General features: G+C 49.7%; 112 protein-coding genes and 5 pseudogenes (1 of these 117 running past the window's edge). 79 read left to right on the forward strand and 38 right to left on the reverse strand.

The genetic code is table 11. The features are described from left to right. A partial coding sequence (locus tag LBW88_RS23075; RefSeq protein ID WP_131023897.1) for an IS3 family transposase occupies positions 1–109 on the forward strand: 109 nt, incomplete at its 5' end. 56 nt (positions 110–165) lie between these two features. Further along, positions 166–885 carry an NAD(P)-dependent alcohol dehydrogenase gene (locus LBW88_RS23080; RefSeq protein WP_224934925.1) on the forward strand — a complete coding sequence of 240 codons (720 nt, stop codon included), beginning with the start codon at positions 166–168 and terminating at the stop codon, positions 883–885. 91 nt (positions 886–976) lie between these two features. Here the strand turns inward: LBW88_RS23080 and LBW88_RS23085 are convergent, their stop codons facing one another. Further along, positions 977–1,720 carry an SDR family oxidoreductase gene (locus LBW88_RS23085; RefSeq protein WP_224934923.1) on the reverse strand — a complete coding sequence of 248 codons (744 nt, stop codon included), beginning with the start codon at positions 1,718–1,720 and terminating at the stop codon, positions 977–979. Between the two features lie 319 nt (positions 1,721–2,039). On the opposite strand from LBW88_RS23085, the gene LBW88_RS23090 reads away from it, so the two are divergent. From LBW88_RS23090 to LBW88_RS23100, 3 genes are all read left to right on the forward strand, one after another. After that, positions 2,040–2,834, forward strand: coding sequence for an SDR family NAD(P)-dependent oxidoreductase (locus LBW88_RS23090; protein ID WP_224934921.1), 795 nt, complete (start codon positions 2,040–2,042; stop codon positions 2,832–2,834). A 230-nt stretch (positions 2,835–3,064) separates the two neighbouring features. After that, positions 3,065–3,985 (forward strand): LysR family transcriptional regulator, encoded by a 921-nt coding sequence (locus tag LBW88_RS23095; protein WP_224934919.1) that lies wholly within the window; start codon positions 3,065–3,067, stop codon positions 3,983–3,985. 562 nt (positions 3,986–4,547) lie between these two features. Continuing rightward, a complete protein-coding gene (locus LBW88_RS23100) occupies positions 4,548–5,432 on the forward strand; it encodes a RepB family plasmid replication initiator protein (protein ID WP_224934917.1) in 885 nt (294 codons plus the stop codon). Between the two features lie 726 nt (positions 5,433–6,158). Here LBW88_RS23100 and LBW88_RS23105 read toward each other — a convergent pair. Together LBW88_RS23105 and LBW88_RS23110 are read right to left on the reverse strand one after the other, a co-directional pair. Then, positions 6,159–6,845, reverse strand: a complete 687-nt coding sequence (locus LBW88_RS23105) for a hypothetical protein (protein ID WP_224934915.1) — start codon at positions 6,843–6,845, stop codon at positions 6,159–6,161. A gap of 19 nt (positions 6,846–6,864) precedes the next feature. Then, positions 6,865–7,602 (reverse strand): tyrosine-type recombinase/integrase, encoded by a 738-nt coding sequence (locus LBW88_RS23110; RefSeq protein ID WP_224934913.1) that lies wholly within the window; start codon positions 7,600–7,602, stop codon positions 6,865–6,867. A gap of 325 nt (positions 7,603–7,927) precedes the next feature. Here LBW88_RS23110 and LBW88_RS23115 point away from each other — a divergent pair, with 325 nt between their 5' ends. From LBW88_RS23115 to LBW88_RS23130, 4 genes are all read left to right on the forward strand, one after another. After that, positions 7,928–8,971 (forward strand): SIR2 family protein, encoded by a 1,044-nt coding sequence (locus LBW88_RS23115; protein WP_224934912.1) that lies wholly within the window; start codon positions 7,928–7,930, stop codon positions 8,969–8,971. After that, the gene (locus LBW88_RS23120; protein ID WP_224934910.1) at positions 8,968–10,818 is read left to right on the forward strand and encodes an ATP-binding protein; all 1,851 of its coding nucleotides are present in this window, start codon (positions 8,968–8,970) and stop codon (positions 10,816–10,818) included. Before LBW88_RS23115 ends, LBW88_RS23120 begins: the two co-directional genes overlap by 4 nt. A gap of 668 nt (positions 10,819–11,486) precedes the next feature. After that, a complete protein-coding gene (sopA, locus tag LBW88_RS23125; protein ID WP_224934909.1) occupies positions 11,487–12,653 on the forward strand; it encodes a plasmid-partitioning protein SopA in 1,167 nt (388 codons plus the stop codon). Next, entirely contained in the window at positions 12,653–13,609 is a 957-nt protein-coding gene (locus LBW88_RS23130; protein WP_224934907.1) for a ParB/RepB/Spo0J family plasmid partition protein, read from the forward strand. Before sopA ends, LBW88_RS23130 begins: the two co-directional genes overlap by 1 nt. A gap of 1,010 nt (positions 13,610–14,619) precedes the next feature. Here the strand turns inward: LBW88_RS23130 and umuC are convergent. Further along, positions 14,620–15,663 (reverse strand): annotated as a pseudogene (gene umuC, locus LBW88_RS23135) (translesion error-prone DNA polymerase V subunit UmuC); the annotation flags it as partial. A gap of 324 nt (positions 15,664–15,987) precedes the next feature. Here umuC and LBW88_RS23140 point away from each other — a divergent pair. After that, on the forward strand, positions 15,988–16,545 hold the full coding sequence (locus tag LBW88_RS23140) for a cytochrome b/b6 domain-containing protein (RefSeq protein ID WP_224934905.1): 558 nt from the start codon (positions 15,988–15,990) through the stop codon (positions 16,543–16,545). A 121-nt stretch (positions 16,546–16,666) separates the two neighbouring features. Further along, complete coding sequence (locus LBW88_RS23145; protein ID WP_224934903.1) at positions 16,667–17,356, forward strand: VIT family protein; 690 nt, start codon at positions 16,667–16,669, stop codon at positions 17,354–17,356. Between the two features lie 53 nt (positions 17,357–17,409). Here LBW88_RS23145 and arsC read toward each other — a convergent pair whose 3' ends face one another. The 5 genes from arsC to LBW88_RS23170 all read right to left on the reverse strand — a co-directional run bounded on the left by arsC (position 17,410) and on the right by LBW88_RS23170 (position 22,817). Next, on the reverse strand, positions 17,410–17,838 hold the full coding sequence (gene arsC, locus LBW88_RS23150; RefSeq protein WP_224934901.1) for a glutaredoxin-dependent arsenate reductase: 429 nt from the start codon (positions 17,836–17,838) through the stop codon (positions 17,410–17,412). A 47-nt stretch (positions 17,839–17,885) separates the two neighbouring features. Next, positions 17,886–19,169 (reverse strand): arsenic transporter, encoded by a 1,284-nt coding sequence (locus tag LBW88_RS23155; RefSeq protein WP_224934899.1) that lies wholly within the window; start codon positions 19,167–19,169, stop codon positions 17,886–17,888. 68 nt (positions 19,170–19,237) lie between these two features. Continuing rightward, positions 19,238–19,591 carry a metalloregulator ArsR/SmtB family transcription factor gene (locus LBW88_RS23160; RefSeq protein ID WP_224934897.1) on the reverse strand — a complete coding sequence of 118 codons (354 nt, stop codon included), beginning with the start codon at positions 19,589–19,591 and terminating at the stop codon, positions 19,238–19,240. A gap of 183 nt (positions 19,592–19,774) precedes the next feature. After that, positions 19,775–21,898, reverse strand: coding sequence for a tyrosine-type recombinase/integrase (locus tag LBW88_RS23165; RefSeq protein ID WP_224934895.1), 2,124 nt, complete (start codon positions 21,896–21,898; stop codon positions 19,775–19,777). A 1-nt stretch (position 21,899) separates the two neighbouring features. Further along, on the reverse strand, positions 21,900–22,817 hold the full coding sequence (locus tag LBW88_RS23170) for a tyrosine-type recombinase/integrase (RefSeq protein ID WP_224934893.1): 918 nt from the start codon (positions 22,815–22,817) through the stop codon (positions 21,900–21,902). A gap of 276 nt (positions 22,818–23,093) precedes the next feature. On the opposite strand from LBW88_RS23170, the gene LBW88_RS23175 reads away from it, so the two are divergent. Next, positions 23,094–23,276: a conjugation system SOS inhibitor PsiB family protein gene (locus tag LBW88_RS23175; protein WP_265112706.1), complete on the forward strand. Its 183-nt coding sequence runs from the start codon at positions 23,094–23,096 to the stop codon at positions 23,274–23,276. Between the two features lie 669 nt (positions 23,277–23,945). Here the strand turns inward: LBW88_RS23175 and LBW88_RS23180 are convergent. Continuing rightward, complete coding sequence (locus tag LBW88_RS23180) at positions 23,946–24,581, reverse strand: hypothetical protein (RefSeq protein ID WP_224934889.1); 636 nt, start codon at positions 24,579–24,581, stop codon at positions 23,946–23,948. A gap of 937 nt (positions 24,582–25,518) precedes the next feature. Between LBW88_RS23180 and LBW88_RS23185 the strand changes: the two genes are divergently transcribed. From LBW88_RS23185 to LBW88_RS23245, 13 genes and pseudogenes are all read left to right on the forward strand, one after another. Then, entirely contained in the window at positions 25,519–26,412 is an 894-nt protein-coding gene (locus LBW88_RS23185) for an integrase domain-containing protein (protein ID WP_224934887.1), read from the forward strand. Positions 26,413–26,566: 154 nt separating this feature from the next. After that, complete coding sequence (locus LBW88_RS23190) at positions 26,567–27,067, forward strand: hypothetical protein (protein WP_224934885.1); 501 nt, start codon at positions 26,567–26,569, stop codon at positions 27,065–27,067. 98 nt (positions 27,068–27,165) lie between these two features. Next, a complete protein-coding gene (locus tag LBW88_RS23195; protein ID WP_224934883.1) occupies positions 27,166–27,507 on the forward strand; it encodes a hypothetical protein in 342 nt (113 codons plus the stop codon). Positions 27,508–27,519: 12 nt separating this feature from the next. Further along, entirely contained in the window at positions 27,520–27,864 is a 345-nt protein-coding gene (locus LBW88_RS23200; RefSeq protein WP_224934881.1) for a hypothetical protein, read from the forward strand. Positions 27,865–27,932: 68 nt separating this feature from the next. Continuing rightward, complete coding sequence (locus LBW88_RS23205) at positions 27,933–28,541, forward strand: hypothetical protein (protein ID WP_224934880.1); 609 nt, start codon at positions 27,933–27,935, stop codon at positions 28,539–28,541. A gap of 72 nt (positions 28,542–28,613) precedes the next feature. Then, a complete protein-coding gene (locus LBW88_RS23210) occupies positions 28,614–29,225 on the forward strand; it encodes a hypothetical protein (protein ID WP_224934878.1) in 612 nt (203 codons plus the stop codon). A 71-nt stretch (positions 29,226–29,296) separates the two neighbouring features. After that, the gene (locus LBW88_RS23215; protein WP_224934876.1) at positions 29,297–29,893 is read left to right on the forward strand and encodes a hypothetical protein; all 597 of its coding nucleotides are present in this window, start codon (positions 29,297–29,299) and stop codon (positions 29,891–29,893) included. A gap of 74 nt (positions 29,894–29,967) precedes the next feature. Then, positions 29,968–30,954 carry an ArdC family protein gene (locus LBW88_RS23220; RefSeq protein WP_224934874.1) on the forward strand — a complete coding sequence of 329 codons (987 nt, stop codon included), beginning with the start codon at positions 29,968–29,970 and terminating at the stop codon, positions 30,952–30,954. Positions 30,955–31,055: 101 nt separating this feature from the next. Further along, on the forward strand, positions 31,056–31,994 hold the full coding sequence (locus tag LBW88_RS23225; protein WP_224934872.1) for a DUF1281 domain-containing protein: 939 nt from the start codon (positions 31,056–31,058) through the stop codon (positions 31,992–31,994). Further along, positions 31,991–32,291: pseudogene (locus LBW88_RS23230) on the forward strand (DUF5983 family protein). Before LBW88_RS23225 ends, LBW88_RS23230 begins: the two are co-directional and overlap by 4 nt. Before the next feature lie 88 nt (positions 32,292–32,379). Then, positions 32,380–33,060, forward strand: coding sequence for an N-6 DNA methylase (locus LBW88_RS23235; RefSeq protein ID WP_224934870.1), 681 nt, complete (start codon positions 32,380–32,382; stop codon positions 33,058–33,060). Between the two features lie 115 nt (positions 33,061–33,175). Continuing rightward, positions 33,176–33,529 (forward strand): annotated as a pseudogene (locus LBW88_RS23240) (DNA helicase); the annotation flags it as partial. Positions 33,530–33,651: 122 nt separating this feature from the next. Beyond that, complete coding sequence (locus LBW88_RS23245; protein ID WP_224934868.1) at positions 33,652–35,316, forward strand: TraI domain-containing protein; 1,665 nt, start codon at positions 33,652–33,654, stop codon at positions 35,314–35,316. A gap of 31 nt (positions 35,317–35,347) precedes the next feature. Here LBW88_RS23245 and LBW88_RS23250 read toward each other — a convergent pair whose 3' ends face one another. The 3 genes from LBW88_RS23250 to LBW88_RS23260 are packed head-to-tail and all read right to left on the reverse strand — an operon-like array spanning position 35,348 to position 36,761. Beyond that, positions 35,348–35,734, reverse strand: a complete 387-nt coding sequence (locus tag LBW88_RS23250) for an acyl-CoA thioesterase (RefSeq protein ID WP_224934866.1) — start codon at positions 35,732–35,734, stop codon at positions 35,348–35,350. Next, positions 35,734–36,204 carry a hypothetical protein gene (locus LBW88_RS23255; RefSeq protein WP_224934864.1) on the reverse strand — a complete coding sequence of 157 codons (471 nt, stop codon included), beginning with the start codon at positions 36,202–36,204 and terminating at the stop codon, positions 35,734–35,736. The genes LBW88_RS23250 and LBW88_RS23255 overlap by 1 nt, the downstream gene beginning before the upstream one ends. Continuing rightward, on the reverse strand, positions 36,186–36,761 hold the full coding sequence (locus LBW88_RS23260) for a hypothetical protein (RefSeq protein WP_224934862.1): 576 nt from the start codon (positions 36,759–36,761) through the stop codon (positions 36,186–36,188). Before LBW88_RS23260 ends, LBW88_RS23255 begins: the two co-directional genes overlap by 19 nt. 591 nt (positions 36,762–37,352) lie before the next feature. On the opposite strand from LBW88_RS23260, the gene dnaB-PI reads away from it, so the two are divergent. The 23 genes from dnaB-PI (at position 37,353) to LBW88_RS23375 (ending at position 57,904) form a co-directional block, all read left to right on the forward strand. Beyond that, positions 37,353–38,741, forward strand: coding sequence for an SPI-7-type island replicative DNA helicase (gene dnaB-PI / locus LBW88_RS23265; protein ID WP_224934860.1), 1,389 nt, complete (start codon positions 37,353–37,355; stop codon positions 38,739–38,741). Then, complete coding sequence (locus tag LBW88_RS23270; protein ID WP_224934857.1) at positions 38,738–40,258, forward strand: ParB family protein; 1,521 nt, start codon at positions 38,738–38,740, stop codon at positions 40,256–40,258. Before dnaB-PI ends, LBW88_RS23270 begins: the two co-directional genes overlap by 4 nt. 3 nt (positions 40,259–40,261) lie before the next feature. Beyond that, positions 40,262–40,846 (forward strand): DUF2857 domain-containing protein, encoded by a 585-nt coding sequence (locus tag LBW88_RS23275; protein ID WP_224934855.1) that lies wholly within the window; start codon positions 40,262–40,264, stop codon positions 40,844–40,846. Between the two features lie 45 nt (positions 40,847–40,891). Beyond that, complete coding sequence (locus LBW88_RS23280) at positions 40,892–41,140, forward strand: hypothetical protein (RefSeq protein ID WP_224934853.1); 249 nt, start codon at positions 40,892–40,894, stop codon at positions 41,138–41,140. Between the two features lie 74 nt (positions 41,141–41,214). After that, positions 41,215–42,399: an STY4528 family pathogenicity island replication protein gene (locus tag LBW88_RS23285; protein WP_224934851.1), complete on the forward strand. Its 1,185-nt coding sequence runs from the start codon at positions 41,215–41,217 to the stop codon at positions 42,397–42,399. A 223-nt stretch (positions 42,400–42,622) separates the two neighbouring features. Then, entirely contained in the window at positions 42,623–43,336 is a 714-nt protein-coding gene (locus tag LBW88_RS23290) for a PFL_4669 family integrating conjugative element protein (protein WP_224934849.1), read from the forward strand. A gap of 10 nt (positions 43,337–43,346) precedes the next feature. Beyond that, a complete protein-coding gene (locus LBW88_RS23295; RefSeq protein WP_224934936.1) occupies positions 43,347–43,901 on the forward strand; it encodes a hypothetical protein in 555 nt (184 codons plus the stop codon). A gap of 14 nt (positions 43,902–43,915) precedes the next feature. Further along, positions 43,916–45,982 (forward strand): DNA topoisomerase III, encoded by a 2,067-nt coding sequence (locus tag LBW88_RS23300; protein ID WP_224934847.1) that lies wholly within the window; start codon positions 43,916–43,918, stop codon positions 45,980–45,982. A gap of 328 nt (positions 45,983–46,310) precedes the next feature. Next, positions 46,311–46,793 (forward strand): STY4534 family ICE replication protein, encoded by a 483-nt coding sequence (locus LBW88_RS23305; protein WP_224934846.1) that lies wholly within the window; start codon positions 46,311–46,313, stop codon positions 46,791–46,793. Positions 46,794–46,849: 56 nt separating this feature from the next. Continuing rightward, positions 46,850–47,458, forward strand: a complete 609-nt coding sequence (locus LBW88_RS23310; protein WP_224934844.1) for a single-stranded DNA-binding protein — start codon at positions 46,850–46,852, stop codon at positions 47,456–47,458. A gap of 60 nt (positions 47,459–47,518) precedes the next feature. After that, positions 47,519–47,761 carry a DUF4160 domain-containing protein gene (locus LBW88_RS23315; protein ID WP_224934842.1) on the forward strand — a complete coding sequence of 81 codons (243 nt, stop codon included), beginning with the start codon at positions 47,519–47,521 and terminating at the stop codon, positions 47,759–47,761. Further along, positions 47,745–47,993 (forward strand): DUF2442 domain-containing protein, encoded by a 249-nt coding sequence (locus LBW88_RS23320; protein ID WP_224934840.1) that lies wholly within the window; start codon positions 47,745–47,747, stop codon positions 47,991–47,993. The genes LBW88_RS23315 and LBW88_RS23320 overlap by 17 nt, the downstream gene beginning before the upstream one ends. Positions 47,994–48,121: 128 nt before the next feature. Further along, entirely contained in the window at positions 48,122–48,769 is a 648-nt protein-coding gene (locus LBW88_RS23325; RefSeq protein ID WP_224934838.1) for a PilL N-terminal domain-containing protein, read from the forward strand. Next, on the forward strand, positions 48,766–49,533 hold the full coding sequence (locus tag LBW88_RS23330) for a DUF2275 domain-containing protein (RefSeq protein ID WP_224934836.1): 768 nt from the start codon (positions 48,766–48,768) through the stop codon (positions 49,531–49,533). The genes LBW88_RS23325 and LBW88_RS23330 overlap by 4 nt, the downstream gene beginning before the upstream one ends. 10 nt (positions 49,534–49,543) lie before the next feature. Beyond that, on the forward strand, positions 49,544–50,269 hold the full coding sequence (locus LBW88_RS23335) for a TIGR03759 family integrating conjugative element protein (RefSeq protein WP_224934834.1): 726 nt from the start codon (positions 49,544–49,546) through the stop codon (positions 50,267–50,269). Beyond that, complete coding sequence (locus tag LBW88_RS23340) at positions 50,248–50,877, forward strand: lytic transglycosylase domain-containing protein (RefSeq protein WP_224934832.1); 630 nt, start codon at positions 50,248–50,250, stop codon at positions 50,875–50,877. The genes LBW88_RS23335 and LBW88_RS23340 overlap by 22 nt, the downstream gene beginning before the upstream one ends. Positions 50,878–50,879: 2 nt before the next feature. Next, a complete protein-coding gene (locus tag LBW88_RS23345; protein ID WP_224934830.1) occupies positions 50,880–51,386 on the forward strand; it encodes an integrating conjugative element protein in 507 nt (168 codons plus the stop codon). After that, positions 51,383–51,952 (forward strand): restriction endonuclease, encoded by a 570-nt coding sequence (locus LBW88_RS23350; RefSeq protein WP_224934828.1) that lies wholly within the window; start codon positions 51,383–51,385, stop codon positions 51,950–51,952. The genes LBW88_RS23345 and LBW88_RS23350 overlap by 4 nt, the downstream gene beginning before the upstream one ends. Beyond that, on the forward strand, positions 51,949–54,048 hold the full coding sequence (gene traD, locus LBW88_RS23355; protein WP_224934826.1) for a type IV conjugative transfer system coupling protein TraD: 2,100 nt from the start codon (positions 51,949–51,951) through the stop codon (positions 54,046–54,048). The genes LBW88_RS23350 and traD overlap by 4 nt, the downstream gene beginning before the upstream one ends. Beyond that, the gene (locus LBW88_RS23360; protein WP_224934824.1) at positions 54,041–54,799 is read left to right on the forward strand and encodes a TIGR03747 family integrating conjugative element membrane protein; all 759 of its coding nucleotides are present in this window, start codon (positions 54,041–54,043) and stop codon (positions 54,797–54,799) included. Before traD ends, LBW88_RS23360 begins: the two co-directional genes overlap by 8 nt. A gap of 248 nt (positions 54,800–55,047) precedes the next feature. Then, positions 55,048–56,103, forward strand: a complete 1,056-nt coding sequence (locus LBW88_RS23365; protein WP_224934822.1) for a hypothetical protein — start codon at positions 55,048–55,050, stop codon at positions 56,101–56,103. 1 nt (position 56,104) lies between these two features. Beyond that, positions 56,105–57,226, forward strand: a complete 1,122-nt coding sequence (locus LBW88_RS23370; protein ID WP_224934820.1) for a hypothetical protein — start codon at positions 56,105–56,107, stop codon at positions 57,224–57,226. Between the two features lie 12 nt (positions 57,227–57,238). Then, entirely contained in the window at positions 57,239–57,904 is a 666-nt protein-coding gene (locus LBW88_RS23375) for a hypothetical protein (protein ID WP_224934819.1), read from the forward strand. A gap of 222 nt (positions 57,905–58,126) precedes the next feature. On the opposite strand, the gene LBW88_RS23380 is transcribed toward LBW88_RS23375, so the two are convergent. The 4 genes from LBW88_RS23380 to LBW88_RS23395 all read right to left on the reverse strand — a co-directional run bounded on the left by LBW88_RS23380 (position 58,127) and on the right by LBW88_RS23395 (position 63,300). Further along, positions 58,127–58,357 carry a hypothetical protein gene (locus LBW88_RS23380; RefSeq protein WP_224934817.1) on the reverse strand — a complete coding sequence of 77 codons (231 nt, stop codon included), beginning with the start codon at positions 58,355–58,357 and terminating at the stop codon, positions 58,127–58,129. Positions 58,358–58,585: 228 nt separating this feature from the next. Beyond that, the gene (locus tag LBW88_RS23385; RefSeq protein WP_224934815.1) at positions 58,586–61,726 is read right to left on the reverse strand and encodes a DEAD/DEAH box helicase; all 3,141 of its coding nucleotides are present in this window, start codon (positions 61,724–61,726) and stop codon (positions 58,586–58,588) included. Beyond that, complete coding sequence (locus LBW88_RS23390; RefSeq protein ID WP_224934813.1) at positions 61,723–62,532, reverse strand: virulence associated protein; 810 nt, start codon at positions 62,530–62,532, stop codon at positions 61,723–61,725. The genes LBW88_RS23385 and LBW88_RS23390 overlap by 4 nt, the downstream gene beginning before the upstream one ends. 231 nt (positions 62,533–62,763) lie before the next feature. Next, positions 62,764–63,300 carry an SOS response-associated peptidase family protein gene (locus tag LBW88_RS23395; RefSeq protein WP_265112698.1) on the reverse strand — a complete coding sequence of 179 codons (537 nt, stop codon included), beginning with the start codon at positions 63,298–63,300 and terminating at the stop codon, positions 62,764–62,766. Positions 63,301–63,809: 509 nt separating this feature from the next. Here LBW88_RS23395 and LBW88_RS23400 point away from each other — a divergent pair. The 11 genes from LBW88_RS23400 to LBW88_RS23450 all read left to right on the forward strand — a co-directional run bounded on the left by LBW88_RS23400 (position 63,810) and on the right by LBW88_RS23450 (position 72,354). Beyond that, positions 63,810–64,145 (forward strand): RAQPRD family integrative conjugative element protein, encoded by a 336-nt coding sequence (locus tag LBW88_RS23400; protein WP_224934811.1) that lies wholly within the window; start codon positions 63,810–63,812, stop codon positions 64,143–64,145. Then, positions 64,145–64,387 (forward strand): TIGR03758 family integrating conjugative element protein, encoded by a 243-nt coding sequence (locus LBW88_RS23405; RefSeq protein ID WP_224934809.1) that lies wholly within the window; start codon positions 64,145–64,147, stop codon positions 64,385–64,387. The genes LBW88_RS23400 and LBW88_RS23405 overlap by 1 nt, the downstream gene beginning before the upstream one ends. Before the next feature lie 31 nt (positions 64,388–64,418). Next, on the forward strand, positions 64,419–64,808 hold the full coding sequence (locus LBW88_RS23410) for a TIGR03745 family integrating conjugative element membrane protein (RefSeq protein ID WP_224934807.1): 390 nt from the start codon (positions 64,419–64,421) through the stop codon (positions 64,806–64,808). Between the two features lie 13 nt (positions 64,809–64,821). Next, positions 64,822–65,187: a TIGR03750 family conjugal transfer protein gene (locus LBW88_RS23415; protein WP_224934805.1), complete on the forward strand. Its 366-nt coding sequence runs from the start codon at positions 64,822–64,824 to the stop codon at positions 65,185–65,187. Further along, positions 65,184–65,840, forward strand: coding sequence for a PFL_4703 family integrating conjugative element protein (locus LBW88_RS23420; protein WP_224934803.1), 657 nt, complete (start codon positions 65,184–65,186; stop codon positions 65,838–65,840). The genes LBW88_RS23415 and LBW88_RS23420 overlap by 4 nt, the downstream gene beginning before the upstream one ends. Then, positions 65,840–66,757 carry a TIGR03749 family integrating conjugative element protein gene (locus LBW88_RS23425; protein ID WP_224934801.1) on the forward strand — a complete coding sequence of 306 codons (918 nt, stop codon included), beginning with the start codon at positions 65,840–65,842 and terminating at the stop codon, positions 66,755–66,757. The genes LBW88_RS23420 and LBW88_RS23425 overlap by 1 nt, the downstream gene beginning before the upstream one ends. Beyond that, entirely contained in the window at positions 66,747–68,282 is a 1,536-nt protein-coding gene (locus tag LBW88_RS23430) for a TIGR03752 family integrating conjugative element protein (protein ID WP_224934799.1), read from the forward strand. The genes LBW88_RS23425 and LBW88_RS23430 overlap by 11 nt, the downstream gene beginning before the upstream one ends. 11 nt (positions 68,283–68,293) lie before the next feature. Then, positions 68,294–68,710, forward strand: a complete 417-nt coding sequence (locus tag LBW88_RS23435) for a TIGR03751 family conjugal transfer lipoprotein (RefSeq protein ID WP_224934797.1) — start codon at positions 68,294–68,296, stop codon at positions 68,708–68,710. Beyond that, entirely contained in the window at positions 68,710–71,571 is a 2,862-nt protein-coding gene (locus LBW88_RS23440; protein WP_224934795.1) for a conjugative transfer ATPase, read from the forward strand. Before LBW88_RS23435 ends, LBW88_RS23440 begins: the two co-directional genes overlap by 1 nt. After that, positions 71,568–71,963: a hypothetical protein gene (locus tag LBW88_RS23445; RefSeq protein WP_224934793.1), complete on the forward strand. Its 396-nt coding sequence runs from the start codon at positions 71,568–71,570 to the stop codon at positions 71,961–71,963. Before LBW88_RS23440 ends, LBW88_RS23445 begins: the two co-directional genes overlap by 4 nt. Positions 71,964–72,087: 124 nt before the next feature. Then, positions 72,088–72,354 (forward strand): hypothetical protein, encoded by a 267-nt coding sequence (locus LBW88_RS23450; RefSeq protein WP_224934791.1) that lies wholly within the window; start codon positions 72,088–72,090, stop codon positions 72,352–72,354. An 80-nt stretch (positions 72,355–72,434) separates the two neighbouring features. Here LBW88_RS23450 and LBW88_RS23455 read toward each other — a convergent pair whose 3' ends face one another. After that, positions 72,435–72,875: a hypothetical protein gene (locus tag LBW88_RS23455; protein WP_224934789.1), complete on the reverse strand. Its 441-nt coding sequence runs from the start codon at positions 72,873–72,875 to the stop codon at positions 72,435–72,437. 294 nt (positions 72,876–73,169) lie between these two features. On the opposite strand from LBW88_RS23455, the gene LBW88_RS23460 reads away from it, so the two are divergent. From LBW88_RS23460 to LBW88_RS23480, 5 genes are read left to right on the forward strand one after another with little or no spacing between them, the layout of a single operon-like run. Further along, a complete protein-coding gene (locus LBW88_RS23460; protein ID WP_224934788.1) occupies positions 73,170–73,565 on the forward strand; it encodes a TIGR03757 family integrating conjugative element protein in 396 nt (131 codons plus the stop codon). Further along, positions 73,565–74,539 (forward strand): TIGR03756 family integrating conjugative element protein, encoded by a 975-nt coding sequence (locus tag LBW88_RS23465; RefSeq protein WP_224934786.1) that lies wholly within the window; start codon positions 73,565–73,567, stop codon positions 74,537–74,539. Before LBW88_RS23460 ends, LBW88_RS23465 begins: the two co-directional genes overlap by 1 nt. A gap of 8 nt (positions 74,540–74,547) precedes the next feature. Beyond that, positions 74,548–76,002 (forward strand): integrating conjugative element protein, encoded by a 1,455-nt coding sequence (locus tag LBW88_RS23470; RefSeq protein ID WP_224934784.1) that lies wholly within the window; start codon positions 74,548–74,550, stop codon positions 76,000–76,002. Between the two features lie 14 nt (positions 76,003–76,016). Next, positions 76,017–76,382, forward strand: coding sequence for a hypothetical protein (locus LBW88_RS23475; protein ID WP_224934782.1), 366 nt, complete (start codon positions 76,017–76,019; stop codon positions 76,380–76,382). Beyond that, entirely contained in the window at positions 76,382–77,890 is a 1,509-nt protein-coding gene (locus LBW88_RS23480; protein ID WP_224934933.1) for a conjugal transfer protein TraG N-terminal domain-containing protein, read from the forward strand. The genes LBW88_RS23475 and LBW88_RS23480 overlap by 1 nt, the downstream gene beginning before the upstream one ends. A gap of 31 nt (positions 77,891–77,921) precedes the next feature. On the opposite strand, the gene LBW88_RS23485 is transcribed toward LBW88_RS23480, so the two are convergent. The 3 genes from LBW88_RS23485 to LBW88_RS23495 form a co-directional block, all read right to left on the reverse strand. Beyond that, positions 77,922–78,332: a DUF3742 family protein gene (locus LBW88_RS23485; RefSeq protein WP_224934780.1), complete on the reverse strand. Its 411-nt coding sequence runs from the start codon at positions 78,330–78,332 to the stop codon at positions 77,922–77,924. Between the two features lie 547 nt (positions 78,333–78,879). After that, the gene (locus tag LBW88_RS23490; RefSeq protein WP_224934778.1) at positions 78,880–79,254 is read right to left on the reverse strand and encodes a hypothetical protein; all 375 of its coding nucleotides are present in this window, start codon (positions 79,252–79,254) and stop codon (positions 78,880–78,882) included. Positions 79,255–79,593: 339 nt separating this feature from the next. Further along, positions 79,594–80,154, reverse strand: a complete 561-nt coding sequence (locus LBW88_RS23495; RefSeq protein ID WP_224934776.1) for a stationary phase growth adaptation protein — start codon at positions 80,152–80,154, stop codon at positions 79,594–79,596. A 231-nt stretch (positions 80,155–80,385) separates the two neighbouring features. Between LBW88_RS23495 and LBW88_RS23500 the strand changes: the two genes are divergently transcribed. The 4 genes and pseudogenes from LBW88_RS23500 (at position 80,386) to LBW88_RS23515 (ending at position 84,386) form a co-directional block, all read left to right on the forward strand. Then, positions 80,386–80,973 carry a DUF2913 family protein gene (locus LBW88_RS23500; protein ID WP_224934774.1) on the forward strand — a complete coding sequence of 196 codons (588 nt, stop codon included), beginning with the start codon at positions 80,386–80,388 and terminating at the stop codon, positions 80,971–80,973. Positions 80,974–81,026: 53 nt separating this feature from the next. Further along, positions 81,027–82,676, forward strand: coding sequence for an AAA family ATPase (locus LBW88_RS23505; RefSeq protein WP_224934772.1), 1,650 nt, complete (start codon positions 81,027–81,029; stop codon positions 82,674–82,676). Further along, complete coding sequence (locus tag LBW88_RS23510) at positions 82,677–83,735, forward strand: hypothetical protein (protein ID WP_224934770.1); 1,059 nt, start codon at positions 82,677–82,679, stop codon at positions 83,733–83,735. Positions 83,736–84,026: 291 nt separating this feature from the next. Further along, a pseudogene (locus LBW88_RS23515) lies at positions 84,027–84,386 on the forward strand (RES family NAD+ phosphorylase). A 355-nt stretch (positions 84,387–84,741) separates the two neighbouring features. Here LBW88_RS23515 and LBW88_RS23520 read toward each other — a convergent pair. Then, on the reverse strand, positions 84,742–85,500 hold the full coding sequence (locus LBW88_RS23520) for a GntR family transcriptional regulator (RefSeq protein ID WP_224934931.1): 759 nt from the start codon (positions 85,498–85,500) through the stop codon (positions 84,742–84,744). 102 nt (positions 85,501–85,602) lie between these two features. On the opposite strand from LBW88_RS23520, the gene LBW88_RS23525 reads away from it, so the two are divergent. Continuing rightward, on the forward strand, positions 85,603–86,958 hold the full coding sequence (locus LBW88_RS23525; RefSeq protein ID WP_224934768.1) for an adenylosuccinate lyase family protein: 1,356 nt from the start codon (positions 85,603–85,605) through the stop codon (positions 86,956–86,958). A gap of 57 nt (positions 86,959–87,015) precedes the next feature. Continuing rightward, positions 87,016–88,308, forward strand: coding sequence for a cation:dicarboxylate symporter family transporter (locus LBW88_RS23530; RefSeq protein WP_224934766.1), 1,293 nt, complete (start codon positions 87,016–87,018; stop codon positions 88,306–88,308). A gap of 617 nt (positions 88,309–88,925) precedes the next feature. Here LBW88_RS23530 and LBW88_RS23535 read toward each other — a convergent pair. Genes LBW88_RS23535 through gatZ form a run of 6 tightly spaced genes read right to left on the reverse strand, consistent with a single transcriptional unit; the run spans position 88,926 to position 94,342 of the window. Beyond that, the gene (locus tag LBW88_RS23535) at positions 88,926–89,783 is read right to left on the reverse strand and encodes a tagatose bisphosphate family class II aldolase (protein ID WP_224934764.1); all 858 of its coding nucleotides are present in this window, start codon (positions 89,781–89,783) and stop codon (positions 88,926–88,928) included. Then, positions 89,783–90,847, reverse strand: a complete 1,065-nt coding sequence (gene gatD, locus LBW88_RS23540; RefSeq protein WP_224934762.1) for a galactitol-1-phosphate 5-dehydrogenase — start codon at positions 90,845–90,847, stop codon at positions 89,783–89,785. The genes LBW88_RS23535 and gatD overlap by 1 nt, the downstream gene beginning before the upstream one ends. Positions 90,848–90,889: 42 nt before the next feature. After that, positions 90,890–92,272: a PTS galactitol transporter subunit IIC gene (locus LBW88_RS23545; RefSeq protein WP_224934760.1), complete on the reverse strand. Its 1,383-nt coding sequence runs from the start codon at positions 92,270–92,272 to the stop codon at positions 90,890–90,892. A 4-nt stretch (positions 92,273–92,276) separates the two neighbouring features. After that, on the reverse strand, positions 92,277–92,561 hold the full coding sequence (gene gatB / locus LBW88_RS23550; RefSeq protein ID WP_224934759.1) for a PTS galactitol transporter subunit IIB: 285 nt from the start codon (positions 92,559–92,561) through the stop codon (positions 92,277–92,279). Positions 92,562–92,595: 34 nt separating this feature from the next. Next, positions 92,596–93,054 (reverse strand): PTS galactitol transporter subunit IIA, encoded by a 459-nt coding sequence (gene gatA / locus LBW88_RS23555; RefSeq protein ID WP_224934757.1) that lies wholly within the window; start codon positions 93,052–93,054, stop codon positions 92,596–92,598. Continuing rightward, positions 93,047–94,342, reverse strand: a complete 1,296-nt coding sequence (gene gatZ / locus LBW88_RS23560; RefSeq protein ID WP_224934756.1) for a tagatose-bisphosphate aldolase subunit GatZ — start codon at positions 94,340–94,342, stop codon at positions 93,047–93,049. The genes gatA and gatZ overlap by 8 nt, the downstream gene beginning before the upstream one ends. Positions 94,343–94,637: 295 nt before the next feature. On the opposite strand from gatZ, the gene LBW88_RS23565 reads away from it, so the two are divergent. Then, positions 94,638–95,417, forward strand: a complete 780-nt coding sequence (locus LBW88_RS23565; RefSeq protein WP_224934754.1) for a DeoR/GlpR family DNA-binding transcription regulator — start codon at positions 94,638–94,640, stop codon at positions 95,415–95,417. 24 nt (positions 95,418–95,441) lie between these two features. On the opposite strand, the gene xylB is transcribed toward LBW88_RS23565, so the two are convergent. Next, positions 95,442–96,962 carry a xylulokinase gene (xylB, locus tag LBW88_RS23570; RefSeq protein WP_224934752.1) on the reverse strand — a complete coding sequence of 507 codons (1,521 nt, stop codon included), beginning with the start codon at positions 96,960–96,962 and terminating at the stop codon, positions 95,442–95,444. A gap of 126 nt (positions 96,963–97,088) precedes the next feature. On the opposite strand from xylB, the pseudogene LBW88_RS26525 reads away from it, so the two are divergent. Both LBW88_RS26525 and LBW88_RS26670 read left to right on the forward strand, forming a co-directional pair. Continuing rightward, positions 97,089–97,145 (forward strand): annotated as a pseudogene (locus tag LBW88_RS26525) (hypothetical protein); the annotation flags it as partial. Positions 97,146–97,157: 12 nt separating this feature from the next. Continuing rightward, positions 97,158–97,484 carry a 3-methyl-2-oxobutanoate hydroxymethyltransferase gene (locus LBW88_RS26670; protein WP_320442548.1) on the forward strand — a complete coding sequence of 109 codons (327 nt, stop codon included), beginning with the start codon at positions 97,158–97,160 and terminating at the stop codon, positions 97,482–97,484. 237 nt (positions 97,485–97,721) lie between these two features. Here LBW88_RS26670 and LBW88_RS23580 read toward each other — a convergent pair whose 3' ends face one another. The 4 genes from LBW88_RS23580 to LBW88_RS23595 all read right to left on the reverse strand — a co-directional run bounded on the left by LBW88_RS23580 (position 97,722) and on the right by LBW88_RS23595 (position 101,900). Next, positions 97,722–98,447 (reverse strand): dienelactone hydrolase family protein, encoded by a 726-nt coding sequence (locus LBW88_RS23580; protein WP_224934750.1) that lies wholly within the window; start codon positions 98,445–98,447, stop codon positions 97,722–97,724. 69 nt (positions 98,448–98,516) lie between these two features. Next, entirely contained in the window at positions 98,517–99,356 is an 840-nt protein-coding gene (locus LBW88_RS23585; RefSeq protein ID WP_224934748.1) for an SDR family NAD(P)-dependent oxidoreductase, read from the reverse strand. Beyond that, positions 99,353–100,555, reverse strand: coding sequence for an MFS transporter (locus LBW88_RS23590; RefSeq protein WP_224934746.1), 1,203 nt, complete (start codon positions 100,553–100,555; stop codon positions 99,353–99,355). The genes LBW88_RS23585 and LBW88_RS23590 overlap by 4 nt, the downstream gene beginning before the upstream one ends. 211 nt (positions 100,556–100,766) lie before the next feature. Beyond that, positions 100,767–101,900, reverse strand: coding sequence for a metallophosphoesterase (locus LBW88_RS23595; protein ID WP_224934744.1), 1,134 nt, complete (start codon positions 101,898–101,900; stop codon positions 100,767–100,769). A gap of 283 nt (positions 101,901–102,183) precedes the next feature. Between LBW88_RS23595 and LBW88_RS23600 the strand changes: the two genes are divergently transcribed. Both LBW88_RS23600 and attM read left to right on the forward strand, forming a co-directional pair. Further along, the gene (locus LBW88_RS23600; RefSeq protein WP_224934742.1) at positions 102,184–103,413 is read left to right on the forward strand and encodes an MFS transporter; all 1,230 of its coding nucleotides are present in this window, start codon (positions 102,184–102,186) and stop codon (positions 103,411–103,413) included. 316 nt (positions 103,414–103,729) lie between these two features. After that, entirely contained in the window at positions 103,730–104,521 is a 792-nt protein-coding gene (gene attM / locus LBW88_RS23605) for an AttM family quorum-quenching N-acyl homoserine lactonase (protein WP_224934927.1), read from the forward strand. A gap of 40 nt (positions 104,522–104,561) precedes the next feature. Here the strand turns inward: attM and LBW88_RS23610 are convergent, their stop codons facing one another. Further along, positions 104,562–105,419 (reverse strand): phosphogluconate dehydrogenase C-terminal domain-containing protein, encoded by an 858-nt coding sequence (locus LBW88_RS23610; RefSeq protein WP_224934740.1) that lies wholly within the window; start codon positions 105,417–105,419, stop codon positions 104,562–104,564. 39 nt (positions 105,420–105,458) lie between these two features. Further along, a complete protein-coding gene (locus LBW88_RS23615; RefSeq protein WP_224934738.1) occupies positions 105,459–107,204 on the reverse strand; it encodes a dihydroxyacetone kinase family protein in 1,746 nt (581 codons plus the stop codon). Positions 107,205–107,594: 390 nt separating this feature from the next. Between LBW88_RS23615 and LBW88_RS23620 the strand changes: the two genes are divergently transcribed. Next, the gene (locus tag LBW88_RS23620; protein ID WP_224934736.1) at positions 107,595–108,323 is read left to right on the forward strand and encodes a haloacid dehalogenase type II; all 729 of its coding nucleotides are present in this window, start codon (positions 107,595–107,597) and stop codon (positions 108,321–108,323) included. A gap of 218 nt (positions 108,324–108,541) precedes the next feature. Here LBW88_RS23620 and LBW88_RS23625 read toward each other — a convergent pair whose 3' ends face one another. Both LBW88_RS23625 and LBW88_RS23630 read right to left on the reverse strand, forming a co-directional pair. Then, the gene (locus LBW88_RS23625) at positions 108,542–109,915 is read right to left on the reverse strand and encodes an MFS transporter (RefSeq protein ID WP_224934734.1); all 1,374 of its coding nucleotides are present in this window, start codon (positions 109,913–109,915) and stop codon (positions 108,542–108,544) included. A gap of 487 nt (positions 109,916–110,402) precedes the next feature. Then, complete coding sequence (locus tag LBW88_RS23630; protein ID WP_224934732.1) at positions 110,403–111,404, reverse strand: aldo/keto reductase; 1,002 nt, start codon at positions 111,402–111,404, stop codon at positions 110,403–110,405. A 448-nt stretch (positions 111,405–111,852) separates the two neighbouring features. On the opposite strand from LBW88_RS23630, the gene rpiB reads away from it, so the two are divergent. The 3 genes from rpiB to tkt are packed head-to-tail and all read left to right on the forward strand — an operon-like array spanning position 111,853 to position 115,305. Further along, a complete protein-coding gene (gene rpiB, locus LBW88_RS23635; RefSeq protein WP_224934730.1) occupies positions 111,853–112,299 on the forward strand; it encodes a ribose 5-phosphate isomerase B in 447 nt (148 codons plus the stop codon). A gap of 41 nt (positions 112,300–112,340) precedes the next feature. After that, entirely contained in the window at positions 112,341–113,315 is a 975-nt protein-coding gene (gene tal / locus LBW88_RS23640; protein ID WP_224934729.1) for a transaldolase, read from the forward strand. Then, complete coding sequence (gene tkt, locus LBW88_RS23645) at positions 113,308–115,305, forward strand: transketolase (RefSeq protein WP_224934727.1); 1,998 nt, start codon at positions 113,308–113,310, stop codon at positions 115,303–115,305. Before tal ends, tkt begins: the two co-directional genes overlap by 8 nt. Here the strand turns inward: tkt and LBW88_RS23650 are convergent. Beyond that, positions 115,302–115,343, reverse strand: the 3' end of a protein-coding gene (locus tag LBW88_RS23650) for a hypothetical protein (protein ID WP_224934726.1). It continues 189 nt past the right edge of the window; 42 of the gene's 231 nt are visible here — the last part of the coding sequence; its start codon lies beyond the right edge, outside the window — the gene reads right to left on this strand; its stop codon occupies positions 115,302–115,304. The two genes, tkt and LBW88_RS23650, sit on opposite strands and share 4 nt — an antisense overlap.

Below are 115,343 nucleotides of genomic sequence, written 5' to 3' on the forward strand. Positions count from 1 at the left end.
TGATTACATCGAAATGTTTTATAACAGTAAGCGTCGGCATGGTTCTAGCGATCAGATGTCACCGACAGAATATGAAAACCAGTATTATCAACGGCTCGGAAGTGTCTAGATTATCCGTGGCGATTCAGAGCGGGAATGGAACAATACTGTCAGGTAGGACCAACAATGACCTACGGAAGCCCTGTACCTGAAAGTGTAGAACCCACCGGTGTTACTCAAGGGGGGTATTCCACAGCAGCTGTAGTAAATAAAGATTTTGTTATAAAAATTCCAAAAGAATATGACCTTGCTGCTGCTGGACCAGTTATGTGTGCTGCAGTTACCGTTTACTCTCCGCTTCGCCACTGGCAGGTAAGAAAAGATTCAAAAGTGGCAATTGTAGGTATGGGAGGGCTAGGACACCTTGCAGTGAAGCTCGCCAAATCAATGGGGGCTGAAGTGGTGGTATTTACTACGTCTCCGGATAAAGCAGACGATGCCCGCCGTTTTGGTGCCCATGACGTGGTTGTAAACTACGATGCAGAAAAATTAAAAAAGTTAAACCGGCACTTTGACTTTGTGCTGGACACTGTTCCTTACCAGCATGAACTTGATCCGATCATGAACACGATGAAACGCGATGCAACACTTTGCCTCGTTGGCATCGGCAAGGTCTCTGAGCCGAATCAGTTATCACCGTTTACAACGGTATTGCGGCGCTACAGTTTTGCAGGATCGACAATTGGTGGCATACGTGAAACTCAGGAAGTGATTGATTACTGTAACCTTCACGGTATCAAACCTGACTACAGGCTTATAAAGCCTTCAGATATTAATCAGACGTGGTCAGATGTTGTCGCTAAAAAAGCCAGATATCGCTATGTGATGGATTTAAAGCAGATATGATTTGAACGGTTTGAGTGTCTGACATGATTTAATGACACTTTTTTAGAGTTTATACCATGAAAAAGAGCCCAGACCCGGGCTCTTTTAACACTTACCACCCCTGCAATGTAGGATGGATGACAATATCATTTATCGTTAAGTTCTGAGGCTTATCCAGTGCATAAGCTACTGCATCGGCAACCTCTTCAGGAGAGATTGCAATTTCATTGAGCTTTTTCGCAATACCCTTTCCTTCACTATTTTCAACCTTATCCGCCCAACCAGTGTTAATGACACCAGGGCTTATCATCGATACCTGAATGCCTTCACCTACCCCAATCTCTCTTCTCAGGCTTTCTGTGAGCCCCCTGATGAAGAATTTTGTTGCGCTATAAACACCGCTTGCGTCACCGGTATGGATACCTGCAACCGAACTCATATTAAGGATGTGACCATGTTTTTGCATAACTAATACAGGTAAGAACACAGCCAGAGCATTCAGATAACCATGGATGTTGGTATCGATCATTTTCTTCCAGTCATCCAGTGCCACATCCTTCCAGTTGGAAAACAGCATCAACCCGGCATTATTAACCAGATGATCAATTCTTCCGTACTTTTCCTGCACATATTGCCCGAGTGATTTCAGGCTCTCAATGTCGGTTACATCCGTTACTTTATAATCAGCATATCCACCACTATCCTTAATCTGATTAACGATAGATTTTAACTTTTCTTCATTCCTGGCAGCTAAAATAACTGTACCACCATGCTTAGCAATTCGAATTGCTGAAGCGGAACCAATACCTGATGACGCACCTGTAATGACAGTAACTGTTTCACTTGTAATTGACATTAAACTTCCTTTATTTGAATGAATTTCATCACAAGTCAATATAGTTTAATTTAACCACCCAGTCACAGTAAGCAATTTAAAACCTTACGACAAAACAACAAATAAAATAAATTTCTTGCTCTTTTTCATGAAGATACACTCAATGTGTTATTTTATAAATGAACCATTGAATAAAAATCATCAATAGCAAGCCATTGATTTTTAATATCTTTTACTCTAGGTGATGAATTTTTAATCAACCCGAAATACGAGTCAGAAAACAAAACATAAAATCAATGCTAGCCTTAAATTGGATTTTTAAATTCAGATGAGGATAATTATGAACAGAAAAACTGCATTGATTACCGGGGCTTCGAACGGAATTGGATACGAACTGGCGAAAATTTTCGCTAAAAATGGCTATAACATAATTGCTGTTTCTCGTGGAGAAGAGAAGTTAAATAAAGCCTGCGAAGAGTTACGGAAATCAGGCACTGAAATATTCTCCTATCCTGCTGATCTCAGCAACTATGATGATATTGAATCACTAAAAAAAAGGATTGACAGCGAAAGCTTATCAATTAATGCAATGGTCATAAATGCAGGCCAGGGCCTTGGTGGTAGATTTATCGGCGGAACTGAGCTTAGCAAAGAGCTCAATTTGATTCGTCTTAATATTGACTCCTACGTCCACCTCTCAAAAGTCTTCCTTCCCGAGCTGATAAAAAACGGTGGGGGTCATGTTCTGATGACCTCATCAGTATCAGGTACATCGCCTATCCCCTTTGAAGCCATCTACGGTGCTTCAAAGGCATTTGTTAACTCATTCTTCTGGGCCATCAGAAATGAGTTGAAAGGACAAGGTCTCAATATGACATTACTCATGCCTGGAGCAACGCAAACGAACTTCTTTAATAACGCAGGCCAGGCCAATACCAAAGTAGGAGCAAGCCAGCCAACGACACCTGAAGAGGTTGCAGAACGCGCATGGTATGCCCTCATGAGCGGCCATGAATACGTGTACGGGAGTGATGATGCTGAGCATGAGGGTGATATCCTTAACCGTATCCAAAGTGAGTCTCAGAAAGCACAGCGACATCGTTTAATCTCTGAACCGGATTCCGCTGGCCAGTAAGTCATCCGGGTAACAACGCCATGTTGTTGCCCCTTTTCCTTGATCTCCTCTCTACCGTACAGCCTTCATAGGGAGTCATCCCTTCTTCTGAGGATGCTCTTATCTCAATTTTGAAAAACAGTTAATGACACCATTGTTGAATTTAATTAAAAATAGCTCTCACGGGCCTTGTAATAATTGAATATTAATGCAAGGGCCATTTAAAAAAATTCAACGATGGAATATGGCTCATGCCTGTAAGACCAATCGCTAAACTTTCCCGCCGCGATCTTGCCGACCTTAACGCATTCCGAGCCGTTGAACGGCTACGAAGCTTTACCCAGGCTGCTGTCGAACTGGGTATAACGACTTCAGCCCTGAGTCATTCAGTTCGTAATCTTGAAGCTCGCCTCGGCGTTCGCCTTCTGAACCGGACCAGCAGAACAGTCGCGCCTACTGATGCAGGTGCTTCTCTCGCTTCGCGTCTTGAAATTGGTTTTAAAGAAATTGGCGATGCACTCGATGAGATAAACAATTTTCGAGACCGACCCGTAGGGCGACTTCGAGTGAATGCTCTCTGCGATGGCGCCCGTCTCATCCTCGCTAAGCATCTTCCACGATTTTTACAGGCCTATCCTGAAGTGGAAATTGAGATAGCAGTCGATGATAAGATGGTAGATATCGTATCTGGAGGATTCGATGCTGGTATACGTTTCGGCGGTACAGTTCCTGAAGATTTCGTGGCAGTAAAACTTGGGCATGACTTGCGATGGGTTGCCGTTGCATCACCCCGTTATCTGTTTCGTCGGCAGAAACCTGTCGTCCCTGAAGATCTACGTTCTCACTCGTGCATTCAGATCCGTATGGGGTCCGGAACGATCTACAGGTGGGAGTTCAGAAAAGGCGATGAATACCGGGCAATTGAAGTGCCAGGGCAGACGTGCGTAAATGAAACGACAATGGGTGTAGAATTGGCCCTCGGCGATGTGGGAATCACTTATTGCCTTGAAGACAGGGTTAGCGATTACATCAAACGCGGGGAACTTGTCGAAGTATTATCCGACTGGGCTCCGATAGAACCTGCAATGCATCTGTACTATCCTGGTCACAGGCAAATACCTCAGGGCCTCAGAGAGCTTATCGATATGCTCAAAGATGAAACTAATTCATAGCTTTTAGTTAAAAGAAGCGTCAATCAAAACTCTTATGTGGGCGATCAGAATTTATACGTCATACTCAGCCAGTATTTTCTGTTTACTGGCTGGGTTTAACCCAGACGTCCAAACCTGCATCATGCATCAGTCCCTCCTTCAGCCCAAAGAGATTCACAAGCCATTGTTAAATTGTCATTCCAAACACTCTCTATGATAACGGTGAGCGGCCATACAGTTTACTGTGTGGTCGTGAAGCGTTGGGCAAGCCGTCAGGCGCGGCAGTCAACTGACTTTATCAACATATCCACCGGATAGATCAATTCTTTTAAGATCATAAGAAGATCATATTGAGATCATTAGAAGATCAAAAGAGATCACAGATGCTCTATCTGAATGATCTAAAAGGTAAAAACACCACTTCGGGTATCTACTTTCATGAATAAGGTATTTACTTTCATGAGAAAGGTATCCACTTTCATGCAAAAGGTCTCTACTTTCATGGAAATGGTATTTACTTTCATGATATAAAGGTATTCACTTTCATGAAAACGCGATCTTTCTGACCCGAGGGTGTGGATAAGTGGGAAAAGATAATAAAGTCATCGATATAGACAACCCTTTTGCCATCGTCAAAAAAGATACAGAAACAGTTTATCTACTGGAGCCGAACAGCAACAAAACTGTTCAGCCGGTGGCTTTGCTGCGTCTGAGCGTCTTCACGCCCGTTGCCCCCAAGGAGAAAGGAAAGCGTGACTTCCTGATCGATGCGTCAGATGAGCTCTCAAGCCTTGAGGTGGCAAAGCGCGAGGGCTACACGGATATCAAGATCCAGGGCGCTAAGCTCAGCATGTCGACAGATTTCAAAACGTGGCTCGGCATCATTATGGCCTTCTCCACTTATGGCTACAGCAGTGAAACCATTCGGCTACCGTTCACTGAGTTCGCCAAAATGTGTGGGATCAAGTCCGCCGATCTCAACGCCCGCTCGCGTAAGCGTCTGCATGACTCGCTCTTTAGCATTTCCAGCGTGACCCTCGCCTTCAGCAGCAAGGATGGCAAGAAATCCATGTTCTCACACCTTGTACAGCGCGCCGTGCTGAACATGAACACGGATACGGTTGAGATAACAGCTGACAGCAACCTGTGGGAGCTTTACCGCTACGATCACAAAGTGCTGCTGGGCCTCAAGGCGCTCTCTGAGCTGTCCCGTAAAGAAGCCGCACAGTCTCTTTATATCTATTTTGAGAGTATGCCTGGCGGCACGCTTTACATCTCCATGAAGCGCCTGAGAGAGCGTCTGGCGATGGGCTCACCCGTCAAGCTACAGAATTCGATTATCAGGCGCGCGATGGCTGACCTGGAGAAGATAGGCTACATCGATTATACCGAGCTCAAAAAGGGCCGTGAGATCCAGTTTGTCATCAGCGGCCGCTCTCCCAAGCTTCAGGTGTTACCCGGTCACTGATTTCTCCACGGTATTCACTTTCATGCTGACGCCCATTGAAGTCTTTGCTTCCATGATGTGAAGTTCAAAGGTATTTACTTTCATGACTGAAAGGCGCGAAATGATGCCTCCTTGTCATGTTGAGGGGTATCTACTTTCATGCATCCCGCCGTAAGCTCGCCTGTTCCTGTCGCCACTGGGCGTTATGCCGTCTGTGCTTTCATGTACAGGCCGATTGGGGTATCTGCTTTCATGATGACCTTGTGGCAAAGGTATTCACTTTCATGGAAAACGCGTACCCCCCTCATGAAATGTTCATGAAAGTGGATACCTTTCTGTCGTCAATCGCTGTCTCTGCATGAAAGCAGATACCTTTCGGGGACTATTCACTGACTTCATCATGAAAGTAGATACTCTTTCATACTCGTGAGTCTCGGCTAGTCCGTACTTCATGTAAGTAGATACCTTTTCCATGAAAGTAAATACCTTCCATCTGTTTCGCTCACCAGTATGCTTTACTGTTAGTGAGTAGTTACTAACTCTTAATCTCCCCCACAACGAGGTTCGTTGACTCCGGGTTGCAACCTCAAGGCGGGGCCGGTCATTAATTCCGCCCAGGGGCGTATTGTAATAACGGCTTGTCGTGCATGGTATTCACTTTCATGAAGGGCATATGAAGACGTCAGTCAGGGTCTTCATGTTTCCCTTATCATGAAAGTAGATACCCTTTCCCTTGTGGCTACACTGTCACTTTTTTACCGGCGGCGAACTCTCCGACGTGCATTCGTCACTTGATACCGACGCCCGTTTATTAAATGCTTCCAAATCAGTCTCCAGTACCCGGGTCATTGCCGGAGTAGGCACCGATGAAAACATCAGCCACGGAAAACACCAGGTAACCATGTTCAGCAATATTGCCGGTGCCGTGTACTCAATTCCGGCCTTCCACCCTACCAGACAGGAAATCGCCAGAACCAGACTGAACGACAGGGGGAGGTTCACGTATGCGTATCCCAACCATGCGCGCCGGTACCATTTTCTATCAAAGCTGATCTGACCGTTATGTTCGCTGAGCCAGTTGCGCCATGCCGCCAGATAACGCGGCCGCTGATTAAACCGGTGACAGAACTCAACTGCCAGAGGCTGCAGCCTGTAATTAAATATCCCCGTCAGCGGATGGAGTACGAGCTGCTTAAGTTCACGTTCTGCGAGCTCTTTAGCCTCATCACTCAGGTAATCCAGCGTACGTATCTGCACCAGACGCTGCTTTTTACGGTTAAGGAGGTCACGTATCAAACCGGATGGATCCGCTTTTACCAGCCACGCGTACAGCACCGTGGCAATCATCACTCCGGCCAGCACCAGCCAAACCTGAGAGCCGAATTTAAGAATCAGCTCTACGGCCTCAATCATGCCAGAAGGCATCTTTGCCACTCCCTGTTCATTATTCTACTCAGACCGGCGGCAGGCTTCTCAGCACGGCCGCCGCCTCCGCGCCCTCTCCGCTGAACGACACCTCAAGCGTCGCCGCCACGTCGAGGGCAAACACCCGCGTGTACACCTCTATCGAGCGGGCGTCCTTGTGTCCCGCCAGCGCCTGAATGACCTTGAGCGGCTGGCGGTGGTACAGCAGGTGCATGATGTACGAGTGGCGAAACGTGTGCGGGGTCACCGGCACTGAGAGGTGCACGCCATCGTCCGCCGCGCGCTTCACCGCCGCCTTCAGCCAGTTGCGCATGGTTTCATCCGTCACGGACCACAGCGGCTCGCGCCGCTTCGGGCGCTCGCTCGCCATCCACACCTCGACCTGGCGCACAAAGGCGGGATCGGTGAGCGGCACCAGGCGCACGGCGTCTTTCGGCGGCCGGCCCCGCCGGCTCCGCACCTTTTCCGACAGAATGCGCACGAACGGGCGCGGCCCGTCGATGACGAACGACTCCGGGGTGAACGTGCAGCCCTCGCCGATGCGCGCGCCGGTGTTCCACAGCGCGTTAAAGAAAAAGTGGTGGCGCCGGTCGGGCATGTAGTGCAGCAGCGCGGCGACCTCGGGGGCGAGCAGGTAGAACGGTGTCACGCCGTTGGCGGTGGCCCAGCGCCTGAGCGCTACCGCGGTGGCAAAGTCGGCGCCCGGCGCGAAGGACAGCGCCGTCACGCGCCCTGTTAAATTCTGCTGGGGTATCAGGCTGTTCATCCGTTAATTTTCACGTAGCGACGTCGGGGTCTGTGAAGGCTATTTTCGCCGCCCCTTACCGGCGGGGAAAGCGGAATAAATCGCGGAAAAAGGATCCGGGATTTGGTTTTACCCGCAGATTAGCGCCTTATCCAAAGCAGGTAAAGGATCCTTTTTCACCGTAAAACCGCCCCACCCCGCGCGCAGCATGGGCTGTGGGTCCGATCCGTGCGTTTGGTATAAATGGGGTAAAGCCAGGTCAGTGAAGAAGTGATGTAAAAGAGCGCAACTCGGCGGTAAGATGTTTTTATACAGATAAATCCTAAAAACCTCAGGGACGTGTCAGATGGCAGTGAAGCGCGCTTATTACGGGAGTGAAGCAGACAGGGACTACTTCGAGCGGGTGTTCCAGTCGGCTAATATTAACTTTCTTATTGGCTCCGGCGCGTCGTTGCCGGCCATTCGGGTGCTGGGGAATATTGAAACCGAGCTGCAGCGCCTTATCGAGGATGAAAATGAAGATGGGTATTTTGAGAAAGCAGCAACCTTTCTCGGTTCGGTCTGGCGACCGCACGAGAAGCTGCTGGGTCACAGCACAATATCACCGGTTCCTGCGGGTCTGACCGACAGACTTAAGCAGTCACAGGATAATTATGATCATTTTCTCACGGCCCTTGAACGCATTCTGACGCGCCGTCGGACAGGTCTACTGCCCCGTCGTATCAATGTTTTCACCACTAATTATGATATGTTTATTGAAGACGCAGGCATTCGAAACAGCAATATTATACTCAACGACGGATTCAACAGGCGCGCCAATCTCTTGGGCAATGATGCTTTTGATGCAGGAAGTTTTTATCATACGATCAGCGCTACAGGAAATCTGTATAACTACAAGGTTGAGTTGCCAACTGTAAATCTGATCAAAATGCACGGTTCATTGTCCTGGACGCGTAAAGAAGAAAAAATAATTTATCAATTTCCAGAATCTGAACCCTCTCGAATTAAAGTTAAAAGTGTAAGAAAAAAATGGGTACTGTCTCATTGCATGATATTACCCAGGAAAGAAAAGTTCAAAGAAACGCTATTGCAAAACGTGTATTATGATTTACTCAGAACTTATTCCAATGAGCTTGATAAAGAAGCTACATTGCTGATTGTTTTTGGTTTCTCGTTTGCTGATGAACATATTGAAACTCTTACCAAGAAAGCACTCCGCAACGCTACACTGAAAGTGTTGGTTTTTGCCTATAGCGATGATGATGTGACAAACTTCATGGCTAAGTTCGGGGAGTTTTCGAACGTGGAAATCATATATCTTCCCGGAAAAAATCTCACCTTTCAGGTAATGAATAACATTATCACCTGTTATCTTGGTGGCACCCGATGAATGCAAAATATATTGATGAAGAGGCCGTTCTTCGTATAGGTGAGGTCTGTGAAGTTTCAGGTCGAGCCATTACCATCATGGTCGATAAGAATAAAAATCTAAGCGATCTGTTCTTTCAGGGCAAGATACTGCGAAATGTATCTGTTGGAAGTTTTATTGAAATCAAGAAGGGTTTCACGAGCCTTATTGCGAAGGTTGAAGCCGAAAAAATCGTTGAAGAAAAGCACCCCTCCGGTAGCGGCAGCGATGCTTGGCGGTACCGCCGATACCTTTCAGCATCACTGACGGGCTATATCAACAGAAGCAACAACTTCATCGGTGGCTCGCGTGAACTGCCGCTTATCGGTAATGAAGCTTTTATTGTCACCGAGTCTATAATTCGTACGATCCACAGCATTGCCGATGAAGACGAAGCGGTAATGAACTTTACCCGAACGGAGCTTGAGGATATTGAGATTGCACTGCCGGTGAATGGTCTGATGAATTCGCACATTGCGATTTTCGGGAATACGGGTAGCGGGAAATCGAATACCTTGGCGGCTCTTTACCAGGCGGGTACGTCTGAAATGAAAGCGTTGCTGGGCGAGCGTTTTTCAGAGCGTTGCCGTTTCTTACTGTTCGATTTTAATGGGGAGTATACGGATGAACACTGCATTACACAGAACAAAACGGTCTACAATCTGAATACTCATAATGCAAGGGGGAGCAAGCTTCCACTGCCCCGTGAAGTGCTTCTGGAACATGACATGCTCTCTGTCCTCACTGATGCTACTGACAAGACGCAAAAGCCATTTTTGAAGCGAGTACTGGATTTTCAGTCAGAAGTCATGAGTGCTGAAAATCCAGTGGAGTATATGAGAAATATGCTTAAAAAGAAAATTAAGCAGAATCTTTCCAGTGGTGACAAGGTAAAATCCGAAGCAGTTAATGCAATGTTCGTTCCTATATTTTTAGACGATCCAGAATTATTTTCAGATCTCGAGTTTCACTCTGGTAGCTATAAGTGGAAAATTGTTGGTCATAAATATTATTTTAATTCAGAACGCGATGTTGAGGCTGCCTATATTTACAAAAAGGCATGCGCATTTAAATTCAAAAGAGACATGATTGCTAATCTTCTGGATTTCATGTGGCTTAAGCTTATCTATGAATTCCTCTCAAATAAATCTAATCCCGAACATGTTTCACCTGTTATTAATAGGATGAATACTAACCGTAAGGATATCGCCAAGATATTTGATACGTCAGGTAAAAAAGATTTCTGGGATGATGAGAATTTCACTGTTATTAACCTCAACATGGTTAACATAACGATGAAGAAAATGCTTCCTCTTTTGATAGCTAAATGGGCTTACAATATGAAGAAGATGTCTTCAATACCCTCAACTCTGCATCTTATTATTGATGAAGCCCATAATATACTGTCCAACACATCTTCCAGAGAAACGGAAAGCTGGAAAGATTACAGGTTGGAAACCTTTGAAGAGATCATTAAGGAAGGTCGAAAGTTTGGTGTGTTCGTGACTATCTCAAGTCAGCGTCCTAATGATATCTCCCCCACAATCGTCTCTCAGGCGCACAACTACTTTATTCACCGGCTTATTAATCAGAATGATCTTTACGCCATAGAAAAATCTGTTTCTTACATTGATAAGCTGACCGAGGCATCCATCCCCACCCTCTCGACAGGAACGTGTATTTTCAGCGGCGTTGTTTGCCCGATGCCACTCAAACTGAGGATTGCCGAACTTCCGAAACTCCAGAAACCGCAAAGTCATACCATCAGTTTCAGCGATCTGCGTGCGGAGGAAATTGCTCCCGGTGACCCGAACGAGTCAGTTCTCTGACTCCGCCAGTTAAATCTCGCGGGAAGTTTAAGCAATTCACGAAATCATTGAAATTCAGTTCGTTGCCTGCCTGTGCAGGTCCAGAGTCGGATACACGATGTCGGCCTGCTGGCTATTGAGACAAGCCAACATGATAAAATTCGGTCAGGATCTTGTTGTGCCTTCATCCTGAATCCCCCTGCCATCTGCAACAGAACCCGCCATGTGAAGTCCGCTGAGCAATTCCGCTTATATCTTCGAGCAGAGCTGCTAGCTCCACGCTCACCGGTTCTGGGTTAGAGGCTCTGATTCATCCCATTACCTTGGTTTGATATCGCGTCTCTGTGTAAATTCTGAATAAGTTTCTGTCCTCTAGCCATGCAGAATTCACATAGCGCTGCCAGACAATTAAGCTCTTTTATGTTTTTGTATCCTCTGTTCGCACTTCACGCGGCAAGACAGGAGTATCGCAGGTTTTCTTCAAACGATTTTCTCAGTTCGCATGCAAACATTTATAACAACTTAACATCATTCCCAAGCCCTTAAATCGGATTGCGGTATCAGCATCATCTCCACACCAACAGCATACATACTTTGCACTAATCCACTACATTTGCAAATTTGGTGTTGCTTTGCATCAATTATCAAGATTTAATGAAAGGATGCAAAGTTGATAATGGAGAGTGTTCGTGGGATTAATGAATACGCTGGATCAGTGTATCGCCGCAGGTCACGAGATGACCAAAGCTATTGCGGTGGCTCAGTTTAATGATGACAGTCCGGAGGCTCGAAAAATAACCCGCAGATGGCGGGTTGGTGAAGCGGCCGATCTTATTGGCGTTTCGCCGCAGGCTATTCGTGATGCGGAGAAAGTCGGGCGACTCCCCTACCCCGATCTGGAGATGCGCGGGCGTGTGGAACAGCGCGTGGGCTATACCATAGAGCAGATCAATCACATGAGGGATGTTTTCGGGACCCGGTTGCGCCGGCCCGATGAAAGTATCCCTCCCGTGATTGGCGTGGCTGCTCATAAAGGCGGCGTTTACAAAACTTCTGTGTCAGTTCACCTGGCGCAGGATCTGGCGCTAAAAGGTCTTCGCGTACTGCTTGTTGAAGGGAACGATCCGCAGGGTACCGCCTCTATGTACCACGGATGGGTGCCGGACCTGCACATTCACGCTGACGATACGCTGCTGCCCTTCTACCTCGGCGAACGCGATGATGCCTTTTATGCCATCAGGCCTACCTGTTGGCCTGGGCTTGATATCATCCCTTCCTGCCTGGCACTACACCGTATTGAAACCGAGCTTATGGGGCGATATGACGAGGGCAAGCTGCCAACCGAGCCTCACATGATGCTCAGGCTGGCTATTGAATCTGTTGCCCAGGATTACGACGTAGTGGTCATCGACAGTGCACCAAATTTGGGTATTGGTACCATTAACGTGGTGTGTGCAGCGGACGTACTGATCGTGCCTACACCGGCTGAGTTGTTTGACTACACCTCTGCGCTTCAGTTCTTCGATATGCTCCGCGATCTCTTGAAGAACGTAGATCTTCAAGGGTTTGAGCCTGATGTCCGTATTCTGCTGACCAAGTACAGTAACAACAACGGCTCACAATCACCGTGGATGGAAGAGCAAATACGCGATGCTTGGGGCGGAATGGTACTCAAGAATGTCGTCCGCGAAACCGATGAGGTTGGTAAAGGCCAGATCAGGATGCGCACCGTGTTCGAACAAGCCATCGATCAGCGCTCCTCTACCGGTGCCTGGCGCAATGCGCTGGCCATATGGGAGCCTGTATGCAATGAAATCTTTGACCGCCTGATTAAACCGCGCTGGGAGATCCGCTGATGAAACGTGCACCCATTATTCCCAAATCTTCGCCCTCCTCTTCTGCTGGCGCTCAGTCCTCTGCACCCGCTGCACCGATGGTTGATTCTCTGATCGCTCGCGTCGGCGGAATGACCAAAGGAAATTCTATTGTGTTGCCCGTTTGCGGACGGGATGTAAAGTTCACGCTGGAAACTGTACCAGCGGGTCAGGTAGAAAAGTCCACTCACGTCTGGGGGGGTAATGAGCGGGTACAAGAGTTTCTGACAGAAGACGCCCTTGATGATCTCATCCCCTCTTTCCTGCTGAACGGGCAGCAAAACCCGGCCTTTGGTCGCCAGGTTAACGGTGGGATTGAAGTTGCTGATGGCAGCCGCAGGCGTATGACCGCTATCCTGACTTCTTCGGAGTATCGCGTGCTGCTTGGCGATCTGGACGATGAACAGATGGATTCGTTGTGTAAGCTCGGAAATGACTACCGACCTACCAGTGCTTACGAACGAGGCAAGCGCTACGCGATGAGGCTGGAGAGAGAGTTTGCAAACAATATTTCAGCTCTCGCTGATGCTGAAGGCATTTCTCGTAAAATCATTACGCGCTGCCTGAACACGGCCAGACTACCCACTGACGTCATCTCCCTCTTCTCGCATCCTGGAGAACTTTCGGCAAGAGCCGGTGAACAGTTATTTAAAGCATTTGAAGGTAAAGAGTCATTGCTGGCTGATCAAACTCAAACCCTTATTGCAGGTCGTAAAAACGGTCTGCTTTATGAATCAGATGAAATCATTCAGGAACTGAATGCGGGGCTAACTAAAGGCACCCTTGTGGTGCGGGAGCCTGCAATCAAGAAGGATTTTGCTCCGGGGGCGACTGCGCAGTACAAAGGCAATAAAGTGTTGTTCAGTCTGGACAGAACCAGAGTTCCCGAGTCTCTTATTGCACAGTTTGAAGAACTGCTCACAAGGCTCCAGCATTAAACATTGTCTTGGGACCGTGGTCCCAGATAGAAGACCTAGTTCTCCGCGTTTAAATGTAACAGTACAAATCATTTCACAAAGTCCTTGCTCTGTAACATGCCGATGTAACAGCCTGACAGCTGGGACCATGGTCCCAGCTGTCAGATATCCTTTTCTGTGTACGCCCCGGGCTTTGCAAGATTCATATCCTTAATATGCAGCAACTAACTCAATGGCCGTTGGGACCGTGGTCCCACCAATGAGATCCCTCGAAGCTGCGTGCTCATATTTTTTCCGCTTGATGCCTCAGTCAGTAACGACATTATTTGGTCTTAGTCCAAGTGGGACCGTGGTTCTAACGTATCTCGGTTAGGAAGCGAACCTGAGTTTTTTGGTACCACGGCCGTTGCTCTCGCCATATCATTGATAGCTTAAAATCATGATAAATTTGACCCTTGCTGGGACCACGGTCCCAGCAGCCTTTACTGATTCAGATGGAATATCTTGCTGGGTTATTTACTTACTCACACAGTAACTGGCAATTGGGACCATTGTCCCAATTGTTGATGAACCACTAGCGAGAATTATTTTTCCGTGAAGGCTAGGCTGGGACCACGGTCCCAGTACACTCAAAAAAATTGATATTTTCTGTTGGGACCGTGGTCCCAACTCACTGGTCATAAGGTCGGAAATATTAAGCTTTTGATTGGTACTTCAACAGGTACTTATCCCCATTGAACATAGCTGCGTCAGGATGTGACTGTTTAACATGCACACACTAAATATATGGTCACGCTATGTTAATCCAGTGAGCACTCCTGCAGCAGGCCGATACACCATTTAACTGCGAGCATCCCACTAAAGTCTTTAAGAGAATGGCATGTTAGAATGCCGGAAAACAGCAAACACCCCTAAGGAAGTACATTACTGCAAGGGTATTTATTCAATACAGATCATATCCTTCGTACTTAGACGGTGGTTAAGGTGAAGTTGAAAACCTCCTTGAGTCGAAGTCAACGGAACCACTTTTCCTACAACACGCGCGCAACAGGAATATCTGCCCAGCGTGTTGTCCATGCGGGGCTGAGCATTTCACGCTTCATCTTCCATTCGGTATTAATGCCTTGACCCGCAAACCAGAGATTTCCCAGCCCGGACTGATTGATGCCGTCTAGTACCTTCATCAACTGTGCGCTGTTGGGGCGGGGGGCGTTCTCATCGAACAGGTTCAACTGGCTGACGCCGTTGGGTGTAAAGTCATCAAGCATAATGCCGGCTTTCATATAACGGCGGCCTTCCAGCCAGATGCGGTCCAGCGAGCGCATCGCCACAGCAATCACATCGCGGGTATCCTGAGTAGGAAAACTGAGGTTTTCACCGGCGCTGTTGCCATAAAACACCTCACCTTGAGCGTGAGGGGAAGTGCGAATAAATATCCCCACGCGCCGGCAGAACTGCCGTTCTCCCCGAAGCTTTTCTGATGCGCGTGTTGCGTACTGACAGAGTGCCTGCTGCATGGCCACTTTTGATGTAATGCGTTCGCCGAAGGATCGCGAACAGACAATCTGCTGCTTGGCGGGCGTAAACTCTTCCAGTGGGATGCAGGATTCACCATTAAGTTCGCGCACGGTACGCTCAAGCACCACGCTGAAATTTTTGCGAATGAGAGCAGGGTGCGCCCGCGACAGTTGCAGGGCGTTTTCGATGCCCATGATATTCAGCTTCTTAGCAATGCGCCTACCAACGCCCCAGATCTCCTCGACCGGCTGGTTTTGCAGGAGGGTGGCTGTACGTTTGGGATTCCCCGGTGTCAGTGCCAGCACTCCCCGGAACTGCTTCCACTCTTTACTGGCCCATTGAGCGCTTTTGGCCAGGGTTTTGGTGTGCCCCATGCCTACGCCGACAGTTAGACCGGTTGTGGCCAGCACGTGCGCACGCAGGCGCCGCCCGAAGTGTTCGAAGTCCTCACACCCATCGATGCCGGTTAAATCCAGGAACATTTCGTCAATGGAGTACTGCTCTACCTTCGGCGTCATCTCCTCAAGCGCCGTCATGACCCTCTGCGAAAGACTATGGTTTATGTGGAATGGAAATTCTAGCGAAACTTAGCTGCATAACTGTGTGTGATATGACGTTCTAATGCAGCTTTAACATGCTTATCTGGTGCAGTGAACATACAGAAGTTAGAAGGGGAAAGATAAGGGCGCTTGTACGATAAAATGCAGAAGTGTCGAACCAGATATTTAAAATTGATGACCAACGGATAATTTCTTAAACGGCGCATTAAGTAATAATGGAACTCATTATCATCTTGTTTTATATGAAATTATGAATGAGCTAAGGTTGTTTTAATCTTGAAGGAAAAAAATAGCTTTAATTCCTTTGCTCATGGTGAAATCATGAAAAACAAAATTTTGGCATTACTCCCGCATGACTATGCGCCCTTTTTTCGGGCTCTTCACATTTCTGTAGCTCTGCTGATTCTGTCCCAGATTGTCAATTCCAACCTGACTGAACGTGAGGCGCTGAGTGAGCACAGCTTTGTCTCACTGGTCACCTGGTTACATATCATTTCTGGTTTTATGTTGATTTTACTCGGCATAACTCTGCTGGTATGGATGCTGACGCAACGCGGTTTCAGATGGTACTTTGCCTGGGTGACTTTAGATTTAAGCGGTATTAAAACCGATCTGTTACAGCTGGCCCGGTTGAAACTGCCCGAAGCCGGCAAAGGGGGGATCGCTGCGACAATTCAGGGCCTTGGTGTTATCTCTCTGCTTCTGGTTGCTGTCTCTGGCGGCATGTGGTTCATGGCCAATAGTCTACTGGGGTTGCCCGTAGAGACTGCCAGATACTATCTCCACTGGCACAAATTTCTGACAACGTTTATTGAAATTTTTTTTTACGCACACGGAGCCATGGGACTTTTACATATGCTTCTCAGTTGGGAGGATTAATTCAAGCCTTCTTGTTGTCAACCTGACTTTTTATCATTACACATCAGATGATTAACGTTACTGAGGAATACAGATAAAGTGTTGAATTCCTGTCAGTGTAAACCTTTATGAAGAGCCAATCATGGGCCATGATGAATCTCATAAGATTTCCCGTTCCAGTGTTCTCCGTGCTGCTGTTATGGGGGCTAACGACGGTATTGTATCGACTGCCAGCATTCTGACTGGCGTTGCTGCGGGCGGTGGCAGCCACAATAGTATTTTACTGGCTGGTATTGCAGGTGTCGTGGCCGGTGCGATGTCAATGGCTACAGGTGAGTATGTTTCAGTTTCGTCCCAGGCCGATACCGAAAGGGCTGCGCTTGCTGAGGAGCAGAGGGAACTGGATCAAAACTTCACGGGTGAAATGCAAGAACTCACGGCCATTTATGTTCACCGGGGTCTCAATCCGGATCTTGCCCGGCAGGTAGCGGTGGCATTGATGAAACACGATGCGCTCAATGCCCATGCCCGCGATGAACTTGGAATAACTGAATTCAGCACCGCCAGACCTTTAATGGCGGTATTGTTTTCTGCGGGAAGTTTTATGGTCGGCGCGTTTTTGCCACTGAGTTCCGTCATGCTTATTTCTGGACCAGTGAGCATTATGCGTATTGTCATTACAGCAATGCTTTCTCTTGTATTGCTGGGAGCCCTGTCTGCGAAAGCGGGTGGGGCACCTGTTTTTCGCAGTGTGATCCGTGTGAGTTTCTGGAGCAGCCTGGCGATGGCTGCATCTGGTTTAACAGGGAGTCTGTTCAGCCATTTTACATGAGGATGACAGCTTCAGCGGAAACTAAACGTTGTCATGGAAGACGACAGTGTCTGTCATTTAATCAAACGACCGCCCAACGTATCGATTATCACTTCACCATCCTCTTTTGTGAACGGGCCCTGTTGCGGATCTGGCAGGATGTCCAGGACTACCTCTGAAGGGCGGCAAAGCTTCGTTCCCAGCGGCGTGACCACTATCGGGCGATTAATCAGGATCGGGTGAGCCAGCATGGCGTCCAGCAGCTGTTCATCAGAGAAACTGTCGCTGGTGAGGCCCAGCTGTTCATACGGGTCAGTATTTTTACGCAGCAGCGCCCGTACGCCGGTACCCATCGCTGCAATCAGCGCCTCAAGCTTTTCACGCGTCGGCGGGGTTTCAAGGTAATGGATCACGACGGGTTCTGCGCCGCTGTTGCGGATCAGCGCCAGCGTATTACGCGAAGTGCCGCAGGCGGGATTGTGATAAATGGTGATGTCAGACATGGTAAAACCTCGTGTAAGGGGGCCGCATGCGCCGCCCCGGATTATCGTCAGATCGACAGACGCAGCGCGAGCGCGGCGAGCGTAACGGTCAGCACCGGCAGCGTCATGACGATGCCGACCCGGAAGTAGTAACCCCAGCTGATACGGATGTTTTTCTGTGACAGCACGTGCAGCCATAGGAGTGTTGCCAGGCTGCCAATTGGCGTGATTTTTGGCCCAAGATCGCAGCCGATAATGTTGGCGTAAATCATGGCCTCACGCACGAGACCCTGTGCCGAACTGGCATTAATGGAAAGCGCGCCAATCAGCACCGTGGGCATGTTGTTCATGACGGATGAGAGGAGGGCGGTGAGATACCCGGTTCCCATCGCCGCCTCCCAGACGCCCGAAGCGGAGAAATCGTTGAGCAGCGTGGTCAGATACGCCGTCAGTCCGGCATTACGCAGCCCGTAGACCACCAGGTACATGCCCAGTGAAAATACCACTATCTGCCAGGGCGCATTGCGCAGCACCTTGCGGGTATCAATCACGTGGCCGCGCCGCGCGACCAGCCAGAGGATCAGTGCGCCGACAGCCGCGACCAGGCTCACCGGCACGCCGAGCGGTTCCAGCGCAAAGAAGCCAGCCAGCAGCAAAATGAGCACCACCCACCCGGTGCGAAACGTGCTGATATCGTGGATGGCGTCGCGTGGCGCTTTGAGCTTCGCCTCGTCATACTTTGCCGGGATTTCCTTTCGGAAAAACAGGTGCAGCATAATGAGCGTCGCCAGCACCGAAGCAATATTGACCGGCACCATAACCGACGCGTAATCACGGAATCCCAGATGGAAGAAGTCCGCCGAAACAATATTGACCAGGTTGGACACGATAAGCGGCAGACTGGACGTATCGGCGATAAAACCCGCCGCCATGACGAACGCCAGGGTCGCACCCCGGCTGAATCCAAGCGCCAGAAGCATGGCAATCACGATCGGCGTCAGTATCAGCGCCGCACCATCATTCGCAAACAGCGCTGCCACCGACGCGCCCAGCAGCACGATATACGTGAACAGCAGCTTTCCGCTGCCGCCACCCCAGCGCGCTACGTGCAGCGCTGCCCACTCAAAAAATCCTGACTCATCCAGCAGCAGGCTGATGATGATCACCGCAATGAACGTGGCCGTGGCGTTCCAGACTATCTGCCAGACCACGGGAATATCCCCCATGTGTACCACGCCCGTAATCAACGCCAGCGCGGCTCCGGCCACCGCGCTCCATCCGATGCTGAGCCCGCGCGGCTGCCAGATGACGAACACCAGGGTGAGAATAAAAATTGCGCCTGCCAGCAGCATGCTGCCTCCTTTTTAATTAACTAATGCCAAATATATTCGAATAAACGAATATGTATGGCTAAAATTTTTTACAGGCAGACAGCCCTGCCGTTAGTGGTTGCATGATTGAGCTGTGAATGACCCGCCAGGTTGCGGATTACGTCACGCTGACTCAGCCACGCCTGTTCAATGACAGTGGCCGCCCATGCAGGCATATGTGGGGAGAGCCGATAGTGGATCCACTTGCCGTCGCGTCGATCGCTGAGTAATCCGCTGGAGCGCAACATGGCGAGGTGACGGGAAATTTTTGGCTGTGGAAGTTTCAGCGCGCCGGTGAGTTCACACACGCAAAGCTCGCCCTTCTCTTTCAGCAGTAGCACCAGCGTCAGGCGGGTTTCATCCGAAAGGCTTTTGAACAGTTGTAATGGCGTCAGAGATAACATGTTGGTTCCCGCTCCAGGATGCTCTAAGGGTAGTTGATAGAGCATAGTCTAAAAACATATTCGATAAAAGGTATGTGACTCACTCTAGAGCTATCTTTACTGAACGGGAAATCTGGCCTGCTCCGCTTCGATTCCGGCACAGGCAAGTCAGCCATCACCGCGTCTGGCCTGTTGCAGCCCGGTTCACCCTCCAGGCTTAACGGCCAGTCTTTTAAGGGCCTGATCTATTTTTTCGGCATCATTCTCTACAATCGCTTTTTCATCGGCGGTGAGAGGGACTTCTTCAAGGTAACGTTTTACTGAGGCTTTACTTTCCAGTATCAGCCCGCGCGCGCTGTCTTTGAGCAGGTTAAAATCACAGCCGATGCAGGCCATCCGGTGCTGACAGCTGCTCCAGAACGGGTTGGTGCAGTAGGAATCGCCCAAATCATAGTAGGTCGCGGGGCCGGTCAGGCTGGCGGCTTCCGGATCGTGGTCAATCAGTACGCTTATCATGTGTGCGACCCTGTCTGCTTTGACAAACGAGGCTGCCAGCTGAGTCGGGCGGATGCGGAGATAGTGCATGGTGGACTGGGGCGTTGAGTGCCCGGTCCACTGCATCAGTTCGTACAGCGACATCCCCTGCGGAACGCTCGCCAGCGCGGTCACTGCGGAGGCCCGCCCCCGGTGGCTGGTGATTGTGCCACCGCTGTCCTCTACGGGGACGCCGGCTCTTGCACACAGTATCGGTATCAGCGTGCGGTTCATGATAGCGCTGCCTGCGGGCTTCCCCCGGTACTGAAACAGAAGCCGGACTTTCTCACCGGTCCGTTCATCAGCCAGCATGGCCTGTTCTGTCGGGCGTTCGGCCAGCCAGGTATCGACATATTTTTTCACCACGGCTGCCACGGGTTTAACATAGGCTTTTGAGGTCTTTCCGGCGGGAATATGCAGGTAGCACAGGGTCCCGGCAGGAATAACGCTACCGTCATCTTTCACTATTTCATCTGCCTGCGGCGCGATACACCCTGTGGTCAGGCGGAGCAGCTCGTTTTTCCGCAGCCCTGCATGGGTCCAGATCACGGCCATCGCCTGCAGCATGGCCAGCGGATAATGGATTTCAGTGAGCAGGTCTTCCTGGCGCAGATTCAGGCTGGCCCAGATGAGCTTCAGCCAGACCGGATCGTCGATAACCCGTGGATTGACGCCGCGACGGAACAGAGGCGAGTCCGGCGTGGAAAGATGACGGGCAGGGCTGAAGCGCAGTCGCCCCCAGCCCCAGTTTTCATAATCGATCATAAAGCGGCGCAATGAGTAGATAAAATGCGCCCTTGAATGCGGCATCATGGGTTCGCCGGAACGTATCGATTTACGGGTGCCTCTTTCCGTGCCCAGCTGAAGCTCATCCACGTTCATCCGGCCCACCGCCGCAATAAAGCTGGCGCAGGTTTCCATCGTCCAGTCAGCTGGTTCCCGAACCTGTGGATGCTCCCTTGCCAGCCAGAGACCGCAGCGCAGAATAAAGCTGTACTGGCTTTCCCGGGTGCGCGGTCTCAGCACTGACGTTTCCCGCCAGCGCCGACACCAGTGCACCCAGACGGGATCGATTCCTTCGACCGGCTTTTCATACCACTTCGTATAGTTTCGCATCCTCATCGGGGCGCTGAAGATGCCCAGCGCAGCAAGCCCGTGTGAGACCCGGCCGACGTAACGGGATGTCGCGTTATCGATGCTGTTCTGTGCCTGCCAGAGCAGTTCGGTCGTAAACGTCTCAAGCCGGGGATCCCTGTTCATTATCATCAGCATGGCCAGTACGCCGGATGTGTGCTGTTTCTGGCTTCCCGCGGCATACCCCAGTGACGTCAGCGTATCGGTCAGCCGGTGCAGCTCCTGATAATAAAAACGCTGACCGAAGATGGCGCAGGCGTAGAGGGCGGGTTTCCGGATATCAGGGAGGCTGAGCGTGTCATGCAGACCACCCAGGTGCCAGGCAAAGGCGGCCATCAAAGGACGACCCTCCCTGACTTCCCGGCAGAGCGTCTGCCAGCGTTCCTGTGGCCAGCACCAGCAGGGCGCGCCGGATAAATGCATTTCGCGCAGCAGTCTTGCCATAACAAGGCCGGCGATTTTGCTGCTGCATCCGCTTGCGGCGGCAATATCGGTCAGCGGCCTGATAAGGTCCGGCGCAGGCTTCATCCGTAACATGCCGGACCGGCTGTGAGAGCTGGCCAGCGCCGTCCGCTCATCGGAAGTCAGTGACGTTTCAAGCCGGTATTCAGCAATGCTGAAGGCACGCCAGCTGATTCCTGTCGGTGTGCTTGTGCTCATGTTAATTCTCCTGGCTGAAAATGAGGTTCGCCATTCTGATATCTGCCGTTTCTATCGCGCCCGCCATCCTGGCGGCGAGATCCCTCCCGGAAAGGTGGATGTAAATCTGGGTAGTCCCTGGATCGCGATGTCCCGCATAGGTAGCCAGCTCGTGCAGCTTCCAGCCTGCGCGGGCCAGATGTGTGAGGCGAAGGTGACGGAAGGTATGCGTTGATATGTCCGGTAGCCCTGAAACCAGCGCCCAGTTCCGTACCGTTTTGCTCCAGGTCCAGAAGGAAAGCGGTGCGCCCTGATTACGGTCGGACTCAGAACGGAACAGAGCACCTCCTGAGATCCCTTCCCGCTTCATCTGCAAAAGATGGGCCGCCAGCACGGGCGCCACGGCCGGGCTGTAGCAGACGATGCGTTCACGCCGGCTCTTGGTGGTTTCTGCCCGGATACGGATAAGCCGGTGAGCAAAGTCGAGGTCGTCGACACGCAATGAGACAATTTCAGAGCGCCGCAGCGCTCCGTAGTAGGTTAATGCCAGCATCAGGCGGTCACGAAGCGAGGATGAGGCAGCATGAAAAAGAAAAGCCTGCCACTGCGCATCGTCAGGGAGCCGTGGCAATTTCACGACACGGGGAACCAGCCCTCTGCCGGAGCTCAGCATGCCAGGCGTGCCGGAGCGGGGCAGCGGATTCACCAGACAGAGGTCCTGGTACATCAGAAAGTCATACCAGAGGCGGATCGCTGACAGGCGCAGCTGGAGCGTGGCGCTGGCCACGGGAAAGGGCATACCGGGTAACTGAGGGCTGATGTAGGCGGCCAGATCTTCAAACCGGGCCTTTTCAGGTTCAATTCTGTTCTGACCGCAGAACGCAAAATAATGGCTGAGGGCATTGCGGTAGGCGGTAAGCGTGGCCTGCGCCCGGCCCATATCGGATAGCTGTACACCCAAATTGTGGACAACCCATGCTTTGCAGGTAAGGCGCAGAATTAACTGCGCCTGCGATGCCGTGTGGCTCCTCAATATTGGGGAGCAACTAAGTCAATACTCTTTCACTACATGATGCTGGCCTCTGGCGCGCTGCCATGCTTCGCACTAAGCCTAACGTCGTCCTGTCCCAAGCCTTTCAGGCCATCTGGTGGCTAAAGCTGACGCAGAAAATTTTGGCAACAGATTCAGGCTAAAAGCTTTATTTGCAACCGGTAACTGACCGCGAGTGCAGAGGGGAGTGGGGTGTTTCCGGTTTATCTGCGCCTGACGCACTTGAAAATTCGCCGCGTCACGATCGATATTCTCAGCCCGGGTGGCAAATTCCCTTTCTGGCACGGGCTTATCCCTGCAACGCTCGATCACACCAGCCTGTTCATTCTGAATACCGAACGCTTCTAGCCGAAGGCCATTGTCCATCTGCTCACGCAGACAGAAAAAATGGTATTTGCGGGCATCACGCCTGCGGAAGTTGTGGCAGTAGTGTGCAAAAGGGGAGGGCGAACATGCACACAACATCGTTGAAGACTTCAATGGCGTCAAGCATCTACACGCAGTGGCAAAAGGTATGCAGCCTGTAAAATGTGGCGCAAAGTTCTGCATATCCAATTGACGCAGCTGGCTTGAAATGAAATATGACAGCGCTTCCGTATCGGCTACAGCATTACTGACTCTGGCAGAAATTGTTTTACAGTTTGGAACCGCAGCGCCGGAATTTACGTGAAGGCGATGCTGCACCGGGCGGAGGCGTAGGAAATGCATATCTGCGAAGCAGAAACGGCACTGGTTACAAACGGCTGCTGTTAAAGAGCAGCGTACAGTACACTAACAGCATTCTGTGAGATTAATGGGTAACAGGTCATATCTGTAGCGCTTTCATATTCATAAATTTCTAACTTAGCGGCTAACCTCATATTTTTTATAAATTTGACTAATTCAACCTCTAATATATTTTCAGATAATATCCATAGGTTGCTAGAATAATTATTGTTTTAGGGTTTAAGGTTGTTTTTTCGGACGGTAACTATTAAGGGTGGGGTGAATTTTAGTACCCACCCCACTGAGTAACCTTTAATTTTCCAGGTTGTTTATGATGTTGTTATAATGATTAAAGCTACTCAGTACAGGGTAATTTATTAGACATCGTGCATACAGAAAAATCATAAACAAGGATATTAATCCTGTTGCCAGTGCCATTGGTAATTGCTCTCTTGATTCAGAAAATGAAAATGCGGCTTGAGAAAATATGATTGATAGGGTTATATATAAGATAACTAGTAAGGCACCTTTGTTTCTTTTTCTACAGAATCGAGGTCGGCTAAGAGATAGGGTGGTGTTTGTAATTGAAGAGTTTATAACTGTTACTTCTTGGTCTAAACAGTCAACTACTGTTCTTACAGAAATTTCCTTTTTTATGTCTATGTCAGAGTTCTTCTTCAGGATATGCAGCATTAAAGAAGCAAGCTTGGTATCTCTCAATTTTGTCAATTCAAAAAGCACTTGTGACTTGAGTTTCTGCTTTGCAACTTCTTTAGCATCTAACAATTCTCCATTGCTATCCTCAAGTGAGGATATTTCCTTGTAGACAGATATTCTTTCATTCGAAAATTTTTTCAACCTTCCATGAATTCCAAAGAAAAAGTTAACTGCTGCTATAAATATGGTGACAGTTAAAGTCAGTAAGGTGGCATTGCTTATATTGTCCATTTTTTCTCCTTTAAATTATTAACATGAATCCGGATTTCAACGTAAATATTAGATCTGTTTTGACATCGGTGCTGTAGTATTGATATCGTTCACATGCACTACGTCGCCAACTGGCGACCCACCAATGGTTCAATAGCTTGAGAGGACCGCCTTCGGGGTAGCTGCTAAAAACACTCCTGCAGCCTGAAAGGGAGAACACACCAGTGTGGTACATCTGCTCGCTCCTGGAAGCAGATATCGTCAATAATGCGCACCTACGACGCGACGATGGGGGTTTCTTAAACATACCAACGCAGGGCTTTTTTACGCTTCTTGCTCTCAGATAAAGCGTCCACAACGATGCTTTACTTCACTTCCGTTATGAATTTTTCAGGGATACGCCCTGAGCTGCATACGACTTTTGCAATGACGCATAAGCCCATTTGGAACATTTGGGTGCTTGCAGAAGATGCATTAGGAGCATAAAGCTGCGCGCGTCACTTTGGTTCGAGTGAAACGAGAACAAAGTGACGCGCGCAGCGCATAACGACCAAACCCACGTACAGTGCGGTTTTCAGCAGGCCGGTACAATCTGACGTGCACGTATTACGTGTTTTCAGGTGCTCAACTGGCTATATATCAACCATGACGCGACGTTAACGAACAACCCGTTAAGGGCGTTTTATTAAAAGGAGAATGATCGACTCGGTATCGATGGCGACATCAGGAAACTGGTGTACGGAGGCAGACTGACTAACGTCAGCACGGCGCAAGCCGCAAACAGGTCAGAGACCTGGGGAGCCTCGCAAGAACTCAACATTTCGCCGCCCCGATGCACAGATACCAGTCGAGACGCAGGAAGCGCAAAAGCAACCGTGTCATCGGGGAAGAGATGTACAGAGTCATACAGCTGTTGGTTTTGTGGGCCAACACCTGTGGATTCTGAAGGAGATATACAGTGGCTGGAAAATTAAGTAAGCAGCTCGTTACGCTCGCACGCCAGGGCGGAGGAAGTTTTAAAACAGTTTCTGATCGTTCAAAGATTGCCAGCCGCTTTTCGGATCGACTGGCAACCCTTAATATTCAGATTCGGGAAGTAAGCCATATTAAGACCAAACATATCGAAAACTATATTCGAAGTCGTCAGGATGAAAATATATCGTCCAGAACGTTGCAAAATGAAATGGCCGCATTACGTTCAATCCTTTCACAGGGAGGGCGTAACGTTCTGGCTAATCCTGCACATGAAAAACTGAGCAATCAGGCGTTGAATATTTCTGGTGCCAGCAGAGAAGGGACTAAAGTCGCCATTTCTGATGAGCGTCTTAAAGAAATTATATCGACCGTGTCAGAAAAAGATCGTGGAATCGCTTTAGGCATTCATCTGGCAAGATATATTGGTCTCAGGGCAGAAGAAACTGTTCAGTCAGCAAAGTCACTCAATACGTGGCGAAAAAATTTGCTTGCCGGTGAAAATACTGTTCGCGTTGTATTCGGATCTAAAGGAGGACGTCCGCGTGATGCGACTATATTTGAAAGAGATAAGGTTATCGCTTTATTAAATGAGGCCATTCGTTATGTGGATGATAATAACGGTAAGTTAGTCGACAAGCCAACGCTTCATCAGGCGCTTGACCGCTATCATAATGTATTACGTGAAAGTGGAATGACGGGAATACATGCGCCGCACAGTCTCAGGTACGCTTATTCTCAGGACGCCGTAAATCATCATCTAGAAAATGGCATGAGCCGAAAAGAGGCTGAGGCTTTAGTGTCGATGGATCTTGGACACGGTGACGGTCGCGGAGATTATGTTGCGCGTGTTTATAACCGCGTTGACGAAACCGGTTAATAACGGGGTCTTGTAATTTTCCTCAAACAGGCGCTATTATTTAATCGCTTCTTACGTTGTCTTAGGACAACCACCAATGGTCAGTGGCTTGAGATGACCGCCTTAGGGTAGCTGCAATAACACTCCTGTAGCCTGAAAGGGAGAACACATCAGTGTGGTACATCTGCTCGCCTTTGGAAGCAGATATCGTCAAACACGGCTCCTACTGCCTGGCGATGAAGGTTCATTCAACTACCCGGCTCCGGCCTTTGCTCTTCGGGGAAACATTCCCGACAAGGCAAATGTTTCTCTGTTTTCAGGAGAAACTATGTCAATAACTCACTCGTTCCTGACTGAGCTGCGCATGCCTTTCGATATGGTTCTTTCAGCCGCAACCCGCGTTGCGTCTGAATACCCTCATATCACGGCTGCACTCAGGAGAACATCTTGGCTGTCTTCACCTTCCGGTCATTATGAGTTCTGTTCCCGCGTCTGGTACGACGATCAACGTTATCACGCCATTGTTATGGCAAGAACGGTGATTAACGGTCAGCCGGGTGATGAATTCATATTTAGCCGGCACGGTAAGCACTTCACTCACAATGCTGCTGCGAAATCCGCTCAGCTTGCCGCGTCTGACGCTGCGACCTTCCGGGTATTCACTGCTCAGAAGTAACGGCACAGTCGCCTCAGCCATACATTCGCTTTGCGAATGCCCATCGGGAAACATCTTCCCGACAGGGCAGGTGTTTCCCCTCTAACAGGAGAAACACCATGCAAACCCTTCCTTTACCATCTTCCTTTTCCATAAAAGGTATTTTTTCTGCGGCTTCCGCTGCGGCTGTATCCCTGTGGGATCGTGTCGCTGACGGCAACAGTAAAGATGAATGGATAACGAACCGCGCTGGCTCACTGAGCTTTAAGGTGCAGGTACATCAGTTACTCTCTGGAAAATGGACGTTCGGCATACTTACCCGTTCCGGCACCTTTTACGGTAATCATCGTTTTGGTTCCCTGAAGCAACCGGACGAAGTGTTTAGCTCCCACCGTCAGGCTCGCCGCTTTGCACTGAAGCTGGCGGATCAGATGACAAGATTGCGTTTCGCATATCAGTAAGGAGAGTGAAACATGACTATTTCATCTAACGTAGCCGACCTGCTGCAGTTAGCGGAATTTGAAAGCGACATGCTTACGGCCCTGGCTTACCAATCACTTGGTTTAGATGACCTTGATGAGGAGGTTCAGAACAAAAATGAGCCACCTTATTATATGGCCATTCAGTTCGATGTTGTTTATGGCCTCGAATTTGGCAGGGCACAGGGTCGATATCTCACTTCAGGTTGTGCTGACATGGTCAGTTCAATACGGGCAATGAGTGTCAGACTTGACCCTGACTTGCATAAACGTATTTCTTTAAGTGGTCATCACGACTGTCGTGGCGATCTTGAAATTGCGCGATTAGAGTCTTTCTAATCTGACTTTACCCAGTGGGGATTTATTCCCCATCAGGGGGATAAATCCCGTTTCCGTGAGGATTTATCATGACACCAATCTCCGTACCGCCTCAGCACGTCACCTATAACGTGAAGCAGACCGGATGGATATCCCCGAGCCAGTGGCACCGTTTTACACTGGCGGTCACAGAAGCATTCTGGCTGCTGCCGGTACATCTTCGTCCATGCTCGCCCACCAATGGTATGCGTATGCAACGCGCGGCCATGATGTTTCCTTCTCCGGAGATATTTGCTTTCGCCGGAAAAGACGAAGGGAATTACGTATCCAGAGGCGTGATGTTGACTCAGGATTTAAGCCCCGGTTTGCGTATTGAAACAGAGGGGCAACCCCTCGATTTCTTCACGCGAATAGTGCTGATTCTGCTGTATCAACATTGTGAGGGCTGTTACGAAATATCGTCATCAGCCGGCGGCGTCAGCTGGTCTCTGCCTGCTCGCTGGGCAATACGGCATGAGCTGATTTCAGATCATGCTGCGCCTGAGCCCTTCAGCACACATGGGTTTATCACCGGCGCGGCTGATGAGCTGCTTATCAGAAGCGTGTCTGGCGGTGAACGACCATTCACAACGGCAGACTGGGAGCTGGTTTCAGAGCTTGAGTTCACACTTGAGGCACTGAAAACCGACAAACGCTAATACCTCAACTTTAACCCATCGGGGATTTACGTCCCTACGGGCGGTAAATCCCCTCTGAACTAGAGATTTACCATGACACAGACCTCAATCGATTCACTGGTCATTCCGGGCGTATACCAGCTGGTTCAAGGGGCGTCCATAAACGCGGAACAGTGGTCCCGATTTACCGAGGTGGTCAAAGAAGCCTTCTGGCTTCTTCCCGCTCAGCTCCGGCCATATAAGCCGCTGGGTTTTGAGATGAACCGTGCTTCTGAGCTGTTTGACGATGAAGGTTCAGTTACGTTCAACCATAAGGACAGTGCAGGCTACTGCTGCAATCCGTTTTACCTCAGGCAGACGCTTTCGGATGATTTTCAACCGTACCGCAAGGTTGAGAGTCAGCGATGCAGGCAGGATTTATTCGTGCGCATCGTGCTGGTTCTTCTGCATAACATATGCCCCGGCTGCTATCACATAACCAGTTCCTGCCCACAGAGCTGGCGTTTCGCACAGCGATGGCTGGCGTGGAACATGGATATGTTTACCAAAGCACCCGAAGACATTCCGGCATCGTTCGTGATACCTGGCGCGGTTGAACACCTGCTGTTGGTTAAAACGTCCGGACCCGGCAAGCAGGTCACCACTGAAGAGTGGGAAGCGATATCAGGTATTGAGCTCTGGCTTGCCCAACAGCACAACGACTGACGCATTTACCAACCCTTCCGGGATTTGCTCTCCGGAAGGAGGCAGATCCCGCTGTTTCAGCAGGTGATCCTATGTTTACTTTCGACAGTAACGCGCTCGCGCAGCTGTTTCACGATACATACCATCAGACCATGTCGGTCAGACTGGTTATAAGTTCGCAGGAAGGTTTGTTCCTTGAGTTTCAGAACGGCTTACCCGGTCAGCTTTTCTACCGTAAGGCGCGGATACATGCGCTTGAATACAGCGGTGGCAGTAGCGATCCGGGCGTGCAGGTCGAACTTAAATTTGGTCACATCTCTGAAGAATACGGGCTCATCGTTGATGACCCTGCCTTTTTCAGCGCGATGGCGGCCGATGACAAAGTGGTTGTTCTGTCTGTTCGCTCCGCATACCAGCTGAAACGCAAAACCATCAGCTGGCTGAGTGAGCGTAAGCTTGCGCTGCTGAGGCAAAGGATGGATGTAATGCGGACTTCGGATTTTCTTGAATGCCGCAGCGATGAAGAGCGGGCCGGGTGGTTCGATTCGGCAGCATCCATGCTTGAAGAAGCAATATTTACAGACAGTAAGCGGTTTGATCGCCACAACTTTTATTTTTCAAGGCAGCAACTCCGGTTGCGGCTGAACAGCATAACCGCCGACGGAAAAATTATTTCTTCGGTGTGTTAACAACCATCCCTGACGGGCGTATTTCTCGCCCGTCAGGGATGGGATGCGCCCTTTTTTCATCTAAGGAGCATCCCATGACTAAACCAACCAAAACCCGTCGCACGAAGAAAACTGAGAGCGTCGATCTGTACCAGAAGGTCACTGACCGCATCGTAGAGGCTCTGGAAAACGGCGTTGCGCCCTGGAAAAAACCGTGGCACACCGTCGGCACCTGTGCCGCTTCAAGTCCGATACCGGTTAATGCCTTAACGGGTAAGCCATACAGCGGCGTAAACGTGCTGCTGCTGTGGCTGGCCGCTGAGGAAAAGGGGTACAGCACCGATTGCTGGGTAACGTATCGTCAGGCGCAGGAGCTGGGCGGACAGGTCCGCAAAGGCGAAACGTCATCAGAGGCCATTATCTTCAGGCCGTTTGAAAAGCAGGCTGAAGATCTCAGCGGAAACAAGCTGTTTGATGCTGAAGGCAAGCCACTGATGGAATCGCGGGCCATGATAAAGCCTAACTTTCTGTTTAACGTTGAGCAGTGTGACGGATTACCGGAAGGTGTCGCCGCCTTAACACATGAATCTCCCGTAACCGAATACCCCGGCACGATCGACTGGCCGACGGAGAAACGGATATGTGAGATTGTGCATATGGCGGGCGTTAAGGTGCAGTTCAAATTACAGAACCGCGCTTATTACGCCAGACACACTGATTCAATACTGATGCCGACGGCGGAGCAGTTTTTCAGCCGCGCCGATTACTTCAGCACGCTACTGCACGAAGTGGTTCATGCCACAGGCCATGAGTCACGACTGAACCGTGAAGGCATAACCAAATCGGCGAAGAAGTTCGGCGATCCGGTTTATGCTTTTGAAGAACTGATAGCCGAAATGGGCAGCGCGTTTCTGTGTGCTCAGCTCGGCGTTTTCGGCGATGTTCAGCACGACAGCTACATAAAATCGTGGCTTGAAGTCCTGAAGTCCGACAAAAAAGCGCTTTTCCGTGCCTGCCGGCAGGCAAGGGAAGCCTCTGAGTTTTTACTGCAGTTAAAAGACAGCGCGGCTGAGGCTGCGTAACACACCAACCCGGCAGCATTGAATTATCGCGCTGCCGTCCCGTGAGGGCACTGACCCTCACGGGACAGTGCCCTCTTTTTTCATATAAAGAGGAATTAACCATGTCAGACTGGTGCCATAACCGTTTAGAAATCACCGGAAAATCCGCGCTCATCGGCATTATGGAAGAGTGGATCACTGGCGAAGCCGTACCGTTGTATCGCCACGCCGTCATGCGCAGCATAAAGCTGTTTCTGGCGGGATGCGGCGGACTGCTACGCCCGGTCAAAACGGAGTCATTTCCGCCGTTTCCCGCGCTGATGCAAAGCGGGACGGGACAGGGCACGCCGGCAAATCTGGCGTTTGATCAGTGGCTCGATCTGCTGCGCAGGGATGTACCGCTTGACGGTGAGAACCTGCGTAAAATCGAGCGAATTTACCATCAGTCCGGTATCGATGTGATCCGCTGGGACAGCATTCCGGAGGTATCGCGCACGCATATCGCGCGACTCATTGAGGAGCGCTATGCGGACTGGTTTGGTGTTGCCACCCTGTCCCGGGAAATTGAACCGGGGCAGTGCTGGGAGCGGCTGAGCCAGTTGCCTGATCGGGCCCAGCCCTGCGATATGTTGCAGATTATCCCTGGTCGTCTTGCCGCTGAGCTGAACGGCAGCGGAGGTTTGCTTGCCGGGATGTCTACGGCCAGCAGTTTTTACTGTCGTCAGTACGGCATGGAGTGGCCCGCAGGTCATAACGTCAGCTGGCAGCGTGAAGGACTGAGCAGCATAAAACTGTCGTTTGATTCCGCCTGGTTTCCGCCGGCAGGAGAGGTGATTGCGGCGCTTTCTTCCACGTTTGACTGTGAGATTCGCCACTGGTACAGCGAGCCCGCTCACGAACTGGATGGCTATGACTGTTACGATCGGGGCGAGCACGTCTGCAGCGCTGAGGCGACTGTTGACGAGCTGGACGACGGCAGGCCCGGGCTTCATCTTGTGCCGGCAGCTGAATCCGATGACTTACAGGCCGGAATGCCCGTACAGCGGACGGCACAGGCATGAGTGGCAATGGCGAGTATTTGCGCTGCCGCGTCATTTCTACGGCTCATCTCAGCGCAGACGACAATGCGCTGTTGGATGAAATCACGACCCGTGAAGTCGAATACGGTGAGTGGATCCACTATGTCGGTGGGGGCTATCTGCTGCGGTTAACCGCGCGTTCTGCGGCTTAAAGAGGCCGGGTTATCGAAAGAGGCCCGACGCCTGATCGCTTCCGTGATGCGTTCGGACGCCGTGGAAGTCCTGATTTTCGAATCAGGGGCTCCGGAAGCTGAGGGATTCATCACGTACAGCTGGTAACCAAAAAAGGTGAGCCGTAAGGCTTGCCACACAGCCTGAGGGGAACACTTCCTCAGGGGCGTGTTCCCCTTTTTTATGGAGAACACGCATGACTTCTACCAACCATCGCAAAGCATTCCTCGCGCTTTTCAACGCCACGGCCCGTTATCATCACCGGCACAAGGTGTTTGAAGACTTCGTCAGCTGCGCGGCGATTGCGCTGCACAACGGCGTTGCGCACGATGCAGAGCTGGAAAAGCAGTATCTGAGCATAATTGCCGGCTACGAGAAGGAAGACGTCACCCGGATGGCTGAGTTACTGGGTCACGTCGCGATGGCGCTCGACCAGGAACGTTGTGATTTTCTCGGCAGCATTTTTATGGAGCTTGAGCTGTGTGATAAGTATCGCGGCCAGTTCTTCACGCCGTGGGACGCCTCGCGGATGATGGCATCGGTGCAGCTGTCCGGCATCGATGCGCTGATGCAGGCTCAGGATTTCATTACTCTGCAGGAACCTGCCAGCGGCGCGGGCTGCATGGTCATCGCCTTTGCTGAAGAGTTCGCACAGCGCGGTTATACGGTGTCAGAGCAGCTGTGGGTGTCGGTAATGGACGTTGATCCGCTGGCCGCCAATATGTCCTACATACAGCTCTCGCTATGCGGTATCGCGGCTGAGGTTGTGACCGGAAACGCGCTGACGCTTGAACGTCGTAGGACGCTTTACACTCCGCTGCATTACACCGGCAGGTGGGCAGCAAAACTCGGCCGCGCAACGCAACGCGCAGCCTGACCATAACGCCTCTCTGGAGGCGTTTTTTTTGCAAATCGATATAGAGTTTGCGATGGATACCAAACTACCGGCAGGGCATGGTGCATGACATGACGCTGACGGAGGAACATCTCACATGCAACCCACGCAGGAGCAGGCACAGGTAATTGCCTGGAAAGGCAGACAGCTTGTCGTGACGGCATTTGCCGGCACGGGTAAAACATCCACGCTTGAGGCTTACGCGCTGGCAAATCCCGGTGAACGCATGCTTTATCTTGCCTATAACCGCGCTATACGCGAGGAATCCGAGCGGCGATTTCCCTATAACGTGGAGTGTAAAACGTTTCATCAGCTGGCGTGGCCGGGGTTTGGCCGGCACTTTCAGGCGCGACTCGCCACATCCCTTCGCGTCACGGATATTGCACGTCTGCTCAATACGCGCCACTGGCTGCTGGCACGGTCTGCGCTGAGCACGCTTAACGCCTTTCTCTATCGTAACCGGCTGCCTGCAGGAGCTGAATGAAGCCTCTGAAACACCGGTCGAGACGAATTCGACTCGCGCAGAATTGGCATCGAATTGTGACAATAAACCGGCATTATCAGGAAGTAAAAATGTTCAGTAAACTCATTGCCAGCTTGTCCGGGGGGAAAACCACTGCGAAGTCAGCGCCAGCTGGCGACAGGATCCCATCGGGATATTTTGCGCCGCAGTCTGCCGCACAACTCCTTTCATTACCGCATCGTAAGCTACTGATGAGGCAAATCTGGGATAACACCTCTTTGCCGGAGGACGTTTATAACCGGCTGTATATGGCGCCGCTGAAAAAACTCGCTGAGTGCGTGCAGGTTGTGCCGGCCGCCGGGGAAGGTGAATGGAGTAAAGAAGGCGGATTTATCGACCTCACCCTCAAATTTACTGCCTGCAGCGTCAGGCTGGCAAAAGGGCATATGTTTCCACCCGGCGCCGCTCCAGAAGAGCAGGCCGCAAAGAATGCGCTCTGGAATGCGGTTGTTTTCTGGTCAGCGCTTACCGCGCATCTGCCGTTGCTGACCCGTATTGAGGGCGAATTACTGGACGGTCAGTGCTGGATGCCTGGCATGGTGCCACCGGCAGCACCATTTCGGTTTCGGGTTAATCATGCCGATCACGCCCGCGTGGCAACCTTGATGGCCTCCAGGCTGCTACCGGACGACGGTGTCACCTGGCTAAGCGGGGATCGCCAGGCTATGCAGGTGATGGCGACGCTGGCAGTCAGAGAGGCATCGGCCATGCCACTGATTAAAGATATTCTCGATAAAGCGCGGGATATCAGCGGTTCGCCCGTAAGCGCAGCATCTGTGGGCCTGCATTCAGTGGCTTCAGTCGTGTCATCTGCAGTCACCGAACAGCCACAGCCGTCAATCATTTTACCAGACGGGAGGCTCAGCGCCGCCTCAGCGCTTGCTGATGTCGGAACCGAAAGTGCTGCTAAACTGCCCTCAGATAATTCGACCGGGCAGGCAGAACATCAACTAACGGCATCAGAGGGTCCAATTGCTTTGTCATCTGCACTTTCAGAAAACTACGGTTCAACGAATGAACAACCTGAGACTGAAAAAACATCAGTTGATGATGACACCTCCCTGCTACTCAGCATGTTCAATGCAGCTGAACCGGCGGCCCTTGATGTGAATGATGATACGGAACAAAAGGCCCCGGTCATTCCAGTTGATGTGAATCCGGTGCAGACCTCTGACGAACATATAATCGCGGTTCCCGCTGAATGTGTGAAACTCATACCCAACGCAAAGCAAGATGATGATGTTCCTGTCATTGAGTCCATGCTGGATACGGTCGTTGACACTGAAAGTGATAAAGATGAAAACGGAGATATTTCCACGGCTTCAGTTATGAATGAAGTAAGCAATCCGGGTGAGCACTTTTTAGAGTGGATTAAGGAGTCTGTAAATAATCAAACGCTCAGCGTGAACTATCAGGACAGCCTGCTACATGCGGTAAGTGGATTTATGTTTATATCTCTGCCGGGGACGGTGTTTAAATTCATTGATGCTACTGGGGTGGATAAAGATCGTAAGGCTGTACAGTCATCCTTCGAAAAAATGGGAATATTACATATGCGTAACGACAAGCGTTTTTTCAGAGTAAAAATATATGAAAGTGTAGATCTGGAAGGTAAGTATCAGAAGCGAAGTGGATATTTAATTCGTCTTTCTTTACTTGGCTATTCAGGGGAAAGTAAACTTCATGATAGTCGTTATATTCTGATTGAAAATTAATTAAGGGACCTTTAAAGGCCCCTTCTTAAATTCAGGCTGGAATGGCATTTTTCACTGCGTCAGGCACGGTCGGTCTGCCGTTAGCGATACAGGTTGCCGTGAATACGGCTTCTGCATAAAGGGTACCGTTTACCAGTATCTGCTGAACGAAATTGACGCGACTGCGTTTTTCATTGGCCTGCAGGGCGCATGTTACCTGCATTTCATCATCTTTCTGCAGGCTCTTCTTAAAGCGAAGCGTATATTCCAGGATCATATGCAGGCGACCTTCAGCGAACTCCTGCTCCAGATCCAGCCCCAATTCTTCTTTCATAAACGCGTGGCGCGTCCATTCCATATAGAAGGGATAATAAAGACCATCCACAACGCCCTGAAAATCAACGTGCTTTTCGTCTACGGAATAGGTTTTGGTAAACATCATAAATCCTTAAAGTAATTCAGCAGTGCAAACCGCATTGGCAGTATCAGGTTTTCAAATTCCTTTTGCGAGGTGTCAGTCCCGGTACAGATATTGAGTGCCATACTCATATCGTTCTCCACTCCATAGATAAAACTAATGCCATGGTAGATATTGTGAGCCCGACGCTGCTCATCAATGACATTAATTTTTTCGTTTCTGAGTGCGTCATCCCAGACGACTGTACTGACGTCACCCTTTTTTATCTTGGTGAGTTCAATGCCTATTTTTATCAGAAGGCTGTCCTTGTACTTTCCTTCATAATAAAATTTATTGTCCCACTCAGCATACCCATTGCTCTGATGAGCGGAGATGGCATTATTTTGAACAAGAAGTGTAGAGATGTAGGTAGTCTTCTCCATCTTGTTCAGAAAGTTTATTACTTCTGTACTGCAGCGGTGAAAATTGAGTTTTACCTCTTTTGGATCCACTTTACTCTCCGGCACTCGAGAATTTCTTCTTTCTTAATGGCCGTGCTTTTTACACCTTCAATAGTGACGCTGTCCTCGTCGACTATTTTGACCACCCCTATGATCAAGCCATTCTTGTGCCTTACATGGCATAGCTTGTTATTATTAGGGTCCAGAGTTCGCTCGTTCGATACAATACAGAATTCTCCGAAACTAACGTAAGGTTCCCCATAGGTCCCACCAACCTGGATAAGTTCCACGTCGGGCAACTGGCGACTGGCCAGTATGAAGAGGGTGTCTTCATCCAGCTTTGTGTATTCAGTGAACTGTGGCGGAAATCCTTCGCCTGTCATAATCCAGTTCCCCTCAACTTTAAGACCACTTTCACTGAAGAAATCCGCAATCAGATTGATCACATCAATACGTCGGGTTGGAACCGTGCCACCAGACTCCCAGCGGGTGTAAGTCGTGTAGGAGAGTTCAGTATCTTGCTGCTGAACGTAGTTCACCACTTCCTGAGGTGAAGTCCCTGTCGCCGCACGGCAACATTTCAGCCTCTTCTCAATTGTGTCAAGCATGCGCAAGCCTTTAGCGAAATCAATACAACTGATTCTAAAGGAAATCTTTGGTTTAGTTGTGGGAATAAATACCAATTAATGGGAAATATTTGCACGAAAGTCTTAAGTGATGGTAATATTTAAAGACTTTATAAATATAACGTTAAGTATTTTCACAAAGTTTCATCTGAACTGTGAGAGTTTTCATGAGGCGGGGCAAATTTTCGTTTCAGGCATGGTTAGTGCAGATGCTGAGCATAAGGGATGACATCAAATGCAGAATGCAAATGCCTGCTCCTGCATATTTGAGTTAAGTACCTATCCACACGTTAACTAAAGCCGGAGAGACCATGTCCTCAGACCAAGACGCCCGAAGCCCCTCGCCAATTGTTTACATAGGTCCAGCCAGACGTATGAAAACTGAGAACTGTGCCGTCAGGCTCACTCACCATTCTGGCCGTGTCGTCACCGCCAGCAAAATTGTTCAGGGCCTTATTGATCGTTATCTGGATGCATATATAGAAGAACTGTCTACTCAGTCATCCGCCCGATAACGGCCCATTTAGTTACTCACCTGTCACGAATCCACTCTATGTGTGGAGGAAATTACTCATGCCTGAAAAGCTGAAAGACGTTTTAGCCATTCCTTATCATACCGACGCTGAGCAGTGTGTCCTGGGGGCGCTCATGCTTGATAATGACCGATGGGACGATATTAACCTGCTGATAACCGCTGATGATTTCTTTGTGAGCGCTCATCGCGCGATTTATCGTGCAATGAGCGCCCTGGCATCCCGGCTACAACCGTTCGATCTCATTACTCTCAGTGAAACGCTTGAACGGGATGGACGGCTTGAGACGGCGGGCGGATTCGCTTACCTGGCTGAGATCGGTAAAAACACGCCTTCAGCAGCAAACATACTTTCCTATGCGAGCATCGTCCTCGAAAAGAGCAGGCTGAGACAGTTGCAGATCATTGGCAATTCGCTTTTGGCTGATATCAGGGGTAACAGACTGAGCTCTTTAAATGTTGCCGCCCAGGCTGAGGAAGCACTTTTCACACTTAGTGAGAAGGGGCAACACGCAAACGAGTGCGAAACCGAAATTTTGCAGGCGCTTGACCAGTTACTGAGCAAGCTTGAAGTGGCCACCGCAGCGGACAATGGTATTACCGGCACTGCCACAGGAATGGCCGAAGTTGATTTTATGACCTGCGGGCTTCAGCCGGGTGATCTGGTCATCCTCGCCGCGCGACCTTCCATGGGAAAAACCTCGCTGGCACTCAGCTGGAGTATCGGTGCGTTGCTGAACCGGCCGGAAGAAAGCGTGATTATTTTCAGCATTGAAATGCCAACCGACCAACTGGCGATGCGGATGCTGTCCATGCGCAGCAGGGTAGAACTCAGCAGCCTTCGCAGCGGTAATCTCAGTGATGAGGACTGGGGTAGGATCAGCATGGGTGCGAAGGAGATGGCTGAATGGCGAGAGCGATTAGTTATTGATGATAACAGCAGTCAAACACCGGCCACGCTTCGCACCCGGGCCCGGAGATATATCCGCAAATACGGTAAGCCCTCTCTCATCATGGTGGATTACCTGCAACTTATCCGTTGTCCGGAGATGGAGAACCGTACCCAGGAAATCGCCGAAATCTCGCGATCGCTAAAAGCGCTGGGTAAAGAACTCGGCTGCCCCGTCCTTGCGCTGTCTCAACTCAACCGTCAGGTCGAGCAGCGTGCGGATAAACGTCCTAACAATGGTGATCTTCGCGATTCGGGTGCGCTTGAACAGGATGCAGACCTTATTGCTTTCATCTATCGCGATGAGGTTTACCACGCTGATACTGCCCATCCGGGGCAGGCCGAAATCATCATCAGCAAACAACGTCAGGGACCTACGGGCACCATTAAAACCCAGTTTGACGGCAGATTTACTCTCTTCAGTGAATATTCTGAGGGCGGGTATGACTTTGGTTATGATTTCAGGAGCACAGGCAAATGAGTCAATTACAGCATGTTGAAACACAGCCCGGCAGTGATGAAAGTCTGGCCAGAATTTTCACTCTTGATGAACTCTGTCTGAATCCTGATAATCCGCGCAAAAGCCGCAATCCCCTGTTCGAGGATTTGAAAGCATCTATTCGCGTGCGGGGGCTCAATTCAGTACCGTTTGTGACGCGTGATCCCCGTATTCCTGAAGGAAAGTGGACTTTCAGTGATGGGGGGAACACGCGTTACACCATCATGCGTGAACTCTGGGATGAAACCGGAGATCAGCGATTCTTTCATATGACCTGTATTGAAAAACCCTGGCCTGGCCGTTTTCAGTGCATTACGGGACATCTCGCAGAAAATGAAACCCATGGGCAGCTTACCTTTATTGATAAGGCCCTTTCTGTCAGTGAAGCGAGATTATTGCTTGAAGAACAACGTGGGAAAAAAATCTCTTTGCGCACTCTCGCCGCTGAACTAACCAGTAACGGCCTGCCTGTACATTTTTCAAGCGTAAGCCGTATGGAAGATGTGGTGACAAACATCTATCCGTGGATGCCTGTTTTGCTGGGATCGGGGTTTGGTGGTCGTGAGCTAAGAAAGCTGATCAAGCTGCGCCATAGCGCTGAAACAGTCTGGGATAAATATCATTTAAATAAAGATGCCTGTACCGAGAGCAATTTCACGAGTGTGTTTGGGCAGTGCTGCCAGAAATTTGATGATCCTGAACTATGGTCACTGGATATGTTTACTGATGAACTTATTGGTGATCTGAATACGGCCTTTCCATGTGATGACCTTGACTACGATGGTTGGTTACTGGAGCTGCGCGGTGCTGATAAGGCAAAAGTGGAACCTACTGAAGACATCACCATAGCCGTTTCACCCGCTTTGCCGGCCACCTCGTCAACAGAGGCAAATGATGATGCCGGTGAGCTTATTGAACCATTGGATGAGCAACCATCAGATGACATTTCCCTGATGAAAAGCAGTCCGCGAGATACCGTCACTGAAGTTAAGACTCCCGCTGAAATCAGCGATTCTGAAGTTTCATCCTTTTCGGTAAACGATGAAACTCCTGCCACCCAATGTCCTGATGATCCCCTTCAGCCAGTGGCTACGCCAGATAACTATTCACTCTGGCATCTCAGCGCCTTACAGGACGATATTGAGCACCTGCAAAGTAATGCATGGCGCCTCTGTTGGGACATCGCCAGCGCTCATGGCTGTGGTGACGCGTTAGAACCCGCCAGTGAAAATACGTTACAGCCTGGTTATCGGCTTTCAGGGGTTATAGATGATGCTCAAGTTGTGCCCCTATTCCTCGCTTCCCTGGCTGACGATACGGCTTGTCGGGACTCTGTGAACTTAACGTTTAAATTGCTGATCGGGTCATCTGATTCAGCCACGCCTGTTTTTGATGACGAGCAAACTCTGATGGTGTTTCGGCTAATCAGGATCCTTCGTCGCCTCCGCGAACTGCAGCGCAAGGGTGCTGCGTCAATTGTTCCTGTAAATGAAGGGTAACTGATGAACACGAACCTATCCCGGGCTGCGAATGGCTTCCTGCTTGACCTGGTTATGGAGCTGAAAAACGGCTTTATACGCCGCTGTGACAAAATGGGTCTGACATCTGAAGAGATCGCCACGCTGAAGGATGTGACCATTGAAGATATTCATTACATCGTCAACAGTGAGGTCTCGGTTCTCTCATTCCAGATAAATCAGGACAATCTGGCAAGGCTGATGACGCAAGCCAGGGAGGAACAGACGCGAAAGCAACGGATTGACCGTGCGCTTGCTTTGGGGGGCTCAATCAAACTGATGGAGCATTTCTTCGGGCTGATGAGTAATGACGTAGCCGCGCGTCGCAGGATCGCGGGCATAAAAGTGCGTGCAGGCCGGGGAACCGTCCTCAGCGAGGAACAGAGTACCGAGCTATGGGAAATCTGGGCGGCAAATGGCAGTCAAACACTGCGCAGTGAAACGGACGAGGGGCTGGATTTGATGCTGCTTGCTGCCGAACAGATGGATATCTCACTGACCGCTGTCTGGAATACCGTTCTCAAATGGGAGAGTGAACATCTCACCGCCGCCACCCGGAGAAGGGCATAACGCTTAACCGCTGTGGCACACATTCACTGTAATCAGGAGGGCAGAGTGCGGTCTTATGAAATTATACCGGGCCTAAAAGCCCCGGTTACTGTTCCATCTTCACTGCGAAAGAAAGCGACCCGCGCGGTGCTTCGATTCTGGCAGGGTGAGCGTAACTATAAACGTCTGAATGAAAACCAAACCGGCTATTACAAGATCGATCTTGGTCCGTTCTGGCGACTGCTCAGCCGCGATGAAGGGCGCACCTGGGAGATGATGAATCATGAGCGCTATAACACGGCTATGCGCAACTGAAATATAGCCAGAATGCTGAGCGTTGAGCCTTGAGTGGCACAGTGCTCAGCATTTTTGTATTCAGAAGGTGAAGAATGACATTACCGGATGACAGCCTTATCCATCAGGCAGTCAATAAATTAATCGATCGGCTGGCGTGTTTGCCGGAAGAGCAAAACAACTATGTCCGTGGTGGTCTGTTATTCACGGGTAACATACATGATTCCATGCCGCGCCGGTTGCTTCTGGATCCACGCCTCTCTCCGCTGGACAAAATGGGCTGGATAATCATCCGCCTGCACGCCTTGAGCAATGATGGTGCCGTTTTTCCCTCCTATGAAGAGCTGCAGCTGCAGCTGGCAACGCCGGGAAAAGGCAAAGCGTCCAGAGAGACCATCAGCCGCATACTCCTCATGCTTCGCATCACTGGCTGGCTCAGCCTCTGCAAACGCGTCAGGGATGAAAAGGGTAGAGTAAGAGGCAACATCTATGCGCAACACGATGAGCCGTTATCATTTTGTGACGCAGAAACGTTCGATCCGCACTGGCTTAAAACCGTTGCGGAAGCCTGCCTGAGTAGCAACCGCACCATCAGTTCCACGGCGAAATCAGTAATCAGTGAAATTCGGCTGGATCCCGCAATGGCTCACCACCGCAGCCATCTTCAGATGTTAGATGCGCGGCTGGGTGCCGTTCAGAGTCCTGAAGAGCTGGCCTGCCGGACTGTACCCGAACCGACGAGTCATTTACAGGGTTCGGATTCCGAACTCAGCTTAAATGTGCAGGCTCAGAAGCCGGGTTCGGTATCCGAACTCAGAGATGGCGCGGGGCATAACGGCTGGGTTCGGAATCCGAACAGTTACGTACGTAGTTTTACTACTAATACAGATAAAACATACGTAAACGATTCGGTTTTTCTGCCCGACAATTTCGCATCCCTGCTGAAACCTGAAGATCGGAAGATGGTTAATCTCCAGCTGCAGGCGTTACCGGCTGAGAGATCTGCGCTGGTCCTGTCGAATATTATCCGGGCGCAGCGTGAAGGCAGCCTGCAAAACCCGCTTGGCTGGCTGCTGACCGTGCTCAAAAAGGCCCGGCAGGGGACGCTTTATCCTGCTGAAAGCGGGAGGAAAGTATCAGATAACCCCGGCCATGCGTCACGCCCGGAATTACGGCCCTTCAGGCCTTCTGCTTCTGAAAACAGGAAGTCCTGCAGTGACGAACGCGTCAGAGAGATATTACAGAGTCTTCGTGAGTCTGTTGGACCTCAGAGGAAATGAGCTGGCGTTGGTAGGTGTATATAAAACATACAGTGTTGCACCGTGCAACACTGGTCAAAAAATAGGTCGTGTTGCACCGTGCAACACTGCTTATTAATTGAACTGGTTTTTTTAGAAAAAAATTTTCATTTTTGAAAATCTGATTTCGCATTGTTTACGGTCCTTTCAGGAATGAGGATCGCCACTTACTTAACGAGAAGCCTTTGCCTATCAGGAGACAGCTATGGCCGAACAGACATCTCCCCAAACCTCGCCCCGGCGGTCTGGCGGACTGGTATCCACACTGACTGTTGAGCTGCATTCACACTATGCAATCAGGCTCTGGGAAGGGCGAAATCGCTCTGATGAAAAAGACAATAAGGAATATCGCCACAAAATCCCTGGCATGCCGGAAGCTATCGCGCGGGCTGGATATGCAGGTCGCGATGCAGCGGCAGGCAATCCCTACGGTGACGAGTTTCTGGTCAACCTTGAAGAGGCCATCAGGCTGGCGACTAAAAAGGTGGAGGAGCAGGTCAGGATTATCGCAAAAATTACCGCAGCCGTTCCGGCCGGCATCACCATTTCAGATGTCACCTCTTCCGAACCGCTTAATCTGGATGTGTTCAGTCGGTCACCCCTGGGGTATCGCTGCGTCTGGCTGCTGGTTCATTACGACCAACTGGCGTTAAGAGCGTTTGGGGCTTTCCATTACGGTCTGATTAACCGCTCGCAGCGCGATCAGTTCCTTGAAACAGGCAGTAAAGCTGTTCGTGTGGTGTACGGCCTTATCCAGAATTACCGGAGCATGCCGGTGACCTACGAGGATATCCGTAATAAAACCGCGCGGGGGCTGGCGGCTATCAAGCGTCTGGGCGAACCCGATCCGGCAGTGATGTCGGGTGAAAAACGCTCTTCATTCTCCACCCTTACTGCTGATACCTCTGAGGACAACTAATTTGAAACGGATGATTATTTCAGGCGCTGTCTGCGTCCTGCTGAGCGGCTGTGCCGGCTCTGATTTAGCCAGCATCAATAAAAACATCAGCGATACCGCTTTCAGCATCAGCAAAACGCTGCGCGGCGATGAAGGGGGCTCTATGGACACCGGCAACGGCATGCCGGTGCTGACCAAAGCATCTGGCTCTACCGGGAAGAGTACCAGCAAACAGTTCAGCGTGCCGGTTGATATCGACACGGCTGCTGCACGCCTGAAGCGACATTATGGCTATGTCAGCGCTCAGGAGATTGGACGCATCCGTTCAAAAGATCGTAACAGCCGGTGGAGTGCGGCGGCCATTCAGGATGCACATCCTGTCTGGGAAGCCGTGCCGGGAAGTTCTTATCGCATGGGCAGCGACGTTGGCGACAACGATCATATGGACATCGAGCTCGAAAAGGACGGTACAGGAACGCGGGTGTACGTGACGTACAAATCGCCCGTCCCGTCGCACCTGACCGGCAGCAATTTCAATAACGTTCTGACTCAGGTCCGCCAGGTTGCCTCTGGTCAGGCACGCTAATACCGGAGACCCGCATGCAGCTCTATCTGTGTGAAAAACCCTCTCAGGCCAAAGATATTGCCCGCGTGCTGGGTGTCAGCCAGCGCGGGCAGGGATGTATCACCGGCGGTAACATCACGGTGACGTGGGCCGTGGGGCATTTGCTGGAAACGGCCAGCCCTGAAACGTATGGCGAACAGTTTGGCCGCCCGTGGCGCACGGAAGTGCTGCCAGTTATTCCGGATCGCTGGCAGATGACCGTCAAGAAAGACACTGCCGATCAGTTTGGCGTCATCAGAAAACTGCTGAAGCAGGCCAGTGAAGTGGTCATTGCAACCGACGCCGATCGGGAAGGTGAGGTGATTGCGCGTGAGCTGATGGAATACTGCCACTACAGGGGTGCCGTGCGCCGGCTGTGGCTTTCCGCGCTGGATGAAGCGAGCATTAAAAAAGCGCTGAATGAAATGTTGCCGGGAGAAAAAACCGAAAAACTCTACCTGGCCGGTATCGGTCGTGCGCGGGCTGACTGGCTTATCGGGATGAATCTGACCCGGTTTTATACCGTGAAAGCCGGTGAAGCCGGCGTATCAGAGGTGTATTCCGTGGGGCGTGTTCAGACGCCCACGCTCGCCATTGTGGTTAAACGGGACCATGAAATTGCCGGCTTTACGCCGCAGCCGTGGTGGAAGGTCAGAGCACAGCTGGAAAAGGACGGGATTGCCTTTGAAGCCGAATGGGTTACGGCGGAGCAATACTGCGACAGTGAAAAACGCTGCGTGAATCAGCAGGTTGCACAGGCGGTCGGGCAACTCTGCCAGAAAGTCGGATCCGGCAGCGTGATTTCCGTTGAGAAAAAGCGCGATAAAACCCCGGCACCGCTCTGTTTTTCTCTTGGCGATCTTCAGGAGGCCTGCAACCGCAAATGGGGCTTTGGGGCTAATGAGGTCCTGTCTATCGCCCAGTCACTGTATGAAAAACACAAAGCGACGACCTACCCACGTACCGACTGCGGCTATCTCCCGCTCTCGATGCGGGCGGAGGCCAGCGCCGTGCTGGATGCGATACAGCGCTCGGACCCGACAATCAGCGCTGAGATTGCGCAACTTGATACTGCATTCAACTCGCGCGTCTGGAACGACAAAAAAATTACGGCGCACCATGCGATTATTCCCACGCGGCAGCCGTTCGAAATAGCAAAACTGAATGCAAAAGAGCTCAAAGTCTATTCGCTTATCCGGCTGCACTATCTGGCACAGTTTATGCCGCTGCAGGAAACCGATGTGACGGATGCCACCTTCAACATCGGCAATCAGCTTTTCCGCACGCGGGGGCGCGTGATGATCCACGCCGGCTGGAAATCACTCTTTACCGCAGAGCAGTCGGAGGAAGCTGACGATGATAAAGAGTCGTCCGCGCAGCTGCCTGCGCTTGAGCAGGGCGCTGCCTGCACGGTTACCGGTGCGGTCGTTAAAGATAATATGACCAAAGCGCCGCCGCACCATACCGAAGGCACGCTGATAGCGGCCATGAAAAACGCGGCAAGCCTGGTCACGGATCCTCAGCTAAGGAAGGTGCTGCGTGAGAATGCCGGGCTGGGGACGGAAGCGACGCGCAGCGGCGTGCTGGAGACGCTGTTTAAGCGGGGCTTCCTGGAGAGAAAGGGGAAGTTCATCCTGTCCACTCAGATGGCGCACGAGCTCATCGCCGCACTGCCTGAAACACTGACCAGCCCCGGCATGACGGCCCTCTGGGAGCAGGCGCTGGATGATATCGCCCAGGGGAAAAGTGATCTAAGCGATTTTATGCAAAAGCAGAGCCAGTGGACCCGGCATCTTATCGAAAAAGGGCGGGCGACTGCTTTCAACGTCACTGCGCTGACCGGCCCTGTCTGCCCGATTTGCGGTGGCCCGACCCGGCTGTGCAAGAACAAACAGGGCAATTTCTGGGGCTGCATGAAGTATCCGGACTGCAAGGGGATCATTGGTGAGGCAAACCGTAAAAACCGTCGTCAGGCGGCCGGTAAAACCCGGGGGGCAGGCCGGGGTCGAAAAGCGCCGGCTTCTGCGCCGGCAAGTCTCAATCTGACGAGTCAGAAAGGTTGACAGCCGCGATGTTTGGCTTAAAAATTAACGGGCTTACCTGTCGTCTCTGACGACCACCAATGATTCCTGGCCTGAGAGAATCGCCTTCGGGTGGCTGAACATAACACTCCTGTAGCCTGCAAGGGAGAACACATCAGTGTGGTACATCTGCTCGCCTTTGGAAGCAGATATCGTCAATTACGGCTCCTACTGCCTGGCGATGAAGGTTCATTCAACTATCAAGACAGTCAGAATTTAGCTGATTCTGACTCCCCGACGGGAATTCTTCTCCCGTCCGGGCAGAAGTTTTCTCCGTCGAATCTTTTTTGACCCCCATGGAGAAAACATCATGTCTGTAAACAACACTTCAAATGCCAACAACACCGGCAAATCAAAAGACTACTTCAACCTGACCATCAACGGACTGGGCTATCTCAGCAACGTGCGGCAGGTCAATGCTCAGACCGGCACCTTTATCAGCTGCGTGATCAACGCACTGTCAGGTCCGGCCGACAGCCCTTCTTATGTGCGTTTCGACGTCACGGTTGCCGGCAAAGAAGCCAGCAGCCTCATTAACCGTTGTCAGAAGGCGGTGGATGAAGACAAGAAAGTGCTGATTGGCTTTGTACTGAGTAACCCGTCAACCGACATTTTTCAGCTGAAAAATGGTGAGCACGCCGGTGAAAGTCGTGTCAGCCTGAAAGCCCGCCTGATTAAGGTGGACTGGATCAAGATAGGCCAGGACATGGTCTTCAAGACTGAACGCGCTGAACCCCATCCGACGCAGAATGCCGCTTCTCAGCAGCAAGCCTACGCCGAAAACTCATTCTGATTGTTCACCAAAGCCTGCTCTCTTCTGAGCAGGCCTTTCCCTGAAGGAGCATGCTTATGTCCTCTCGCGGCGTAAACAAAGTTATTCTGGTCGGTAATCTCGGACTGGATCCTGAAATCCGCTATATGCCTAACGGCGGCGCGGTCGCTAACCTTTCACTGGCAACGTCAGAGTCATGGCGAGATAAGCAAACCGGTGAAAACCGGGAAGTCACTGAATGGCATCGCGTGGTGCTGTTTGGCAAGCTGGCAGAAGTTGCCGGTGAATACCTTCGCAAAGGTTCTCAGGTGTATATCGAGGGACAGCTGCGTACCCGCAAATGGCAGGACCAGAGCGGGCAGGACAAATACTCAACAGAAGTGGTTGTGAACGTGGGCGGCACCCTGCAGATGTTAGGAGGGCGTCAACAGAACAGCGATCAACCACAACACAGCGGTGGCTGGGGCCAGCCACAGCAGCCGGCGTCACAGCCTTCCTCCGCGACGCAGCCGAAAGGCGGCAGGGATCAGGGAAACCAAAAACGGGGATCGCAGCGTCACAGTGCTACTCAATTCGCTCCGCAGCAGCCTGCGTCACAGTCGCAATCTGCAGGGGACTGGGAGGATGACATACCATTCCTCGGACACGGTTACGGTATCGCAAAACATGCCGCAGGCGCTCTCTGAACCGCCGCTGCCACTTACCGCTGCAGTTAATTTCACCAAATCCTTTAAAGGTTACTGACGATGCCTGTCATACTTAGGCTGAACGGTTTTCGGTTCTTTTTCTATTCCAACGAAGGCAATCCGCGCGAACCTGCTCACATTCATGTGATGAAGGCCGGCACTGAAGCAAAGTTCTGGCTGGAACCCGTTGTGAAACTGGCGCGTAATGACGGATTTGATTCCCGGACAGTAAAAGAACTGCTAATACTGATAAAGCTAAACCAACCCCTGCTTCTGGAGGCCTGGAATGACTATTTCAGCTAAGGAAGTTCGGTTCGATGACCGCATCATGTGGGTCGAACTGTCAGACGAGCGAATAATCGGTGTGCCGCTGTCCTGGTTTCCCCGACTTTGCAACGCGTCTGCCGAACAGCTGAATGACTATGAACTGTCTCCCCGTGGGATCCACTGGGACGCACTGGATGAAGATGTTTCGATTGATGGCCTGTTAAGCGGCCGTGGTGACATCACGCACCCGCCCCATCAGGTTGCCTGAAAGTGCTGATAAAAAACGCTGACTCCGGTCAGCGTTTTTTTTTGAAAACGTAAAAAGAGTTGTTGATAGAAGCCTGTTGAAGAGTTGCGCACAGTGATGCCTGTTCACACTGTACAGGAACTTTCCAGATGAAATTTAATGCCGTCTTTGCCGCTTTACCGCTTGCGCTGCTGACGGGGTGTATTCAGCAGCCCCAGAAGCTGCAGGATCGGGCTCCTGCAAGACCGGTTGCCCCAGTCAGCGTCACCCGCAACGTCCAGACATCTGCTGATGATGTTTACGCGCGGACGCCCGAGGTGGTTCGCTACGATCGTTACCTGCTTGTCAGTACGGATCCTCAGGCCGTGCAACGCGACCCCCTCTCGCAGATTATTGATGTGCGTATTCCTTCCTCGGTTCAGCCAACCGTGGCCGATGCAATGCGTTATGCGCTGAAGCAGTCCGGCTACTCACTGTGTCAGACAGGACCGACCAACGGCGTGCTGTATCGTCAGCCGCTGCCGGCCGTCCAGTTCCAGCTGGGTCCGATGCGTCTTCGCACCGCGCTGCAGGTGCTGGCGGGGCCCGCATGGGAGCTGGAAGTGGATGACGTGCAGCGCGTGGTCTGCCACAGCCTGCGTGCCGGCTATCAGTTGCCTGCGACGCAGCTGCCGCCGCGCCCTGCCAGCGCATACGCGCCGGCGGCAGCTACGTCATCCGCCGCCAGTCCCTTTCAGATCACGGGTCCCCGTCCCATTCAGGCGCAGCCTGCTCGCGGAGGGTGGCTGACAAAATGACGACAGAAACCTCCTTTCCTGATGAGAACGCTGATGACGTTATTCCGTCATCAGGTAGCCGTTTCAGCACCGTAAAGCATCACCTGCCTGCAATAGGTCAGATCACGCTTTCGGCTGCTGCAATTTTTCTGGCTTTTGTTTCTCTTCGCAGCGGCGTGTCGCAGGAAAACCGACTCAGCCACGTCGAGAAGCAGCAAAACGTGGTTTACACCCAGGCACTGGCGAAGACTGACCTTGAACCTGTTCAGGCAACCATTAACGCGCAGGGTGAGGCGATCAAACGACAGCAGGATCAGCTTAATGCCGTTCAGAAGTCTCTCGATGCCTGGTCCGCCAGAGGATTACCTGAGGCAGTCAGTCAGGTTCGCCAGTCGCTCAGTGAGCTGAATCAGGCTCAGACGTCACTGCAGAGCCGGCAGGCTGAACTGGATCAGGCCGTTACCGCGCTGCAGCACGCACCTCAGAAAGCGCAGCAGACCACGGCGGAACCTAAAGCGACAAAAGTCGTAAAAAAGCCGGCACCCGCTAAGCCGTATAAAACCGTCAGAAGCGTGGCGCGTAAAGCGCCCTTTGTGCTGACCGGCGTAGAAAAGCGGGGGGCGACGTCGTTTGCGGCCATTGCGCCGGCGGGATTCAGCTCACTGTCTGAAATCCGCCTTATCGGCGAGGGGCAGACCGTTAATGGCTGGACGCTGGTCAATGCCGGCTACGGGCAGGCGCAATTTCGCGTGGACGGACGCTTAACTACTGTCAACGTTCGCTAACGGAGGCGATATGAAGATAAAAATACTCAGTCTTGCGGCGATTATGTTGTGTTGTTCGGCACAGGCAAATATCCAGGTTGTGAATGCCAGGGGAGAACCGGTTGATGCTTCGGATCAGAGCGTGCAGCAAAGCAGCGTGCAGGAACTGCAGCAGCAGGGCGGTCAGTGGGGGCTGAGTCAGGATGACTATCAGCGCTATCAGAGCCTGATGAAAGGCCCGCGCGGTACGCAGTCGCCGGGGCTTGACCCGCTTTCAACACTCGGTATTGAGGCGCGGAGTCAGGCTGAACGTAAAAAATACGCAGAAAAATGGGTCAGGGAAGAGTTTGCCCGCACACAGAAAGAGCTGGATTTTCAGCGTGAAGTCACCGCCGCCTGGAAGCGCATCTATCCTGAAACCCTCGCGGTCAACATGGGCAATGCGGCCGGTATTGCTCACGACACCGGCGGGCGGCTGGCACTGTTCGTGAAATCCGCTGGCTGCGGGCAGTGTGACGCCCGCCTCGCGGCGGTGTTAGCCGATAACAGGCCGGTTGATATCTACCTTGTGGACAGCCAGGGGGATGACGGCAAACTGCGCGGCTGGGCGAAAGATCATCATATCCCTCTGGACAGGGTACGCAGCCGGCAGGTCACGCTGAATCATGACGGCGGGCGCTGGATGCGGTTCGGTAACGGTATGATGCCGGTCGTTCTGCAGCAGGGGGAAAACGGATGGCAAGTCGCGGCATTCTGACCGGCGCGGCGCTACTGCTGGTTTCACTTTCTTCATTCGCCGGTGACAAACAGATTGTTCCGGAGGGTTACGTGCGCGTGGCACAGGCTCACAACGTGCCGGCCGAGTCGCTCTATTCGGTCAGCCTGCAGGAGTCTTCCCGCAGGTTGCCGCAGGGCGAACGCCCGTGGCCGTGGACACTCAACGTCGCGGGGAAGGGATATCGCTATAAAACCCGCCTAGAAGCCTGGCAGGCGCTGCAGGTTTTCATAAAAACGCATTCCCTGAAGCGTATCGATGTCGGTATTGCCCAGGTGAATCTCGGCTGGAACGGCCGGCGTTTTACTTCGACCTGGGAAGCGCTCGATCCTTATAAAAACCTCAACGCCGCTGCCACCATTCTGCGCGAATGCTGGGACAGAAAGCCTGGCAGCTGGCTTGATGCGGCCGGCTGCTATCACCATCCCGCAGGTGGCGCTCCAGCAGCCCGTTATCGCGCCTTCGTTAAAACCAAACTCGCCCTGCTTCAGTCTTCGCCGCATCTGCCGGCGGCGACTGCGGTAGAACAGACAGCATCCGCATCGGTGCCGGATACCGGCCTCGTCTGGATAAACCCACGGAGTCAGTGATCATGACACTGAACACACTCATCATTACCGTAATCATCGTTTTCTCACCCGCTGCGCTGGCCGGGCTCAACGTCATCGCAGACCTGGGCGGACAGAGCACGCAGGCTGTTTTTGACGCCGTCAACCGGCAGGACGCGCCGCCACCGCCTGCCGCATCGCAGGCGCAGGGCGAAGCGGCCATGCTGCCCGTCACAACACCTGAAATGTCGCCGGGTAACGTTGCCCCCCGGGCGCTGACGCTGCCGGGTATCGGGGCGCTGTTTATCATCGGGGATGACGGCTATTCACGTCAGTGGCTGGCGCACAACGCGCAGCAGCTTGCAGCCAGAAACGCGGCGGGGCTGATTGTGAACATCGATAACCCGGCATCGCTTGCTGAACTGCGTAGTCTGGCACCCGGCCTGCAGCTGGCCCCCTCATCGGGATCTGAACTTGCCCGTCGCTTGCAGCTGATCCATTACCCTGTGCTTATCACGGACAGTGGCCTGTCTCAGGAGGTGCCGCAGTGATATCTGCTCCTTATGTCGCTGCCCTGCTGATGGGAAATCCGGTTCTGCTGGCTGCTCTGCTGGCGGTCATTGTTTATCTTCTCTGGCGCTTTCGCCGGCAGACGGCCAGTGAGCGCCGGCACCAGCGCTACCGCGCGACGGCTGAGCGCGTGTATACCCGTATCGGCGAACTCAGTGGTGACGGGCAGCGCATGACCTATCTGCGCAAAATTAATCCGTATGTCTTTGAGGAGCTGCTGTTGCTGGCGTTTGAACGTCAGGGGTATCCCGTACAGCGTAATGCGTCGTACAGCGGAGACGGCGGCCTTGACGGAAAGGTACAGATTAACGGCGAGTGCTGGCTGATACAGGCCAAACGCTACAGTCGGTCCATTACACCGGCGCACGTCCGGGATTTTGAGGCGGTACTGATGTGTATGGGGCTGCGAGGCTTGTTTATTCATACCGGCCGTACGGGCCAGAAAAGCCGGGCTGTCAGCAGGGGTTCACAGCAGTTGATGATTATCAGTGGGCGCCGTCTTTTAGCGCTGCTGGCAGGCAAACCATTCGAGGAGTTTTCTCTGTGAGTGATAAATACGTTATTGAAGCGCTTCTGCGCCCCGCAGTGGAGCTGAATACGGCCGTGGCAGCCGGCACCGCCGCCGTCGTTTGCATCACAGCGCCGTGGGCGGTGGCTCTCGCGCCCTCCGTCAGCTACGTGACCGCAGGCGGATTTGCGGTGCTGTCTGCGGTGCGCGCGCGTCAGGGAATGCAGGTCGTTCGCTACCGTCGTAATCTGCGCCGTCTGCCGCGTTATGTGATGACGTCAAAGCAAATCCCCGTCAGTAAGCGCCGGCTCTTCATGGGCAGGGGGTTTCGCTGGACTCAGAAACACACCCAGCGTCTGCGCGATACGCTGCGCCCGGAGGTGGCTCACTATCTGAAACCCTCAAAGCTCTATCAGCTTGCCCGCCAGCTTGAGGAGGCAACGGAAAGCAGTCTGCCGGCGATAGGTAAACTACTCGGCGCCGACACGGCGCTTAATCCAGTTCGCCCGCTCCCGCCGGTCGGGGGTAACCCGGCCATTCATGGCATTGAACCCGATGAAAGTGACGTCACGCTCGATTTACGTGAGCGTGTCGGCCATACGGTAGTTTATGGCACCACCCGCGTGGGGAAAACGCGGTTGGCTGAGTTACTGATCACGCAGGATATACGGCGCGGGGACGTTACTATCGTATTTGACCCAAAAGGGGACGCGGATCTGCTTAAAAGGGTCTGGGCAGAAGCGCACCGGGCAGGGCGGGGGGATGAGTTGACGGTTTTCCACCTCGGCTGGCCTGACATCTCCGCGCGTTATAACGCCGTGGGGCGTTTTGGGCGCGTTTCAGAAGTCGCGACACGCGTTGCCGGCCAGCTCAGTGGCGAAGGCAACAGCGCGGCGTTTCGCGAGTTCGCCTGGCGATTCGTCAATATTGTTGCCCGGGCGCTGGTCGCGCTTGGGGAACGTCCGGATTACAACCTCATTACCCGCTACGTGAACAACATTGCCGACCTTTATCTGCGTTACGCCGAAAAAATCATCACTGAGAAGATGCCGGAACTGAACAGCCAGATCGAAAATAATGCCAACGCCTTCAGTGAAGATGACGTACCGCGTGCCATGCAGGGACAGCCGGAAGCCGTGCGTATCTGGGCCGTTGAGGTGGCGCTGAGCTCGGACGCCGGCAATCAGCTTTATGATCCGATACTTGACGGGCTGCGCTCTGCGGTACGTTATGACCGCACCTATTTTGATAAAATTGTCGCGTCACTGCTGCCGCTGCTGGAAAAACTGACCACCGGCAAAACGGCAGAGCTGCTCTCGCCCGATTACCTGAATATGGACGATCCCCGCCCCATTTTTGACTGGGAACAGGTGATCCGTAAAAAAGGCATTGTTTACGTGGGACTCGATGCGCTCAGCGACAGCGAGGTTGCCAGCGCCGTGGGTAACAGCATGTTTGCCGACCTGGTGAGTGTGGCCGGCCACATCTACAAGCACGGTATCAACGGCGGACTGCCCGGCTCAAAAGAGGGCAAAGACGCCATCAATCTGCACTGCGATGAGTTTAACGAACTGATGGGCAATGAGTTTATCCCCCTCATCAATAAAGGGGGCGGTGCGGGCATGCAGGTGACGGCCTATACGCAGACGTCCTCTGATATTGAAGCCCGGATCGGGAGCGCGGCCAAAACGTCTCAGGTTCAGGGTAACTTCAACAACCTGATTATGCTGCGCGTCAGGGAGAACCGGACGGCCGAGCTGCTGACCTCACAGCTGCCGCAGGTTGAAATCTACAGTAAAACGCTGGTCTCAGGTCATCAGGATTCGGCTGACGTTACCGTAAACCATGATTTTACCTCCAGCACGCAGGACCGCGTCGGCACCATCAAAGTGCCGCTGCTGGAGCCTTCCGACATCGTCACGCTGCCAAAAGGCCAAGCGTTCGCGCTGCTTGAAGGCGGTCAGCTCTGGAAAATCCGGATGCCGTTGCCGGCGGGTGATGCCGGTGACATTCATATGCCTGAAAATATCGCGCGTCTTGCCGAAGAGATGCGACGTAACTATCACAGCAGTGAAGGATGGTGGGACAGCCGCAGTTCAGCAATCGCATCAGTGAAGGAAGATAATCATGGCTGAGGCACGTCGTACCGCACCGCAACAACCCGTGCAACCTCGCGAGCACGGCCTACTCTATAACCTGGTCTGGGGCTGGCCGTGGAAACTCATCGGCGTGATTCTGGCTTCGCTGATGCTGAGTCTTGTCATTGAATATATCGGGATCGCCTTTTTCTGGCCTGAATTGGGGGCTACGCACAGCCAGGCGGTGATGAATACAGAGTTTGGCTATCTGTCTTCTGATTTTACCCGCAGCCTGTTACTTTCCGAGCCGGCGGCAACGGTTACGCGCTGGGTTACTGGGGCTTACCAGTGGGCTTTTGTGGACAGTGGCATCGTCAGCTGGATACAGGATACCTACAAGGCTGAAATGAGCAGCGGCAACGAAGTATCGCGCAACCTTAAGGGGGCCAGCAGCTGGCTGGGTAATTACCTTCAGCAGTACATGCTGGCAACGGTATATGTCTCCCTCATGACCCTGATCCGCGTGACTATCATTGCACTGTCTGTGCCTTTGTTCGTCCTGGTGATATGTGTCGCCGTGGTTGAAGGACTCGGCCGACGAGACCTACGTCGGTTCGGAGCCGGTTATGAGTCGTCGTTTCTTTACCACCGTGCGAAAAGGTTGATTAAACCAGCAGTGTATCTGCCGGTAATGGCCTACCTGTCATGGCCTTCAGCGGTCTATCCAAACCTGCTGCTGCTGCCAGCCGCGTTAATGCTGGGGCTCACCATTACGGTCACAACCGCATCGTTTAAAAAATATCTATGACCAACTAAGAACCAGGCCTGCGTAATGCAGGCCTGAGTTTTAACGAAGATAAATTAGACAGAGTTTGTGTTGCAGTGAACGGCGGCAATGAGCGAACAGCGGGCATAAACTTTAGTTACCTAGTTGTGGTCAATCGCACACTTAAATTTTAAGACTTGTCGTATTGACTGGCAGGAAAAGCACATTGAACGCCTCTGAAAAGATTGGCATATTGGTTAATGCAATTTACCCTTATGATGGAGCATAACATGTCGGGCGAGACATCTAACATTGCATTAATGGCAGAAAAGATTTCAAATGACCTATTCAAATGGTTCCGTTGGGAAATCGTAGGAACCACCAATCAAAATTATCCTTGTCACAAAAATAAAACACACCAAACTAAATCTGACACACATCCTTGCGATGTTGTATTTAGATATCATGATCCATATTTAAATCAATATGTTTATTTTAATACAGATTTAAAGAGTTATGCTAAAGGATCCATAACCTCTACAGCCATGCGCAGCGCGCTCATTTCTCTTGCAGAGTCTATTGATTGTGCAGAAGGAAGTCCTGAGTGGCAAGAAGCTTATCAATATGCTTATGGTTCAGCAGAAGTTCGAGGACTGTTATTTGTTTACAATCATGATGGAGACTTTGACCAAAATTTCTATGATGTTTTTAATACCGTCCCTGCCACAGATAAGAAAAGGGGAAAGCGTGGAGTTGATATTGATAATATCCCATTGATGCGTGGTCATAAAATCCATATAGTTGAGCCTCGAATCATTAACTACCTACAATCAATACTATCCGATATTCACAAGTTAGCCTACGATGGTTTTTTCCCAGCAGGGGATGATTATCAATTTTATTATCCGGATTTGTTATTGCATAAGGTAAATGGTTCTCCATCCAAGCTTCCGGCTACAATTGAATCCTTAACTGGCCCCTGCTTTATAATAAAGCATGGTCAAGCTTTTAAGTATACTGAAGCAGAGGGGAAGACTGTTACATTTGAATCTGGCTATATTGTTTATTATAATGGCGAAGGTAGGATTGAATTGGAATTCATATATATATTTGATATGCTTTCGAAGTTTCAATTGTTAAACGAAATTCCAAATATAAGAATTAGAGTTATTCACCCAAATATAAATCATGACATTAGAGCTATTTATCAGAAGGCGATTGAAACTTATGTTATGGATTGGGGGTTTGATGAATATAAGCGGTCAATAATTGAATCAATTATTTTCGAACAGGTTGACTTCGTAAAACCAAAATTCAGCGCAGTTGATTTAGGTTGGAGAGACTAAAATGAAAAATGGACTTTATTGTGTTACAGATAAGGCTTTGTTTGATGCTTTGATTCAATCAAAAGTAACTCATGAAAACATGAAAGATCTCTTCTTTAAAAGAGGCATTATAATTTCAAAAGGAACCACAAAAAAGTCACTTGCTCTTGATTTTTCAAGGTATTTTCATGGTTTCAGTGATTATGAAAAGCTATCAGACATCTTAGGTTCTATAGGGCGTCGTGAAAAGAGTGCTACTAACATTATTAACGGTGGAGTTGAACGTTCTGAACTTGAGTCTGCTGTTAAAGATACAATATCATTCTTGAAAAAAGAAGGTGATATTGCTACATTCGCATATGTTGAAAATGATGGTATTGAAGTAACAATTAAGTATATAAAGTTGGATTATAAACTCAGTGAGTTTAGACAGTCTTCAACAAGAGAAGCCAAGATATTAATTGAGCCAACAGTTGATGGACTTTACCAATTGAGATTCCCGCCAAATGATAAATCTCAAGAATTCGTTAAAGAATTAACTCAGAATTTAAGAGCCATAAATAGCGAGAAAAATATTTCTATTGATGAAATTACATTGGAAAGTGTAAAGGATCCCGTTCAAAGAACTATTTTTTTTAAAAGATTAATTGAAGGAATATATACATTCGAGTGTATTGATGTTACGGATGTTTATGTTTCTCATCAGGATATTGAAATTGATGAAGAAAAACCTGAGAGTGATGACGAAGATGAAGATGAAGATGAAGTGAAAGTCGCGACAGGTCACCATATTTCAAAAGCTTCTTTGAAGGGAAGAGGTGTGCTTGAGTCACCGGAACTGAATAACTTTCTAAGTGAAGGTTTCTATATTACAAGAATTATCTGGATGGCAAAAGTCAAGGGTTTTCCAGATTCAGATAAGGTCGAGTTCGAAGCTCAGTTTTTGAATCAAGAAAAGTGCACCAATTTTTCCTATCTAGTTAGAGGTTATTATAAATACAAATCGCAAACAGAATTTAGAGAAACCAGAATTTCATTTGAAAAAGAACAGGAAAAGTTAATATCTACTTACATAGAAAGAGCTGCAAGAGATATTTCAAATGAGATAGTTAGTGCTAACGCTGTTCAAGTGAAAACGAACTGATGGGGAGCTTATATGAAAACTAAATGGTTTAGTGCAAGTGTGCAGGAGAATTACAAACAACTTCGCGAAAAACTTGTGGGCCATCAGTTTGATGAAAATATAGGCTGGGGTTTTGAAATAATGAAATTCTCACCCGACCGTTTACAAGCAAGGTATAGTGAGAGGGTCCCTGTAAATGAGGTTATTATAGACCCTTATGGTGAAAAAAATATTGTTGAATACAATAAATATATTAACTTTACTTTTTGGTTGGTACCTGATGTAAGAGGTGGTCATACACTTATTATAGAAAATCCACCTCGGAGCATAAAATATTTCATCGAGAATTTTGTCAAGTGCACAAATGGTGGCTTTTATGTTTCCAGTAAGGATATTAGTATCGAAAAATTCGTTGAATTTTTTAAGGAAAAATTTAAAGAAGTGTCCTTCAGAAAGGCCAAGTTGAAAGGTTTAACTTTTAGTAAATATACCTCAGGAAATCTTGAGGTTGAATCATCACGAGATGCGCTGATTGATATAGATGACTACTTGCCAAATGCATCATATCGACTTGATAAATCTAAGGTTATCGTGATTATCAATGATTGTTCTTATTGCATTGATGTCACTTCGAGTGGAAGTGTTGTTTTTGATGAAGATATTTTTGAAGATGTTATCAAGGCGGTATCCAAATTGTAATTATCTTCACTGAGCGCCTCTTGGGCGCTCAGTGTTAATGATTGTCTCATTTAATTCACTTTCTGAATGATAATTTTGTTGAATTATTTTATTGGCCCATCTGTTTCTTTAAGGAAAGTTACATTTTGCTAAGGATTTTTAATCATCCCATTAGAACATCTTAATTTTATCGTTGCTCAAAGTCCGCTGTTGGCACTCAACAGACGTTCAGGCCCATCATGATTACTGTTTTGCTGGCGGAAGCCTTTTTTTAGCTTCGAGAATGAGCTTTTCAATCTCTTCCAGAGGGATGCATTCTTCATAGCAAGAAAAAGAGAACTCATGAGTTACATCGGAATAGAAGACTTCAGCAATTTGCCGGAGCGGGGATGTTCCAGCCTCAGAAAGTTCGAGGTACATACCATCACGGATTACATCGCTTCCACAAGTTAGGTTGTATTGGCTTTTAGCCATAAATTTAATTTTCCATTTTTCATGTTTCTAATGCCTCTGTTCGAACGCAATAAAACGTAAAACACATTCCAGCAGGTAGCTTGCACAGGTCCGCATAGAGCGAACAACGGACGTTCCGAACAGCATTCTGCGTGAATTAAAGGGGGGCAGGCTAGTACAAACGGTTTATCACGCTAATTTATCGCTCCAGTGTGTCAAGTGCTTGCTTTGCTATGAGCCCGATTAGTATCAATATGAGCTTAAAACATACTTAAAATAGGCTGGGGTAGCTTTGATGACTTGCTCAACTGCACTCAGGTGAATCTTCTGAGCCTCACTGAAGGAACTGCCTCCATATCCATCCTGCAGAAGAGCATCACGAACAGCTTGTGAAATAAAACGGTCAGCGAATCCGGCCTCAAATACACTCATGGACAGAGTGTCCGGAAGGCCATATTTCAGGCTCTTCTGGAAATGCGCAAGCGATGTTCCGGGCTCCCCGACGAGATCTTCCGGGGTAAAAAGGAATTGCGCGAGCGCTGCCAGGATGAGCGCACAATCAAATGCCAGCGTGCTCTCCAAAAAATGGAGAATATCGTCGTCGCTTACCTTCCGTTTAAGCTTGCCGGCTTTCTTTTTAACCTGCATCAGTAACGCTTTTCTGAAAATCTCGCCATAGCTTGTTCCGCCCATCCACAGGAGAGCGAGTTGGAAACCCGCATCAGCTGGCTCGACGCTACGGAAAAAACGGTTGTCACAGAGTTCAGCCAGCAGTGGCCATACGGCAGTGAGCCATACATCATTGGAATCCAGCGTTAATAGCACATCTCTGTGCTCATCTGACCATGTCTCAATGCGTTTAGTCTGCTTTGCACCCAGCAATGTCTTGCCGAAAAATGCCTGCTTAACAGGCGAGCTTTCCACCGACTCAATGCGTCTGGCAACCAGCCTGAAGTACTCCTCCAGTTTGTCTGCTTCATCTGCAGAGGCAAGTGAATATGCGAGAGTATCGCGTGCCAATTCACCAGCTCTTTGTTCAAATGAGGTGGTATCAATGGTCGTACAGTTTGCCATCAAGTAGCTTTCAAGGGTATGCGTCATCTTTTTACGCTCGCCCAGAGATCTCAATAGCGCTTTTACAAGAGCATCTTTTTGCGCCTTGAGCAGGCTAGGGACTGAATCTGCCACATGGTTCGCCCAGCGTTCCCAGTCCGTATCTTTATCCAGGAAGTCCAGCAAATCGCCGCCAGCAAATGGCCATTCCTTGTTGCGGGGGAGCGAAAAAGGCTTCAGTAATAAAAGCAGTGAACTGGTTACCCCTTCTGAACGGTCGGGCGACAGCAGCTCAACGGAGCTTTGAAATCTCCACGACTCCTGCCGGTTTTTTCTTTTGTCCCATATCGTTGAGTCAGCAAAGATTACAATACCTTCAGTGTGCATTCCGGCGCGGCCAGCACGCCCAATCAGATTTTGGAAATCGCGGACTTTTACACGTCCGGCTCCCTGATTAACGCCCTGCACGATAAGGTAGCGAATAGGCAAGTTTACGCCCTGAGCGAGGGTGGATGTACACGCAATAAAATTAATGAGTCCTTTCTGCATCCCGTGTTCGAGTGCCAAGCGAATACCCTGGGGTGTATTGCTGTGATGCGTATATATACCCAGCTCAGCGGCTTTACAGAGGAGAGCGTCGCTTCCGAAGTTACCTTCGTTAATTGTTTTCAGTGCGTTGACTTCTTCAGGATCAGCGTATGCCGCAGGCCATACGGTGTTATATCCCGCCTCCGCAATCTGAACCGCCCTCTTTGCTATGCTGTTTGCAATTAATTTTGTTCCGCAGAAAATGGCAACGGAACCCTTACCTGCAACCCGCAGACCCAGGTAGAGCGATACATCGCTCGATTTCGCCCGGGTAGGAAATGTCGCGCTGTCAGCTCTGATTCCCGAAAGTTGTGCTTCTTCGATTATTCTCGGCACAAAGTAGTCTTCTCTGTCATAACCATTTTCATGAAACATTAACTGCCCGAGCGACTCAGTCCAGCTTGCAAAAGCAACAGACCGGCTTGTGGGTAACAGCGTTGCGCCGTCAATAACCTGTGCTTTATCCGCACCCATCAGCCAGCTTGCAATCGCCTGCGGGTTTTGCATAACAGCTGAAATAAGCAGAGTCTGCGCAGTGTCTTGAAGTAATCCCTTGATTTCGGTGAGCAATAGCTCATACGTTATCCCTCTCGCGCCGGTATCGAACTGGTGACCTTCGTCGTAAACGACAAGACCAACGTGTTTCAAAATCTGAGGTGACTGACGCAGCACATAGAGAAACTTTTCTGGCGTAAGGACTAGAACATTCGAAGTTGAGGGCGGAGCACTTCCCAGCAGTTCTGCAATCTGTTCAACAAAGTCAATCTGCAGGGCATCAGTCAGTTCATTGACTTTGATGTCATCGCCGGCAAGATCCTGTCGCAGTGATAACGCAATTTCATGGCAAAGTGCCCGGAAGGGCGCGACAACGACCGCAAGCCTGGTGCGCCCGGACATAAATGCACTGCGCAGGACCAACTCAATCGACCTTGTTTTACCGGCACTTGTGGGCATCTGAATCAGCCCTGAAGCGCCGCGGTAGATCCCACTGGCCCCCAAAAGCAGCTGTGAAGGCCAGAGTTCTTTGGGGAAGCGTCCTCTCTGAATGACCGGTCGCCAGTACTCTGCGGATAAGCCTGAATACTTGGGGATAGTTGACCATGCAGATGCGGCAAGCCTCATACGGCAAACCGATATGGCGACATCTGCATACAATAACTCCTCAGCGCTACCCATTTTATAAACTTCAGCACGGAGAAGTTTTAGTAAGGTTTCAATATGCTGCAGTTGAGTTCCTTCGGCAAAATGCGTTATGACAGAGTGCGATATCGAACTAAGCAACGATCCGTAACGTACATCATCAAGAGGCCAATAGGTCATCCAGTCTGCTTTGAGGAGCCATTGCAGAAAGTGCTCGACTTTGTTGCCTTCTGCTCTGTAATCAATTCGACGGGCAAGGACCAAGCTGCTGCCCGGTCTGCGAGCTAAATAATAGGCGGCAGAAGCTAAAAGCAATGTTGTTCTTTCCAGACCCTGCGCGAATCCTGAATCAAGGACTGCGTCAAAAAAGCTGGCGCAGAAATTGAGTTCTGCCTGAGGTTCAGGGGGAAGGGGAGTCAACGGATGGGATATCTCAGCAAGCACCCCGGTAACATCCCCAAGAGTTGCTATGGTCATTACAAACAGCTGCAGTGGATCCGAACCCTCTGGAACTCTGAGGTGCTGAGATTCATCAAGACCGAATTCGTACATCTTGCCTTTGGATCGCGTTATGCCGAAGAGGCGCCTGCTGTTGGATCCGGCCTTCATTTGCAGGCCCTCTCGTAAAGTTCATGAACCAGTTGCATTTGCATGTTAGAACGTACAACCATCAGGTATAGGGCTGCGACATTTGAGTGATCGTTAGCCAGCGTTTTGGCAAGTTCCTCTTCATTGAAAGCGGTGTTGCAGAGAACAGCTACAGCACCTGATAAGTATGTATATGGGTTATCAGAGGGATTTTGGAAACGTGAAATCCGGCTTACTTCCGTTGCTTTCCCTTCACGAAGGAATCTGCGTTTCGTAGCATTTAAAGTGACAGCCAGCCTTATATGCTGATCGTTAGATCCGTCGTTAACAGCACTCTGGAGCTGGCCGCCATAGGCGTTTCCCGAAAGAGAGGCTTTAACTTCGAAAGCATGCAGTGAATCTGCCTGAACGGGGGTGGCAATATCCAGTTGATGGAAGCCAATGATATCAACACCTTTAACAGATTCATTGTTGCTTGCCTTATCGGCGTATTTTTCCCGAGGTACCCAGAGATTGAGCGTGAACTCAAGGTAATCGGAAATGAGAAATTCAGCAAAGTCACCTGAACGTATTGAAGGGCCGGGCGCTCTTGTTTTGTCGGGGAAAATGTAGGCATTCAGGTATTGTTCCGTTGTCATCCCCGTCCCCATTAAAAGCTCCGGAAGCTCCTGGTCTGAACAATATTGCCGACGAAAATGCAGTGCCCAGCTGTCAAGATGCGCAGGATCGGTTGGGGGAGAAAACTCCCAGACATTTATGGTATGACCTTCAACGGTTATCACGCCGGATGGACTTATCTTTAAACCTTTTAAATGGTCGGGCAGCATCACATTTCCTTATGTTGGGTATTCAACCCTGAAAGGGGCTGCAGCTTTTTTTGTTAGCAATACTGACGAAACATAAGATTAAACTGGGCTTAGGGCATTGGTAAATAATTTTTAGTATTGGCCTGTGTCACTTGATTTATTCAAGTTGATTTTAGAAATGTCCGTTCTTGGCACATAGCGGACTTTTTCTAACGGAAGTTTACAGGCTATCTACAATTAAATGTCGCTGGTTTAAATGCGTTCAATGAGCTCTTTGCCCTGATTTTTGGGGCTGTTAACGCGGGTGCTGACAGGGTGCCAGTTAAAATCACTCACCGGTAATGCCGCGTCCTTCGCAATTTCCTCAGCCAGCTTTGGTGTTGTGTCTTCATTCAGCCACTCCAGGACGGAATCTGCCGACAAAACAAGTGGACGTCGATCATGAATATCCAGCATGCCATCACTGCTGGCCGACGTCACAATCAAAAAACCGTCGTGGCCGTGCGGGTCATCAAACGGCGCTTTACCGATCGCTGCGAAGAATAGCGGGGCGTGGTTTTTATGATCAATGAAGTAAGGTTGTTTCTTCTCCTCGCCTCGTACCCATTCAATCCAACCATCTGCAAAAACAATCGCGCGGCCATTGGCCCATAGAGACTTAAACATTCGGCTTGATGCTGCCGTTTCGACGCGCGCGTTAATAAGGGGCTGCTTATTCCACCACTCAGGACCGTAACCCCAGTAAACCGGATCGAGGCATAGCTGCTGCTCACGTTCGTTCAGGAGCAATACGCTTGTGCCCGGCGCTACGTTATAACGCGCGATAGGTTCCGGGTCGTGAATGTAATCGATGTCGCTAACGCCGATAGCGTCAAAAAGATGTCACGGCTCTGGTACTGCGCAAACCTTCCACACATAGACTTTCCCCCCTCTGTACATGATAGCGGTCTACGCATGCTGCGCCTTGATTTACTATGCATTGAGCTATTGCCGAAATCAGCGAATGAACCCGCTTTTAATTTTTCATCCGGTAATTAATTTAATGTTCTCCCGTTTTCTACATCGGAGCTGGACGGAGGGACCTGAAAATGGTTTTCAGGTGCCGGCCGTCAGCAGGCAAGGCGCATAGCGCCGCGTCAGCAATACATTTTAGTTACAACAAGCACCAATATCTGGCACCCCTACAGCCCGCATTCGCGCTGACCTTTAAATTTTTATTTTCCCAAAAAGAGTTAACGGCTGAACCGAACGCCGGGATTTCGCATGCTTACCGCACTCAACCACCACTGGAGGTGCATATGAAATCTCTCTGTCCGGCAACACGACTTCTGTTTTGCGGCGGTGTGCTGGGCCTGATCACACTCGCGTCCTCTCCGGCATCTGCATCTGAGAAAGACGAACTGGCGTCTGCACAGCGGATGATCGTCCAGGTGCAGGCTTCTCTGGAACGGGCGCGGGTTGCCGCAGCACAGGCTGACCCATCGGAGCGTGGCCGCTATTTCTTCGATTACCAGCGGGCAAACAGCGACCTGAAAACGATCAGTGCCGGCATTGACCGTTATCTGGAACCCACGCGTGCTCAGCCGCGTGATTTATCAGGTGTGGCGGGAAATTACCGCCGGGAGCGCCCCTGATGGCGATGACCGCTGCACAGGAAGCCGCCTTTAAAGCGTCTTCGGGAAATATTGAACCGAACCTGATGCACCTGCTCTGTCTCGGGCTGCTGGTTGGCTTTCTTTTCTTCTGGGCAGCATGGGCAATCGTTGACGTTTACTCAGGCTGGACCAGTCAGCGGCTGAAGGAAGGTGCCATGGGCAGAGCCATTGTCCGCTCAGTTTTGTTGTTAGTCGTCAGTATCTGGATGTTTTGCAGTTAACCCTTAACCCACTCTATTTACAGGTGAAATCATGTCTAAATTTGTATCTGCAGTAACCCGCGTAACCGCTAAAGCCAAATCAGCCTGGGCGAGTATCCTGACGGCAGGCATGTTAAGTGCCGTGGCCGCCAAACCGGCTTTAGCCGACCTGCCGACCGTGGAAGGTCCTACCTCCAGCGGCACGGGCACGGGCCTGATGGGCACGCTCAGCGGCCACGTACAGGACGGGCTGGTTCTGGGCGGTCTTGTGTTATGTGGATTTGCATTCTTTAAGGTGGCAGAAGCAGGCCTTGTTACCTTCGGTGAGGTGCGTAATGACCGCGCTTCCTGGACTAAATTCGGCTCCATTGTTGTCGTCGGTGTGGTGATGCTGGTTGCGGTTATCTGGCTGCTGGGCAAGTCCGCAGAAGTCATCGCGTAAGGCTGATATCCCGATGGCGACCATTAAATTCTTACCGGATCGCCTGAACGCTGAGCCAGTCGTATTTCGGGGGTTTAATACCCCCGAGTTAGGTCTGGCGGCGCTGACTGGCGTGCTATCCGGCTTTGTCCTTTCACTGCCCTTCGCCTTCCTGTTTGGCTGGCTTGCTATTCCAACCGGCACGCTGCTCTTTCCCCTCGTTTTTATTGCTTTTGGCGGTAAATGGCTCGCCAGCAAAAAAAGGGGAAAACCGGAAAACTATCTCTGGCAGCAATTTGAACTGAAAAAATGCCGCATGGGGCTGGGCGATATCAGTTTAATCATTCACTCGCGGGGCTGGTCCCTGCAACGCAGCAAAAAACTCAGGAGTAGCAAATGAGTCGTTTTCGCCACGCGGTTAAGGGCCGCGATCAGCATATTTTCACCCTGCGGGCGGCGTGCGTCGTGTTGCTGCTCTTACTGGTGACCGCAATGGGCGGCTGGATGAGAGCGCCTGAAAAGCTGACTATCCATAACCCGCCAGACCTGCGCAAAGGGAGCACGCGCCCGTGGTGGGAGATCCCGCCGCCAACCGTTTATGGCTTCGCGTATTACATCTTCCAGCAGCTCAACGCCTGGCCTAAGAACGGTAAGGCGGATTATCCCGCCCGCATTCAGTCGCTTTCAGCTTATCTGACGCCGCAGTGCAAAGCGTTTCTAGAGGAGGACGCAAAGGTACGCGGTGAAAAAAATGAGCTCACCGATCGTGTCCGCGTGGTGTACGAAATTCCCGGTCGCGGCTATTCCGCTGACAGCGTGGAGGTTATCGACCGCGATAACTGGACCGTGAAACTCGATCTTGTTGCTGATGAATATTACCTCACAGAACCGGTAAAACGCGCCATGGTGCGTTATCCCCTGAAAGTCGTGCGCTGGGACGGTGACTCTGAAACGAACCCGTTTGGCATGGCGCTGGACTGCTATGACGGTATTCCGCAACGCCTGTCTGCCGCGCCTGAAGAACCAAAACAGAATAATAAGGGGATGTTTTGATGACGCCATCATTTACCCTCAGCACTCGCGCCTGCCTCGTCGCGCTGTCACTTTCACTGCTGCTGGCGGTCGCAATGCTCGCCTCGCCGGCACAGGCCGACGAACTGATGAAATGGGAACGCGTGCCGTTACAGATTCCGCTGAAAACCGGTCAGGAGCGCGTGATATTCGTTGATAAAAACGTGCGCGTCGGGTTTCCCCCCGCGCTGAACGGCAAGCTGCGCGTGCAGAGCACCGGCGGCGCGGTGTATCTCAAAGCCGACAGTGATTTTCCGCAGACCCGCCTGCAGCTGCAGGACATGGAGAGCGGTGAAGTGATCCTGCTCGACGTGCGCACGACCGCTGCAGCGTCTGCCGAGCCGGTTAAAATCATTTACAGCGGTGACGTCAGCACAGTCAGCAGTGCAGTCGGCAATACGGGTGAGAAATCCGGCCGAGAGCGCAGCACTCCGCAGACGAAACGAAAAAAAGTCAGCTATAAGGCTCCCATTCCGGTCCTGCTGACACGCTATGCAGCCCAGAACCTCTATGCCCCGGTACGCACCGTTGAAGCCGTGCCGGGAATACACCCCGTTAATCCGCACCTGCCGTCACGCATTACCACGCTGTACCCCTCAGCCCCCGTGACCGTGTCACCGGTTGCCGGCTGGGGCGTAGCAGGTCGCACCGTTGTTGCTCTCCGGATCCGCAACAGTTCTTCACAGAAAGTGATACTCGATCCACGTGAGCTGCAGGGCCAGTTTGACACGGCCACTTTTCAGCATCGCTGGCTGGGTGCAGCCGGTACGCCTGAAGATACCACCACGGTCTACCTCGTCACGTCAGGCCGTCCTGATGACGCTTTTGTGCGTGAGCCGTCCACAGTCCGCAAGGCCGCTTCCCGCCCGGCTCAGAAGGTGATCCGTTATGAAAATTAAGTCAAACGGGCTGGTCAAAGTGCTGGTGCCGGCCATTCTGGTCGGTGGCGGCTTTATTGCCCTGAAAAGCTATAACAGTAAGCCGCAGGAGCCCACTGCGCAGTCAGCCCATGCCCAGACCGACGACGCGCTGAAAAACCTGTCACCACAGGAACTCAAGGCGCTCGGTATCGAGGGCGACACCCCACAAGATACGCTTAAAACCATCGTTGGCTCGCTTAACGCCGTCCGTCAGCAGCAGGATTCACTCAACAAGCAGAATGCAAGGCTGCTGGACGAAAATGAAAAGCTGCGCGAGCGCAATACCAACGTGTCCGGTCAGTTAAATGAAGCCGTGCAGGGCGTGGAAAAAAATTACCACGAGCGTGAGAACCAGATGCGTCAGCAGCAGAACGTCCTGACGTCAAAACTCAACGAGCTGACAAATAAACTGCAGAATACCGGCAAAGGTCTTGCCGACAAGGCAAAAGGCCAGGACGGCGATATTCCGCTGGGGCTCGGTCTCGACGGCATGGGGGCCGGCGGCGGAAGTGCCCCGGCCTCCGGCAGCGATGGCCTGATGTGGGTTACGCCTCAGGACAGCCCCGCCCCCTCTTCAGCACAAAACAGCGGCAGTGCCGGAAACAGCGCCGGCGAGTCCCGATTCCCGACGTCCTTTCTCAGCGAAAACGCCTTGACAAAACAGAAAGCCAGCTACGAGCAGCAGGTCAAGGGCTCGACGGCTGAAAAAGGCGCTGAAGACGAGGCCGAACCGGTTTATACGCTGCCTGAAAACTCCACGCTCATCGGCAGTCGTGCGATGACGGCGCTGCTCGGCCGCGTGCCGATCAATGGCACCGTCACCGACCCGTATCCTTTCAAGGTGCTGATTGGCAAAGACAATCTGACGACCAACGGCATTGAGCTGCCAGACGTGGAGGGGGCAATCGTCTCCGGCACCGTCTCCGGTGACTGGACCCTGTCCTGCGTGCGCGGTCAGGTCAATAGCGTCACGTTTGTGTTCACCGATGGCACGGTTCGTACTCTGCCGAAACCGGACCGCAGCGGCAAAGGCGGCAATAACAGCAATCAGAATGGCGGGAAAGAGACCGGCACCAGCGGCGGCATCGGCTGGATTTCAGATGAAAACGGGATCCCCTGCATCTCCGGCACGCGTAAATCGAATGCCTCAAGCTATCTGCCAACGATCGGGCTGCTGGGTGCAGCCGGCGCGGCGGGTGACGCCATCGGTCAGAATCAGACGACAAGCCAGACAAACGCCTACGGCGGCGTGACCTCGACGCTGACCGGCGACGCCGGGCAAGCCGTGCTGGGCAAGGCGATTTCAGGCAGCTCTGATGAAATCACCGAGTGGGTCAAACAGCGTTACGGCCAGACGTTTGACGCGATTTACGTGCAGCCGGGGGCGAGACTGGCCGTACACATTACCCGCGAGCTGGCGATCGACTACGAAGATAAAGGCCGTCGCGTGCGATATGACTTTACCCTGCCAGGCGAAGACGGCAGCACCGGCGAACTGGACTGAGGAGAATGACCATGAGTATGACTGCAAAATTTGGGGTTTTATTGATGATTGCCGCAAGCCTGCTTGCCGGCTGTTCCACGAACAAAGATGAAATGCTGCCGCCTGGCAACAGCAATATGCTGGAGCTGTGGAAAGGCACCGACGGTGAATCGGGAGCGACACGCGGCAGTGAAGCCCGCAGTACGCTGCGCCGTGGGCTTTCGGACAGCGAGCAGCAGGCTGCGCTCAGCGACGACCGGAGCTACAGCCGCACGCAGGAATCGGAAATCAGTCAGCAGTTTCCGCGCCTGCCTAACCCTGACATGGTGATGTACGTGTTTCCGCATCTGGCACAGGGTATTACTCCCGTGCCGGGTTACAGCACCGTTTTCCCATTCTATGATCAGACGCAGTACGCCATGCCAGGTGAACGTACGGAGGCCCTGTAATGTTTGGACTCTTTAAAGGGAAATTAGCCAGTAAGCCCGCTCATCTGTCGGACGTCGCTGAGCAGACCGGCCCGGAGCCGGTTACGCGCCCGGGTAAGATGTCTCAGTCTGATGAAAAGCGCGTTTACGCGCACAATCCGTCCATCGTGGACTATCTGCCGTGGGCAGAGTTTCTGGATGAAGAGCAGTGTCTGCTGCTCGATGACGGGATATCCGTGGGTGCCGTGTATGAAGTGACACCGGCGGCAACCGAAGGCCGTCCGGATGATCGCCTGGAGCAGATCCGCGACGTGGTGGAAGATGCGCTGCAGGACAGCTTTGACGACCTGGCGAACAACCCCTGGATTGTTCAGTTCTTCTGCCAGGATGAAAATAACGTTGATGCCTGCCTTGACCGTCTGCGCGGTTACGTCAAACCGCACGCGCAGGACAGTGAATTTACGGAAGCCTGGCTTAAAGAAACAGAACAGCACCTGCGCGGCATCGCCCGCCCTGAAGGGTTGTTTGAAGACAAGCTGATCACCGGCCAGCCGTGGCGCGGTCAGCAGCGACTCACGCGCATGGTGATATACCGCTGGGCGACCAAAAACAGCGGTGATTTAATGTCACCCATCGGCATGCTGAATCAGGCGTGCGACCGGCTCTGTAGCGCGTTCTCCAGCGTGAACATCGTCTGCACCCGTCAGAATGGCCTGCAGGTACATTCCTGGCTGCTGAGGATGTTCAATCCGGCACCTGAAGGCATGGACAAAGAAGCCTTTTACCGTGCAGCCGCCTATCACGACAGCCGTGACACGTCTGCAGGCATGATCCCGACGGAGAATGACTTTGCAGAAACCCTGCTGTTCACGCCTCCGCGTTCTGACGTTGAAAACGGCGTGTGGTGGCTGGACAACATTGCGCACTCCGCCATTTCCGTTGAGCGCCTGCGTAAGCCGCCTGAGCCCGGCACGCTCACCGGCGAAAAGATTCGCGGAGAAAAGAAAATTAATGCCCTGATGGATACGTTTCCTGAAGGCACCATGCTGTGCATGACGGTTGTTGCTGAGCCGCAGGATACGTTGGAGGAGAAGTTTAACCGCCTGGCAAAAAACGCCATCGGTGAAAATACTGAGTCCGGCCGCGTCCGGCAGGACGTCGCAGCAGTTAAAGAGCTGCTGGGTAACCGCCACAAACTGTATCGCGCGGCCATCACCTTCTTTCTGCGGGCAAAAGATATGCCCGAAATGAACCATAAGCGTATTGAGCTCAGCACCGTACTGCTGAACGAAGGGCTGCAGCCGGTTCGCGCGGAGCATGATACCTGTCCGCTGAACACCTGGCTGCGGGCGTTGCCGATGTGCTTTAACCCGCAGCACGATAAGAAAAACTGGTATACCCGGCTGACGTGGGTCCAGCATATTGCCGGACTCCTGCCCGTCACCGGCCGCGAGACGGGTACCGGCAATCCCGGATTCAGCTTTTTCAACCGTGGCGGCGACGTGCTGGACTTTGATCCACTGAACAAAGACGACCGCTCTCAGAATGCACACATGCTGCTGTTCGGACCTACGGGTGCAGGTAAATCAGCCACGCTCTGTTCAATGCTATGTCAGCTGATGGCGGTTCACCGCCCGCGCCTGTTTATCGCGGAAGCCGGTAACAGCTTCGGGCTGACCGCCGACTACTTCGAGAGCCTGGGCCTGACAGTCAATAAGGTCAGCGTCAAACCCGGCAGCGGTGTATCACTGCCGCCTTTTGCTGACGCGCATAAGCTGTTTGACAGCGACGCGCCCGCGCCGGCGATTAATGAGAGCGATCTGCCGGATATTGAAGACGACCCGGAAGATGATGAAAACGGCAAGCGTGACATTCTGGGCGAAATGGAAATTTCTGCCCGAATGATGATCACCGGCGGTGACCCAAAGGAAGATGCCGCGCTGAAACGTGCCGACCGCGCCATGATCCGCGAAGCGCTGATCATGGCCGCACGCAAAACCCTGGACGATGGTCGGCAGATGCTGCCGGGTGATCTGCAGAATGCGCTCAACACCATCTCAGTGGAGTCTGAGAACCAAAGCGGACAGGTGCGTAACGAATCCCGCCGGGCAAAAGCAGCTGAAATGGCCGAGTCGCTGGGTATGTTTACGCAGCAGGGCAGCTTTGAAGCTGAACTGTTCAACCAGGAAGGTTCTCTCTGGCCGGAGGCTGACGTGACGCTGATTGACCTGGCGCACCTTGCCCGCGAGGGATACGAGGCGCAGATGGCGCTTACTATGGTGTCGCTGACGAACACCATCAATAACATCGCCGAGCGGGATCAGTATCTTGAACGCGATATTGTTTTTACCGTGGATGAGGCGCACGTTGTTACGGTTAACCCACTTCTCGCGCCATATATGACTAAAGTGGTCAAAATGTGGCGTAAACTGGGTGCTTGGCTCTGGCTTGCCACGCAGAACCTTGAGGATTACCCGAACGCTGCTGGCAAGATGCTGAACATGGCGGAATGGTGGATTTGCCTGACGATGCCGAAAAAAGAGGTGGATGATATTGCCCGTTTCCGGACGCTTTCAGAGGAGCAAAAAGCCGTACTGCTTTCCGCCAGCAAACTCTCACGGTGCTACACCGAAGGGGTTGTGCTCTCGAAAAAAATTGAAGCGCTGTTCCGTGCCGTGCCGCCCAGCCTTTACCTCGCACTCGGGATGACGGAGAAAGAAGAGAAGGCCGAACGCAAAGCGCTGATGCGTAAACATAACTGTCCTGAGCTGGATGCTGCGATTCTTGTCGCGAAAAAACTGGATCGTCTGCGTGGACTGATGACGGCTGACGCGACTGGGATGCCCGAAAATAATGATGAGAGAGAGATGCTGACCGCATGATTAAGCTCAAGTATGCGCGACCTGTGACCCAGCGGCCTGCGCCGGATGAAACGCCTACCCCGGTCATGTTCAGTCTGCATCCGCAGAGTGAACCTGCGATGACAGCCACGACATCTGAGCGTCTGGCAGCACTGGAAAATGCGCTGAGGTCACGGCTGCAGCCACCGGTCACGATTACCTGTAACCCGCATCGTATCGGTAAGAGCAATTGTGTTTCAGTGCATCTTGAGGACAACAGGGGTAAACGTGCTGACATTCTGCTGACGCAGGAAGGACGCGCCGGACTCCCCCTTGACCATGAGTTCGACTCTCCGCGCTGGTATGTAAACGTACCTGACGCTGCAGACATGATTTTTTTGACCCTGTGGGTTAATGAACTGTTCATAGACTGATATAAGATAATGTATTCCCGGCTCTATGAGCCGGTTTTTAGCTAACTAGCTAATGATAAAGGCTCGGTAACCTGAAATTTAAGAGCAACTCAACCTCAATTACATGTAACTAAGGTAACTAAGTATGCCAATTTCTATTAAAACGGTGAAAAATACCCGCACGGGTATCAGGGGCGTGCAACGATATGGATCAATGTATCGCTGGCGAGTAGATGCTATTAGATTCAGAAGTCTTACCGGGCAAGACCCTACACCTCCATTCGCCTCCCTACTTAATGAAAGTATATCCAAATGTGTTGACTCTAAAAGTTTTCATTCTATTGAGAATGCTGGCGATGATCTTTGTCGATTTTTACAAGATATGACCGGATTATTATTCGATTATAAATAACCTTCTCGACATCAATTTTACAGTTTACATCTAAAAATCATTGTGTTAGGAGACAGAAAGGCCCTTGATTGATGAATGGTTCATTTCTTTGCATTGCAACTTAAGAGTTCGTAGTTTCCGAGCTTCGAGATGACAAGCCCAGTTCTTGGGTTGTTCTTATTCTTTCCTAAAAGTGGATTTTCAAATATAAAAGAATATGATTTGTTTTCGATATATTTTTTTAACCTCTGCTCCTCGGTCATTTCTTTGTACCCTGATGTATCATTAAGGTCAGTGCTTGTAATGGAAATGCCATCAAGACTGACGATATTGTCCTGATGTGGATCAGAAAGGCTGGATATTATTATGTCATTTTTTAATAAAGCAACCTTATTAACATGGTCCGTTTGATGAAAAGAAACTGTATAGTCGCCTTCGCATTTGTAAACTGAATCTCTCACCCAGTTATTCTCATTAGCACAGGAAGTGGATATGTAAAACGAACACATCATCAGAATAATTATTTTTAATTTCCCGGGCATTTCGAATCCTCAGTTTTCCATCTCAGGTAGTCAGAAACCTTATGTTCCGCAGGGCCTCTCGAACGTCGCTAAGGCAGTATTTTATGTCTGTCATCGGCTTGATAGTGACAGCTTCCAGGTTAACCCGTACATCACAGCGATGAGACTAACCTTGGGGATATGTCAGATTATATCTGAACATTTTAACTAGCAGTCCTACATCAGAAATTTTTAAATTCCGAAAAAGAGTTTACGGCTGAATCCCTGAACGCGCACTGCCACTCTGACTGCCTGTTACCGTGACGGAGATCCGCTATGCGACTCAGGCTTTTGCAATCACTTTTTCTGTTTATACCGTTTCAGCTGATGGCCGGCACCGCTGTTTATACCAATGCTGAACACCCTCCTCAGAATCTGACTGACGATGTATCGGTTGTCTGGCTTGATGGCCCCGACCGCCTGCAGGATTCAATTTTCGGCAAACTGCCGACAAATTCCCAACTGGCCGCTCAGCAGGCCCGCGAAATCATCCAGTCGCCGCAATGGCCCGGCCACCAGGCGCAGATTGCTCAGGCGTACCGGCAGGTCGTTCATGCCTGGGAAATCGGACTGCATAAATATCCTGCCGTCGTTTTCGATGATCGGGACGTGGTTTATGGCACCGCCGACGTAGCCCGTGCCGTCACGCTGCGCAAACACGGGGGCAATTGATGAACTTCGCCCTCAAAAAACAACTGAATGCGGCCGGTGTTGCCGCCGTACTCGCCGTTGCGGCGGCTCCTGCAACGGTTTCCGCCATTAATACTGCCGCCATTATTGCCAGCGCCATTACCCAGGACTGTATCAGCTGGCGCGTCAGCGGCATCTGCTACTGGCTGATGTGTACGCCGTTTGGCTGTTCAGTGAAAACCTCAGTGAAGGTGACGCACTTCATCCCCGAGGTGGTGGTCTCCACCTACACCGGGCCGGGGGGAAATCCCTGGACTGAAATGGCGTTTATGAGCGGTGCGTCCGGTACGGTAGACAACGCTCTGACAAGCGGAGCGCCGGCTGGAGGCGGTAATGCCGGCGACATCAAAGATCCGGGTCGTCGTAAGTCCAACATCAAATTTAAGTACGCAGATGCAATTGGTCACCCTGCAACGTCAGTAATTGGCGGCAGCATCGCGGGTTATTCGTGTGACACAGCGGCCACGCCGTTTAATCCCTACTTTCTGAGCACACTGGACTCACTTGTCTGGCGTTCGGGATTGCCTGAGTCCCTTTATCCGGAGGCGCTGGTTACCGGTCAGCGCGAACTGGGCAGTCAGGCCAGCGCCAATATGTGGGGGAATATTTATCCCCGCTCAGGCTTCGTCAGCCAGACCGATGACGACAAAGCATCAGCTGTTGTCGCGCAGCGTGTCGCCGACATTATCACCCGTTCAGGCCAGTCCCACGTTTATCAGGTACTGAAAGGTACGCACAAGGCGGGGTACTGGCCGCCGGGAGAGGTGAAAGAAAACACGGGCACGGCCAATCATAAATGGCAGCGCCTGTCTCCCACACTTTCTGCTTCCTGCGCCGTTTTCCCGGACGGCGCTTATCCCATCGCTCAGGACGGCAACGAAGCGTACGCACTCTGGCAGCCCTACAGCTGCTGCAAGCGACGCGGCCAGACCTTCCTCTATTCTACTGATTTCTGAGAGGCACCATGTCACCCGTTAAATTTAAATCTGCCGCGCTTGCACTGTGCATCTGCGCAGCAGTCACATCCGTACAGGCGGCCGATGATGACTCGTCCGGCGTATTCGGTATTTCACTTCCCTCTGTTAATAACAGCGCCATTGGCTATGGCAAAGACGTCAGCGGCGCGGTCTCGGATAAGCTTTATTACACGCTCGGCGGCGGCTCTGTGATCTCACAGCCGGCAACGCGCAGCAGCATGCGGAAGCTCGGCATGAACGCTGGCTGGAGCAGCGACCTGATGTGCGGCAATTTTGACCTGAAAACGACCGTAGGCAATCAGCTCAACGGGGTCACCAGCGGCTTTAAAAACCTCATGGGCGACGTGGTGCAGAACGCCACCGGTGCCGTCGCCAGTCTGCCGGCCATGATTATTCAGCGTGCCAATCCCGGCCTGTACGACATGCTCACCAACGGCGTGCTGCAGGCAAACGTCTCTTTTGATAAAGCCCAGCTCAACTGCCAGAACATGTCGAAACGCATGATGGATTTTGCCGGCAACAACAAATGGACACAGGGCGCGGTCATGGATGAATACCGTTCGCTGGTGAACAGCGGTGACGCCGATGCTGTCCGCGTGAACAATTCGGCGGACAAGCTGCAGGGTAATTCAGGACAGAACTGGATTGGCGGGCAGAAACGTGGCGGTCAGGGACAGCAGGCTATCCGGCCAACGCATGATTTAACGGCGGCCGGATTCAACATGATGAACAGCCTGCCGGTGCTCAGCACGGACTCCGTCAGCACGAACAGCTGTAACGGCGGGGCCTGCGGCAAGTATGCCAGCGCCGAAGAAGCGGCTAAAGCCGTGGTTCAAGTCGTGGGGGACAGCTCCCTGCGCACCTGCAGCGATGCCTCACAATGCACCAGTGGCGATGACGAACAGCAGCCCGGAGCGACGCAGGCGGGCACCGGCTTTGCCCCCATTCTGGAAGAGACCACTAAAGAGAACACGGAACAGCTGGTAAAACTCGTCAACGGCACCGAGCAGCCCAACGCGACAAACCTGGCAAAACTCAAAACCGGCAGCCTCCCCATTACCGCTGGCGTCATCAGAGCACTGCAGAGGGATCCTGACAACGCCGCCCTGACCGCCCGCCTTGCCGGCGAACTGGCAATGGCAGACACGGTTGAAACCGCGCTGATTATGCGTCGCATGATTGTTACCGGGATGTCTGAACCCAATGCAGCGGCACAAAACGCCGCCATTGAGGAAGGAGACCGGCGCGTAGCGGCCATCGATCGCGAGATCACGGCATTACGAAATGAAATGGAGCTCAAGCGCGAGCTGTCACGTAACTCTGTCCTCACCATCATCGACCGTGAAAACGGGCGCGTTAACAGCAACCCTCAGACGCAGAGTGATGACAGCACCGACAGCCGCGTTAACCGTCTGGCCGTTCCTGAAACGGAAAGCAACTGATGAGGGCGCTGCCGATGAAAACTGAACGCGGGGCGCAACGCCCCTCATTTTTTCGCCGCCACCCGGCGCTGTTCCGCGTGCTGTGTACCGCCGGCACTCTGCTGGCAATCCTGCTGGCCGGGCTCATTGTTGCGGATAAAGCCGTCAAAAACCCGGCTCAGGCCACTGCATTCCGGGAATGGATGGATCACGCCCGGTATGGCTGGCTGGTATGGCGCCTGGCGGTGTACGGTGCGGTGGCGTGGGGGTTTATAAAAATTTTCCGTGCGTCGGGCTTCGGTCCTCAGCACCGCCAGCCGCTGATCCGCATTGCGGCAGTCAGCGTCATTTTTGCCGTTGTCTGTGAACTGGTGCTGCTCTGCGGCACGGGAGCATCATGATGCTGACTAACAGCTATCTGGAATATTTTCTTACGCTGCTCGGCTGGGTTGTTAACAACGGCCTCTGGAATATCCTTATCACCACAGGACTGTTTGCCGTACCGGTCGCTTTCCGTCTTATCGGCATCTGGCTGAAGGTACGTGAAGAAGGTGAAGATGAGGGGAACAAGGGGGCGCTGTCTATACCCCGCATGGAGCATGCGATTTACACCTCCTTTCTGGTCATGATTGCCTGCTGTATGCCGCTGATGAATGTTGATTTGAGCACCATAAAATATGACACTTCACGCGCTCAGACCTGTGGTACGTGGACGCCAAAAGCGCCTAATGACACGGGCTACTCCCCGGTCATATCGAGCATTAACGATCAGACAGCGGCTGCGCCGGTTTGGTGGTATCTGGTTCACAATCTGGCAAAAGGGATCACGCAGGCTTCCGTTGCCACTATCCCCTGCCGTCCGGACATGCGTCAGCTCCGGTTTGAAGTTCAGCACACGCGTATCAACAATAAAGCCCTCGCAGAAGAGTTGCAGGACTTTACCAACGACTGTTATTCCCTCGCGCTCTATATGTGGAAACGTCAGGATCAGGGGCAGACGAAAGACAAAGCCACGCTGAGGGATATTGAGTGGATCGGCAGTCAAACCTTTCTCAGTAACTTTTACGGCAGCCTGCAGTCGAAAATGCCCCGCGCGGAATTCCCCTGGAGTGAAAGCCGCGACAGTGGAAGGCCGGACACGGGCCGGGGGGGCTATCCGACCTGCAGTGAATGGTGGAGCAAGGCGGAGACCGGACTGCAGGCCCGCGTCGTCGATCAGGCTGACCCGGGATTATGGACTCGTCTATCAGCTGCCATGACCATGATCGGCGGTAATACTGCTGACTATAAGGAAGCTATTATCCGTCGTCTGGTCAGCCCGGAGAGCCTGACCGTGTCGCAGGGCGGACACGTTTATGCGGGCTACGGTGGTAACGCTGATTTCACGCTGGATAACTCTGTTTCCCGCGTAGCAGCGATCGGCGGCACCGCACTAGGCAGTCTGGCCGCATTCCCGGCCTTCGATGCCACGCGTCAGGCGCTGCCCATGGTCCAGGCCGTGCTGCTGATGGCGGTCGTGGTGATTCTGCCGCTGATTCTGGCTTTTTCCGCCTATGAGATTAAGACCGTCATAACGCTGACGTTTGTGCTGTTTGCGCTGAACTTCCTGACATTCTGGTGGGAGCTGGCCCGCTGGCTCGACAGCTGGCTGCTGACCGCGCTTTACAGCTCTGACACACACAGCAGCTTCAACATGGCCGGATTCCAGAACAGTTCGGATGACCTGATCATGAACTTCGTCATGGCGACAATGTTTCTAATATTACCGGCAGTGTGGATGGGGGCGCTTTCGTGGGCAGGTGTCAGAATAGGTGGGGCGCTGGATGGAGCATTCAGAAATGGCACAGCGAAAGTCGAGCAGAGCGGGGGAGAGGCTGTGAGTAAACTGAAAGGTGCTATGAAACTGTAATTATTCAATTAGCTTGGGGGCAGTTCTGTCCTCAGGCTTTGTTCTCTTCTTCATTATTGACAGATTCAGTTGATGAAAAAATTGAATCATCTGCACCGTAATAATAACCGTACCCGTCGCGACCATTTCTAAAATCTGGTCCGTTTGCTGAGGGGGACTCATCGGGGTCAGCAGAAGTTGCTTGATTCATTTGTATATAGCGAACCATATACACGAATGCAGCAGCTGCGATAATCACGGCACCAACAGCAAACCCAGCTATCAGAGCTGAGGCCATAAGTAGCAGAGCAGAGAAGGGGACTAATGTTTTCCCGACCGCTACCGGAATCCCTTTTCTCACTGCCCAAGCAGTAAAGCGAGAATCGGCATCACTATAGACGTTTGACAGACGCTTCCAGACTGAAGCCGCCTTGATTCCGTGGTTATAGGCTGATGAGCTCATAAAAACCTCATTTACTATTCATCTACAGACCATACTAAATGTTCAGAAGAAATGCACATTATGCCAACTCGAGCACTCAATTAGTTACAGCATACATTGAATTCTTACTCAGGATAGTAGTTAACCTCACCATCCAGCCCCTCCATACATACCTTCGCTGCATCCATTTACATCTGAACTCTACATCGAACAAAAACGCGCCCATTTCCCCGCACCAGCCCCGATTTCGACCTAGAAAAGCCGCCGACGCCCGGCCCGAAGGGCCGGATCAGTGAAGGCTGTAATAATGGATGCTGTAACTACTGGATTCTTCATTGCTGTTGGTTTTTGCTGCGGGTTCTTTCTTTCGTCTCCGACCGTCTGACTTCAGTGCGCCTAGAAGGCCGCTGCTCAAACGGCAGTCGGGCAGGAAGGCGATCTGAATTGTAAATAACAGACTTAATGAATAGCTGTATCGCTTGCTTAGCGCCTTTCTAAATAAAAATGAAGATTGATAAGGACTACGAGCTGCGCAGAGGAGAACGGCGCTGGCCGTAGAAGTATGAAGTTAGCGATTTTTGCCCATTATGTATTTATTCAGTGCTGTGCCTTGTCCTTCACGGAAATCGAACGAATAGGTACAACCTCGCGCAGACAGAACTTTATAAAGTTCGTAAATAAGATCACGATTTGGTCCTTCACCTACAGCTGCTTTTTCCAGGGCAAGTCGTGATGATGTGACCAGCACGACGTGGCAGGGCTCATCGAGCTGCAGAACGCCATCAATCAGACCCACAATCAGGCTGCGTTTTGAGGTTGTATCATGATAGTGAAATGTCAGCGGAATCTTTTGGTTATCCCACTCAATCAGAACGCGCGCAAAACCCTCGCGACTCTGCGCATTGCAACTCCCCATGCCATAGATGTGAACTGTTTTAATCATTTATGGGATACCATCAAATCGGTGCCGGTACAGGCAAAAATTTAGTGTCAGCACAAACCCTGTCATATCGGCCTCACAGAGGCAAAGTTGGAAGTCGGTTGACGAGATCGTCGAACTTCATCTAATATCACCCATAAGGAACGCACTTCACGGTTCGCTCCTTATTGGATGCAGCAGACTGAATGTTCTCATTCAGACATCCCGCAACCAGCGCATTTTCAATGCTCCCTGGTCGAGGCCATGCCCGGTAATGGCGTTCTGAATACCAGAGTGATGATTTACTGTCACGCTGGCGAAGCCCACCTTAAGGTGGGCTTTGTTACTTCTGGGCTGTGAAAATTAGCGAAGGCGCCCTTTGCGCTGGCCAGGAGGAACAGGCAGGGGTCTGTTTCCCCTTAGTGCAAAGGCAATGCTGAAGAAGTTGGCTGGCGCGCCGCCGGGCCGCTCGGTTACCGGGTAAGCGCTGGTAATGTGCAGGCGCAACTTTTTCTTTTCCCTGAACGCCTTAAACACCACGTAGTAATAGAGCTTTTCTCCATTTCCCAAATCCATCTCAAACACAGCATAACTGCCGTAACCGGCATGGATGACCCTAGACTTGTCCAGGGACTCAATCATACCCCGGAGATGCTTTCTGGCCAGATTGTAACGCTGGTCGCAGAAAGGACGCTTTCCCTTATCACCAGCAGAATACATGAGAGCAACGGTCTCTTCCGGTGTCTGATGATCATAATCCTTCGCGAAGCAGTGGAAAGAATAGGTCACCCAGAATCGATAGGTTATGTCCTCCTTTCCCTCTGCCGTATGCACGTAAACCACCTCGTGTGCATCGAGAAAAGAAAGATCGCGAACAATTCCATCAGGGTGATTAAACGGAGTCCATTTTTCTACTTCTGCCACAAAATTCCCCGCAATTCGATAACGTACACTTGTAAGATTTAAAAAATTGAATGCACAATGCATTACATTGGTAACTTACGCCTGACATCCTTTAGAACCAACATGTTAACATTGAAATTGGGCTCTGGTCGCACCTAGACTTAATCCGGCCTGTTCATTTGATGAATCTTTCGGGATACCGTTATTGTTGCAGGCTAAATCATACCCATATTAAAACTTCTGGTAATTTACATGAGTTCTTTAAACCTTTACGTCGATCATCTTGCCTGGTGTGGCCTCATGGCACTGAGCATTGCTCGTCGAGATGGCGTAGTTAGCTCCCCCGCACAGGAAAACCTGTTCCTTTGCCGTTGGCTAGCTACAGCAGAGAAGAAACGCCTGTTCCGCCGTGAACTGGCCAGCGATATTACATGGCTTTTGAAAGAAGGACGTGAAAAGGGGCTTCGGGCTGACTTACCCGGTAAACTTGAGTACCTTTGGCGGGCTAGCCGTGGTGACCTGTTGGATCAAAGTGATCTTTACCGACTACAGCACATCATGCATGCTATAAAACTCACCGGCATCAATTATAGCGTCTTAAATGAGAGTGAGTGGGAAGGGAAGCATGCGGTTAAATTAAGTGAAACAGTCCCAGAAGTGTATCTGCGTAGGGCAGACCTTGATTCAGGCTTTGATAATGATGGAAAGCTGCTCAGACCTCTATCAGTCCGTATTACAGCACACATCATTGCTGTTGATGCTTTGCTTGAAAGAGCTGGTTGGTACCGTAAGCCTGCAGAAACATTGAAAAATCAACATTACTTACATAGCAACCGTTAATCCTAAAAACCATTTTGTCGAAATAATATTTACTAATAAAAAGGGGTGTTGTTGTGAAAATTTGCTTTTTATGGACAGAGAAATTCAAAGGATTAAATAATTTCGGAATAAATTTGTCGAGCGAACATCACTATACATACGATAAAAAAAACAACAAATTAACTCGAAAAGAAAAAAACAAAATACCAAATGGGATATACACAAATCATCTTGCTAACATATCTGGAATTTTAGGTTCAAATGGTACAGGTAAAACAACAATACTTGAGCTAATATGCTTATCCATCAAAGGAAATGATGAGATAAACAATGAATTTTTAGTTGTTTATGAACACCATGGGAGTTACTTTTATAAGAGATCAAAAAATGGGAATTATGATATAAGCTCAGACTTTGAAATTAATAGTCGTTCTAATGATAAAGCTTTCGAAAACCTTGATGTGATATTCTTCTCAAATGTATTTGACCAAAACTATTTAGAGTTAGGCTCTGATGTTCAAGATGTTTCAGTCAATAACAAATACATAAAAAAAGGATTCTCATACAAGCATTCTTTCGAAAAGGATTTCTCGGAGGAATTAAGATTTATAAACTCTGAAGAATTTTCACTTTTAGAATATGACTCTCCAGAAATAGCGATCGCAAGGATATCAAAAGAATATTTGCATAGGATAAATAACAATCAGATTAAGAATTTAGAAACTCCACTGACATGTATGAGAGATCTCTATTATCGTCAAAGAAAATCAGATTTTTTGACAAAAACCATACTTTTAATTCAGCTTACTCACTTAGCTCAAATCTATGATAAATACATAGAGTATTCTAATTCTAAAGTGATAGAAGTATTCAATGAAAACTTTGACATATCAAACGAACAACTACCTAATCTAAACAAGGTCATTCATGAACTTATAGTAGTACTTACAAGCGGTGATGTTGCCAACTTCAAAGATAAAGATAGACATTACTGCGAAATATTAATTGATTTAGCTGACGTCCATGACCTGCTTCTAAAGGCCAATTTCAAACATGTGTCCCAATCAAGACAAATACAACTTCAATTTCAACTGACTTTTAACAAAAAGGACATAAATGACTTTGAGAGGTTATCTAATTTAATATTAAAAATGCCGTCTTCTAATATCAAGTGGGATTACTTAAGCTCTGGACAGAAAGCATATCTTAATATGTTTAGCTCTATTTGGAATGCCGTAAGAAAGCAAAAAAATGATGACAAGTTAATTTGCATAGATGAAGGTGACCTTTACCTCCACCCAAAGTGGCAATTAGAATTCATCCAAAAAATAACAAAGGTTATATCAGAGCTATCTAATGGAAGAATTCATATTATCATCACAACTCACTCACCAATTTTAGTAAGTGATTTACCTGTTCAATGTTTATCAACCCTTATAAAAAGAAAAAATAACACTATTGATGCAGAAAATGGTTTGCAAACATTTGGGGCGAATATTTTTGATATCTACAGGGAAACCTTTGAGATAGACAATCAAAAAACTGGAAATATATCTAAAAACTACATGGATAAAATAATTTCAATTCTTGATAAAGCGGTTATAACCGAACGCGAGTATTTATCACTGAAGGAATCTTTGTTAATTATCGGGGATAAGATTCTTTCCCACCATATATCTAAACGAGTTAATAAAGAAAAGAATCTGTTTGAAATAGGGGGGTAAATGATTAGCATTAAGAAGCATTTAATTTCAACTGGTAAGATGGTTGATGATTTACTTAAAGAAAAATCAGAGTCTTTATGGGTGTATCTTAGCGATTCTGCAAAGCGGACTTCTATTATTAAAGATGCTGAGAAACTTCTGAAAAAAGTAAACACTAAAAAACACAGTAAAATCTATACTTTAGCCGCTTCAAAAAGGCATGTAAGCCTAATGGAGCATATTACTAAACAGGATAAGCTAAAAGAGATTATCACTGCTCAACCAGCAGATTTCGAAAACCTCAAGCTTGAATTAAGGTCATTCCTCGCGTGTGATGATTACCAAAGTCCAAATAAAAAAAAGAAAATAAAACCTTTTTCGGATATTTTATTATCTGACGTATTTAAATACAAACAATATAGAGATTCTGTTTTTTGCTCTAAACTTTATATTGATTTGAATTTTCTGCAGGTTACCTGCCCCTACTGTAATGAATATCCAGTAAAAATATTACAGCGATTAGATAAAACATCTAAAAAACCATTACTACATTTCGACTTAGACCATTTTTACCCCAAAAATTTACATCCATATTTTGCTCTCTCATTTTATAATCATATCCCTAGCTGCAAATATTGCAACAGTTTACACAAGGGAGTTAAGGATTTTAGTACTAATACTCACATTCACCCTTTTAGCCATAATTTTGACGAACATTATACTTTCAAATTCAGCCACGGAATAATATTAGATAATCCTATCAGAGATGTTGTGTTAGATAAAACCTCTAACTTCGGTGATCAACTATGTACTGATCTTGACTTGGAGGAAAGATACAAATCCAACATTGGCTATGCAAACTTAAACAGATTAGTAGAACTACTCACTGACAACTCTCATATTCTGGGTGAAAAATCATATGAGAAAAACAAAAAAGACATTGATTTACTAAAAGAAAGACTTACTGACTTTGGTTTGAAATTTGATGGTAACAAAATTTTGGAAAGACCTTGGAGTAAGATGCAACGGGACTTAGTTAAATTTATCGATGTACACAACCATTTATCAATGGAAAACTGAAATATTTTTATGAGGATTATCAATTCCCTTAAACACTATTAATTGATGACCCCGTTAAGATAATTAGCAGGGTGGATGATTCTGGGTCAGTATTTAATGAACCCTATTATTTAACATAGTTTCATTCCTGCACGGTCGCCATCAATGGCGACCCGATAAGCATGCGCGGTTTCTCATCCCGTTACTTCAATCGCAGATTGATCACGTTCCAAGACAAGGTATTTGACAACGGCGTGGTCGGGTTACGGCGCAAAAGAGGCTGGAGGCCGATGGAACAGTGTGGGGGTCTAGATAGTTTATGCCTCCGAAACCTCATAGCTCACCATGCTGGAGACTTTGGTGCATCTTCATGCGGCGCATCTCATGGATTATTTCACGCTGCTGCGTATAGAAGTGCCTGATGAACAAGTACATGACGCCGATATGGCAGAATTACCCCGTCACTGGGGTGACGAGGATGCACCACCAGAGTTAGCCGCATACGGTGATGCTTGGTGTTTTAGTCAAAGTTCGATTGCGTTACGCGTACCGAGCGCGCTGTCGCCGGTGGAATATAACTTCTTGTTGAATCCCGAACATCCAGATTTGTACAGAATTGTTCAACGTGCAGAAGTTATCCCGTTTAGGTTTGATAGCCGACTGAAGGCTTAGGCATCAGCTTAGTGGGCAGGGAGATACAATCTAGTGATCTCAAAAAAAAGCATCATTTAACATAATAATGATTTTGCGATCCCAATTAAGATATTGATAAATATACCATTTTAATGATTTATCTAACCCTCAGACCTTTTAGAGCCACAAACACCAAAAAGATTAGAGCCCTAATGCTGTGTTATAAATCCAGTAAAGAACTCTGTTAACTTCCCGGGCTAGGTCACTGGCTTGGTTGCCGGTTAAATACTGAGAACAATTAGGTATAATTGTTGTTTCATCCGCGCAGCGCTTAGGACCAACTGCCCCCCAACAACTACCCTGGGTCCAGACTTAGGCGAACGATGAATTTTGATCAAAGTGGCACCTGCTGATCAAGAGAAATAGGTTTTTCTCTCACCATACGGGTCGTCAGTGTAAATCTGTCTTTTGGGTGAACGGTAACAGAGAGTGCCATAACTTCCCCGTTCCGTTCACTGTATACACGAGTGATCTGCAGTGCGGGCTGATCACCACTAGCGTTAAGTTCTTCAGCAAGCTTTTCAGTCAGCAACACGGCTTCTACACTTTGTTCTATAGTGTAAATTTCGCACCCCATCTCAGCTTCAATGATAGCAGCGATTAGTTCATTCCTTCGATCTCTGGCCAGAGGAATTACCGATTCATACTCTTCCTGAATATAGACATCCGTCCAGCATATAGGTTTGTCAGGAGATGAACTATCGATTCTGATGCTGGAAATCCGAATATATTTACCACCGGGTATCAACTGCAATCGGCCAGCCATACCAATGTCTGCAGTGAAATATTCCACTTCTTTAATTTCACGCTGCTGTGTTTCGGCTAAAAGTACTAAGTCTGAAACTGACGCCAAAGACTGAGAGTAACCTTTATGTAAAGACGAGGATTCAACTCGCGTCCCGACCTTCTTTTTCCTCGAAACCAGTCCCTGCTCCTGTAATCGAGCGATGGCTGCCCGAATGGTATGACGACTGACCTGGTATATGTCAGACAGCTCGTGTTCAGTGGGAAGCAGAGTACCAGCTGGATAGACACCGCTGTTAATCGCGTTCAACAACTGTTTTGCAACCTGCAAATATCTAGCAGAGATCATGTTTTTCACTTTCCAATAAAGATTCAGTTTGACTGAATTGTGTACGGGCTCTAAATATGTACGTACAAATCATTATGTACGTACATAACATCAGGAGAAACTATGTCTAGCACCGTATACGATTCTTTGCTATTCAGAAACATGTTTGCGACGGAAAAAATGCGTTCTGTCTTTTCGGATAAGGCATTGATTGAGCGTTACATTGAAACAGAAGTAGCCCTTGCAAAAGCTGAAGCAAGCTGCGGTGTTATACCGGCCAGCGCGGCAGCTGAAATTGCAGACAAAGCCCATTACGAAGCGCTGAATCTTGAAGAAATGCAGCTTCAGACTGAAATCGTGGGCTACCCTATTCTTCCGCTTGTTGAGCAGCTATCAGTTATCTGCGGTCAGGCCGGGCGATATGTTCACTGGGGAGCTACCACTCAGGACATCATGGATACTGCAGTAGTGCTTCAAATCCGGGCAGCACTCAATATCGTAGAAGAGGACATACACAACGTACGCAAGGTACTCGCAAAACTGGCAGCCGAACACCGTGATACCCCGATGGCAGGTCGCACTCATCTTCAGCATGCTCTACCCATTACTTTTGGCTACAAATGCGCCGTCTGGCTTAGCATGTTTGATCGCCATGCAGAGCGCCTCGATCAATTGCGTCCGCGAGTTGAAATAGGTCAGTTTGCCGGTGCGGCAGGAACTCTGGCTTCGCTGGGCAATGAGGGGCTCGCGGTACAAGAAGCAATGATGAAAGAACTGGGCTTGGCCGTGCCTCAGGCCACCTGGCATGTCTCACGTGACGGATTCGCTGAAACTCTGAACTTCCTAGGCCTTGTAACCGGTTCCCTCGGAAAGGTTGCCCTGGACATCATGATGATGATGACAAGTGAGCTGGGTGAAGCCTTTGAACCATTTGTGAAGGGCCGTGGCGCGAGCAGCACCATGCCGCAAAAACGAAACCCCATATCCTGCGAGATCATCTACGCCGCAGCCAAAAGCGTTCGCCAGCATTCCGGTCTTATGCTCGATGCCATGATTCAGGACTTTGAGCGTTCAACTGGTCCATGGCAGGCAGAATGGATCGCCATACCCGAGTCTTTCATGCTCAGTAGCGCTGCGCTGGAACAGGCGGTATATATGCTGAATGGTTTGGAGGTAAAACCAGATAATATGCGTAAAAATCTGGACATGACACGCGGATTAATTGTGTCTGAAGCCGTCATGATGGGGCTCGCCCCACATCTTGGCCGTCAGATTGCACATGATGTGGTCTACGATGCCTGTCGCGTTGCATACAACCAGAATCTCTCACTGCTGGACGCGCTGCTGGCAAATGAAATCGTCACAACAAAACTCTCTCGTAAAGAGCTTGAAGCTCTCACTGAACCAGGAAACTACACCGGTCTCGCACCCGTCATGGTCGATCGTGCACTGAAAGCCTCGTTACAACGAAATAGTTGATACTCCTAAGTGCAGCACTGCTGCCAATACCCTACATAACATATAGAGATCAATACTATGCCTACAGTCAAACCATTCTGGAAAGGGCTGACGTTTCAGGTGCTCGCTGCAATGCTTCTGGGTATTGCAATGGGATTCGCACTACCTGAACTCGCGGTTAAATTTAAAATTCTAGGAGATATCTTTCTCAAACTGATTAAGACCGCCGTTGCTCCACTCATCTTCTTCACTGTAGTGCATGGTATTGCTTCCGCCGGAGATATTAAAAAGGTCGGCAAAATCGGCGTTCGAGCTTTGATTTACTTTGAGGTCATTTCCACTCTTGCACTGGCGTTGGGGCTGGGGTGGGCAAATATACTTGATATTGGTGCCGGGATGGGAGGCAACGTAAGTGAATCAGCGTCTTCAGCAGTTACTGCCACTCTGGCAAAAGGGCATGCTCCAGCCAGTACAGTGGACTTTATTTATACCATCTTCCCGGATAACTTCGTAGGCGCATTTGCAGGGGGACAGCTGCTTCAGGTACTAGTTATCTCGATTATTTTTGGCTTTGCACTTCTGGCCCTGAATCACGAAAAGCGCAGCGTCATTGAAACCGGGATGAGTCGTATTTCAGAATGCTTCTTCGAATTCATTAATCTGATCATGCGGCTGGCTCCACTCGGCGCTTTCGGTTCCGTTGCTTACGCTGTCGGCAGCAATGGCAGCACAGTACTGCTGTCACTCTTTAACCTTGTGCTGATGTTCTACGTTGCCGTTGCTTTCTTCATCTTTTTTATACTTGGAACGATTTGTCGCATTTCAGGATTCCGTCTGCTTCGTTTCCTAAAATATATCAAGGACGAAATCATCATTGTGCTGGGCACGGCATCCTCTGAAAGCGCATTACCCCGTTTGCTTCAAAAGCTTGAACGCTTTGGATGCTCGCGTCAAAGTGTCGGGCTGATTTTACCGACGGGATACGCCTTTAACCTAGACGGTACCAGCATTTATATGTCGATGTGTACGCTATTTATTGCGAACGCGTACGGCATTGACTTGAGCTGGCAACAGCAGTTGGGAATTCTTGCCATCATGCTGGTGACGTCGAAAGGCGCAGCGGCAGTATCAGGCGGAAGCTTCGTGGTATTTGCAGCAACGGTTACCACCGTCGGACATCTTCCCGTCGAAGGTCTTGCGCTGATCTTCGGTGTTTACCGGTTTATGTCTATGGCTATCGCAACCTGTAACACCATCGGCAACAGCGTGGCAACTGTCGTGGTTGCTCGCTGGTGTGGAGAATTCTCAGAAACGGAGGCGCGTGAGGAGTACACACGAGCCCCTGGCCGCCGGCCCGAATCCTTACTTTAAGGGGGGGGATACTATTTAATTTCAGAAGTTAAAAATACTATTTTAACGATAAAATTTGGTTAAAGACCACTTTAGAGAATTACCTTTTGAACTCTGGACTGCAATTTCTTCTTTTAATAGAGACACCTGTGTTGTCCTAATGTGAGAAAATAACCTCGGCTTAGGTGGCAGAATTTAGTAAATCACAATAGTTATTCATATATGGAGATAATTTTGTTGAAGTAAATTAAATATCGGGATGAGCTTGCGGGGTGCCAAACCCCGCATTATAAGTATCAAAAAATGTATTTTTGAGTAACTTTTATCAACATGCTGTTCTTATACCTGCGGTAAGGCAAATAAATCGGCATGACAGATAAATTTTCATCAGCTGTTTTTCAAAAACATCGGGGTGAAGTCTTCGATTTTGCATCTCAAGCCACTCAATATCTCGGAACACAAGATGACTGAAAATATTTCTGCTTTTTGCATGATTTAACCAACCACTAATTTGCCTTTTTCTCCCATGTAGAGTAGTTATTGTTCCGTGTTTTCTAAACATTTTCACCGATATCAGAAGAGAGAAATAGAACCTACTCAGTAACTTTACTGATGAAATATCCATAGTTCACTCCCTTTCAACGCTGCTTTCCTTCACTACCACACATGCGAATCTTCTCCTGCACAACGCGTTTCATGGCCTTCTTGCCGGGCTCCATATACTCGCGCGGGTCATTGGCGTGTGGGTGCTCTCCAAAAAAGGCTTTTACTGCGTCAGAGAAAGCGATTTTGAGCTCAGTCGCCACATTGACTTTGCAGATGCCCAGCTCAATAGATTGACGCAGCATCGCTTCGGGGATCCCAGAAGCACCATGCAGCACCAGCGGGATATCCACGCGCTCACGAATTTGCGCCAGGCGTGCAAAATCCAGCTTCGGTTCCCCCTGATACAGGCCGTGAGCAGATCCTATAGCTACGGCGAGAGAATCAATACCGGTGCGCTGCACGTATTCTGCCGCCTTGAAAGGATCGGTAAAGAAGCTGTCTTTTTCATCCACTACAATATCGTCTTCCTGCCCCCCGAGGCGGCCCAGCTCAGCCTCAACGCTGGCATCGTAGCGATGGCAGAGGCGCACTGCCTGCACCACTTTTTGAATATTCTGCTCAAAGGGAAAGTGAGAGGCGTCAATCATTACGGAGCGCACGCCAGCCTTAACTTTAACTTCTATATCCGCAAGATCTTCATGATGATCGAGATGTAACGCTATTGGTAAATCATACTTCTGCGCAGCCTGCTCACATATCGCCACCAGATAACCCAGTCCGGCATATTTGTAAGTTCCCGTGGTGCCCGCCATAATAACCGGCGATCCCAGTTCTGCCGCCGTTTCTGCAATCACCTGCACGGTTTCGAGATTATGGACGTTAAACGCAGGCACGGCATAACCACCCTGCTGCGCCTTGATTAACATGGCGTGATTAGAGACGAGATACATTAAGCCTGTCCTCCGAAATCAGTAGAAAAGTCGAGCATGATTTTGCCGCTCATGGGTTTACCGTTCAGATCAGAAACGGCACTGGCATAAACGTCGGCGTCACCCTGTACGGCGATGAGTGCGGAGAGATCGATCTTTCCGGCTTCAAACAGCCGGGTCGCCTGCGCCCATTCCACCCCTGGCCATGCCCCGGAGTAGTTCATCCAGCTGCCCAGCACCTTCAGCTCTTTTCGCAGGATATGCCCAAAGGTAGTGCTGCTCAGGTTAAGATCTTTATGAAGTGTGCCAATCAGCCCAACCTGCGCGTGGGGTCCGGCAATCTGGATGCTGAGTTCGACAGTCTGTGGTGCACCGGCCGTTTCCAGGATTAGCTGGTCAAAACGGCGATTATTCATCTCGCTACGAATGTCACTTGCCGTCATTTCCGCGCTGTTAAACACGTAATCCGCGCCCAGACGCTTCGACAGCGCTAATCGTTCCGGATTGATATCAATAGCGGTCACCGAACGGGCGCCCAACGCTTTGGCACATTGCATCGCCAGTAGACCGATGGTGCCTGCGCCAACGATAATTACCTCTTTATCGCGGCAGCCACCTGCCAGCTCAATGGTATGCAGGCTGACCGTCATCGGTTCAAAGAAGGCGCCTTCAATGGGAGAAGTGTTGGACGGTAAGCGGAACAGATTCTGACGAGGGACCACTATGTATTCCCGGTTACCACCATCGCTGCGTGAACCTATGAAGCTGTAATGCTTACACTGTGACCACAACTGTCGATTGCACTCTTCGCAATCAAAGCAGGGTTGTAACGGCACGCAGGAGACCAGGTCACCCGCCTCTAAGTCACTCACGCCAGCACCGGTTTCGGTAACACGACCGCAGAATTCATGTCCAAGCGTAATGGGATAGAAATGCGCTCCTTCGTGGAAGATGCGCGGAATATCTGAACCGCAGAGTCCGGAGCAGATGACCTGCACCAGCACGTCATCTCTGGCTTCAATCTGAGGCAACGGCTGTTGTTCAACCGTAACGCTGCCTCCGGCGTGTATCACGACAGATTTCATGAGGGTAAACTCCGGGAAGAACGGGGGACTTGCCCCCGTAGGTTATTTCGCTAAAGAATTACTCTGAGAAAGGGTGTTACCCGGATCAGGCTGCGGCAGCATTGCCTGACGGGCTCTGCGCCACGTCAGCGCCACGCCCAGCAGATAAACCGTGCCAATCACCACCAGCGCGGTGATATTCTGCCAGGTCAGGAACTGGATCAGCAGATAAGTTACCGGTGAACCGCCCTGGTCCATTGATGCCACCTGACTTCCGGCCTTAAGTGCGCCAGCGTTGGCGGCAAGCTGGGTATGCAGCCCGATAGTCTGGGTGGCAATCCACAGCGTCATGCCCATGATGATGATGCCTGAGATCAGCGTGCGGAACAGGTTGCCCTGGTGCACCGCAACGGCCATGGCCACGAAGAAACCAATGGTGGCCAGGTCGCCAAACGGCAGCACGCGGTTGCCTGGCACGAACACGGCAATGAGGATAGTCAGTGGAATAAAGATCAGGCTGGCGGAAACCACCGAGGTGTGGCCCAGCAGCAGCGCCGGATCGAGGCCAATCAGAAACTCCTGACCACCAAATTTCGCCTGCAGACGTTTACGGGCCTGCTTAGCAATCGGGTTGAGGCCATCCATAATCGGTTTGATCACGCGCGGCATCAGCAGCATCACCGCGCCGGTTTTTACCGCCAGCTGCAGTACGCCCTTAGCGTCGTAGCCTGCCAACAGGCCGATCACGATCCCCATGATAAAACCGACAGTTACCGGTTCCCCAAAGGCACCAAAGCGTTTCTGCACGTCGTCAGCGCTGAAGTGGATACGCTTCAGGCCCGGGATTTTATCAATGATAACGTCCACCAGTACGGCCACCGGCCCCATATAGGCGGAAGAGCCGTGCGGTACCGCGATGCCATCGAGGTCGAAGTAGTTTTTGGTATCGCGGGCAAACCAGTCACCCAGTTTGTAAGCAAAGGCCGCATGCAGCACGACGCCCAGAATGCCCAGCCAGTAAGAACCGGTCGCCAGGTGCAACATCGCGCCGGTGAACGTCATATGCCAGATATTCCAGATATCGACGTTCACCACCCGCGTCATTCGGGTGACCAGCATCAGGATGTTCACCACGATCGCAATTGGAATGGCAACCAACGCAATCTGTGACGCCCAGGTCATCGGTGACGATCCGGGCCAGCCGACATCGACCACATCGAGCCCAATCTCGAAGTTGGCCGCCATGGCTTTGGCGGCAGGCCCAATAGAGTCCAGCATCAGGCCAATCACCAGACCGATACCGACAAAACCGATGCCGATAAAAAGACCTGATTTGAAAGCATCCCCCGGTTTCATGCCTAGGCAGACGGAGAAAATGATGATCACGATCGGCAGCATCACTGTCGGGCCGAGATCAAGGATGTAACGCATGATTTCAGTAAACATAAGCTTACCCCTGAAGAACGGTCAGGATTTTGTCCCGTAATGCATCAATACCTACGCCTGAGATGAACGGCATGCCGTGTACCACAGGGATCTCGCCAAACTGGCGGTCAACGCGGGCCGTGGTACAGATCAGGTCCACGCCATCCATGTAGGTTTCGATCTCGTTTACGCGGCACTGCACGATTTCGACGGTGATGCTGTTCTCTTCGCAGAGATCTTTGATTTCTTCTGCCGCCATGGTTGAGGTGGCAACGGCGCCGCCACAGGCGACAATAACTTTACGTTTCATTCTTTTTCTCCGGGTGCAGGGTCAGGTGTTGTTATCAGGCCGCCGGTGCGAGCAGGCGGTGGGTAAAGCAGTCGGCCAGTTCGCTCTCAGGCGCGCTAAGCAGACTTTCGATAAATTCAGGCTGTTGCAGTTGACCAAACAGCGCCTTGAGCAAATTCAGCTGCTGTTCAGGATGGGTGACGACCAGCGCGATAATCAGCTCGGCGCCAATCGTGCCGTCATCGTCTGCCTGCTGAAACTGCACTGGCGAAGCGGGACGGATGAGATAAATAGCCGGTTCAACCGCGTGTGACGCATCACAGTGCGGAATGGCAACGGCGTGTCCGTCCAGCGCGATGCCGGTTGGATAGGCAGCTTCACGTTCAAGTAGCGCAGCTGGATAGCTAGCGTGACAAATGCCGTCGCGCACCATTCTCTGGCCAATATGGTTCAGCGCCTCTTCGGCATCGACAAAGCTCAGGCCAGAAGAAACGATCAGGCGGTAGTTATGCATGGCTTACCTCTTTTTGCAGGTTGAGTTCAGGCTCACATCCGAAGGCGTAGTCACGCAGGACGTCCTGAATCTTGTCGATGATGAGGCTGTGAGGGTCGGCACTGAGGCTGCCATTCAGCACGCGATCGAACTGTTTAGGCAGATACTGGCTCAGCATCCCCAGCGGGAGTTCAACGCTGTTAAGGTTTGTCATCAGCGCGTCGAATGCACTTACGATGCGTTCGTTTGGCCAGTAGTAACGAATGCGGTCGGAGAGGCTGTAGTGAATGTCCACCAGCGAATCGGAGAACGCCGGGCGATAGTATTTTTTCCAGTACCCCGGCTCATTCAGCATCACCTGATCAATGACCGCGAGGATACGGCTCTGCTTTTCTGGAGCAATCAGCGTTTTTTCAATTTCAGCCAGCGCAAAGATGGCTTCGCGCAGCGCGAACGTCAGTGCCGGTCCAACTTTCAGAATGGCGAAATGATCTTTCACCAGCGCGCGATAAGCTCCCCGGGTCTGATAGTCAGTGGAGTGGGCTTCATACACGACGGGTGTTGACTCGATAAACTTGCTGAGTTCACGGGCTTCAGCCGGGGCGTAGTGGATAACGCTGCTGTGATCGAACTCTACGCCCGGCTGTACTACCAGTCCGATAATACGACCAATTGCGTCGTCTAAACCGGCGGCATGAAACGCTTTATGATGTATTTCCAGCGTGTGGGCTGCGTCTTCAGGACGGGTCACGTGCACCTCGTTAATGGCGTGAGCTTCACCACCCGGTACAGGAACTTCGGTGCCGATGATATAGGTCAGCGCAGCTTTCTGCTCAGCGGTGGCTGTTTCTTCCGCCACACGACATAGTTCAGCGGCTCGCTGCGCAACTACCTCCGGCGGTAATGGAACCGGGTCATCCGCGCAGGACATTGAGGCATCGAGGTGGATCTTGCTGAAGCCCGCTTTCACGTACTCCGCAATCAATACGCGGGATTTTTCCATTGCCGGTTCTGCTTTCTCACCCTGCCAGACATTGGGGCCAAGATGATCACCACCCAATATCAGACGATCCGGCGGGAAGCCAACGCGTGCAGCAATACCCAGTACGTAGTCACGAAAATCCTCGGGCTTCATGCCGGTATAACCACCAAACTGATTGACCTGATTGGATGTCGCTTCAATCAACACCTGACGCTGGCTGTACAGGTCAAGACGCAGTGCGGCTTCGATGACCAATGGATGCGCTGAACAGACTGAGCAGATACCGCAATCAAGACCGTCTTTGTGCTGCTGGATGATTTTTTTCATTTTGTCCTCCGAAAGTATGTTCATTAACATCACAATCTTTCGTTTTTAGCACAATTCCTTTCTTTTATTTATGTGATCATGATCTATATATTTTCGTATAATTTCTTTATTTTTCGTTTTCCCATGTGAAAAACTGATCGCGCGAAAAACAAAAATTAAGAATAATAATATTTAAATCATACAGTTATGAATTAGATCATATATTTCCCCAGTATTAACATCTCACTACCAATATTGTTGTTTTACTTTCTTATCCTTTCGTTTTAGGATTGAGTTTCATTTGAGAGGAATGTGTATGAACGCGTTTGATCGCAGAAACAGGATTGTTGATATGGTCAACAGCAGCGGAAGCCGACTGGTGACTGACATCTCTGCCGAGTTGGGCGTAACGGAGGTGACCGTTCGGGCGGACATTCGGCTGCTTGAAGAGAGGGGCCTTGTTACCCGGTTCCATGGCGGCGCCGCCAGTATTGAGGCATCGGCCAATGATGTGAACGTAATAAATACTGAAGTGAGCCTGTCTGAACGCTATGAGATCGCCGCGGATCCCAAACAGCGTATCGCCATTGCAGCCGCCAGGCTGGTGAAAGAGGGAGATACAGTGATCCTTGACAGCGGCAGCACCACCAAGTTGCTGGCTGAAGCACTGGCAGAGAGGAAAAACATTGCGGTGATCACCAATAGCCTGCCCGCAGCCACTATCCTGTCTGACAATAAAGACATCACCCTGGTGGTGTGTGGTGGCACGGTGAGACATAAAACCGCTTCACTGCACGGGAGTATTGCTGAACTGGCTTTACGTGATGTTTCAGCCAATCTGATGTTCGTCGGGGCCGATGGATTAGACGTCGAAAACGGGATTACGACCTTTAATGAAGGGTTTGCTATCAGTGCAGTGATGGCCGCCGCGTCTAAACAAGTGGTTGTTCTGACAGACTCTTCCAAGTTTGGGCGTAAAGGATTTAATCAGGTCCTGTCGCTCGATAAAATTCATACTGTTATTACGGATGAAGATGCCCCTGCTGAAGCACTGGCTGAACTCAGAAATAAAGGTAAGACGGTGATTGTGGCATGAAAGCGCCCCCGACCACCTCTCTGATTAGTGAATGCTCTCATTCAGATAGCGCTTTTTGATCTGTTCTACCTCAGCATGATAGTCCTGATAGATCTGCCTGTATTGCTCATTGTTTGCAGGATCAGGCTCAATAGCTTCACCTTGCTGGGTAGTGAGCCAGTCAGGCAGCACTGTTGAGAGCGTGATCATTCCTTTAACAGACGTGGTATTGCGATAACACCAGTCTGCCTGAATAGCTGCTCCCAGTGCTGCAGCGTCTGGTACGGCCGGTCTGGTTATCGTGAGTCCGGTAATATCGGCAACCATTCCGCACCAGGCTCTGCTGTTTGCGCCGCCGCCGATAATACTCACTCTGTCGAACACCAGCCCCCTGGCATTAAAAATCTCAATGCCCTTGCATAGATTAAACGTAACCCCTTCGACAACCGAGCGCAACAGGTGAGGCTTGGTAAAGTTAACCATCGTAATTCCTGAGATTTCCCCTCTTGCCCCCGGCAGGTTTGGCAACCGAGCGCCGTTGAGCCACGGAAACGTAAACAGCCCTTCTGCTCCGGGCCTACTCGCCATGAGGTAGTTATCGAAGTCTTTAAGGTTGATGTCCATCAACTGCCTGTACGTGTTGATAGCGTTTGTTACATTCATGGTGCTGATAAGCGGTAGCCACTCTCCGGTTGAGGAACAGAAGGCATTGATATCCTCAAACCCGCCGCAATCGATCTGTTCAGGTTGGCAGGTAGATAAGGTTCCGGACGTACCCAAACTCATCGTCACCTGCCCGAAAGCAATATTTCCTGTGCCTATCGCTGACATCATGTTATCGCCTCCACCACTGGACACCACAATACCCGGTGAAAGCCCAAGATACTCGGCAGCCTCAGCACGGAGAACGCCCTGCGCCTGATGGGAAGCAACAATTTCGGGTAATTTAGAATGCAGTTCGGGGTCTATCAGTTCCAATACCGTCGTGCACCAGGTTTTTTGCATTGTGTTAAAATATCCGGTTCCTGATGCATCACCGGGTTCGGAGCGGAATTCGCCAGTAAGGAAGTAATTGATGTAGTCATGTGGCAGCATCAATTTGTCGATGCAATTATAATGTGCAGACTCATGCTGCTTAACCCACAACAGTTTCCCAAGCGTAAACGCCACCGGGACCTGAATGCCAATGTCGGAACAAAGGCTTCGCCCGTAAGTGATCTGATATTCTTCAATAAATCGCTTGAGCTCGGAGGTGCTTTCCGTATCACACCAAAGTTTCGCCGGACGGAGCACGGCGTCATACTTGTCGAGAATAACCAGTCCATGTTGCTGCCCTGAAACGCCTATACCGATAATTTTATTTTGACTAACACCGGTTTTTTTCATGACATCCCACACCCCTGCCCGCATGGCAATGAGCCAGTCAGCAGGGTGTTGTTCTTTTTGTCCGGGTCTTTCATTCAGCAGAGAGTGGGCATGAAAACTGGTCGCCATAACGTGCTGGTTTTCAGCATCCCACAGCAACACTTTGGTGCCCTGTGTTCCGCAATCAATTCCAAGAAACATAGCTTCTCCAATATATAGTTATCTTATTATCCAGTTAGGGCCTGTAAGCTTGTTCTGCATGGTGTCATTTTCCTCAGAGGAGATGCCAGTTAAATAAATAGTACCTGCCGATAAAAGAATGGCGTTCCTGTTTGCGCGCACATCGGGCTTACACCGCAATCAGTTAACGTAACTGGCGGTTTCAAAGTCAGGGACGTGGTCAGGAACAAGCTCAGGCATTACTTGATACCGTGGGGAAGCGGGTACAGCAATGGTCTTGGTCGAAGCTGTACCTTCTTCACTCGGCTGATCCTTAAGCGAAATATTTTCTGTCCCAGTGATTGGAATCGGTGCCGGAGGAGATACAGAGGCCAAGTGCTTGTGTTGCATGATATGTTGGGTCTCAACATTTCTGGAAGAAGGGCTAAATTTTTCCGCAAATTCATGGCTAATCAGCCAAGTATACCGGAGGCGATTAAGAATTATGTAAGAGAAGTGAAAGATGGTTCAACTCCCCCTCCGGAAAAGTGTTATATTGAGTAAATAAAGCGCCACCCATGATGCATTCCCATTAGAAAATTCACCAAAAGAGACATCTCAGAATCCGGTACAATTAATTTAAATTAATAGGGTTTAGCTGTTAATAACATTGAGTCGCGAAACGTACGTTCGCGACTCATGCCATCTAATATATAGAGACAGTCCAATACAATCAGGATAAAAACCGGATCTTATCACGAAAAATATATAATCAAAGGCTCTGACACCCCTGAAAATGTATTATGCGGTGGGCATCCGATAATATGCGCGATGCAGTTCACCTAGAATAGTATTGAACGCGCGATTAGAAATGTTCTCATTATATTCCATTTTCCCTGTAACATCAGCGCGCGGATAAGTAAAGGAATGTACCGCACCCCGATAGTTTATAAACATGAAGTCTGCTTCAGCTGCGGCCATTTCTTTAGAGAAATCACCAATCTGTTCTGCCGACACGAACGGGTCGGCAGCTCCATTGAGAACCACGACTTTGGCAGGTAATTGTCCTTTCTTTGCTGGTGACAGCGTATCCAGAGTACCATGAACACTGAATACTGCCCGTATTGCAACTCCTGACCTTGCGAGTTCAAGCACACAGTGTCCACCATAGCAAAAGCCAACTGCAGCTATCTTATTGCCGTCCACTCGTGGATCGCTGGAGAGTTGTTTTAGAGCGGCTCGCATTCTATAACGTTCTTCAGGTGAATCTTTTAAGGCATGCATAAGAGACGATGCTTCATCCGAAGATGATGGAGCCACGCCGTATAAATCGGCTACCAATACGGCGTAACCCTCACTCGCCAGGCGTTCTGCATGTGCGATGTTTGAAGCTGTAATTCCCATCATATTTGGAGCCATTACAATTCCAGGCATCGGCCTAGGGGCGTGTACATCATAAATAAATGCGCCTGTAAGCGGAGTTTTTCCGGAAGTATAATTTACATGTTCTTCAGCGAGTTGAATCATTCTTACAACCCTATATGAATTACGCCAAACAGACTTTACAAAATTTCAGGTAGTTAAACCGATGTTCAGTCAATTTTTTACCCAGCGCTTGTATTCATCCTGCCAGTCTGGATGCCAACGGGATAAAGCAGGCCTGTTTTCAGTCATATCTTGCATGGACCATGAAATGCGCTTTTTATCAAGCTCAGAAGTAACGGCGTTATCAGGACAAATGATATAGAAATCACCTGCCCTAAAATGCTCAATGAAATAATCTACCACCTGACTTGTAGTCCACGCCTCGGGAGGCTTACTACTGGTAAATTCATCCATTCCAGGAAAGTTCATATCTGTCCAGGTGTATCCTGGGACCAGAAGATGTGCTGTAATTCGTCCTGAAGTCGATTTGAGAAGCTCATGAGAAAGTTGTTCTGTAAGGACTTTCATCGCAGCCTTTCCTGCACTGTAGGCCGCATTACCCGGTGGTGTTGTGATCCCCTCTTTCGAACCAAGATTGACTACGGCAGCAGGAACTTCAGAAGCTATCATAAGAGGTACGAAAAGGTGCTGAACTGTGACAGCTGACAGCAGATTAGCTTCTAAATTCTTCCTCCATTTAACTGGAGAATCCCACGGCCCACCTCCTTCCTTAATTCCAGCATTATTAATAACCATCGCGACTTCGCCAAATTTTTCAATAGTCACATCACGAAGGCGCGTCAAATCATCGACACTGGTTACATCACCTATAACAACGCAATGTTCAGTATCTAATGATGAAGCCAGTGAATTTAAAGCTACGCTGTCACGGTCAAACAACGCGAGACGCATCCCTTCAAGACTGAGACGACGAGCCAGTGCAGCGCCAATCCCTTTTGCCGCACCTGTGATAACGGCCACGCGACCTGAAGCAATGATTGAATCTGTCATTTTTGACTCCTTCTGTTATTTAGAACGGATAACCACATAAGCAAGATCGCAATCGCAGAAAAGATAACTCCAACCCAACCTGTAGAAATCCATGATCCTCCAGAGGAAATCACCAATCCTCCAAAGGCTGCACCAATAGCATTAGAAATGTTAAATGCACTATGTGTCAGTGAAGATGCGAGTGTTTGAGCTTCACCTGCGATGTTCATCATGTGTGACTGCAAAGCGGGAACAAGGGCAAAGCCATTTCCAAGCAGAAAAATTATAATAAGCGCGGGGAGTTTGAGCTCAGCAAAAAGAGAAAAAAGGGCCAACATTATGAGGTTCCAGCAGAGCATTGCAAATATAGAAGGAATCAATGCCTTATCTGCAAGACGACCTCCGATGACATTTCCTGTCACCATCCCAACTCCCCACAAAACCAATATCCACGGGATATAGCTAAGCGGAAATCCGGTTATTTCCGTAAGTGCTGGTGTTATAAAGCTGTATACCGCGAACATCCCTGCAAAGCCAACCGATGCGACACCAAATGTTATAAGGATCTGAGGACTACGCAACGCACCAAGTTCTTTCAATGGTGTAGAGTTCTCATTGGCGGCTATCGAAGGAACAAAGAAAATCACCATGATTGCTGTAAGTACAATACCTGCTGCTACGATAAAAAAGGAACTTCGCCAGCCCATAGTCTGACCCACCCATGTAACTAAGGGTACACCTGCCACATTAGCGATCGCGAGTCCAAGCATGACATAACCGATATAGCGAGCTTTAAGACTGGGGGATACCATTGATGCTGCAACAAGAGCAGCGACACCATACCAGGCGCCATGTGGGAGACCGGAGACAAAACGTGCAACCATCAGTGAAGAATAATTCCACGCTGTAGCGCTCAGTCCATATCCCAATAGAGCAATTGCCAGTAGCAGCAAAAGAAGATGTTTACGCGGCCATTTAGCGCATAAGATAGCTATTGCAGGAGCACCTATTACTACTCCGGCCGCATAAGCTGAGATATAACCTCCCGCAGAAGGAACAGACACACCAGTTCCTTTTGCCAGGTCTGGTAAGAGGCTCATAGGAGAAAATTCGCCAGTTCCTATACATAATCCGCCGGCCCCCAATGCAAGCATCGCTGGCAAAAGCGATTTAGGCTGACTGGCCTTCTCTTGCTCTATAGTGAATGTGTCATTGGACATAAAATAACTCCCAAGTGAAACGCATAGCCTCATAAGCACAAAAAGAACTGCCGGGTGGGGCCAGCAGCTCCCAGCCAAAGTTGGCTGTTGTGTCGAATTCAGCCCCTATTCAGGGGACGACAATGCAGTGGAATTGTTGAAAGGCAATACACTATAAACGAGATATTGATCAAGTTTGATTAGCTTTACGGCATGCTTCATTGAATTTTAATCAACGATAGGGGTTTGATGTCGGTGAACGTAACGTTATTAACGTTATTTCAGAGCTCTGGCCAATACGTAAAGGGAACCCGTTCCAAATCCCAGTTCCGTTGCTCACATAAAGTGACATTCCATTCACAGAATAGAGACCGGATACAAAACCATTGTTCGCAGGGCGTGCAAGAATATCGAGGCCAGTAATCATCCCACCGTGAGTATGACCAGACAGCTGTAGTCCTACATCTTTTGCTGCATTCTCATTGGCATTTCCAGGACGATGATCCAACAGTAATATGGGCATATTTTTGGGGATACCTTGTAAAGCTCCTGTGATAGAAGGACCGACCTGCCCATACTGAGTGGCGGCCTCATCATTCACTCCAGCGAGAACCAAAGAAGAACCGTCCTTGTGAAGAATGACATGTTTATTTAAAAGGAAATTTATCCCCATATGTTGATATTCCTTTATCAAATCAGGTGCATTAAAGTAATACTCATGATTTCCTGTTATTGCCCATATTCCATACTTAGCATGAAGACTTGCTAACGGAGAAACATCTTCACGGCGGGCTTCAACTGTGCCATCAGCCATGTCGCCTGTAAGTGTGATCAAATCAGCGTTAAGCTTGTTTGTGCGATCGACAACTGAAGTAATCCAATGACGAGACAACAGACGACTTGCGTGCAAATCTGTAAGCTGCACGACAGTAAAGCCATCAAATGCTGGAGGAAGGTTTTTAACTGTTATCTCAAGCCTTTTTACTTCTGGAACCTTAATCCCCCCCCAAATCCCCATGGCTGAAAAAATGCACCCAACTGTAAGCGCAACAACCTTCAACGGTTGAAGGTCTGTAAAATGACGACGCATAAAAACTTTTAGCAAAAACTGAACAAAATCAATTATCAGGAGAAATAATGCAAAGAAAATTGTGGCGCCAAAAAACCAGCCTATCAGGATCATTAATGGGTATGGAAGTTCAGGAGAAAACATACTGCCGTACACAAATCGGCTTATCAGATGAAATTCACAACCTGCTATCACGACTAATGATATAAAGATTTTTAATGACAAAGGTCTTTTGAGAGGAAAAACAAATCGGAAACAAACATATAATGCTGGTAATAATATCCATAAATGAAACACGATAAGGCCCCCATAGAACCGTCACTCTAAACAAAGAAGCAATATTAACATTGCAAATATAAAACCTTGTTTAGTATATTTTCACGAAGCAATGAATTTAACTCATTAATGTAAATATTATGAACTCTGCAACTTAAAATTCCTGTTAATTTATTCATTGATGTATGTAATTCAACTAATCAATGTAATTGTCACTTCAGATTATAATAAGAATTAACAATAAACAGTAAAGATTGGAAGTGTTTTTTGAATACCTTCCAACCTTCCAAAAGTTGGTTTCTTAATGGATTCGAAAATCACTGAAAGTCAGGTTAAACGAGCTCTTCTGGCGTCTATGACGTCGTTGTATTTTAATGGAGTGATTTTTTCAACATGGGGAGTAAAAATACCCATTGTAAAGGATAAGTTTTATTTATCAGATAATACTCTATCTCTATTGCTGGCAGCTGTAGCCATCGGGGGGATTGTCGCATTATCCGCAGCATCGAAAATAATCACAAGAACAGGAAGCCGAACCGGAGCAACGCTAAGCGGAATTGTGATGGCTATATGTGCATCATTTATACTAGTCGTGCCGCAATTCCCTCAACTACTGATATTGATGATCCTTTTTGGCGTCTTTGCTGCAGTCAATGACATCACAGTCAACACACAAGTTGCACTTCTGGAACGAAGTACTGGACGGTCGCTAATTGGGGCTTTACATGCAAGTTTCAGCGCAGGGGGGCTTACTGGGGCACTGCTTGCCAGCAATTGGACAATAACGGGTCTAGCTGAAGTAATAAATTTCTACTCAATCTCTGTAGCAGGGATAGTAGCTTTAGTGATATCCAGTAAATATATGATTTCACTAAAAGTCGAAAACCTATCAGACGAAAACAATAGATCATTAATTTTTGAAAAGAAAACAAGTGCGAAAACTATAGCTAAAAAAAGACTTATAGTTATAGGATCACTGGCATTTGCTGCCTTAGTTATTGAAGGTGCCTTTTATGATTGGTCGGCTATATATATGCGTGATGTCATCAAAGCCCCTGAAAACTGGGTAGGCTATGGCTACGCAGCATTTTCAATAGGTTTGGTTGTGGGACGCCTCAGTGGGGACTGGCTTCGGGAACGCTTTGCCCATCAATCTATAATAATTATGGGTTGGATGATAGCATCTACAGGAATAGCTATTGCGCTGTTTATCAGTACTCCAACACCAGCAGTTTTAGGTTTTCTCCTTACAGGGATCGGGATATCAAATATTCTACCTTTACTGTTCTCTACCTCAGCAAAGTTAGCAACTAATTCGGGCATGCTGGCTTCGGAAGGGCTCGCTGTTACGACACGTATCGCTTACGTTGGTCTTCTGGCTGGTCCTTTAATCATTGGTCCCGTAGCTAAAGTCATTGGGTTAAGGAACTCAATGCTTACGTTGGGCCTTGCTCTCGCTCTAGCCTGCGCGGGGTGGTTGTTCTTAAGCAGACGTACGAAAGGGCTTCCATGGGTAGTTAAAGGCAACGAATGATGCACATTGATATAACTTGGTAAAACTACGTCTAAGAATAAATAGACGTTTAAAGCTCAGCTGAGCTTTGCATTAGGCTTCTTCACCATATGCAATTCGGTTCATAAAAAAACCTCCGATAACAAGAGCATTATTGAGTGTTATTCAATACTCAATTGAATTTCCCTATCAAATTAATAATACATACGATATATAAAGATCGTGTTCACAGTTTCGGTAATTACAGCGCATCACCGATTTACTAAAACACAACATATATTACAATGATTATTAATCAATAAATAAAATTCATCGCCACATTAAAAAAGAGGTGTTAATTATGGAGAAGCGTCTTTATCTTTTTCAAGGTGGAACATTGCATTGTAAAGAGCACCATGTAAAAATGCATCAAGGCATCGACAATAATTACGCAATCCCAGTACCTTTTTATCTCTTAACACATCCATCTGGTCACACTCTAATTGATGGAGGTATACCACCAGAGGTAGCAGTTGATGCTGCATCATACTGGGGAGATGTAATTAATACATACCGACCTGAAGTGAGTGAAGATGATAGTTGCTTGGCTCAACTGATAAAATTGGGAATTGATCTGCAGGATATAAAATTTATCGTTCAGACTCACCTCCATCTGGACCATACGGGTGCTATCGGGCGCTTCCCAAATGCAACGCATATCGTTCAACGGAAAGAGTATGAGTACTCTCAAGCTCCAGATTGGTACTCGGCCGGTTCATATATTAAATCAGATATTGATAAAGCCGGTCAGACTTGGTTTTTTCTTGATGGGAACAGTAACGATTACTACGACATTTATGGCGATGGATCCTTGTTGACCGTTTACACACCTGGTCATTCGCCGGGGCATCAGTCAATTTTGGTAAGTCTTCCCTCAGGTCAAAAGGTGATCATTGCAGCTGACGCTGTATATACATTAGATCATTGGAATGAAAAATCTCTGCCAGGTTTCCTCGATTCGGCTACAGATTCCGTCAGGTCAGTAAAGAAATTAAGAATACTTTGCGAAGAAACTAATGCATTGCTAATAACTGGCCATGATCCAGATACCTGGCCGACCTTACGACACTCTCCAGAATATTATTCATGACAAGAAAGGCATTTCATATGAAATGCCTTTTTAATTAAGTTTAACGTTTTACTGCATCAATCTTGAGCATTCTCGCTATAACCTTATCCAACTCATCCTGTTCAAAAATGACTTTCCAGTCAGGCTGAATTATTTTCTCACGACCATATTCCATAGCGATCATACAGGCATCGGAGAAAGGATTAGTTGAACGAAACGCAACAGCCAACGCTATTTGTATGTGTCCATAGAGCATTGCACGGGCGGCTTCAAGAGGAACTCCACTGTGTTTAACCGTTTCATCAAGCGCTTCCTTCATGAAAGCACCGGCCATACAGGCCACGGTTTCAACAAGAGTTGGTTCAAGATACGCAAGCTGAATGACGGTAACCCAATGCACTTCATTGACCGGACCATACATGACCTTGATAACTTCGCTCAGTGACTCTTTTTGCTCAGCAGAGCCCCCTTCAAAAGATGCAGCGATGTGCTGAAGTGCAGCAACTCCACCGAATGCATCCTGGTGCTCTTCCTTCGTGTAACGCTCAAGGAATACAGATGGATGGCATGGATGGGCAACAGCATATTGAATGTCATTACGCTGCGAGATCAAACCTGCATAAGCAGCCGCAGGATCCAGCGTCAGCAGCACAGCACCCTCTTTCATCTGAGGCACAACGCTTTCGGATACTTTCCCGAGAACGATATCAGGTACTGCAAGGATAACCACGTCGCTTTTAACAACTACACTCGCTGCATCTGATAATTCGCGCCCCTGTTCGGATACGAGTTGTTGTGCAACAGGAGAGTTTTCGCAGTAGAAAACGTGGTAAGCACTTTTCTGCAGATTGGCAGAAATTCGCATACCCATTTTTCCACCGGCACCAATAATAGTAACGGTTTGATATTTTCTGGCCATAACAATCCCCTTCAATTCAATCTTCTAAAAGCTTCAGATTCAGGCTTCCTGAACCTGTGGAGCTTGCGACTCAATCATCTGGCCAATTCGGTTTACGATCAGAGAGAGCGAAACGGCACCAGCATCAGGCGTACCTAAACTTTTTTCAGCAAGTGGTCGCGCACGCCCCATTTTTGGTAAAAGATTTGCAGTGGCACCCGCTGCGTCACTGGCAACTATTGAAGAAATTCTCCAGGCATCATTTAACGGCTTCTGCTGCTGAACCTGCTCGCACAAGGCTTCACTGAACGGAACGAGAACATCAACAAGGGTTTTATCTCCTACCTTGGCCTTACCAAAATGCATGATTCCTTCTTTCGCTTTTTTGATACCCTCAGCTACTCGATGCGCATCAGGTACCAGAGAATCGCCGATAGTCGAAGCGATTGAATTTAATGCAACGCCCCAAATAGCCCCCGAGGTTCCCCCCGCTTTATCGGCCCACTCATCAGCAGCTCGTCCCAGCAACGTTCCTGCGCCAGCGCCTTTGTCTAACATCTCACGCGCCTTCTCTACTGCAGCCCTTGAACCACGCTCCATCCCGATCCCATGGTCACCATCACCAGCAACCGCATCAATATGCCCCAGGTACTCACAGTTTGTTTTGATTGTCGAATGGATAGCTTCAAGAATATTAAAAATGCACGCGGCACTTTTACGGGATGCCGGTGATGCATCAGGAATGATTTCCTGCGGCTCAATTTGAACCTCATCAGGGCTCAGAACAGGTGCAGGTTCAACGCTTCCTTTCCTGAACGCAGGAGCATTAGCTGGCTGTTTCCAGAATTTTTCCAGATCATCGTCCAGCCACATGATGGTCAGAGATGCACCAGCCATGTTGAAGCTGGTGACAAACTCGCCCACTTCGGGCTCGATAACAGTAACGCCCCTTTCAGTCAGAAGTTTTGCGACCTTACGGTAAACAACAAACAGTTCTTCATATTTTACAGAGCCCAGACCGTTTAAAATCACGGTCGCCTTTGCCCCCTGATTAACGCTGACTCCCACCGGTATTTCTGACATCAGACGGTCGATGAACAACTCGGCAAGATCATCCGCCAGTGGAATATCTGATTCGCTGATTCCGGGTTCACCGTGAATACCAAGCCCAATAGCCATGCGATTTTCAGGAACGGAGAATAACGGTTCAGTCGCACCAGGCAGGGTGCATCCTGCAAATGCGACACCTAACGTTCGGGTACATGAATTAGCTTTCTTAGCAAAAGCGACAACTTCATCAAGTGAATAACCCGCGTCAGCAGCTGCACAGGCAACTTTAAAGACCGTCAAATCTCCTGCAACACCACGGCGTTTTTCAATCTCATCTACTGAAGCGCTTGAAATATCATCAGTTACGAGAACAATCTCGCAGGGAATTCCTTCAGCGCGAAGTTTCTCGCGAGCCTGGCCAAAATGCAGTACATCACCAGCGTAGTTGCCAAATGCAAGCACCACGCCCCCACCTTTGTTTGCCGCTTTTGAAACGTTATAAATTTGCTGGGCCGAAGGTGAAGCGAAGAGGTTACCCATCGCAGCGCCGTGAGCCATTCCCTGCCCTACGAGACCCGCAAAGGCTGGATAGTGGCCAGACCCTCCTCCGATAATAACGACAACGGTTCCATCTGCTGTCTTGGTATTGCGTACCACGCCACCTGAAACCTGGCGGAGCTTCTCCGAATTGGCGGCAACAATGCCTTCCGTCAGCTCTTTTGCGAAGTCTGATGGGTCATTAAATAGGTAGGTCATTTGACGCTCCAATGATTAATGTTTTACTCATATGAACACTAACCAAACATTTGTTGCGTTAAAATCACCTCAACTCAGAAATGTGACGTTCATCAATCTATATATTTTCCCCAATAAATATCATCTGTTACGGTGATTCAGCTTTATTGTTGTTACTGTAAATGCAACAAAACGTTATAAATAGGATGTAACATAAGAACAACACATGTTCATTAGATTTATCTCAACGTGGCGTTAAATTCTATTCAAGAATAAAAGCTGATTTTTTAGTTCCTATCCACATTTAGGGTTGAACTCTGTATTCCACACATGAATTAAAAAATTTTTCCTGTTCGATTTTCAGCCCGTTTTTGATTCGGTAAATCACAAGGTTTCGATTGGAGGTTTGAAGTGACTGTTAATGCAAAAGATATAGAATTTCTTGGCTTTGACGTGTTTGGCACCGTTGTTGACTGGCGTACTGGTGTAGCCAGGGCATCTGAACCCTTTTTACGTAAATATCATCTGGATGTAGATCCTTTCCTGTTTGCCGATGAATGGCGCTCACTCTACCAGCCAGCTATGGAAGAAGTACGTACTGGTCGTCGCGGATGGGTTAAGCTCGGCGTACTGAACAGGGAAAATCTGGAGGCTGTTCTTGCCAAACATAATGCTGAACTATCGGCGATCCCTCCCGCTGAACTCGATACACTGAACGCAGCCTGGGAGAAACTCGATCCATGGCCAGATACAGTTGAAGGCTTGAACAGATTGAAAAAGCGCTTTTTCCTGGGCACGCTCTCCAACAGCCATATTGCAGGGATGGTGACGTTGGCTCGTTTTGCTCATCTTCCCTGGGATGCAATTTTAGGTGCAGAACTGGCCAGGAATTATAAGCCGAGACCTGAAACTTATCTGGTTTCTGCAGATGCAGCTGGCGTCAAGCCTTCACAGTTTGCTCTGGTCGCTGCCCATAATGATGACCTTTTAGCAGCAAAAGAAGCGGGCCTGAAAACGATTTTTGTTTTCAGACGAACTGAACATGGCCCATCTCAGTCGATTGATCTTTCTGCTGAACACGACTGGGACTACGTTGCGGAAGATATGATTGATCTGGCCAACATTCTGAACTGCCCGTAATCCTGTAGCGCCGGTGCTTCCGGCGCTTGCTTAATTACCGTCATTACTTCCCCCCCCCCCTGATTCATCATTCCCACGGTTAACATCGTTCCGGACCTCAGAGCCTGCTTAATCGGCTGACGTAAAGTACGTGATATCAGACTGCAACATCATTGTTCAAATAAAAAACGCACCGTTTCAAAGGTGCGCTTTTGTTTTTAAATATTTTAAGTCAGATACTAACCTTCAGTTTCAGGCGAGACTATTTTTTCAGCGAAAGAACTGCTTATCTTCTGCCGATCGAGTATTACAAGTGTAATGGCAGACATCATCATCGCCCCTCCGACAACAAACATCGCGACCTCATAACCACCAGTTGTATCTTTAAGGAACCCGGTGACAAACGAAGCCACGAATCCTGCAAAGTTTCCAATTGAACCAATCAGGGCGATACCCGCAGCCGCTGTTACGCCAGACAGGAAGCGCGCCGGAATTGACCAGAACACAGGAAATGCCGCAAAAATACAGCTGGCGGTGACAGTAATTACGGCGATGGTGGCTGTTGGAGAACCCGCATAAAGTGCAAGCGGAACTGAAATGGCTCCAATTGCCGCCGGCAAAGCAACATGCCAGATAGCAATCCCTTTTTTGTGCACATAGTGAGACCACAACAGAAGTGCCGCTGCGGCTGGAAGGTATGGAACCGCTGTAAGCAGACCGCGATCCAACACGGTAAGCGGAGCACCTATAACTTTTTCGAAGCCTGAGATGATGGTAGGCAGGAAGAATGCCAGGGCATAGAACCCATACACCAGACCAAAATAGACCAGTCCCAGCGCCCATACACGACCATTGGTAAAGGCATCACGGACACGAGGATGTACACCTTTATTACCTTTTGCAGCATCTTCACGTTCAAGCTCGCGAGTTAACCACTCAGCTTCTTCCTTTGTTAACCATTTCGCATCAGCTGGCTTATCTGTGAGATAGAAGAAGGCAGCGATACCAACGAGGATCGCAGGAATGGAAACGCCAAGGAACATGACGCGCCAACCTTCAAGGCCGAACAGCCCATGAGCATTAATCAGCATGCTCGCAATCGGCGCACCAAAAACAGTTGTTAGGGGCTGTGCTACGTAAAATGTGGCCAGAATTTTTGCTCGATGGCGTGAGGGTACCCACACGCTCAGGAAGAAAATAGCTCCCGGAAAAAAACCGGCTTCTGCTACGCCTAGCAGGAAACGTAGCGCTACAAGCTGTTCGTAATTCTGAACCCAGGTGAACAGCATAGATACGATCCCCCAGGAAACCATAATCCTGGAGAGCCAGCGTCTGGCTCCAAATTTGTTAAGCAGTACGTTATTGGGCACTTCAAGCAAGATATACGCGATAAAGAAGATCCCTGAAGCCATTCCAAACTGGGCAGCAGTTAGAGATAAATCAGAGTTAAGGCCATTTGGTCCAGCAAAACCTATTGCCACGCGATCCATGTAGTTGATGAAAAACATCAGAGCCACAAACGGCACGAGCCTGATCATGATTTTCTTAATCGCTGATTTTTCAATTTGTGCGCTGTCTACAGTGCCAACTGAGCTTGATTTTATATTAGACATGGTACCCCCAATTACTTGGATGCTTACTCATTTAATAAGGCTCAACATGAGTGAGTCACACTTGATTTTCTGATTTACGGGCTCTAACGCAGAGGTTTCCCTGAATTAAGGCAACGCGATAAAAGGGCCGAATTTCTGCTCTTATAGCTCAGAGGCTGACTTTAAGACTCTTAACCGGAACCCTTACATATGATTAGGTATTGCGCATATGTTATAGGTCAGTTAACGCCTTATTAATAGTGATCCGGCTCACGCATCAATCAGCCTGTAGATAACTCAATGTTTTTCGCTATTTTTTGTGACAAGAATCTTCTTTTGTAAGTGTTATCGTTTAGCTTCGCTCACAAACAAAAGAACACAATCAATTCACATGAACAGGACGAACGGCTATCATTCCACCTGAAGAAGAAGAAATGGTGTTTGGAAAGATGGGGGGTACAGGAAAGAGCCACCAGCCGTATATTGACTGGCAGCTGACTAAACGTGACTAACTGTGCCCCATTACAGAATGGGGTACATAGTGTTCTTCGAGAATGCGAATTTCTTCGTCTGAAAGTTCAATATCTAATGCAGCAATAGCATCATTGAGTTGATCTGGGCGGGAGACACCGACGATTGGCGATGATACCTCAGGCTTTCTTAATACCCATGCAAGTGCTATCTGAGCCATTGGCACACCCCGCTCATCAGCGACCTGACTGACTGACCGGATAACCCTGTTATCAGCTTCAATAGTATTGCTAAAGAGTTTTTTATTGATCTCATCTGTATTTGAACGCTGGGTTTCGGTACCCACCGGCCGTGCAAGTTTTCCTCTTGCCAGAGGACTCCAGGTCATTAATCCTACCCCCTGATCTTTACACAGTGGGATCATCTCGCGTTCTTCTTCGCGGTACAGCAGGTTCACGTAGTTTTGCATTGAAACAAACGTGGTCCATCCGTTCTTACGCGCAATTTCCTGTGCTTTGGCGAACTGCCAAGCGTACATTGATGATGCACCGATATACCTCACCTTGCCGGATTTAACCAGGTCATGCATCACTTCCATAGTTTCTTCAATCGGTGTGTCATAATCCCAACGGTGTAACTGATACAAATCGATGTAATCCGTCCCCAGCCTCTTCAGACTTTCATCAACAGCGCTCAGTACTGCTTTACGTGACAATCCGGCAATATTTTTTCCTGCGCTGGCGGGTGAGATCCCCCCTTCTGGAGGAAAGAATGCTTTTGTGGCAATTACAACTTCCTGCCTGCGGGTAAATTCTTTAACGAGCTTACCAACGATCACTTCTGATGTACCTGCAGAATAACTATTGGATGTATCAAAGAAAGTCATACCATTCTCTACAGCTTGACGAAATATCGGTCGCGCTTCCTCCTCTCCAATAGTCCATGGATGAGCACCGGATTTAGGATCACCGAATGTCATACATCCAAGACACAGGCGCGAGACATCTAATCCAGTCCTGCCCAATTTATTATATTTCATACTTTCTCCGGTTAACGACTTATTTTAGATTGATGATTAATCACGAATCTTCAAATGATTTTCAATATTGACATTGAGCGGAAAATTTATTTATTGAATATAATTCAATGTTAAATTGAATTATTCACAACGTTCCCCATTCACTTCCTCACCCTGCTAACCCTTCAAAACAATAATCCTCATCATCTCCAAGAGTTACGTTAATCATACTTTTGATTTTAGGTTGGAAGAGCCACCAAATGAACATGCACTTAACACTTGAATCATTAAACCCAATTTAAAAAGCGACTCACAAGACCGATTTAGATGAATTTAGTATGTTTTGTGACCTTAATCATATTGCTATCTCTTAAATAGCTTACTCAGCAATAATTGTAGCCTTGTTCATATGAACACTGTATGCTCACATGATACAACCTATCACTCACTACTTAACAGGCTGAATTTTATGAAAATAGCAATAGGTGCTGATGATGCTGCGACAGAGATGAAAAATGCCGTCAAGGCTTTTCTGGTAGAAAAAGGTATTGAAGTAGCTGATTTCAGCCATGACTTACCAGGTAATGCCCAAATTTATCCTGACATAGCTCATAATCTCGCAACGGCAGTTGCTGCAGGCGACTTTGATCGCGGAATACTGGTGTGCGGCACCGGTATTGGAATGGCTATTGTGGCAAATAAGGTTAGAGGTATCAGAGCTGCTCAAGTACATGACAATTATTCTGCCGAACGATCCCGTAAAAGCAATGACGCACAAATTATGACGATGGGTGCACGGGTTATTGGTATTGAGCTTGCGAAATCTCTAGTGCAAATCTGGCTTGATTCAGAATTTGAAGCCGGACGTTCTGCCTCAAAGGTTGAACGTATTAATTTCTATGATGATGAAAAATAATTATTCCATCCTATCTTTTAACTCTCATCTCGAAGGTGAAAATGAGCCAGTTAGATGAATTAAAAAAAATGACGGTTGTTGTGGCAGACAGTGGCGATTTTGAAGCTGTTTCTCAATTTAAACCCGAAGATGCTACCACCAACCCATCTCTTATCCTTAAGGCTGCTGAGATTTCTCACTATCAGAATCTGATTGATGATGCGATAAAATATGCTGTTTCCCAAGGTGGCTCTGACCAGACACGGTTGATTAACGCATCAGATAAACTGGCAGTGAATTTTGGTTTAGAGTTATTAAAAGTGGTTCCAGGCAGAGTTTCAACCGAGGTAGACGCCCGCTTCTCATTTGACCGCGGAATGAGCCTTTCTAAAGCCAGAAAACTCATAAGAATGTACGAAGAACAAGGTATTGACCGCTCACGCATTCTTATTAAGCTCGCCGCAACTTGGCAGGGCATCAGAGCTGCCGAAGAACTCGAACGTGAAGGCATCAACTGCAATCTGACCCTCATATTCTCATTTGCACAGGCCAGAGCATGTGCGGAAGCAGGTGTATATCTCATTTCTCCATTCGTTGGCAGGATCACTGACTGGTACCAGGCGCGTTCGACGTCAAATTCTTATGACGTTGCCAGTGATAAAGGCGTTAAGTCCGTAACTCAAATCTACAATTACTTCAAAGAACGACGTTACCCTACCATTATTATGGGGGCGAGTTTCCGCCGCACAGACCAGATCGTAGCTATTGCCGGCTGCGACAGATTGACGATTTCCCCTGGACTGCTTGAAGTGTTGAAAGCGTCCAACGCACCTTTAAATCGCATGCTAACCCCTGAAGTTCCTTACCGAGATCGACCATCAGCGATGACTGAGGCTGAATTTTACTGGGAACACCATTCAGACGCCATGGCAGTTGAGAAACTGGCAGAGGGTATCAGACAATTTGGTGTTGATCAGATCAAGCTTGAATTAATGATTAAGGAACGATTTAACGAGGTAGAAGCACAAAATGTCTGATCGCAAAACACTCGCTAATGCCATTCGCGCGTTAAGTATGGATGCAGTGCAGAAAGCTAACTCGGGACATCCGGGTGCCCCAATGGGCATGGCGGATATCGCTGAAGTGCTTTGGCGTGACTTCCTGAACCACAATCCGACTAACCCGCTGTGGGCAGATCGCGACCGCTTCGTGCTGTCAAACGGTCACGGCTCCATGCTGATTTACAGCCTGCTGCACCTCACCGGTTACGATCTGCCGATGAGCGAGCTGCAGAACTTCCGTCAGCTGCACTCTAAAACTCCAGGCCACCCGGAATACGGCTATACCGCAGGCGTTGAAACCACCACCGGTCCACTGGGCCAGGGTATCGCTAACGCGGTGGGCTTCGCCATTGCTGAACGCACGCTGGCGGCGCAGTTCAACCGTCCTGGCCATGACATCGTAGACCACAACACCTACGTGTTCATGGGCGACGGCTGCATGATGGAAGGTATCTCACACGAAGTGTGCTCCATCGCCGGCACCCTGAAGCTGGGTAAACTGGTTGCCTTCTATGATGACAACGGCATCTCTATCGACGGTCACGTGGATGGCTGGTTCACCGACGACACCGCTGCACGTTTTGAAGCCTACGGCTGGCACGTGGTGCGTGGCGTGGACGGTCACGACGCAGACGCCATCAAGAAAGCCGTTGAAGAAGCCAAAGCGGTTTCTGACAAGCCTTCACTGCTGATGTGCAAAACCATCATCGGTTTCGGTTCACCGAACAAAGCCGGTACTCACGATTCGCACGGCGCACCGCTGGGCGACGACGAAATCGCATTGACCCGTAAGCAACTGGGCTGGAACCACGCACCGTTTGAAGTCCCTTCAGACATCTACGCACAGTGGGATGCCAAAGAAGCCGGTCAGGCAAAAGAAGCCGCATGGGATAAGAAGTTTGCAGCGTATGCGGCAGCACACCCTGAGCTGGCGGCTGAGTTCACACGTCGCATGAATCACGAGCTGCCAGCGAACTGGGAAACCGAGTCTCAGAAGTTCATCGAACAACTGCAGGCTAACCCAGCTAAAATCGCCAGCCGTAAAGCGTCTCAGAACGCCATCGAAGCCTTCGGTAAGATCCTGCCGGAATACATGGGCGGCTCTGCTGACCTGGCACCGAGCAACCTGACCATGTGGTCGGGCGCAAAGCCAATAAACGAAGACGCAGCAGGCAACTACATTCATTACGGCGTGCGCGAGTTTGGTATGACCGCAATCGCTAACGGTATTGCTCTACACGGTGGTTTCCTGCCGTACACTGCGACTTTCCTGATGTTTATGGAATATGCCCGTAATGCCGTACGTATGGCTGCATTGATGCAAGTGCGTCAGGTAATGATTTATACCCATGACTCAATTGGTCTGGGTGAAGATGGCCCAACTCACCAGCCGGTTGAGCAGATGGCCAGCCTGCGCGTGACGCCAAACATGAGCCTGTGGCGCCCCTGTGACCAGGTTGAGTCAGCTGTAGCCTGGAAATATGCGATTGAACGCCTTAACGGCCCAACCGCACTGATCTTTTCACGCCAAAACCTCGCCCAACAGGATCGTACCACTGAGCAACTGGCTAACGTGGCGCGCGGCGGTTATGTGTTGAAAGACAGCGAAGGAACGCCTGAGCTAATCCTGATAGCTACAGGTTCAGAAGTCGAGCTTGCAGTTAATGCTTACAAACATCTGACTGCAGAAGGTATAAAAGTGCGCGTGGTTTCAATGCCATCAACGGATGCCTTTGACAAGCAAGATGCGACTTACCGTGAATCCGTGCTGCCAAAAACTGTGTCAAAACGCATTGCGATTGAGGCAGGTATTGCGGATTACTGGTTCAAATATACCGGTCTGAATGGCGCAATCATTGGTATGCGTTCATTCGGCGAGTCAGCTCCTGCTGACGTTCTGTTTGACGAATTTGGCATTACTACTGAAAACCTGATAAAAAAGGCTCAGTGTCTTCTGAACGGTTAAAATACTGAATAATGAGCCCAAACGGGCTCATTATTATT

It is taken from the genome of Pantoea sp. alder81 (genome assembly GCF_020179835.1).
GTDB lineage: Bacteria > Pseudomonadota > Gammaproteobacteria > Enterobacterales > Enterobacteriaceae > Pantoea.

What these genes read in the sequence shown, in the direction of transcription:
- gatB (WP_224934759.1), bottom strand. Translation starts at nt 92,561, where the DNA reads ATGAAACGTAAAGTTATTGTCGCCTGTGGCGGCGCCGTTGCCACCTCA.
- LBW88_RS23490 (WP_224934778.1), bottom strand. Translation starts at nt 79,254, where the DNA reads ATGATTAAAACAGTTCACATCTATGGCATGGGGAGTTGCAATGCGCAG.
- LBW88_RS23305 (WP_224934846.1), top strand. Translation starts at nt 46,311, where the DNA reads ATGTCTGTAAACAACACTTCAAATGCCAACAACACCGGCAAATCAAAA.
- LBW88_RS23480 (WP_224934933.1), top strand. Translation starts at nt 76,382, where the DNA reads ATGCTGACTAACAGCTATCTGGAATATTTTCTTACGCTGCTCGGCTGG.
- LBW88_RS23585 (WP_224934748.1), bottom strand. Translation starts at nt 99,356, where the DNA reads ATGACAGATTCAATCATTGCTTCAGGTCGCGTGGCCGTTATCACAGGT.
- LBW88_RS23470 (WP_224934784.1), top strand. Translation starts at nt 74,548, where the DNA reads ATGTCACCCGTTAAATTTAAATCTGCCGCGCTTGCACTGTGCATCTGC.
- dnaB-PI (WP_224934860.1), top strand. Translation starts at nt 37,353, where the DNA reads ATGCCTGAAAAGCTGAAAGACGTTTTAGCCATTCCTTATCATACCGAC.
- LBW88_RS23095 (WP_224934919.1), top strand. Translation starts at nt 3,065, where the DNA reads ATGCCTGTAAGACCAATCGCTAAACTTTCCCGCCGCGATCTTGCCGAC.
- LBW88_RS23155 (WP_224934899.1), bottom strand. Translation starts at nt 19,169, where the DNA reads ATGCTGCTGGCAGGCGCAATTTTTATTCTCACCCTGGTGTTCGTCATC.
- LBW88_RS23430 (WP_224934799.1), top strand. Translation starts at nt 66,747, where the DNA reads ATGAAAATTAAGTCAAACGGGCTGGTCAAAGTGCTGGTGCCGGCCATT.
- LBW88_RS23080 (WP_224934925.1), top strand. Translation starts at nt 166, where the DNA reads ATGACCTACGGAAGCCCTGTACCTGAAAGTGTAGAACCCACCGGTGTT.
- LBW88_RS23460 (WP_224934788.1), top strand. Translation starts at nt 73,170, where the DNA reads ATGCGACTCAGGCTTTTGCAATCACTTTTTCTGTTTATACCGTTTCAG.
- LBW88_RS23340 (WP_224934832.1), top strand. Translation starts at nt 50,248, where the DNA reads ATGGCAAGTCGCGGCATTCTGACCGGCGCGGCGCTACTGCTGGTTTCA.
- LBW88_RS23415 (WP_224934805.1), top strand. Translation starts at nt 64,822, where the DNA reads ATGGCGACCATTAAATTCTTACCGGATCGCCTGAACGCTGAGCCAGTC.
- LBW88_RS23450 (WP_224934791.1), top strand. Translation starts at nt 72,088, where the DNA reads ATGCCAATTTCTATTAAAACGGTGAAAAATACCCGCACGGGTATCAGG.
- LBW88_RS23235 (WP_224934870.1), top strand. Translation starts at nt 32,380, where the DNA reads ATGACTTCTACCAACCATCGCAAAGCATTCCTCGCGCTTTTCAACGCC.
- LBW88_RS23285 (WP_224934851.1), top strand. Translation starts at nt 41,215, where the DNA reads ATGACATTACCGGATGACAGCCTTATCCATCAGGCAGTCAATAAATTA.
- LBW88_RS23320 (WP_224934840.1), top strand. Translation starts at nt 47,745, where the DNA reads ATGACTATTTCAGCTAAGGAAGTTCGGTTCGATGACCGCATCATGTGG.
- LBW88_RS23275 (WP_224934855.1), top strand. Translation starts at nt 40,262, where the DNA reads ATGAACACGAACCTATCCCGGGCTGCGAATGGCTTCCTGCTTGACCTG.
- LBW88_RS23335 (WP_224934834.1), top strand. Translation starts at nt 49,544, where the DNA reads ATGAAGATAAAAATACTCAGTCTTGCGGCGATTATGTTGTGTTGTTCG.
- LBW88_RS23300 (WP_224934847.1), top strand. Translation starts at nt 43,916, where the DNA reads ATGCAGCTCTATCTGTGTGAAAAACCCTCTCAGGCCAAAGATATTGCC.
- rpiB (WP_224934730.1), top strand. Translation starts at nt 111,853, where the DNA reads ATGAAAATAGCAATAGGTGCTGATGATGCTGCGACAGAGATGAAAAAT.
- LBW88_RS23405 (WP_224934809.1), top strand. Translation starts at nt 64,145, where the DNA reads ATGGCGATGACCGCTGCACAGGAAGCCGCCTTTAAAGCGTCTTCGGGA.
- LBW88_RS23220 (WP_224934874.1), top strand. Translation starts at nt 29,968, where the DNA reads ATGACTAAACCAACCAAAACCCGTCGCACGAAGAAAACTGAGAGCGTC.
- LBW88_RS23545 (WP_224934760.1), bottom strand. Translation starts at nt 92,272, where the DNA reads ATGTTTACTGAAATCATGCGTTACATCCTTGATCTCGGCCCGACAGTG.
- LBW88_RS23580 (WP_224934750.1), bottom strand. Translation starts at nt 98,447, where the DNA reads ATGATTCAACTCGCTGAAGAACATGTAAATTATACTTCCGGAAAAACT.
- LBW88_RS23510 (WP_224934770.1), top strand. Translation starts at nt 82,677, where the DNA reads ATGATTAGCATTAAGAAGCATTTAATTTCAACTGGTAAGATGGTTGAT.
- LBW88_RS23420 (WP_224934803.1), top strand. Translation starts at nt 65,184, where the DNA reads ATGAGTCGTTTTCGCCACGCGGTTAAGGGCCGCGATCAGCATATTTTC.
- LBW88_RS23435 (WP_224934797.1), top strand. Translation starts at nt 68,294, where the DNA reads ATGAGTATGACTGCAAAATTTGGGGTTTTATTGATGATTGCCGCAAGC.
- LBW88_RS23615 (WP_224934738.1), bottom strand. Translation starts at nt 107,204, where the DNA reads ATGACCTACCTATTTAATGACCCATCAGACTTCGCAAAAGAGCTGACG.
- LBW88_RS23205 (WP_224934880.1), top strand. Translation starts at nt 27,933, where the DNA reads ATGACACCAATCTCCGTACCGCCTCAGCACGTCACCTATAACGTGAAG.
- LBW88_RS23200 (WP_224934881.1), top strand. Translation starts at nt 27,520, where the DNA reads ATGACTATTTCATCTAACGTAGCCGACCTGCTGCAGTTAGCGGAATTT.
- LBW88_RS23290 (WP_224934849.1), top strand. Translation starts at nt 42,623, where the DNA reads ATGGCCGAACAGACATCTCCCCAAACCTCGCCCCGGCGGTCTGGCGGA.
- LBW88_RS23610 (WP_224934740.1), bottom strand. Translation starts at nt 105,419, where the DNA reads ATGGCCAGAAAATATCAAACCGTTACTATTATTGGTGCCGGTGGAAAA.
- LBW88_RS23090 (WP_224934921.1), top strand. Translation starts at nt 2,040, where the DNA reads ATGAACAGAAAAACTGCATTGATTACCGGGGCTTCGAACGGAATTGGA.
- LBW88_RS23330 (WP_224934836.1), top strand. Translation starts at nt 48,766, where the DNA reads ATGACGACAGAAACCTCCTTTCCTGATGAGAACGCTGATGACGTTATT.
- LBW88_RS23440 (WP_224934795.1), top strand. Translation starts at nt 68,710, where the DNA reads ATGTTTGGACTCTTTAAAGGGAAATTAGCCAGTAAGCCCGCTCATCTG.
- LBW88_RS23165 (WP_224934895.1), bottom strand. Translation starts at nt 21,898, where the DNA reads ATGAGCACAAGCACACCGACAGGAATCAGCTGGCGTGCCTTCAGCATT.
- LBW88_RS23390 (WP_224934813.1), bottom strand. Translation starts at nt 62,532, where the DNA reads ATGCTGCCCGACCATTTAAAAGGTTTAAAGATAAGTCCATCCGGCGTG.
- LBW88_RS23260 (WP_224934862.1), bottom strand. Translation starts at nt 36,761, where the DNA reads ATGCTTGACACAATTGAGAAGAGGCTGAAATGTTGCCGTGCGGCGACA.
- LBW88_RS23520 (WP_224934931.1), bottom strand. Translation starts at nt 85,500, where the DNA reads ATGATCTCTGCTAGATATTTGCAGGTTGCAAAACAGTTGTTGAACGCG.
- LBW88_RS23625 (WP_224934734.1), bottom strand. Translation starts at nt 109,915, where the DNA reads ATGTCTAATATAAAATCAAGCTCAGTTGGCACTGTAGACAGCGCACAA.
- LBW88_RS23630 (WP_224934732.1), bottom strand. Translation starts at nt 111,404, where the DNA reads ATGAAATATAATAAATTGGGCAGGACTGGATTAGATGTCTCGCGCCTG.
- LBW88_RS23085 (WP_224934923.1), bottom strand. Translation starts at nt 1,720, where the DNA reads ATGTCAATTACAAGTGAAACAGTTACTGTCATTACAGGTGCGTCATCA.
- LBW88_RS23180 (WP_224934889.1), bottom strand. Translation starts at nt 24,581, where the DNA reads ATGGACAATATAAGCAATGCCACCTTACTGACTTTAACTGTCACCATA.
- LBW88_RS23225 (WP_224934872.1), top strand. Translation starts at nt 31,056, where the DNA reads ATGTCAGACTGGTGCCATAACCGTTTAGAAATCACCGGAAAATCCGCG.
- LBW88_RS23375 (WP_224934819.1), top strand. Translation starts at nt 57,239, where the DNA reads ATGAAAACTAAATGGTTTAGTGCAAGTGTGCAGGAGAATTACAAACAA.
- LBW88_RS23270 (WP_224934857.1), top strand. Translation starts at nt 38,738, where the DNA reads ATGAGTCAATTACAGCATGTTGAAACACAGCCCGGCAGTGATGAAAGT.
- LBW88_RS23310 (WP_224934844.1), top strand. Translation starts at nt 46,850, where the DNA reads ATGTCCTCTCGCGGCGTAAACAAAGTTATTCTGGTCGGTAATCTCGGA.
- LBW88_RS23525 (WP_224934768.1), top strand. Translation starts at nt 85,603, where the DNA reads ATGTCTAGCACCGTATACGATTCTTTGCTATTCAGAAACATGTTTGCG.
- tal (WP_224934729.1), top strand. Translation starts at nt 112,341, where the DNA reads ATGAGCCAGTTAGATGAATTAAAAAAAATGACGGTTGTTGTGGCAGAC.
- LBW88_RS23425 (WP_224934801.1), top strand. Translation starts at nt 65,840, where the DNA reads ATGACGCCATCATTTACCCTCAGCACTCGCGCCTGCCTCGTCGCGCTG.
- LBW88_RS23115 (WP_224934912.1), top strand. Translation starts at nt 7,928, where the DNA reads ATGGCAGTGAAGCGCGCTTATTACGGGAGTGAAGCAGACAGGGACTAC.
- LBW88_RS23195 (WP_224934883.1), top strand. Translation starts at nt 27,166, where the DNA reads ATGCAAACCCTTCCTTTACCATCTTCCTTTTCCATAAAAGGTATTTTT.
- LBW88_RS23215 (WP_224934876.1), top strand. Translation starts at nt 29,297, where the DNA reads ATGTTTACTTTCGACAGTAACGCGCTCGCGCAGCTGTTTCACGATACA.
- LBW88_RS23455 (WP_224934789.1), bottom strand. Translation starts at nt 72,875, where the DNA reads ATGCCCGGGAAATTAAAAATAATTATTCTGATGATGTGTTCGTTTTAC.
- LBW88_RS23475 (WP_224934782.1), top strand. Translation starts at nt 76,017, where the DNA reads ATGAAAACTGAACGCGGGGCGCAACGCCCCTCATTTTTTCGCCGCCAC.
- LBW88_RS23400 (WP_224934811.1), top strand. Translation starts at nt 63,810, where the DNA reads ATGAAATCTCTCTGTCCGGCAACACGACTTCTGTTTTGCGGCGGTGTG.
- LBW88_RS23590 (WP_224934746.1), bottom strand. Translation starts at nt 100,555, where the DNA reads ATGTCCAATGACACATTCACTATAGAGCAAGAGAAGGCCAGTCAGCCT.
- gatD (WP_224934762.1), bottom strand. Translation starts at nt 90,847, where the DNA reads ATGAAATCTGTCGTGATACACGCCGGAGGCAGCGTTACGGTTGAACAA.
- LBW88_RS23120 (WP_224934910.1), top strand. Translation starts at nt 8,968, where the DNA reads ATGAATGCAAAATATATTGATGAAGAGGCCGTTCTTCGTATAGGTGAG.
- LBW88_RS23245 (WP_224934868.1), top strand. Translation starts at nt 33,652, where the DNA reads ATGTTCAGTAAACTCATTGCCAGCTTGTCCGGGGGGAAAACCACTGCG.
- LBW88_RS23600 (WP_224934742.1), top strand. Translation starts at nt 102,184, where the DNA reads ATGGATTCGAAAATCACTGAAAGTCAGGTTAAACGAGCTCTTCTGGCG.
- LBW88_RS23315 (WP_224934842.1), top strand. Translation starts at nt 47,519, where the DNA reads ATGCCTGTCATACTTAGGCTGAACGGTTTTCGGTTCTTTTTCTATTCC.
- LBW88_RS23345 (WP_224934830.1), top strand. Translation starts at nt 50,880, where the DNA reads ATGACACTGAACACACTCATCATTACCGTAATCATCGTTTTCTCACCC.
- LBW88_RS23130 (WP_224934907.1), top strand. Translation starts at nt 12,653, where the DNA reads ATGAAACGTGCACCCATTATTCCCAAATCTTCGCCCTCCTCTTCTGCT.
- LBW88_RS23535 (WP_224934764.1), bottom strand. Translation starts at nt 89,783, where the DNA reads ATGTATCTCGTCTCTAATCACGCCATGTTAATCAAGGCGCAGCAGGGT.
- LBW88_RS23110 (WP_224934913.1), bottom strand. Translation starts at nt 7,602, where the DNA reads ATGAACAGCCTGATACCCCAGCAGAATTTAACAGGGCGCGTGACGGCG.
- LBW88_RS23530 (WP_224934766.1), top strand. Translation starts at nt 87,016, where the DNA reads ATGCCTACAGTCAAACCATTCTGGAAAGGGCTGACGTTTCAGGTGCTC.
- LBW88_RS23210 (WP_224934878.1), top strand. Translation starts at nt 28,614, where the DNA reads ATGACACAGACCTCAATCGATTCACTGGTCATTCCGGGCGTATACCAG.
- LBW88_RS23325 (WP_224934838.1), top strand. Translation starts at nt 48,122, where the DNA reads ATGAAATTTAATGCCGTCTTTGCCGCTTTACCGCTTGCGCTGCTGACG.
- LBW88_RS23445 (WP_224934793.1), top strand. Translation starts at nt 71,568, where the DNA reads ATGATTAAGCTCAAGTATGCGCGACCTGTGACCCAGCGGCCTGCGCCG.
- LBW88_RS23565 (WP_224934754.1), top strand. Translation starts at nt 94,638, where the DNA reads ATGAACGCGTTTGATCGCAGAAACAGGATTGTTGATATGGTCAACAGC.
- LBW88_RS23370 (WP_224934820.1), top strand. Translation starts at nt 56,105, where the DNA reads ATGAAAAATGGACTTTATTGTGTTACAGATAAGGCTTTGTTTGATGCT.
- LBW88_RS23295 (WP_224934936.1), top strand. Translation starts at nt 43,347, where the DNA reads ATGATTATTTCAGGCGCTGTCTGCGTCCTGCTGAGCGGCTGTGCCGGC.
- LBW88_RS23145 (WP_224934903.1), top strand. Translation starts at nt 16,667, where the DNA reads ATGGGCCATGATGAATCTCATAAGATTTCCCGTTCCAGTGTTCTCCGT.
- LBW88_RS23140 (WP_224934905.1), top strand. Translation starts at nt 15,988, where the DNA reads ATGAAAAACAAAATTTTGGCATTACTCCCGCATGACTATGCGCCCTTT.
- LBW88_RS23360 (WP_224934824.1), top strand. Translation starts at nt 54,041, where the DNA reads ATGGCTGAGGCACGTCGTACCGCACCGCAACAACCCGTGCAACCTCGC.
- xylB (WP_224934752.1), bottom strand. Translation starts at nt 96,962, where the DNA reads ATGTTTCTTGGAATTGATTGCGGAACACAGGGCACCAAAGTGTTGCTG.
- LBW88_RS23365 (WP_224934822.1), top strand. Translation starts at nt 55,048, where the DNA reads ATGTCGGGCGAGACATCTAACATTGCATTAATGGCAGAAAAGATTTCA.
- LBW88_RS23385 (WP_224934815.1), bottom strand. Translation starts at nt 61,726, where the DNA reads ATGAAGGCCGGATCCAACAGCAGGCGCCTCTTCGGCATAACGCGATCC.
- LBW88_RS23250 (WP_224934866.1), bottom strand. Translation starts at nt 35,734, where the DNA reads ATGTTTACCAAAACCTATTCCGTAGACGAAAAGCACGTTGATTTTCAG.
- LBW88_RS23170 (WP_224934893.1), bottom strand. Translation starts at nt 22,817, where the DNA reads ATGGGCCGGGCGCAGGCCACGCTTACCGCCTACCGCAATGCCCTCAGC.
- LBW88_RS23500 (WP_224934774.1), top strand. Translation starts at nt 80,386, where the DNA reads ATGAGTTCTTTAAACCTTTACGTCGATCATCTTGCCTGGTGTGGCCTC.
- LBW88_RS23410 (WP_224934807.1), top strand. Translation starts at nt 64,419, where the DNA reads ATGTCTAAATTTGTATCTGCAGTAACCCGCGTAACCGCTAAAGCCAAA.
- tkt (WP_224934727.1), top strand. Translation starts at nt 113,308, where the DNA reads ATGTCTGATCGCAAAACACTCGCTAATGCCATTCGCGCGTTAAGTATG.
- arsC (WP_224934901.1), bottom strand. Translation starts at nt 17,838, where the DNA reads ATGTCTGACATCACCATTTATCACAATCCCGCCTGCGGCACTTCGCGT.
- LBW88_RS23465 (WP_224934786.1), top strand. Translation starts at nt 73,565, where the DNA reads ATGAACTTCGCCCTCAAAAAACAACTGAATGCGGCCGGTGTTGCCGCC.
- gatA (WP_224934757.1), bottom strand. Translation starts at nt 93,054, where the DNA reads ATGCATAACTACCGCCTGATCGTTTCTTCTGGCCTGAGCTTTGTCGAT.
- LBW88_RS23380 (WP_224934817.1), bottom strand. Translation starts at nt 58,357, where the DNA reads ATGGCTAAAAGCCAATACAACCTAACTTGTGGAAGCGATGTAATCCGT.
- LBW88_RS23485 (WP_224934780.1), bottom strand. Translation starts at nt 78,332, where the DNA reads ATGAGCTCATCAGCCTATAACCACGGAATCAAGGCGGCTTCAGTCTGG.
- LBW88_RS23160 (WP_224934897.1), bottom strand. Translation starts at nt 19,591, where the DNA reads ATGTTATCTCTGACGCCATTACAACTGTTCAAAAGCCTTTCGGATGAA.
- gatZ (WP_224934756.1), bottom strand. Translation starts at nt 94,342, where the DNA reads ATGAAAAAAATCATCCAGCAGCACAAAGACGGTCTTGATTGCGGTATC.